Source organism: Streptomyces malachitofuscus, assembly GCF_055571035.1.
Genome location: NZ_JBVIGA010000013.1, coordinates 141,061 through 241,578 on the forward strand (window position 1 = coordinate 141,061; position 100,518 = coordinate 241,578).

The window sequence follows — 100,518 nt, forward strand, 5'->3', positions numbered from 1 at the left end:
GGCCCGCACGTACCGCGTACAACCGTCCGGACGGCGGGCTGCGCGCCGGTCAGGCTCTTGGCTGGCGCTGCGCCGGCCGCTCCGATCGAGCCGCGACCGGCGCGTCCCGGCTACTGGAAGGCCGCGTGGATCTCCTGCTCGGTGGCGGCGTGGGAGACGATGAGCAGTTCGTCACCCGGCCGCAACCGCATATCGGGTGCGGGGACCGTCGGCCGTCCCTCCCGGACGACGGTCGCGACGACCGTGCCCGCCGGGAGGGCGATCTCGGCGAGTGTGCGCCCCGCGGCCCGGGACTGCGGGGTGATGGCCGTCTCGATCACATCGACACCGGCCTTGCTCAGGCGCAGCAGAGCGACGGTGTCGGTGGCGCCGGTCGCCTCCTCGATGAGGGAGATCAGGGGCGTGGCCACGGGCACCGGGGTGTCCACTCCCCACGCACGGTCGAAGAGCCAGGTGTTCTCCGCGTCGTTGACGCGGGCCACGACGCGCGGCACGGCGAACCGCCGCTTGGCGAGGAAGCTGATGACGAGGTTGTTCTCGTCGGTGCCGGTGGTGGCGAGGACGAGGTCGGCGGTGTGGGCCCCGGCATGCTCGAGGAAAGCGGGGTCGCAGGCGTCCCCGGCCAGGAGGCGTACCGGCAGCCGGCCTTCGAGTCCGGCGACGAGGTCGTCGTCGACGTCGACGAGGGTGACGTCGTTGCGGGCGGCGGCGAGGACGCGGGCGATCTGCGTACCCAGGCGTCCGGCCCCTACGACGAGAGCCTTCACGTCCCCAGCTCCTTGTCCAGGAAGCCGCGCAGCCGGCCGAGCGAGGTGGCGGCGACAGCGAAGGTGACCAGGTCTCCGGGCTCGGCGGGGGTGTGGTGCGCGGGGATGCGCGAGCGGCCCGCCCGGGTCACCTCGACGACACGGATCTCGCCGTCGACGTCGAGTTCCGTCAGGAGCCGCCCGGCCAGATGACCGGGCAGGTGCGAGCGGATCAGCAGTGTCTCACCGTTGCCGAAGGTGACTTCGGGGGTGAGGTGGCGGTGCAGCAGCATCTGGTGGATCTCGTGCACGGTCCACCGGATGCTGGCGACGGTGCGAATGCCGAGGTCACGGCAGAGGTCGGCACTGCTGGAGGCGTAGACGTGGGCGAGGACGATCGGCACCCGGTACGTCTCCTTGGCCGTTCTCGCGCTGACGATGTTGCTGTTGTCGCACGAGGTGACGGCGACGAACGCGTCCGCGTCTCCGGTACCGGCGGCATCGAGGACCGTACGGCTGTAGCCGTTGCCCTCGTGGAAGCGGCCGGGGAAACCCGCGGGGAGCGACCTGCGGGCCCTGGGCGCGCGGTCCACGACCCGTAGGTCGTGGCCTTCTGCGGCGAGTCGGGCGGCGAGTGCGGAACCGGCCCGTCCGCAGCCGACGACGATCACTCTCATCGTGTCTCTCCTTCCGGGCCCGCGTGCCGACGGCGCAGCCACGCCTTCCTGAGCTCCTCCGCGAGCAGGACCAGCACGCCGAGACCGGCGAGGAGAGCCCAGTCGCCGACGTCCAGCGGGGCCGTGTTGAACAGCGCCTGGAGCGGTGGCAGATAGCTGATGCCCGCCATGACGGCGATGCCGAAGCAGCCGGCGGCCAGCAGCCAGGGATTGGACAGCGGACCGATGCGCAGCAGGCTCTGCCGGTCGGTGCGCACGGCGAGGGCGACGAAGAACTGGCTGAGCACGATGCCCGCGTGCACCAGCGTGACCGCCTCCTGGTAGGCGGTGTCGTCCTCGGTGAGTTCCGCCCATGGGATGCCGGACGCGTGGATGTGCCAGAAGAAGACGCCGGTCACTCCGACGGCCTGGATGCCGCCGAGGAACAGGATGCGTCCCATGACCGCGCCGGAGAACAGGCGCTCGTGCCGTGAACGGGGCGGGCGGTCCATGACGTCGGGTTCCGGAGGTTCGGCGCCGAGGGCCAGGGCGGGCAGAACGTCCGTACCGAGGTCGATGGCGAGGATCTGCACGGCGCTGATGGGCACCAACGGGAACCCGGCGAACGTGGCGGCCACGATCGGGACGAGCTCGCCGATGTTGCTGCTGAAGACGTAGACGAGGAACTTGCGGATGTTCTGATAGACCGAACGGCCGAGCCGGACGGCGGTGGCGATGGAGGCGAAGGAGTCGTCGAGCAGCACCATGACGGCCGCCTCCCGGGCGACATCGGTACCGGAGACGCCCATCGCCACGCCGATGTCGGCGTGCTTGAGGGCCGGGGCGTCGTTGGCGCCGTCGCCCGTGACGGCGACCACCTCGCCGCGCCGGTGCAGGGCGCCCACGACCCGCATCTTGTCCTCGGGGCTGACCCGGCACAGCAGCAGCTCCCCCGGTCCCCGGAGGATCGCGTCCAGGCCGTCGTCGTCCATGGCCTCCAAGTCGGCTCCGGTGACGACGGTGGGCGCGGGCCCCGTGACGATGCCGACCCTCCGGGCGACGGCCTCGGCGGTCAGCGGGTGGTCCCCGGTGACCATCACGATCCTGATGCCGGCCCGCCGACAGGCGGTCACCGCGTCGCTGACCTCGGGCCGAGGCGGATCGAGCATCCCGACGAGCCCCAGCAGTGTCAGCTCCGACTCGGCCGTCTCCTGCCCCGGGTGCGGGCCCGGCACCGGCCGCCGGCCCACCGCCAGCACGCGCAGCCCCCGGGAGGCCATGGCGTCGTTGGCGGCGACGATCCCGGTCCGCAGCATGCCGGTCAGCTCACGCCGCTCCCCCTCCCAGTCGACGGCGACGCAACGACTGAGGAGTTCCTGTGGCGCGCCCTTGGCGTACACGCGGTAGCCGCCGGTGTCCAGGTGCACGGTGCTCATGAGCTTGCGGCCGGAGTCGAAGGGGTACTCCGCGACGCGAGGTGCCGCGGCCTCCTCGGCGGCCAGGTCGATCCCCGCCTTCGCCGCGACCACGAGCAGTGCCCCCTCGGTGGTGTCGCCGAGCACCCGCCAGCCGCTGTGGTCCGTGGGCGGAACGAGCCGGGCGTTGCAGCACAGGGCCGCCGCCGTCAGCATTCCGCGTACCGGTTCCGGGTGGGCGACCTCGCCGTCGGGCGCGTAGCCCACGCCGTTCACGGCGTGTTCCGTCCCGCCCGCCCACACCCGTACGATGGTCATCTCCGCCCGGGTGAGGGTCCCGGTCTTGTCCGTGCACACGGTCGTGGTGGACCCCAGTGCCTCCACCGCCAGCAGTCGCTTGACCAGGGCGTGCCGCCGGGCCATGCGCCGCACGCCGACCGCCAGGGACACCGACAGCGTCGCGGGCAGGCCCTCGGGAACGAGCGCGACCATGACGCCCAGGGCGAAGACGAACGTCTCGACGAAGGGCTGACCGGTCGGCAGCCGCACCAGGAACAGCAGCGCACCGATCGCCAGGGCCGTCCCCGCGACCCTGCGGGCCATCAGGGCCACCTGACGCTGGAGCGGCGTTCTCTGCCGGGGTGCGGCGGCCGTGAGCCGGAAGATCTTGCCGAACTCGGTGGCCGTGGCGGTGGCGAACACCACCGCCTTGGCGGAGCCGGCCACCACGTCGGTGCCCATGAACACGCAGTTGCGGGCCTGGAGGGCCGGCCCGCCGGCCACGGGGTGGGCCGTCCGGCCGACGGCGTCGCTCTCCCCGGTCAGCGCCGCGTTGTTCACGGAGACCTCGTGCGCCTCCACCAGCCTGCAGTCCGCGGGCACCGCGTCCCCGGCCTCCAGGACGACCACGTCGCCGGGCACCACATCCTCCGAGGGCACGTCGCGTCCCTCCCCGTCGCGCAGCACGCGGCAGGTGTGTCTGACCATCGCCTGCAGCGACTCGGCCGTCCGCTCGGCGGAGTACTCCTGGGCGAAGCCGATGGCGGCGTTCAGCACCACCACGCACAGGATGGCCACGGCGAGTTGCAGCGTGCCGATGTCCCTCGGGTCCTCGAGCCCGTAGGCCAGGAACGTGATCGCGGAGGCGACGAGCAGGACGACGGCGAACAGGTCGGTGAACTGGCCGGCCAGTTGCCGCCCCAGCCGTGCGCGGTGTGCGGACGGCAGTGCGTTGGGCCCCAGGCGTGCCCGCAGGGCGGCCGCGTCCTCGGACGTCAGCCCTCGGGGCGAGGTGCCGAGCGCCGCGAACACTCCGTCGGTCGGCAGGGTCTGGATCGTGGAGGTGTCCGTGGTGGCGGGGGGCGTCGGTCCGCGGTTGCCGTCCACCGGTGTCCGCCTGGGAGTCCCGGCACGGCCGGCATCCTTGCCCGTCACGAGGCGACCAGGCGGACCGCCGTGACCTTGTACTCGGGGCAGGACGTGGCGGTGTCCGCATGGCCGGAGGTGAGGCGGTTGACCCCGCTCGCCGGGAAGTGAAAGGCACAGAAGACCTGGCCGGGCGCGGTCCGGTCGCCGACCCGGGCGATGAGTCGGGCCCTGCCGTGCCGGCTCTCCAGGGTGATCGGCTCGCCGTCGCGCACGGCGTACCGGTGGGCGTCGCCGGGGTGGAGGTCGAGGAAGTCGACGGGGTCGAGGGCGAGGTTCGCGCCGCGGCGGGTCATGCTGCCCGAGTTGTAGTGCGCCCAGCGCCGTCCGGTGACCAGGACGAGCGGATAGTCGTCGTCGGGGTGTTCACCCGGCGGGAGGTAGGGCGGCGCGGCCAGATGGGCGCGGCCGTCGGCGGTGGCGAACCGGTCCCGGTAGAGCTTCGCCTCGCCGGGGCGGCCGGGGTCCCGGCAGGGCCAGGGGACGGCGCCTTCCCGGTCCAGCCGGTCGTGGGACACTCCGGCGAAGACGGGGGCGAGGCGGCCGCACTCGGCCAGGGCGGCGGCCGGGGTGGGACAGCCGAGATCGGCGCCCATGGCCGTCGCGACGGCGTGTACGACGTCGAAGTCGCTGCGGGCCTCTCCCGGCGGGGGCACGGCGGGCCGCACCCGCTGGAACCGGCGGTCGAAGTTGACGAAGGTGCCGTCCTTCTCCGGCCAGGACGCGACGGGCAGCACCACGTCGGCGCGGCGGGCGGTCTCGGACAGGAACAGTTCGCTGCACACCACGAGCGGGCACGCCTCCAGGGCCGCGGCCACCTGGTTCGCGTCCGGGTCGGTGGCGCACACGTCCTCTCCGATGATCCACAGCGCCCGCAGCGCCCCCGCCCGCGCGGCGGCGAACATGTCCGGGATGCGCAGACCGGGCCGCTGGGGCACGGGGACTTCCCACACCGCCTCGGCACGGGCCCGCGCCGCCGGGTCGAGCACCCTGCCGTAGCCGGGCAGCAGGTCGGGCAGCGCGCCCATGTCGGAGGCGCCCTGGACGTTGTTCTGACCGCGCAGCGGGTTGACCCCGTGCCCGCGGTCGGTACCGACGGCGCCGCGCAGGATCGCCAGGTTGGCCAGGGACCGCACCCCGTCGGTGCCGTGCAGGTGCTCGGTGACCCCCAGTCCGTAGACGATCGCGGGGCGCTCCGCCTCGCCGTACAGCCGGGCGGCGGCGATCAGGTCGGTGGCGGGCACGCCGGTGATGTCCGCGACCCGGTCCGGCGGGTAGTCGTCCAGCAGCTCGGTGAGCCGGTCCCGTCCGGTGGCCCGCTCGCGCAGGAACGCCTCGTCGGTGAGGCCTTCGGCGAGCAGGACGTGCGCGAGTCCGTGGAACAGCGCCACATTGGTCCCCGGGCGGGGCCGCAGGTGCACGTCGGCGTGCGTGGCGAGGCCCACGGCGCGCGGATCGGCGACCACCAGCCGGGCCCCGCGCAGCGTGCTCCGCAGCAGCCGCGCCCCGACCACCGGATGGGCCTCGACGGGGTTGGCCCCCACCACCAGCAGGCAGTCGGACCGTTCGACGTCGTCGAGGCTGTCGGTGCCGCCGGACAGTCCGAAGGAGGCGGTGAGGCCGGCCGCGGACGGGGAGTGGCACAGGCGGGAGCAGTTGTCGACGTTGTTGGTGCCGATGACGGTCCGCATGAACTTCTGGACGAGGTAGTTCTCCTCGTTGGTGGCACGGGCGGAGGAGATCGCCGCCACGGCGTCCGGGCCGCCGTCCGCGAGGGCCGCGCGCAGCCCGCGGGCGACATGGGTGAGCGCCTCGTCCCAGCCGACGGGTTCCAGGCGGCCGGCCCGCCTCAGAAGCGGGCGGGTGAGCCGTTCGGGAGAGGTCAGGTACCCATGGGCGAAGCGGCCCTTGACGCAGGCGTGGCCCTGGTTGACCGGGCCGTCGCGGGCCGGCAGTACCGCCGCGACCTCACCGTCCTTCGTGACGACGTCCAGGGTGCAGCCGACACCGCAGTATCCGCAGGTGGTGCGGGTGGCGGGCGGCCGGTGGGCGGAGGTGAGCCCGCGTGCCGGGCCGGGTGCGGCGAGCGCACCGGTGGGACAGGTGTCGACGCAGCCGCCGCACGCCACACAGTCGGACTCGGCCCAGGGCCCGCCGGTGCCGGGCGCGACCACGGTGTCGGCGCCCCGGCCGGCCAGGGTCAGGGCGAACGTGCCCTGCACCTCGGCGCACATGCGGACGCACCGGCCGCAGGCGATGCACAGGTCCCGGTCCAGGTGGACGTAAGGGTGGGAGTCGTCGCCGCCCCGGCCTCCGGCACCCTGCGCCGTGTCGGGGGCGATGCCCGACGACCGGCAGAGCTCGGCCAGTTCACTGGGGTTGTCATCGGCGAGGGCCCGGGGTGGCAGGGCCGAGACGATGACCTCCACCGCCTCCCGGCGCAGCCGCCGGAGCTCGTCGGTGCCGGTCTCGACGCGGACGCCGGGGCCGACCGGGGTCACACAGGCCGCCACGGTCCGTCCGTCGGCGCTCACGAGGCAGGTACGGCACGCCCCGGCCGGGCCGAACCGGTCGTCGGAGCACAGCGAGGGAAGATCGATCCCGGCCGCCCGCACCGCCGCGAGCAGGGAGGACCCCTCGGGCACGGTGACGTCCGTGCCGTCGACGCGGATCTCGGCCTCGTTCATGGCTCCCATCCCGCCAGTCGGTCGCCGTAGACGCGGGCGAGGCTGTGCACGGCGGGCGGGATGCGCCGTCCGAACGCGCACAGACTCGCCTCGGTCAGGAGATGCGCGAGCCGCTTCCACTCGTCGCCGGGTCCGGTGCGGGCGTCCGCCAGTTCCAGACCACGGCGTGAGCCCACCCGGCAGGGGGAGCAGGCGCCGCAGCTCTCCGCCGCCGCGAACTCCCACACATGCCGGAGCACGTCACGCGGCGCGACGTGCTGGTCGAAGGCGACCAGTCCGGCATGGCCCAGCGCGGCACCGGCGGCCGCCAGGCCGGCCGCGGTGAGCGGCGCGTCGAGTGCGCCGGGGGCGAGGAAGCCCCCCAAGGGCCCGCCCACCTGGAGGGCGGTCAGCTCACTGCCGTCCTTCAGGCCACCGCCCAGTTCGGTGACGATGCGCCGCAGTGAGGTGCCCAGTTCGACCTCGTGCACTCCCGGCCGGGCGAACCGCTCCGAGAGGCAGACCAGTTTGGTGCCGGTCTCCTCCGGTGTTCCACGCCGGGCGTAGGCGTCGCCGCCCCGGGCCACGATCCAGGGGACGGCCGCGAGGGTCTCGACGTTGTTCACCACCGTCGGCGCATCCCACAGCCCACGCGCGGTCGGGTACGGCGGGCGCGGCCGGGCGCAGCCCCGGTCTCCCTCCAGACCGGCGATCAGCGCGGTCTCCTCACCGGCCACGTACGATCCGGCGCCCTGGACCACCTCGACGTCGAGGGTGGTGTCCGTGCCGTGCACGGAGGAACCGAGGTGCCCCTCGGCGTAGGCTTCCCCGGCCGCTTCCCGCATGCGTGCCAGCGCCTGCGGATACTCCGAGCGGACCAGCACCACCGCCCGGCGGGCGCCGCAGGCGAAACAGGCCAACGCCAGGCCCTCCAGCACCCGCCGCGGGTCGGCCTCCATCAGCAGCCGGTCGGCGTACGACCCGGGGTCCCCCTCGTCGCCGTTGGCCACCACGACGGTGCCGGGCGCCCGGCCGGCCGCCTCCCACTTGGCCGCCACCCGGAAGCCCGCTCCCCCGCGTCCGCGCAGCCCGGAGGCGGCCACCTCCCGCCGGACCCTGTCGGGATCGCCGGCCGTCACGGTCCGCGGCCACACCTGCCACGCAGGTTCACCGGCGACCACACCTGCCAGCAGCACGGGGTCGCCGGTGTCGTCGGCCACCGGGATGCGTGGAGCGGATGGCGGCTCGCGCCCGGTCAGCTGTTCGGCGAGCGTGGGCCCCGTGCAGGGTGTGATGCCGTCGAGCGCGGCGGGGCCGGCGTAGCAGTACCCCAGGCAGCGGACGGTCTGCAGCGAGGCCTCGCCGTCCGGTGAGACGGTGCCCACGGAGGCGCCCAGCTCCTGCTCCACACGGGTGAGGTGCCGTCCCGCCTGCGCGGCGAAGCATGCCGCCGCCGAACAGATCCGCACATGGCGACGGCCGTGGGGGGCGACGAGGTCCGCGTAGTAGGAAGCGGGTCCGAGCGCGGCGGCCGGGGGCAGGCCCAGACCGTCGGCGACGGCCGGAGCCCAGCTCCCGGGGCCGTCCGCCGTGTCCTCCCTGGCGTGGGCCAGTCGCTCGACCAGACGCTCACCGGCCTTCCCGCGCCGCTTGGAAAGGGCTCGGAAAGCGTCGAAGCGGCCGGTGGAACGCGTGACAGCCATGTCTTCATCGTGGCGGCAGCGATCCGACACCACAATCCGGGCCGAGGTCCGGTCACGCCCGTACCGCGCGCGGCCGAGCCGGCCCGTGTCCCCGGAGCTCGGAGCCCGGAGCCCGGAGCCTCATGGCAGGTTCCCTCCTTCGATCGGCCTACCGCCGGTCAGGTGTCGCCGTCACGGTGCGGAGGAGCTTTCGGAGATCTGGTCCACGGCTACACCCCATGTCGGGTGCCGCGAACCGAGTCGGGCAGCCGCCTTGCGGAGGCGACGCTCGCGCAGGTGCCTGTGTCGCCGCCCAGGAGCGGCGTCCATGGGTTCCGGGACCGGCTCCCGGACGTGCACCCGGCCGACGGCCACGAACCGCGCGACTCGCCACACGGGCCGTCCGCCCGGCGGCGGCAGGGCTCGCGAGTCGAACCTTCGAAGCCACGGCGGTGTTGTCCGCCTCCTGAGCCGGGGTCCTCCGAGCCGGACGGCACCGGGATTCGGCACCACGGAGACCGCGCGTTCTCAACCGTGGGCGATCGCCCTCGTGGACCGGCGACGTCCACCCGTCACGGGCCCCCGCTCCCGTCCGTGCAGTACGGGTCTGAGGGCCGTGACCGCCTGGGCGGCGCGACAACGCGCCAGGGATCATCCGTGCTGGTGGGCGATGTGCTCGGAGACCGAGACAACACCGTCCACACTCCGGCACATCCGCTCGATGACGGGGATCAGCATCTTGATCTCCAAGGTCCCGCCGAGAGTCACCCGCCCCTCGTGCACCTCGACCGTGACCTTTTCGGCCGCGGGCCCCAGCGTCCGCCGCAGAACATCTCCCGTGATCTCTTCCCGGATGGCGTCGTCGCGGCGCAGAAAGATGCGCAGGAGGTCACTGCGACTCACGATGCCCTGGAGCCGGTCGGTCTCGTCGACCACGGGCAGTCGCTTGACGTTCTGTACGGCCATGAGGCGGGCCGCCTCGACCACGGTCCACTCGGGACGTGCGCACACGGCAGGGGCCGACATCAGCTCCTCGGCACGGGTGCCCTCGGCCTTGGCCCGCTCCCAGGCCTCCAGGTGCGGAATCGGCGTTCGTCCGGACGGGTCGGGCTGAGCGGACGATTTGCGCAGCAGGTCTGCCTCGGACACCACGCCCACGGGCCGGTCCAGCTCGTCCACCACCGGCACGGCGGTGACGTCGTTGTCTCTCAGCAGCTCCACGATCTCCTTGAAGGGCATGTCACGCCGAGCCCGGACCACGCTGCGGCTCATGAGCTCTGCGACCGTGCGGTGCTGCATGATGTGGCCTGTCCCTTCCCGTTGACGGCCCGGACGACAGCAGGGCGTCTCCCCTGCGGTGACGACTCGCCCTACGGCCCATTGTGGGGAAACCACGGCACTGGTGCGACCCCGGGCCGGCCGCCGAGCCGGCTCGGCTGCCGCCGGTTCCTCACATCCGCACTGTCCGGGAAGCGCGCATTCGGGCGGCCCCCCTGCCCACCGACGGTGTCGTCGGACGGTCGTATTCCATGTGTGCCGCGCGTCCGCCGAACCGACCGTCGAGGTGGCTGACGGCAGTGCGCGCCGCGGGCTCGACCTCGTCCGCATCGTGGCGGACAGCTGGGGCGTGGACCCACCGATGGCGGAAGGACGGAGACGACCTGGTGCCCGCCACGGCTGTGAACGACCGAGCCACCGACCGGCCAGTGCGTGCGGTGAGGGCCGAGGAGTCGGCGGTGACGGCCGACGAGCGGCAGTCGCGGCCGGAGCGGTCAGCACGCGTCCCGATCAGATGGCAGTCGCCCCCGACTTGCTCATGGCCCACCCGCGCGGCCGGCCGACGGCGACCCGCCAGAGCAGCTCGGCGAGCAGCACGGTGGAGGCCGTACCCAGGCACAAGGCCCATTGCACCACGTCCAACGGCACGGTCCCGAAGACGTTCTGCGCCCAGGGCAGATGGACGGCGGCCACCTGGACCGCCAGGACACCCGCCAGGCACAGCCACAGCGTGCGGTTGCGCAGTTGGTAGCGGCTGAGCAGCGGCCCGTCGTCCGCGCGGGCGTTCAGGGCGTTGAAGAGCTGGAAAAGCACGAACGTGGTGAATGCCATGGTCGCGGCCGTCCGCGCGTCGACGTGGGAACGGGCCACGGCCAGGAGCACCACGGTCCCGAGGGCCATGACCGCTCCGGCCCGGCCGATGGCGAACAGCCGCCTCGCGTCGAGAATGCGTTCGGCGGGATCGCGCGGCGGGTGGCGCATGACGTCGTCGCGGGCCGGGTCCACGGCAAGGGCCATGGCGGGCGGTCCGTCCATGATGATGTTGACCCACAGCAGTTGCGCGGCGGTGAGCGGTGCGGGCAGTCCGGCGAGGGCCGAGCCGAGCAGGGTCAGGATGGCGCCGATGTTGGTGGCCAGCTGGAAGCGGACGAACTTGACGATGTTCCCGTAGATCGCCCGCCCCTCGCGGACGGCCCGGACGATGGTGGAGAAGTCGTCGTCGGTCAGGACCATGTCGGCGGCTTCCTTGGCCACGTCCGTGCCGGTGACACCCATCGCCACGCCGATGTGGGCGGCCCTGAGCGCGGCGGCGTCGTTGACGCCGTCCCCGGTCATCGCGACGACGTGCCCCCGGCTCGACAGGGCCCGGACGATCGCGACCTTGTGCTCGGGTGCCACACGCGCGAAGACCCCGATGCCGTCGATCCGCCCGGCGAGCTCCTCCTCCGGCATCCCGTCCAGCTCGGCACCGGTCACGACGTCGCCCGCGATGCCGAGTTCGCGGGCGATGGCCGCCGCCGTCCCCGCGTGATCGCCCGTGATCATCTTCACGCCCACGCCCGCCGTGCGGCACAGCGCCATCGCCTCGCCCGCCTGGGGGCGGGGCGGGTCGGCGAGCCCGGCGATCGACAGGAGGGTCAGACCGGACAACGCGTTCGCGGACGGGGGCTCGTCGACCAGCGCTTCGGCGGCACCCAGCACCCGTAGCCCGGCCCCGCTCAGCCGCTCGGTCACGGCGAGGACCTCCGCCCGGACCCGCGCGTCCAGCGGCCGTTCGCCGTCCTCGGTCAGGACGGCGCGGCACAGATCCAGCAGGACATCCACCGCGCCCTTGACGAGAACACGAGTACGGCCACCCGGTTCGGCGTGGAAGGTGGCCATGTACTTGGTCGCCGCGTCGAAGGGCAGCTCACCGGTGCGGGGCAGTTCGGCGCGCAGCCGGTCGGCGTCCAGCCCGCCCTTGGCGGCGAGGACGACGAGCGCGGCCTCGGTGGGGTCGCCGACGAATGCGTTGCCCCCGGCCTCGTCGTCGCCGTCGCCGTCGCCGGTCAGATGCGCGTCGTTGCAGACCGCGAAGGGAAGCAGTGCCCGCCGCAGGTCGGCGTCGCCCCCGGCGCCCTCGGTGCGCAGAGTGCCACCGGTGGTGTAGCCCTCACCGGTGACGTCGTACAGCCGTCCGCCTGCCCACACCGCCCGTGCGGTCATCTGGTTCAGGGTCAGGGTGCCGGTCTTGTCGCTGCACACGACCGTGGCCGATCCCAGTGACTCCACCGCCGCCAGGCGTTTGACGACGGCGCCGCGCCGGGCCATGCGGTGAACGCCCAGCGCGAGGGTGAGGGCGAGTACGGCGGGCAGCCCCTCAGGGATCGCGGCGACCGCCAGGGCGACGGCCCGCAGCGCGAGGTCGGACAGCCCTTCACCGCGGAGCAGCCCGGTGAGCGCGTACGCCACGACCGCGATGCCGCTGAGCAGCGCGAGTCGGCGGCCCAGGCTGTCCAGCTGGACCTGCAGGGGGCTCGGCGGCTCGGCGCCGGTGCGCAACGCGTGGGCGATGGCACCGAGTTCGGTCCGCATGCCGGTGGCGGTGACGATCATTTCGACGCGGCCCCGCGTCAGGGCGGTGTTCATGAAGAGCATGCTGGTGCGCTCGGCCAGCGGGACCCTTTCCGGGTGATCGTCGCCCACCGGGGCCGTGCTCTTGGCGACGGGCTGCGACTCACCGGTCAGCGCCGCCTCGGCGACCTCCACCGACTCCGCGACCGTCAGCCGCCCGTCGGCCGGTACACGGTCACCGGCCTCCAGCAGCACCACGTCCCCCGGCACCAGCGCGTCCGCGCCGACCACCTGTTCCGTGCCGTCGCGCCGCACGCGCGCCGTCGGCACCAGCATCCGCCGCAGCGCCTCCAGGCTGCGCTCGGCGCGCCGCTCCTGGAGGTAGCCGAGCACGGCGTTGATCTGCAGGACGACGGTGATCACCAAGGCGTCCTCGACCTCACCGATGGCCGCCGCCACCACGGCCGCCAGCAGCAGTATGCCGATGAGCCAGTTGCGGAACTGGTCGAGGAACTTCAGCCACTCCGGCCGCCGGGCCGCTTCCGCCATGCGGTTGGGTCCGTGGACGGCGGCCCGCTCGGTGGCCTCGGCCGCGGTCAGTCCGGTGCCCGGGTGGACTCGGAGAAGTCGCACGACGTGTTCCGTCGGCAATCCGCAGGCCTCCGCGCCCAACGGGGGCGGCTGCGCGCCCTCCTCCGGCTGTGCCTCGGCGGTCGTCGCCGGCTTCGTCATGGTCACGCCTCTCCGTACGGACAACGGCGACCAGCAGGGCGAAGGCTCTGCGGCCGCCTCTCGGGCTGCCTGTTCCGGTGACAAGACTCGTGTACCCCGCCGCCGCGCCCCAGGGACCGGAGGGGACACCCTGCGTGCCATACGGCCCTGCCCCGCATGCCCCCCGTGGAACGCGGCGGTGGCGGCGCAGGGGTCCGTGGAGTGGGCGGCGGGGCGGGGGCGGAGGGTCATCTCCGGTTTCGGCAGTGGTGTCAGTGGTGGGGTACGACCGCCACGGGGCAGGTGACGCGGTGGATCACGGCGTGGGTGACAGGGCCGGTGCGTGGCACCCGAGGGCGGCCGGTGAGCCGGTTGCCGACGACCAGCAGCTCCGCTCCGGACGCCGCCTTGACCAACGCGCCCGCGGCCTTGCCCTCCACCACCGTCTGCACCACCTCCACGTCGGGGTACTTGTCCCGCCACACCTGGAGTACCGCGGTGAGAAAGCCCAGCCACTCCTCCGCCCGCTGCGGATCGCTCACCAGGCCGACCTCTCCGGGACCCAGGGTGAACGGGTCGGGCGCGCGCCAGGCGTACAGGGCCCTCAGCCGGGTGTGGTGCGTGCGTGCCGTCTCGAAGGCGTACTCGATCACTGCGTCGCACGGTTCGGTGACGTCGACGCCGAGGACGACGTCCCGGCGTGCCGCGGTGGGCGACGCCTCCTCCCGTGGGGTGCCGGCGCGGACCAGGACGACAGGACGCGTCGTCTGCGCCACGACGCCGAGCGCGACGGAACCCGCGAGGAGTCCGGTGACGCGGTTCAGGCCGCGCGAGCCGAGCGCCAGCACTTCGGCGTCTCCCGCCGCCTTCACCAGGGCGGCCGTGGCCGGACCCTCGACCTGCTCGCCGTGGACCCGGACTTCGGGACAGACGGCGCGGACCCGTTCCTCCGCCTCCCGCAGGACGCGCTGCGCCAGGTGCCGTCCGGCCGCGTCGGCGCTCTCCGCCTCGCCCTGACCCGGGTGCCAGTTCCGCGCGTGCAGCAGCCGCAGGGACCGTCCGCCGCGTACGGCTTCGCGGGCCGCCCACTCCGCGGCGGCCAGGCTCTCGGCGGAACCGTCGACCCCGGCGACGACAGGTGAAAGCAGCATGACACGCACCTCCAAGGGATGGCCTTTCCCCCTGCTACCAGCGTCACGTGGCGGGCTGCGGCGCGGGCAGGGGCCGCCGGGTCCTCACAGGGGGGCCATCAGGCCCCGTCCCGCCACGGCACGACCGCCACCGGGCAGGTGGCGTGGTGCAGCAGGGTGTGGCTCGTGCGTCCGAGCTGGAGACCGAGACCGACATGGCTGCTGCGGCGGGCGTCGACGACCACGAGGTCGGCGGCGGCCGACCGGAGGACCAGGACCTTCGGGGCGGAGCCCTCGACGGTCGCACGACGCACCCGCACGCTCGGGTGAGCGGCGACGGCGTCGGCGAGCAGGGCGTCGAGCAGCGCGGAGGCCTCGTCCTCGTGGCGGCACGGGCCCTCTCCGGCCCGTGCCGGGCGGTCGCCGGTGTCGTAGGCCGGGCAGCGCCAGGCCCGTACGACGTCCAGGACGCATCCACGGGCCTCGGCCTCACGGAATGCGAACCGCACCGCCTCGTCGCCGGTGGAGGGGTCCCCCGCGCCGAGCAGGATCCGCTCGTGGCTGCCGACCAGGGCGACCGGGTCGCCCCGGACCACGATCACCGGACAGGGCGCCCGCGCCGCCACGGCGAGACCGACCGAGCCGAGAAGCAGTCCCTTCAGCGCACCGCGACCACGCGATCCGGTCACCAGGAGCGACGCGTGGGCGGCTTCACGCAGCAGGGCGTCCACCGCGTCGTCCGGGAGGACCGCGGTGGACACGTCGGCCTCCGGGCGGCGCCGGCGGGCACGCTGCGCGGCGGCGGCGACGGTGTAGGACGCCCTCACCTGGGCGGAGGGGCGCAGCAGGGCTGCCGACGGGTGGGCGTCCTCGTAGCGCTCCCAGAGGGAGGCGTGCACCAGTCGCAGCGGCAGCCGGTGGCGGACCGCCTCGTCCACGGCCCAGTCCACCGCCAGGAGGCTGGGGTCGGAGCCGTCGACGCCCACGACCAGGGGTCGTTCGGACATGGTGTCCGCCGCCTTTCCTCTCGTCACGGTCGCCGCGTCGATCCCCCACCCCCACCGTCCCATGTGCGGGAGGGAGGGGAGGAGCGGCCGTCCGGGTGGACCGACCAGGCGTGCGGCGTGCTGATGCCGGCCGTGGCGCTTCGCGGCAGACGACCGACGTGAACAGGCACCACCCTTCTTCGCACGCTCGGGAGACGGCCGGACGGTCCGGGCATCAGGGCGAAGGGCCCGTCGAGGGTGGGGTCTCGCTGTCTCGGAGGACGGCCCGACGGCACCGCGTCATGCCCCGCGAGGCGACAGGGAGGTTCAGGCAGTCAAGTCCACTCCGTACAGCGTGCGGCCACCGACGAGTTCGCGGCCGGTGATCAGTCCGGGTTCGATGCGGATGAAGACCTCCTGAGGTGCGGGCACCCAGGAGACCGGACCGGTGCGGGACAGGCGCTGGTGTTCGGCGGGGTCGGTCACCACCGTGGCCGCTCCCGTGACCACCACGCTCCAGCCGGACTGCCGGGCGGCGTCGACGTCGTCCACCTCGAAGGCGACGACCGCACCGCCCGTCGCGCGCACCAGGTCCGAGTCGGCAGCGGTGCGCAGCAGAACGGCGCCGTCGGCGTCGAGGCTGAAGTTGACCGGCAGCACGGCGGGCAGGGCCCGGCGTGTGTAGACGATACGGCCGAGGGGCACCCCGGCCATCAGCCGCAGGCATTCCTGCCGCGGCAGTTCGCGGTAACCGTCGTTGGGGTTCATGGGCGCGCCCCTCCTTCGCCTGATGCAGCGGCGCTGCGGTCCTTCAACCCTGAGCCGGGTGAGCGGTCGGTGGTGAGGGCCATGGGTCCCGCTTGTGCCGGGAGAACGGCCCGGGGTCACCCCCGCACACGTCCCGGCGCGCGTCCGGGGCTCGCTGGGCTCTCGAGGCCGTGTCCCACGCGCATGAGCATCTGTACGTGACGCGTCCGGACACGGCAGCCACAGGTGCTGGAGCGCCTCCCCGGCCCGCAACCAGTCCGCCCGCCGGTCGTGTTCGGTGATCAGCACGGCGATCCGGATGCCGCCGCGAACAACCGGGCGGACAGCCGATCGGGGTGCCGCTGCGCGGTGAAGTCCCGCATCGGAAGGTGTTCCCGGGTGTGCTGCGGACCGAGTACGGCCCGTGGCAGACCCCCGTCGGGTCCGGGCTCACGGTCCCGATGCACCCATCGGATGCTCTCCGTGGCGCGGTCGGTGTCGAGGCGGCCGCGGTGCTCGCCCTCCGCGGTGGAGCGGAGCACCATCTCCGTCTCGACGGGATCGGGGAACCGGAGCCATGCGCCCTCCGCGCGGACCACTTCGCCGAGTCCGCCACGCAGAGGGTGTCCTTCCCTCAGGTCCGCGTGTACGTGAGGCAGTCGACCTGCTCGTGCTCGTAGCCGACGGCGATGGACGGGGCGTGGCACTCCAACGCGGTGTTGTGCCGGCAGTCGGCCATCTTGCATGCGCCGACCCGGCCGGTGACGGATCGCTCTCCGCCCTCCAGGTCCGCGCCCATGAAGGTGTCGCAGACAGGGCTGCTGAGGTCTCCCACGGTGATCGCCACGGCGTGGCAGGCGTGGTCATGGTTGTAGGCGCAGCCTTCGGCCGCGCATTCGCTGATGACCGGCAGTTGCATGACGGGGGTGGCTGCCATGAGGGGGCCTGCTTTCTCGAGGTGTCATACGGACGGTCGCTGCGGTCGTGGACCTCCCGGACGGCCGGCCCACCGCCACCACGATCAGCAGGCGACGGGTACAGCCGGACACGGTGGTGCCGGGGGCCGTGTCCACACCAACAGCTCATGGAACGCTCCGTTCCCGTCCTCCACTTTCCGCGACGACCGGTGCCGGCGCACCTCGACGGACGGGTCCCTGGACGCGAGGCGCGATCCCAGTACGGCAGGGGCACTGGTGGACCGTGACGGGGAACGGGCTGTACCGCACCTCACCGGGGTGCCCCAGTCAGGTGCCCGCGCACCCGGCCTCCCGTTCCGCACCGAGGTGGTGGAGTGGGCGTCCGGCCCGGGGAAGACCGGCATGACGTCGCCCGTGTCCGACCGGCGCACGTCGTACGGCGGTGCCCCGTCGTCGTGATGGAGGCCGACAATCACCCCGTCGCGTCGGACGCCACCGGTGGCCGGGCTCTCGACGAGATCAACCGGTCGCCAGGGTGGGCGTGCGGGACGGGCCCCTTCCCTCTGTGTCGATCCCAGTCCCAGGACCACACCGAGCGACGCCCGCACCAGGTGGCCGAAGGTCTCCGGCCGGCAGGAGAAGGCCCTTCCGCACCGAGGGCCGTCGGCACCGCGTCGCTGCCCCGCCCGCGTCGGAATCAGCGCGGCGGGCCGGGCATCACGTGCGGGAGGACGCCGGCCCGGACAACTCGGGGCTTTCCTCGCGGTGGAGGAAGGCCCCGAGGAGGTCGCCCACGGGGTGGTCGGCCTCGGCGGGGTGGCGCAGGGCCACAGTGGGGTCGATGGTGTAGCGGTTGCGGCGGCCCACCCTGGTACGGGTGAGGTATCCGGCGGCCTCGAGGTCGGCGACGATGAGCTGGACGGCACGTTCGGTGATGCCGATGCCCGTGGCAACGTCACGTAGCCGCGTGTCGGGATCGCGGGCGATCTGTAGCAGGACGCGGGCGTGGTTGGTCAGAAAGGTCCACTGATCACCACGGGAGGAGGACACGCTCATGGATCCCCATTATACGAAGCGGGATTCGCGTAACAACGTTACACGAAGAGTGATTGGCGAAAAAAAATTCGCGTATTTCTTGACGGGTTAACCGTGAGTGAGTGACGCTTGAGTCGTCCCCCCGAAACCACCGGCACTTCCCGAAGGGGGCCGCCGTGTTCCATCAGCCCCTGGCCCGTCCTGTGATCCCTGCCGAACGAGTCCCACCGGTTCCTCCGCCACGTCCGGTGACCGCTCTCCTGGCGGACTCCGTTCAGGACATCGCCGTCATCGATACCGCGCTGCGACTGGCCGTCCCGCGTCGCGCGCCTCTGCTGCTCGTCGCCGTCCTGCCCGCGCACGCCCACTCACACGTCACCGCCGACACGCACACGCACGCAGCCCGCGTGGTGATGGGCCGGGTGCTGCCCCGAGTGCGTCAGGCCGGCCTGGACCACATTCCCGTCGTCCACCGCGTCGCGTCGCGCGGCACCCGGCTGCGGGCGGCGGGGGCGCTGCTGGACGTCACCGCCCGCCACCTGTCCTCGGTGCTGGTGGCCGCCGCCCGAGGACCGGCCGGACTGGACGCCCATGTCCTGGCCGAGGCCTCCGCCCTACGGTGCGGCCCGTTCGTGCATACCGTCGCGCCGACGGCCTGGACGCCGTTCCACACTTCCCGGTACCGCTCCGGCTGGAAGGGGCGGCCGACAGCTTCGGGCCCGGCAGCCTGATGCACCACCGGCCGATGCGCGGGGCACCGCTTCCCGGCCCTCGTCCCTGAACCGGCGGCCCGGACCCGGCTCCCCTCCGTACGTGCCAGGGTCCGGGGCCCCGCCTCCATTTCCCTCTCCCCGCTCGAGAAGGCCGATCAACCATGAATGAGCTTTCGTTCACCGTCCCGCTGTGGGTCTGGGCCGCGGTCACCCTCGTGATCGCCGTCATGCTCGCCGTCGACCTGATCGCCCACCGTGACAACCATGTGATCGGCTTCAAGGAGGCCGCGCTCTGGAGCGGGATCTGGATCGCCATCGGCCTCGCCTTCGGCCTGGTGCTGCTCCTGTGGCAGGGGGGAGAAGTCTCCTCCACCTACTACGCCGGCTACCTGATCGAAAAAGCTCTGTCCATCGACAACGTCTTCGTCTTCGCGCTGGTCTTCTCCTTCTTCGCCGTCCCCGACGCCTACCAGCACAAGGTCCTGTTCTGGGGCGTTCTCGGCGCCCTCGCCGCCCGGCTGGTGTTCATCTTCGTCGGCGCCGAGCTGCTCCAGCTGTTCTTCTGGACCGCCTACCTGTTCGGCGCGTTCCTCATCTGGACCGGCTACAGGATGGCCGTCTCCAAGGACGAGGAAGTCCACCCCGACCGCAATCCTGTCGTCCGCCTGGTCCAGAAGGTCGTCCCCACCGATGCCCGCTTCCACGGCGACAGGTTCTTCACCAGGATCAACGGCCGGCGGGTGGCGACGCTGCTGTTCGTGGCCCTGGTCGCGGTGGAAGCCACCGATCTGATCTTCGCCGTCGATTCCGTCGCCGCGATCCTGGCCATCACCACGAACACCTTCATCGTGTGGACCGCCAACGCCTTCGCCGTCCTCGGCCTGCGCAGCCTGTACTTCTGCCTGGCCGGACTGTTGCGCCGCTTCGCCTACCTCCACTACGGCCTCGCGGTGCTGCTGGCCTTCGCGGGCGTCAAACTGATCCTGTCCGAGACTCCCGTCGGCAAGTTGCCCATCCCCGTCACTCTCGGCGTCATCAGCGCGACGATCACCATCTCCGTCGTCTGGTCCCTCGTCGCCACCCGGAGCCAGAACACCGACACCGCGCCGGACACGGAGAAGGCCGGCAACCCAAGCAGCACCTCCGCTCCACCGCACCGGCCCGCCGCCCACCACCGCGGCGGCAAGGACGTACCATGACCGCCCTCAAGTCCCTGGGATCCTCACCGCTTCGAAGAGCTCATGACCCCCGGCACCGAACACCTCGCACACCCTCACTCCGACGCCGGGCCACACGCCCGGATCAGGTGGGAACCCGCACATCACTTCCTCGGACGCAACCGCGGCAGGCGGCACTGAGCAGGCCGCCCCGTACTCACATCTGCGCAGGTCATCGCATCCTTCCCCGCGGCTTCAAGGGTACGTTCGGCAGCTCCGGAGCGGGCAGTGGCGCCCCGTCGTACCCCTGTACCTCGCCGAATCGGGTCCCCGCCATCCAGTCCTCGCGGGCCCGGACGATGTCGTCGTGCGACCGGCCGATGAAGTTCCACCACATCACGATCTCCTCCCCGAACGGCGGGCCGCCCAGCAGCACCAGGCGCGCCGTCCCGGCGCCGCGGTTGGTCAGGGTGAGCGTGGTGCGGCCGGGGGCGGTGTAGCCCAGTTCGGCCGGTTGTACAGCGGTGCCCTCGACGAGGACGTCGCCCTCGTCGACGAGGACGCCGTGCTCGAAGGCGGGGTCGATTCGGAGCAGGATCTCGGCGCCGGGGGCCACCGACAGTTCGGCCCCGAGCAGCGGGGTGAAGGTGCGTACGGGGGATGTGTCACCCGCGAGGGAACCGAGGAAGACGCGGGCCTCACCGCCGTCCAGCGGCACCGGATCCGGCACGAAGTGCTGGAAGGCCGACTCGGCGTCGCGGTGCTCCCGGGGCAGTGCGACCCACAGCTGCACCCCGTGCAGGATCGTGGTGTCCGGTGTCGACACCTCCGAGTGGCTGATGCCGTGGCCGCCGGTCATGAGGTTCAGCTCACCGGGCCGTACCCGGGCGTGGGTGCCCAGGCTGTCGCGGTGTTCGATCTCTCCGCCGAACAGCCAGCTCACCGTCTGCAGACCGGTGTGCGGGTGCGGGGCGACGTCCATGCCGCCGGTCCCGGCGACGTCGTCGGGGCCGTAGTGGTCGGCGAAGCACCAGGCGCCGATGAGCGTCCGGGCCCGCTGCGGCAAGGTGCGCCGCACCCGCATCGCGCGCGGGCCGCCGAGCGGCACGTCCCGCGCGGTGAGCACCTCCACGTCGGCAGGGCGCACCGCCTCCGCTCCGCCGCCGCACTTCACCTCGGCCGGTCGTGTCTCTGTATTGCTCATGGCGCCCGCCCTCCCACGCAAAAAGTTAGATTTTCAACATTCATGGACGATGATAGGGCTCCGGGGCGGGAGAGCGCGCGACGACGGGGTCCGCCCGGCAGGCCCGTCGGTCCGTCATGCGCTCACCGCCACCGGCCGCCGCAGGAGATAGCCCGCCGCCGCCACCACCAGCACCCCCATGCAGGCGATGAACACCAGCCCCGCACCTTCCAGGCCCATCGGCTCCGCCAGCAGACCGACGCCGATGACCGGCACCGAGATGCCCGTGTACGCCACCACGAACAGCGAGGAGATCACCGCCGCGCGGTGGTCCGCCGGGGACGCCCCGCCCACCGCGGACAGCGCTCCGCGGAACGCAAGACCCTGACCGAAACCCCCGACGATCGCGCTCAGCACCACCAGCATCAGCAGGTCCCAGTGCAGGGCGCCGGCGAGCAGCGCCAGCCCGGCGAGGAGCCCGGCGCAGCCCAGCGGCAGTGACCGGGCAGCACCGACCGGACCGACGGCCAACTGCCCGCCGGTCGAGGAGAAGAAGGCCAGCGCCACGACGACCCCGCTCACCGCGTGGTCGGTCACGCCCAGGGACTGCGCGAGGAAGGCCGGGCTGACGGAGGTGAACACGCCGAACAGGGCGAACCCCACGAACGACGCGGTCGCCGCCGGCCCGAAGACGGGCCGCACCTGCGAGGGCACCGCCGGCCGCTGCGGCCGTACGGTGCTCAGCGGCTGCCGCTCCGCCACCGTCTCCGGAAGCCGCAGCACAACGGCGACCGAGCAGACGACCAGGGCCAGGTGTACGGCGAAGGGCAGATACAGCGGCCGGGGGGCGTACTGCGCGAGCACTCCGGCGAGCAGCGGGCCGCAGCCCAGCCCGCCCATGTTGACGGCCGTGGCGACGAACGTGGCCCGGGAGGCACCGCCGGGCGGTGCGGACTCCATGACGTACGCCGTGGCGGCCCCGGTGAACAGGCCGGCCGAGAGACCTGAGAACAGCCGCCCGGCGTACAGCCAGCCCAGCCCGGTGGCGCAGAGGAAGCAGAGGGCGCTGACGGCCGCGCAGCCCAGGCCCCACAGCAGCACGGGGCGCCTGCCCACCGCGTCCGAGGCGTTGCCCGCGAGGAGCAGCACACCGATGACCGCGAAGGCGTAGACGGCGTACACGACGGTGACCGTCAGCTCCGAGAAGCCGAACTTCTCCTGGTACAGCGGGTAGAGCGGGGTCGGCAGCGTGGTGCCGGTCATGCACACCGCGAACACCGCACCGCCGAGCACACTCACCCGCCATCCACGGCGATCACCGGCCATGACCCGACGCTAGCCCCTCCCCCGGGCTCGCTCCCCTCCGGCGCGCCACCGGCACGGGCCCGGGCGAGAGGCAATTTTGCACGGCGTGCATTTTTGCATAGCATGCAAGACATGACGGGGAAGGACACCGCGAGCGGCGGGCTGCGCGAGCGCAAGAAGCGCGCCACGCGTGCGGCCCTCGCCGAGGCCGCGGTGCGCCTCGCCGCCGAGCACGGGGCGGACCACGTCACCGTCGAGGCGATCAGCGCGGCCGCCGGGGTGTCCGTGCGGACCTTCTTCAACTACTTCGACTCCCGGGACGACGCCTTCGTCGTCATCGACGCGGACGCAGGCGACCGGGTCCGCCGGGCGCTCCTCCACGCGCCGGCGGACCTGTCCCCCCTGGAGGCGCTGCGCGAGGCGCTCGCCGCCGAACTCTCGGAAGTCGAACGGCAGCACGAACTGTGGAGCCTGCACGCCCAAGTGCTCCGCGCCGCCCCCCATCTCCTGGTGCGCAGCCTCGGCGCCCACATGGCGGACGAGGCCGTCCTCGCCGGGATCATCGCCCGGCGGATCGCCTCCGGACCGCCGGAGGGAACCGGAGACACCGCCCGCCCGCGCGAGGAGCACGGCGCGCCCGACCTGTACCCGCGGCTGCTCGCGGCAGTGGCCGCTACGGCGGTCCGGGTGAGCCTCCAGCACTGGTCCGACCGGCAGGACGAACTCGCCTTCGCCGACGTCTTCCGCGAGGTGTTCGCCCTCCTCGCGGCCGGACTGCCGGCGCCGACCCGGTAGCGGCCCGGTTCCGCACACCGGACGCCCGCCGCCACGCGGTGCTTCTCCGCCCCCACACCTCGCCCCCGACCAGAGGGCGCAGCCCGCTTTGATCACCGACGCTGAGAGAGACGACCGTGACCGCACCACTGGCGCCCGAGGCGGCGCCGCCCGCTCCCATGCCCAACCGGCAGATACTCCAGGCCATGTCCGGGCTGATGGCCGGCATGTTCGTGGCGATCCTCGCCGGCACCGTGGTGGCCAACGCGCTGCCGACCATCATCGCCGACCTGGGAGCCGGCCAGTCCTCCTACACCTGGGTCGTCACCTCGGAGCTGCTGGCCATGACGGCGACCGTCCCGCTCTGGGGCAAGCTGTCCGACCTGTTCGACAAGAAGCTGCTGCTGCAGCTGTCCTTGGGCATGTTCGTGGCCGGCTCGCTGCTCGCGGGCTTCTCGAACGGTGTCGAGCTGCTGATCTTCAGCCGTGTGGTGCAGGGCATCGGCGCGGGCGGGCTGACCGCCCTGGCCCAGGTCGTGATGGCGGCCATCATCCCGCCTCGCAGGCTCGGCAAGTACGCCGGCATCTTCGGCGCCGTGTTCGCCGTCGGAACGGTGGCCGGGCCGCTGGTCGGCGGTGTCCTGGTGGACACCTCGTGGCTGGGCTGGCGCTGGTGCTTCTTCATCGGCGTACCGTTCGCGCTGCTCGCCATCGTGCTGCTCCAGCGCACCCTGCGCCTTCCCGTGATCCGGCGCGAGGCGAGGATCGACTTCCTGGGCGCCTTCCTCATCGTGGCGGGCGTCTGCGCCCTGCTCATCTGGGTGACCCTCGCCGGCAACGAGTTCGACTGGGCCTCCTGGCAGACCGCCGCCCTCACCGGCACCGGTGCCCTGCTGCTGGCCGCCGCCGTGTTCGTCGAGGCCCGCACGGCCGAGCCGGTCATTCCGCTGCACGTCTTCCGCAACCGCACCGTCACGCTCACCACCGTCGCCAGCCTCCTGGTGGGTGTCGCCATGTTCGGCGGAACGGTCTTCCTCTCGCAGTACTTCCAGGTGTCCCTCGGCAAGTCGCCCACCGTGGCGGGTCTGATGAGCCTGCCCATGATCCTCGGCCTGCTGGTGTCGTCCACCGTGGCGGGGCAGGTGATCAGCAGGACCGGCGTCTGGAAGCGCTACCTGGTGGCGGGCGCGTCGGTCATGACGGTGGGCCTCGGTCTGCTCTCCACCATCGACGCGGACACCTCCTTCGCCCTGCTCAGCCTCTACATGGCGGTGCTCGGCATCGGCGTCGGCATGCTGATGCAGAACCTGGTGCTGGCCGCGCAGAACGACGTACCCGCCGGTGAACTCGGTGCCGCCACCTCCGTGCTGTCCTTCTTCCGCAGCATGGGCGGCACCATCGGCACCAGCGTCCTCGGCGCGATCCTCGCCGGCCGGGTCGCCACCGAGATGACCAAGGGCATGGAAGCGGCGGGCATCCCCGCGAGCCCGGGCACGAGCGGCGGCGGCGAGTCGAGCGTCCCGGACATGAGCGCCCTTCCCGAGCCGGTACGGGCGGTCGTCGAGCACGCCTACGGGGTCGCCACCGCCGATCTGTTCCTGGTCGCCACGCCCTGCGCGCTGCTGGCGCTGATCACGGTGGTGTTCCTCAAGGAGAAGCCGCTGAGGACGACCAGCGGCATGGAACGCCTTGCCGAGGAGTCCGGCACGGCGGCCGACACCGACAAGGCGGCCGTCGCCGGCTGAAGCCGCCGCGCACCGGATCGCCCCGGGCTGCTCGAAGCGGCCCGGGGCGATCGGCATCGGCATCCCCCGGCCGGCGCACGGCCGGCCCCGTCACTGCCCTCCCAGGCCCGTCGTGGCCACCGACTTCACGATCTGCCGCTGGAAGAAGACGAACACCAGCACCAGGGGCAGCGCCGCCAGGACCGAGGACGCCATCGTCTGGGCGTAGTTGATGCCGTAGGCGTCCTTCACCGCGGTGATGCCGACCGGCAGGGTCATCAGGGCGGGGTCGGACGTGGAGACGAACGGCCACAGGAAGTTGTTCCACGCCCCGATGAACACGAAGATCGACACCGCGGCGAGCATGGGGCGGGACAGCGGCAGCATCACCGACCAGAAGACGCGCGCGTGCCCGGCGCCATCGATGCGGGCCGCCTCCTCCAGCTCGCGCGGGACGGTGTCGAAGTGCTTCTTCAGGATGAAGACCATCACCGGGGCGACCGTCTGCGGCAGGATCACCGCCGCGTAGGTGTCCACCAGGTTCAGGGTGAGCATCTGCTGGAACCACGGCACGATCAGCATCTGCGGCGGCACCAGGATCGACGCCACGGTGACGGCGAACAGCCACCGGCGTCCGCGGAAGAGCGTGCGGGAGAAGGCGTACCCGGCCATCGCGGACACGGCCACGGTGACGGCGGTGACGGCCGCGGCGACGAGGAAGCTGTTCAGCATCCACAGCGGCAGGTCACCGCGCTCGATCACGGTGCGGAAGGCGTCCAGGGTGAAGCCGCCCTGCGGCAGGATCCAGTGGACCGGATCGCCGGCGTCCTGGTCGGACTTGAACGCGGTGAGCACCGCCCACGCCATGGGCAGCAGCCAGATCAGCGCCAGCACCGCGAGGGCCGCCAGGGCCAGGGTGCGGGACAGCCGGCCCGCACCCAGGGTGGGGTTGGGTCCGCTTGGGGGGACGGGGCGGGAACGGTGGGCCCGGCGGGCGACGGGGAGCGGGGAGACGGTGCGGCGGGCGGGGCGTGTCCCGACGTCGGTGGAGGTCATGTCACTTCTCCCTGCGGCGAAGGGCGACGAACTGCACGGCGGAGGCGAGGACGACGAGGGCGAAGAACACGTAGCTGATGGCGGAGGCGTAGCCGAGGCGGTAGCCGGTGAAGCCCATGTCGTAGAGATATTCGACGACCGGGCGGGTGGAGCCGTTGGGCCCGCCCTTGGTGAGCAGGTACACCTGGTCGAAGACCTTCAGCGAGGCCAGTACCTGGAGCACCGTGATCACACCGGTGATGCGGCGCAGCTGGGGCAGCGTGACATGCCACAGCCGCCGCCAGGCGCCCGCCCCGTCCAGCGCCGCCGCCTCGTAGAGGTGGTCGGGCACCGTCTGCAGCGCCGCCAGGAACAGCAGGAAGTTGAAGCCCACGGTCCACCACAGGGTGGCGATCACGATCGCGTACAGGGCGATGGACTCGTCGCTCAGCCAGGCGTAGCCGTCCAGCCCGGCCGCCTGCAGCAGATGGTTGTAGAGGCCGAGGTCCGGCTGGTACAGCCACAGCCACAGCAGGCCGATCACACCGACCGGAAGCAGGTACGGGGCGAAGAACGCGAGCCGCCACACCCACTGCCCGGGCAGCCCGGTGTACACCAGCAGCGCCATGACGAGGGCGACCGCCACCAGGGGCACGGTGGACACCACGGTGAACCACACGGTGTGCCAGATGGTGCGCCACATCTCGGCGTCACCGAGGGCCTCCGCGTAGTTGTCCAGTCCGATGAAGGACGGGTCGTGGGCGGAGAGGGAGGTGTCGGTGAGGCTCATCCAGACGCCCTGCACCAGCGGCCAGAGCATGAAGAGGGCGAACAGGACGAGGAACGGCAGGGCGAACAGGAGCCCCGGCGGGAAGACCCGGCGGAGCATCGCGCCGGGTCCCGTACCGGTCCGGCCGGCCGGGGGCCGGCCGCGGGAAGCGAGTTCGGTGGACATCTGCTGCCTCCTTCGCGGCGGCTCAGGCCGGACTGGGCTGGGAAAGGGCGGTGTTGATCCGCTCGACCATGGCGCGGGCCGCCCGGTCGGGCGCCAGGCCGTCGAGCAGGGACTGCTGCAACACCTGTGACATGGAGTTCTGGAAGTCGGACCCGGCTCCGGCGAACCAGACGGCCGGGTCGAGGACCACGTGGTCGGCCGCCGAGGCGTACCGGCTCTGCGGCTCCAGGCGTGCGTAGTCCCGGGTACGGGTCACGGGCCGGTACGCCGGGATGTGACCGGCCTTGGCCCACACCTGCCCGGCCTTGAGGATCGCGGCCACCGCCTGGTGGGCACGCCTGCGGTGCGCCTCGTCCGCGTCGGGGCGGCGCGGCAGTACGAAGGAGTGGGAGTCCGCGTAGACCGCCGGGGTGCCGAAGACGGTGGGAAAGGGCGCCGCCCCGACCTTCGGATCGGCCGTCCGGAAGGTGCCGAGCTCCCATTCGCCGGAGAGGATCATCCCGGTCTGCCGGTTGGTGAAGGCGGCGATGGCCGCCGGGTAGTCCAGGCGGCGGGGGTTGGTCCGTCCGTCGACCAGCTTCTGCATGAAGGCGATGACCTCGGTCATGGCGTCGACGTCCGCCGTGACCGTGCCACCGACGGGCAGGTCGAAGTCGTTCCCGGTCTGGCGGTACAGCCCGTAGAACAGCCGCCAGCCCTGTGCCGTGTCGTTGACGTAGCCGAAGGCGATCCCCTGCCGGCCGGAGGCGGCGGCCAGTTCCCGTCCCGCCTCGAGGAAGCGCTCGGGTGTGGAGAAGGCGTCCTGGTCGAGGTCTCCTCCGCCGGTGAGCAGTCCGGCCTCGCGGGCGGTGTCCGGGTGGAAGAAGACGATGAACGGGTGAGTGTCCAGCGGTACCGCGTAGGTGCGGTCCCGGTACTGGGTGCGGCTCCACACCGCCTCGGCGAAGTCCTTCTCACGGATGCCGAATTCGGCCAGCAGGCCGGTGTCCCAGGCGTCGAGGAGCCCGAGGGGCGCGTATCCCGCCAGACGCGACATGTGGGAGACGGCGACGTCCGGGCCGCGCCCGCCGGCCGAGGCCATGGCGAGCTTGGTGTAGTAGGGCGTGCCCCATTCCAGCACGGTCCGCTCGACACGGGTCCCGGGCATGTCGGGCCGGGCGATGTCGACGAGTTCGTCGAGGAGGGCGCCGTCGGCGCCGCTGAACAGGTCCCACATGCGCACGGTGCGCGGGTCGGACGAGGCTGCCGCCGCACCGCAGCCGGCCAGTGCTCCGCCGCCGAGGAGCACGGCGGCCGAGGCCAACGAAGCCCGCAGCAGGCCCCGTCGGGAGGGTGCGGCGCGGCTGCCTTCCGGCCTGGCGGAGGCGGCCCGTGGGCCGGGCAGGTCGACCATGGCACTACCTTTCTCTACATCGATGTACATCGTCGGCGGACGGTGCCGGCGCAGCTCCGTGGGGCCGGGGCCCGGTTCGGCCGTCCGCCGGGGCCGGGTGGGATGCCGTCAGCCGGCCAATTCGCAGGCGGCCGTGCGCTGTTGGACGCGGCGCAGTGCGGCGGTGTCGAACTTCTCGCCTCGGTCGAAGCCGTAGACTCCGTTGCGCTCCTGGAAGACGTCGGTGAGCTGGGTGTAGCAGTAGCCGAACATGTCCGGGTCGTCGAGCAGGACGTCGACGAGGCCGGTGAAGCGGGTCAGGAACTCCTCGGCGGTGCGCGGCCGTTCGCCGTATCCCCACGAGGTCCCGGCCTCGTCGCCGGCCGCGGTGGCGGCGGCCGCCGCGTCCCACCAGATGCCCCCGAACTCGCTGCACAAGTAGGGCTGTCCGCGGTAGGGCACCGACCAGGTACGGCCGTCGGGGCCGGTGTTGACGTAGGGACGGTCCTCGGCGAGTCCCGCCATGGTCCTGGCGAACGCCTGCGGGTCCTGCTCGTAGCAGTGCGAGTCGTACACGTCGGTCTCCGGGACGCGGTGGGCGTAGCCGGAGGCGTCGATCACGGGGCGGCTCGGGTCCGCCTGCTTGGTGGCCAGGAACATCGCCCGGGTGACGTCGTCGAGCGCGGTGATCCGGTCGTGCAGGTTCTGGTACGTCTCGTTCAGCGGGCACCAGCCGATGATCGACGGGTGCGAGTGGTCACGTTCCAGGGCTTCGAGCCACTGGGCGGCGTAGCTCGCGTCGGGACGCTGGTTGTCGTCGCGGACGCCGGTCTCGCAGCCCCAGTCGCCGAACTCGCCCCAGACGAGGTAGCCGAGCCGGTCGGCGTGGTAGAGGTAGCGCTCCTCGAACACCTTCTGGTGCAGCCGGGCCCCGTTGAAGCCGACCCGCAGCCCGAGTTCGATGTCGCGCACGAGGTCGCCGTCGGTGGGGGCGGTCATCAGACCGTCCGGGTAGTACCCCTGGTCCAGCACCAGCCGCTGGAACACCGGCTCCCCGTTGATCAGCACCCGCTTGCCGTGGACGGCGACCGACCGCAGTCCCGCGTACGACGTCGCCTCGTCGACGACCCCGCCCGCCCCGTCGAGGAGCTGGAGGCGCACGTCGTACAGGTGCGGGTCGGCCGGTGACCAGGTGCGCACCCGGCCCTCCGGCACGGTCAGCACCAGCCTGGGGCACAGGTCGAGGTCGGCCCGGACGGAGGCGGTGACCACCTCTCCGAGTCCGTCCGAGAGCACCGCGCGCACTCGGTGTCCCGGCAGGTTACCGGTGACCGGCAGGTCGATGTGGAAGGAGTTCGAGCCCAGGTCGGGGGTGATGCGCGGACGCTTGAGGCGGGCCGCGGCCGGCACCGGCTCGAGCCACACCGTCTGCCAGATGCCGGTGGTACGGGTGTAGTGGCAGTGGGTGTTGGCGTACCAGGTGGCCTGCTTGCCGCGCGCCTGCGGGCCGTGCCGGGTGTCGCGGGCGCGGACCACGATCACGGCTTGTTCGCCAGGGGCGGCCACACCGCGCAGTTCCGCGGTGAAGGGGGTGAAACCGCCGCGGTGGCGGGCCACTTCGGTGCCGTTCACCCAGACGGTGGCGTCGTGGTCCACGGCACCGAAGTGCAGCAGGACGTCGGAGCCGGACCACTCGTCCGGGAGCGTCACCGTGCGCCGGTACCAGACGGCTTCCATGAAGTCCGTGTCCCCGATGCCCGACAGCGTGGACTCGGGGCAGAAGGGCACGACGATCTCGTCCGCCAGGTCGCGCTCGCGCAGTCCGCGCTCCAGTCCGCTGTCCCCGCGGTCGGTCTCGAACTGCCAGCGGCCGTTGAGGTTCAGCCAGGCCTCGCGGACGAACTGGGGCCGGGGGTACTCCGGACGCGGGACGTCCAGGGGCGGGGGCGTGCTCATGCTGCTCCTCATCAGTGCAGGTGCGCTGGGTACGGGGTCATGCGACCATACGATTACATCGATGTAAATGGCGATGGCGGAAGTTCTCGAAGGAACCGTCCGGGCCGTGCGCGGCCGGACGGCCCGGAGCTGCCGTTACGATCCCGGGACAACGGGAGGTACGAGAAGGGAAGCATGGGCAGGCCCAGGATCAAGGACGTCGCGGAGTACGCCGGCGTCTCGGCGAAGACGGTGTCGAACGTCCTCAACGACTACGAGCACGTCTCCGAGCAGACCCGGACCGCGGTGCGCGAGGCCATCGACGCGCTCGGCTACCGGGTCAACATCGCCGGGCGCCAGCTGCGCCGGGGTCGTACGGGGGTGATCGCTCTGGCCGTGCCGGAGCTGGACATCGCCTACTTCGCGGAGCTGGCGAAACACGTCATGGCGGAGACCGAGCGCCGCGGAAGCACGACGCTCCTGCTGGAGACCGGCGGCCGGCGGGAGAAGGAACTGGCTGCCGTGCACGGGTTCGACGCACAGTTCACCGACGGCGTCATCCTCTCGCCGCTGGCCCTGCAGCCCCGCGATCTGGCGGGCCGTGACACCCGGCTGCCGCTGGTGCTGCTCGGTGAGTACAACCCGCCGGGCAGCGCCGACCACGTGGCGATCGACAACGTGACGGCGGCACGGGAGGCGACCGAACATCTGCTGGCCAGGGGCCGTCGGCGGATCGCGGTGATCGGCGGCGATCTGCGCGGAACGCAGAACACCAGCCGGCTGCGCACCCTCGGCTATCAGCAGGCCCTGTCCGCGGCGGGGCTCCCGGTCCCCGAGGAGCTGGTCCTTCCGGTGCCCGCGTTCCGCTGGGCCGACGGCGCCGCCGCCGCACGCACCCTCATGCGGCTGCCGCGACGGCCGGACGCTCTGCTCTGCCTCAACGACCACCTGGCGCTCGGCGCGGTGCGCGCGCTCCACGAGGACGGCTGGTCGGTCCCCGAGGACCTGGACGTGACCGGGTTCGACGACATCGAGGCGACCCGGTTCAGCATCCCCACGATCACCACGGTCTCCCCCGACAAGCCCGGTATCGCGCGGCGCGCGGTGGAGCTTTTGCTGGAGCGCATAGACGCCGGCGGACCGGGCGGGCCGGCGGTCGACGAGACGGCGGGACACCGGCTGATCGTGCGGGAGAGCTCGGGAGGGTGACGGTGCGCGAGCCGCTCCCGGCGCCGCTGCCCGACCGCGGGGCGAGAGTGGTGACGGTGGACCGCGACAGCCTCCCGGAACGGGACTTCCGCGGCCTTGTCAGTGCCACGGAACGGCATGTATAACGTTGTAAAACTTGAGCCCGGCGGCTCGGCGCACGACTCATGGTGACGGCACCGTTTCCGCACCGGCCAACCGAGTCGGGCCGCTCACGAAGGGATTGCCGTGCGGGTCAGCCTCAAGGACGTCGCCGCGCACGCGGGGGTCTCCATCAAGACCGTCTCCAACGTGGTGAACAACTACCAGCACGTCACCCCGGCCATGCGCGAGCGTGTCCAGCGGTCCATCGACGCGCTCGGCTACCAGCCCAACCTCGCCGCCAGGCACCTGAGGAAGGGGCGTACGGGCATCATCGCCCTGGCGCTGCCGGAACTCGGGAACCCGTACTTCGCCGAACTGGCCGCCTCCGTCATCGACGCGGCGTCCGGGCACGACTACATCGTGCTGCTCGACCACACGGGCGGATCCCGCGAGCAGGAGCTCCTGGTGAGCCAGGGCTTCCGGGCCCGGGTCATCGACGGGCTCATCCTCAGTCCCATCGAGCTGGAGACCGAGGACCTGCGCGACCGCGCGCACGACGTGCCGCTGGTCCTGCTCGGCGAGCGGGACTACGACCTGCCGTACGACCACATCGCCATCGACAACGTCGCCGCGGCCCGTGCCGCCGTGCGGCACCTGATCGACCTGGGGCGACGGGAGGTGGCGTTCATCGGGGCACGGCGCGGGCGCAGCGAGCCGGCCCAACTCCGGGTACGCGGCTGGCGCGAGGAGCTGACGGCGGCGGGGCTGCCCGCCGACGAGGGCCTCGTCGCGGCCACCGACGGCTGGGGACACGCCGACGGAGCGCGGGCGATGAACCACATCCTGGACAGCGGGCGGCGGCCGGACGCGGTGTTCGCCTACAACGACCCGATGGCGATCGGGGCGATGAGGGTGCTGCACGAGCGGGGGCTGCGGGTACCGGAGGACATCGCCGTGGTCGGCTTCGACGACGTGATCGAGGGCCGCTTCGGCGCGGTGACGCTCACGTCCGTGTCGCCGGACAAGGCCGCCATCGGCCGGCTGGCGGTGGAATCGGTGCTCGCCCGGCTGAACGACCGGGCGCCGGAACCGCGCCGTATCTGGGCGGACTACCAGCTCGTGGAGCGGGAGAGCACACTGGGCCGGCCGGCGGGCACCGACCGGGGAACCACCTGACGCGTTCCCCGCCGCGGTGGGGCACATCGGGCGCCTGCGCGTGCCCGCGCGTGTGCCCCACCGGGTGCCGCCCGGCCGCGCTCCGCGGGCGGCCACCATCACTCCCCAGCACTCCGCGGGCAGTCGTGCCGATCCCCCCGCAGACCACGGGCAGTCGCGCCTCCCCCAGCGCCCGCCGGGCGGGGGTGCTTTCCTGGCTCGGCTGGTGCCGGGAGCGCGGCGACGACGGGCCGATGGTCCCGGCCTGGGCGAGGCGGCCGGCGGTGCCGGACCCCGAGACCTTGGCCCGCTCGAAGATGGCGACGACCGGCTGATCGCGCGCCGGGAGGTGCACCTGCGGCGGAAGACGCTGTGGCGGATGCTCTACGAGACCGCCGCCCGAGCGGAGGAGATCCTCGGCGTGAACGTCGAGGACCTGGACTTCGCCGGGCGCCGCTGCCCGGTTAGGGCGAAGGGTTCGAGATCGGGCATCACGGCGTGGATGGGCAGCGGGGCGGCAAACCGCTGTCCCCTCGCACGAAGGCCGGTTATCCCACCGCGCCCAGGACGTTCTTCCGGGACTGCCAGGAGTGGGAGACACCCCACGAGATCGGAGTTCCGGCGACCGCGACGCTCCTGCCGATCGTCGCGGTCAACCAGGGCAAAGGCTGAACTACTTGGCACATCTGATTCCATGAAATACCGGTTCTTCGGTGCTCGAATCGGTGGCGGACGTGCGCTTCCTGACCAGTGAAAGGCGAGACTCCGACGTCATGGTGTTCGGCCACAGAGCCTCCGCAAAAACCCGTTGGCGGAACCACGGCAGCCACTGCTACGTTTCCGGAGGCCGTGCAAGAGACCGAGGAGGTGGTACCCGTGAACGTATCGACATGGGTGCTCCCCTCCGGGGTCACGGTCGGGCGATAGGTCGTCCGGGAGCGCCGTCAATGGCACTCCCGAAAGGCACGACCATGCACTTCACTTCTGAACAGCGTCTCGACGACGCTGTCCTCGAGCGCGAATTCACCCTGGGTGAGATCCCCGGCATCCTGTGGACGCCCGCATCCGCGTCCGCCCCGGCGCCGCTGATCCTGCTCAGCCCCCCTCCTCTCGGGCTGCGCAAGACGTACCCCCGGCTGGTGGCCCGGGCCCGGCACGCTGCGGCGGACGGCTTCGCCACGGCTACCATCGAGCTCCCCGGAAGCGGCGACCGGCCCCGTTGGCCCGCCGCAGAGCAGGCCCGCACCGACCTGCGCCGGGCCATGGAAGCCGGCGCGCCGGTCAGCGACGAGATCATCGACGCCCTCATCCTCCCGCTCGTCGACAAGTCGGTCCCGGAATGGCAGGCCGCCCTGGACGCCCTCCTGTCATTGCCCGAGATCGGCGGCCCGGTCGGTTACTCGGGGGGAGTGATCTCCATCGGGACCCGGCTGGCGGTGGTCGAGCCGCGCATCTCGGCCGCTGTTCTGTTCGCCGGGAGTTTCGTCCCCCGGGCCATGTTCGAGGAGGCCCGCCAGGTCACCATTCCGCTGCACGTCCTGCTGCAGTGGGACGACGAAGGGAATGACCGGCAGGCGGCCCTGGACCTGTTCGACGCCTTCGGCTCCAAGGAGAAGACCCTGCACGCCAACATGGGCGGGCACACCGGCGTCCCGCAGTCCGCCGGCGACGAAGCGGGCCGATTCCTCGCCCGGCACCTGAAGTGACGCCCTTCCGTCAAGCCACCAGCAGACGGTAAGCCGTGTCGGCCAGGATGCTGCGATCCAGGGACAGGTCCCGGCCCTCCTCGGCTCTCGACACCACGGGCCCCTGCCGGACTCTCGGCAGGGACCCGCGTTGCCCGAAGCCATGAACTGCTCGACGTCTGCAGAGCTTCGCAGGCTGCGCTCGACCAACTGCTGATCGCCCGGCGCGAGGTCCACCTGCGGGAGAAGACGCTGTGGCGGATGCTGTACGAGACCGTCGCGCGGGCGGAGGAGATCCTCGGTGTCACCATCGAGGAGCTGGACCTTGCCGCCCGCAGGGCCCCGGTGAAGGCCAAGGGCTCGAAGCCGCGTACCCGCCGCCGCGGTGCCCCGCGCGAGGACCACGTCATGGAGCCCGTGTACGGGGACGCCGGCACCGCCCGCCTGCTGCCCCGGCTGATCAAGGGCCGCACGCGCGGGCCGGTGTTCGTCACCCACCGCAAGCCGGGTCCCAGCAAGGTCCCCGCGCCGCGTGACGTGTGCCCGGACACCGGGCTGGTCCGGCTGTCGTACGGCCAGGCCCGCGCCCTGCTCGACGCCCACACCGCAGTCGGCGGGGTGCCGGGCACAGGCTGGGACCTGCACGAATACCGCCATTCCGGTCTCACCCACCTCGGCGAGGCCGGGGCCGGCCTGCCCATGCTGATGGCGAAGTCCCGGCGCAGGAAGCCGGAGAACGTACGGCGCTACTTCCACCCCTCGGCGGAGGCGATCGCCGAGGTCACCAGCCTGCTCGCGCCCGGAGACAGCAGACGCCGAGGTCATGGCCGAGGCTGAAGCGTACGACCGGAACTCGTCGACTTCACCTATGCGGCGGGGTTCGTGGGCAGGAGCCGGGCGAGCCAGTCGGTGCGGGTTCGGCGGGCTGTGGCCGAGATGTGTGCCTGCGGGTACAGGGCGTCGAATCCGTGGAAGCCGCCTGCCCAGACGTGGAGTTCGGCCTGGCCGCCGGCCGCCCAGATGCGGGTGGCGTAGGCGGTGTCCTCGTCGCGGAAGACTTCGGCGGAGCCGGTGTCGATGTAGGTGGTCGGCAGGCCCGCGAGGTCGTCGGCCAGGGCGGGTGAGACGTATGCGGGTACCTCGTCGTCGGTGAGGTCGCCGAGGAGGCAGCGCCATCCGAATCCGTTCATCTCGCGGGTCCAGACGCCGGACCCGTTCGAGTACTGGAGGCTGGAGGTGGTGGTGTTGCGGTGGTCGAGCATGGGGCCGATCAGGACTTGGGCGGCGATCGTCGGGGTGCCGAGGTCGCGGGCCAGCAGGGTGACGCCGGCGGCGAGGCCGCCGCCCGCGCTGGCGCCTGCGACGATGATCCGGGCGGGGTCGATGCCCAGTTCGGCGGCGTGGTCGGCGATCCAGACCAGTCCCTGGTAGCAGTCGTCGACCGGGATGGTGCCGGTGGACTCGGGCGCGAGCCGGTAGTCGACGGAGACCACGACGGCGCCGAACTCGTCGAGCCACTCCAGCGGGATGTCGATCTGTGAGAAGCGGTCGCCCATGACCATCCCGCCGCCGTGCATCCAGTAGACGCAGGGTGCGGCAGCGGTGCGATCGCTGTTCGCGGGGCTGAAGACGGACAAGGGGATCGGAGTGCCGTCCGGGCTCGCAACGGTGACCTCGCGCCGGTCGACAGCGCGACCTTCGAGGAGGGGTTCGACGGGCATCGAGGAGAAGGGACGTACCTGCGCCAGCACTTCCGGGCTGAGCTGGGACATCAGCGGCATGTCGGCCAGGAGTTCATGCAGTTCGGGGTCGAGGGAGGGGCGTGCTGTGGTCATGGTCGTTGCCTCTCGTGGGTGGTGGCGGGACGGTAGGGCGAGGACGGGGGGCGGCTCGGTGGGCGCCGAGGCGGCAGAGGCTGGCGTGTGGGGTGTTCGGCGGCTCAGAGGGCGGATTTGCCGCGGACCGGAACGTAGTCGGTGTACTCGGAGTCCTTGGCGAGCAGCGGGTCGATCTGCGCCACGATGGCCTGGGCGGTCTTGCCGGCGAAGACGCGGTGGTGGTCCTCCTCGCTGGTCCAGCCTTCGGCGACGTGGACGACGTCGGGGTCGGACGCGGAGCGGGAGACGAGGTAGACGAGGCAGTATTCGCTCGCGCCGGGGCTGCCCTCGTTCAGTCCGGTCAGCAGCAGGTCGACGAGCTGGTCGCCCATACCGGGCCTGGCGGTCAGGGTGGCGCCGAAGCCGTAGTTGGCAATCATGGATTCTTCTCTTCCTCTTCGGTGATGGAGTGCGGTGATTCCATTCAAGCGTGTTGACCTGCGAAAACGTTAGACCGATACTCGTTCGCACTTGCATGATCCTCGCGGCTTCGGGAACCGCGGCGCGGAATGGTGCTGCAATGGACGCATGTACCTCGAAGAACTCCGCACCCTGCTGGCCCGCCATGCGCGGCCCGACTGGACCACCGCCGTCGACGGCGTCCTCATCTCGAAGGTCGACCGCCCTGATCCGCCGGCGCCTTCGATGTCCGGCACGCTCCTGGCGGTCATCGCGCAGGGCGCCAAACGCCTCGCCCTGGGTGAGAGGGTGTTCGAGTACGGGCCCGGGCAGTACCTGGTTGCATCCGTCGATCTGCCGGTCACAGGGCAGTTCACCCAGGCCGACCCCAAGCAGCCGGCGCTGGGGTTCGGTCTCGTCCTGGAACCGTCCGCCGTTGCCGAGCTGTTGCTTGAGGCCGGGCCCGGAGACGCCCCCCGGAGCAGCGGGGGCGCGCCGTCGGGGATCACCGTCAGTGACGCTCCGGCCGCGCTGCTGGACGCGGTGGTCCGGCTGTTGCGCCTGCTCGACGAGCCCCGTGACCGGGCCGTACTGGCCCCGCTGGTCAAGCGCGAGATCCTGTGGCGTCTGATCACCGGCGAGCAGGGTGCGACGGTTCGCCAGCTCGGCCTGGCCGACAGCAGCCTCAGCCACATCTCGCGGGCCGTGCGGTGGATCCGCGAGCACTACGCGCAGCCCTTCCGGGTCGAGGACGTGGCCCGGCAGTCCGGCATGGGCGTCTCCGCCTTCTACCGCAACTTCCAAGCGGTGACCGCGATGAGCCCCATCCAGTTCCAGAAGCAGATCCGGCTCCAGGAGGCCCGGCTGCTGCTTGCCACCCACCCCGGAGACGTCACCGGAGTCGGCCACCGCGTCGGCTACGACAACCCGTCGCAGTTCAGCCGGGAGTACCGCCGCCAGTTCGGCGCGCCCCCCAGCCAGGACGCCGCCCGCCTGCGTCAGGCCGTGCGTGCGTCGGCAGGTCTCCTGCCCTGACCTGGGTGGGCTTTACTGGAGGATCGTGCAAGGAGTAGCGAGGATAGTTCTACTATCTGCGCAGGTCAGAGCGATTCAATGGGATTACCGGTTCTCCCGTGGAGCAGGAAAATGCCTGCCTACCCGTATGGATCCCACCACATCGCAAAGGGGCACAACATGAAGACAGTTCTGATCACTGGTACCTCATCCGGGTACGGGCGGGAGACCGCCCTCTACTTCCACTCGCAGGGGTGGAACGTCATCGCCACCATGCGGACGCCGCGTCCAGGCGTCCTTCCTGAGTCGGACCGGCTCCGCGTCATCGAGCTCGACGTGACCAGGCCCGAGAGCATCACCGCCGCGTTCGAGGCCGAGGGCCCCATCGATGTCCTGGTCAACAACGCGGGCGTGCCCTTGATCAGCGTGGTCGAGGGCACCCCCATGGCCCGAGTGCGGGAGGTCTTCGAGACCAACACGTTCGGCGTGATGGCGATGACGCAGGCGGTGCTGCCCCAGTTCCGCGAGCGTGGCTCCGGCGTTGTGGTGAACGTGACCTCGAGCGTGGTGCTGGGGCACATGCCGCTCACGGCCGTCTACAAGGCGAGCAAGATGGCCATCGAGGGGTTCACCGCCTCCCTCGCGCTCGAGCTCGCGCCGTTCGGTGTGCGGGCGAAGACGGTCGAGCCGGGCGCCTGCCTGACGACGAACTTCGCGGCCAACGCGACGAAGGGCGCCTCGCTGGACGAGCTGGTCCCGGCGCCCTATGCACCATGGGCGAAGAAGGCCATGGGCGACTTCACGGGCCAGGACCTGTTCACCAAGGAGAGCGACGTCGCCGAGACAGTGTGGCGAGCCGTGCACGACACGACGGGCCAGCTGCGATTCCCCGCCGGCCCCGACGCGGTCTCGCTCTCTCAGGCGAAGTGATCAGCCAGCAGGCACGGTCACGCCGCACTGATACCAGGAGCTGGCCCCGCTCCCACGCACCGGGTCGGCTCGCCGTCGGGCGCTCACAAACCTGACCAACGACGAGAAGCCGGACCGGTTCGCCCTGGGCCACGGTCACCGCCGGGACGCCGTCTACGACCGGCCCGCCTGCCGACAGAAGGCGTACCGGGCACGCTGGGCCGCCGAACGGATCCGCGAAGCCGTAGCAGCTCCGGCCGGTGTGACGGCTCCCGTACCCCTCTCCGGGGCCTTGCCGGCGCAGACGCCTAGGTCAAAATTATGGCGACCACGACGAACCATTTGTATGACGTCACTCGTCGTCGGTGGCGTCCTTGTCACGCAGCGGGCGCATCCCGCCGGGCAGCTCGGGCAGCTTGAACGAGTACCGGCTGAGCATGTTGATGTGCTGCCGCACGAACGGGGAAAGGCGGGCGACGTCCTCGTCGCGCACGTCGAACCCGTCCGTGCGCAGCTGGTTCACAGCGGCGTCCAGGTACCAGGACTCCAGCACGCAGAACACGTACGCGTTCCAGTCCACCGTGCCCGGCTCCAGGTGCGGCGCCGACAGCACGAGGCGCCGCCACGACCCGGCCAACAGCGACACGTCGATCTCGTCGGGCCCCACCTTCTTAAGTCGACGACCTGGACCAGGAGATTGAGGAACGGCCGTACGGTGGGGAACCGGGTGACCAGCATCGACCGCCACGCCTCGTCGGCGTCGGAATCCAGCGGCGGGGTCAGCTCGAACAGTGCGGCGATCGCGGCCGCCAGCTCCTCCCGGGGCACCACCTGCTCGATCTCCGCCCACATCGCCTCCAGCGTCGTGACGGCGGTCTCGATGTCGAACAGCATCATCACGTCGAGGTCGATCTCGGGGTGTGCGCGGTGGAAACCGCGCAAGATCCGCTACGGCAGCATGTCCACCACCAACCTCCACCAGCAGCTACGCGAGCGCGGCATCACCACACCGGTCTTCTCCGGCGTCAGTACCAGCGGAGTCGTCCTGTCCACCGTCATCGACGCGGCCGACTGCGACTACCAGCTCTACGTCCTGTCCGACGGCGTCGCCGATCTTCCCCTCACGGGCTACCAGTGCGTGGCCGCCGGCCTATTCGGATTGCAGTTCGCGGACCCTGGCACGGAACATGCGCCAGCGCCTCTCGTTCTCATGGACAAGCATCGCTGACTCCGTCAGCAGGTCAGATGCCCTGTCGAACAGTTCAGAAGCCGAATAGAGATAGGCGGGTGCCTTCCGCTCGCCTCGCAGGTCGGCTCGGAGCGCCGCTGGAGAGAAGTCGACCCGGGCCAACAGCTCAAGGGCACGGCGCAGCAGCCGCGCGACCAGAGCTTGCAGGTTCGCCGACTGCCAGTCATTGGCGATGATCCGGTGCCGCTCCCCGAGCAGGTCGGCCAGCGCCGAGTAGGGGGCCAGGCTTCCGGCAATTTCCCACGCCTGCTCCATGGCCTGTGCCAGCCACGCGCCGCCCTGCTCGGTCTCTTCGGCCAGCGTGCCGGCTTCCCTCTTCAGTCTCCTGAGTTCGGCGGGCTCGTCCTCCCCCTCCATGAAGAGGATCCCCGACTCCGCCACGAGCCCCGGAGCATTGAGGTCCTCCGTGCCGGCGAACGTGATCGCCGAGGTCTGCTCACCGGCGCCCACGTCGCTCCACCGGTCGGCCAGTGACTTCAGCGCCCGAGACCGTGCCTGGAGCTCCGCGGCCTGCCGCAGCGGGGCCTGTGAGTAGTACTGCTCATGCTCTCGATGGAACTTCGCGAGGTTGTCGATCACCTGGAGCAGTGAGTCTGGAGGGGTCTGAGCCTCGTCTGCAGGCATGCCTGCATTGTGGCCCACCTCATCGCACATGGCACCCGGCGCGCCCATCAGAGGAAACACCAGTCAGACGTCCACCATCCACCTGGCCGGCCTCCACGTCGCAGCCATCTTCCTCTGATCAGGCCGCTGATTGAGGAGAAGTCGTCCGACGCATGTCAGTTCCAAGGTTCCCGGTGGGGGTTCTCACCCAGCAGCTTTGCTGCGACCCTGCAGAGATCTTCGCCGAAGAGCTGGTTGCTGCCCCACTCGGAGCCCCACAGGTCGGACGCGGCCTGGGCCACGGCGCGCCAGGAGTAGTCCTCGTCGCATCGCCACCTGCGGATCTGAGCAGCCATCTCCGGCGTGATCGTCGCTGGGTCGACCGTGTTATGTGTCATTCCGGCAACTCCAGGGATGTTGCGGTCAAGGTGGCCAACGGGTTCCGCCCTCGCCCGTTTGGCGGACGGCCCAGGACCTCGCCCGCAGAAGCCGACAGGCGCACCTTGCAAGCGTTTCCAGCCTCGGAAATTGGGACCACCCGCTTACCCCCAAAGATCCGGAAGAGAGGCTGCCCTAGTTCACCCGCCTGCCGCAAGCGCTTCCCACGCCGCCCTGCCCCCACGCCGCGCCGACGAACGCCCCGCGGTTCACGCCCCCTCCCCTTCTCACCTTGTGCGCAAGGGGTTTACAGCATTCTTCCAACGATGTAAAACCTCCTTGCGGCGCACCGGACGCCGCCGTGCACAGGGGGAGCAGCTCCACTTCGCGCGTCCTTCGGCTCCCCAGTTCCCTTTTCAGCGTCACCCGGATCGGGGTCACCATGCAGCGCACCACTCACCGTTCTCTCCTCATCGCCCGTCCCGTGGTCGTGGCCTTGGCCGCCGCCGTGGCCCTGACCGCAACGTCCTGCGCCAAGTCGGAGGACGACGCGGCGGACAGCAAGAAGTCCCCGGCGGCCGCCGGGGCCGAGCAGCAGGTCGTCACACCGAAGCCGGGCAGCGAGACCTGCACCGTCGACGCCTACGGCGGCAAGAAGATCGACCTGAAGGACGCCACGGTCGGCTTCTCCCAGTCGGAGAAGGAGGCCAACCCCTTCCGCATCGCCGAGACGCAGTCCATCAAGGACGAGGCGGACAAGAGAGGCGTCAAGCTGCTGACGGCCAACGCCCAGTCGCAGTTCTCCAAGCAGATCAGCGACGTCCAGGACCTGCTCGCCAAGGGCGCCGATCTGCTGGTGATCGCCCCCCTCAACTCCGACGGCTGGGACCCGGTGCTCCAGGCAGCCGCCGCCAAGAAGGTCCCGATCGTCACCATCGACCGCAAGATCAACGCCACGGCCTGCAAGGACTATGTCTCCTTCATCGCCTCCGACTTCGTCGAGCAGGGCCGGCGCGCCGCCGACCAGATGATCGAGGCCACCGGTGGCAAGGGCGAGGTCGCGATCCTGCTGGGCTCGGCCGGCAACAACGTCACCACCGAGCGCACCAAGGGGTTCAAGGAGCGCGTGGCCGAGAAGGCACCCGACCTCAAGGTGGTCTTCGAGCAGACCGGTGACTTCACCCGCGAGAAGGGCCAGCAGGTCACCGAGCAGCTCATCCAGTCGAAGCCCGGCATCAAGGGCATCTACGCGGAGAACGACGAGATGGGCCTGGGTGCGGTCGCCGCGCTGAAGGGCGCCGGCAAGAAGGCCGGCGACGTCAAGATCGTCACGGTGGACGGCACGCGCAACGCCGTACAGGGCGTCGTCGACGGCTGGATCAGCGGCGTCATCGAGTCCAACCCGAGGTTCGGCCCGCTGGCGTTCCAGACGCTGGACGACTTCACCCAGGGCAAGGAAGTCCACCAGGACATCATCATCCAGGACAGCGCCTACAACGCCGACAACGCCGAGCAGGACCTCGGCAAGGCCTACTGAGTCCGCCGCGGGGGCCCGGCTCCCGGGCCCCTAGTCCGTCCGTCACCCCTTTCTTCCTGGAGGCACAGGTGGCTCCCCCCGCCGAAGTCCTCGCCGTCCGCGGACTGAGCAAGACCTTCCCCGGCGTCCGGGCCCTGGACGACGTGGACCTGACCCTGCACGCCGGTGAGGTCCACGCCCTGATCGGCGAGAACGGCGCCGGCAAGTCGACCCTCATCAAACTCCTCACCGGAGTCCACCGGCCCGACGCCGGTGACATCGTTTTCCTCGGTCATGACGTCTCCTTCGCCACCCCGCTGGAGGCCCAGCGGGCCGGGATCTCGACCATCTACCAAGAGGTCAACCTCATCCCGCTGTTGAGCGTGGCCCGCAACCTCTTCCTGGGCCGCGAGCCGCGCAACCGCCTCGGTCTGCTGGACTTCGCCCGAATGAACCGGGAGGCCGAGGAGACACTGCGCGCCTACGGCGTCCGGGTCGACGTGCGCCGGCCGCTGCGCAGTCTCGGCGTCGGCGCACAGCAGATGGTCGCCCTGGCCCGCGCCGTGGCGAGCGAGGCACGGATCGTCATCATGGACGAACCGACCTCCTCCCTCGAACCGCGGGAGGTCGAGACCCTGTTCTCGGTCATCCGCCGGCTGCGTGACGAGGGCATCGCCGTCATCTACGTCAGTCACCGTCTCGACGAGCTGTACGCGGTGTGCGACACGGTCACCGTGCTGCGCGACGGCCGCCGTGTGCACCACGGCCGCCTCGCCGAACTCGACCGGCTCTCCCTGGTGTCCACCATGCTCGGCCGGGAGCTGGGAGAGGTCCGCAAGGAGGGCCTGACCAAGTTCACCGGCGACCATCACGCCACCGACGGCCAACCCGTGCTGGAGGCTCGCGAACTGACGGTTCCGCACCAGTTGCACGGCGTCTCCGTGAGCATCCGGCCCGGCGAGGTCGTCGGCCTCGGCGGGCTGCTCGGTTCCGGCCGCACCGAAACCGCGAAGGCCATCTCCGGTGCGCTCCCGACGACTTCGGGCAGCGTGATGGTGGCCGGGGCCCCGCTGCGCCGCGGCTCCACGCCCGCGGCCATCCGCGCGGGCATCAGCCTGCTGCCGGAGGACCGCAAGAGCGAGGGCATCGTGCCCGGTCTGTCGGTCCGCGAGAACATCTCGCTGGCCGTCCTGCCCCGGCTCTCCCGGTTCGGGCTGGTCTCCGAGGCGCGCGTCGACAGCATCGTGGACACCTTCATCGAGCGGCTGCGCATCAAGGCGTCCTCGCCGCAGCAGAAGGTCGGCGAACTGTCGGGCGGCAACCAGCAGAAGGTGCTGCTCGCCCGCTGGCTGGCGATGAACCCGAAGGTGCTGCTCCTGGACGAGCCCACCCGGGGCATCGACGTCGGCGCCAAGGCCGAGGTGCAGAAACTCGTGGACGAACTGGCCGCGGACGGCCTGGGCGTCCTGCTCATCTCCTCCGATCTGGAGGAACTGATCGAAGGGTCCGACCGCGTGGTCGTACTGAAGGACGGTGCCGTCGTCGGCGAGCTGGCCGGCGACGAGGTCACCGAGGACAAGCTGATGCGGACCATCGCCGGGCACGCCCCGGACCGGGACGCGGTCGAGGAGGCGGCCACCGATGGCTGAAGCCGCCCTCAAGACCGTCCCGCTGGACCGGACCCGCATCCTGCAGTGGCTGCAGACCTACGGCGTCTACGCCGGCGTGGCGCTGCTGCTCGTGGTCAACATCGTCATCACCCCGCACTTCCTGTCCGCGGAGAACTTCCGCACCCAGGCCGTGCAGGTCGCCCCCGTCATCATCGTCGCCCTCGGCATGGCCCTGGTGATCGGCACCGAGGGCGTCGACCTCTCGGTCGGTGCGGTGATGGCCCTGGCGGCCTCGGTGACGGCCCTCTATCTCGGTTACGGCCTCGTGCCCGCGCTGCTCGTGGTGGCGGTGTTCGCCGCCGTCGTCGGGTTCGCCAACGGCGCCCTGGTCGCGTTCATCGGTGTGCAGCCGATCGTGGCGACACTGGCGCTCATGGTCGGCGGCCGGGGCCTCGCCCTGGTGCTGCTGCCGCAGCTGGAGGACCTGCGCAACCCCGCGCTGGCCTCCCTGGGCTCCGGCGACGTGCTGGGCATTCCGTATCTCATCCTGATCGCCGCCGTGCTGGCGGGGCTGGTGGCCTTCGTCGTCCGCCGCACCACCTTCGGACGGCAGCTCCTCGCCATCGGTGACAGCCGTCCCGCGGCGCAGCTCGCCGGTCTGCCGGTGCGTCGCGTGCTCATCGTGGTGTACGTCGTCTGCGCGCTGCTCGCCGCCGTGGCCGGCGTCCTGGCCACGGCACGGCTCCAGGCCAGCGACCCGACCTCGCTGGGCAACCTCATGGAGCTGTCCGCCATCACCGCCGTCGTGGTCGGCGGGACGCCACTGACCGGCGGCCGGGTGAACATCGCCGGGACCGTGGCGGGAGCCGTCCTCATCCAGCTGCTCACCGCCACCCTCATCAAGCACGATCTGCCGCCCTCCTGGACCCAGATCGCGCAGGCCATAGTGATCGTGTGCGCGGTCTACGCGGCACGGGGACGGGGGAAGCGATGACCGCCACGAAGACGGACGCCCCGGTGACCGCGACGAGTGAGCAGAGCCCGGCACCGGCCGGCGAGCCCCTGGGTTCCGCCCGCTCCGAGCGGGTGAGCGCGCTGGTCCAGCAACACGGGGCGCTGGCCGTGCTGGTGGTCGTCTCCCTCGTGGCGTCGTTCAGCTTCGACTCGTTCGCCACCGGTGACAACATCAGCAACATGGCGACGAGTTCGGCCTTCCTCGCGATCGTCGCACTGGGCATGACCTTCGTGATCATCACCGGGGGCATCGACCTGTCGGTCGGATCGCTGTTCGCGCTGGGCGGGGTCCTGGCGGCCTGGGGGTCACGGCACGGAACGCTGGTGGCCCTGCTGCTGCCGCTGGTGGTGTGCGGGGCGGTCGGCGTGGTCAACGGCCTGCTCGTGGCCCGCTCCCGGCTGGCCCCGTTCATCGTCACGCTGGCCGCCATGCTGGGGGCTCGCGGTCTGATGCTGGCCCTCACCGACGAGGGCGCCAACACCTATCTCATCGGCAAGGGTTCCTTCCTGGCCGAACTGGGGCAGGGCAGCACTCTCGGTCTCGGCAACCCCGTGTGGATCACCCTGGGGCTGTTCGTCGCCGGGGCGGTCGTCCTGCGCCGCACGCGGTTCGGCCAGCATGTGTACGCGGTCGGCGGCAACGAGGACGCGGCGGCGCTGATGGGCGCGCCGGTGGCCCGTACCAAGATCCTCGTCTACACCATGAGCGGGGTGCTGGCCGGGCTGGCCGGCGCGCTCAACGCGGCATGGCTCGCCTCGGGCGTCACCATCCTCGGCAACGGCATGGAACTGGAGGCCATCGCCGCCGTCGTCATCGGAGGCACCCTGCTCACCGGCGGACTCGGCTACGTCAGCGGTGCCCTGGTCGGTGTGCTGCTGCTCAAGGTGATCCAGAACGTCATCAACCAGATCGGCTCCCTCGACTCCTCCTACCAGCAGGTCGTCAGCGGCGCCTTCCTGGCCGTCGTGGTCGTGGCCCAGACCTGGCTGGGCCGCCGCCGGCAACTGATGTAGAGCTCCAAACGCGGCACCGGGCCGACAGGACTCCGGTGCCGCGTCCGGTACCAGGCGGCCGGTGACGCTCCCACGCGGACCGGCCGCTTCTCGCACGCGCACGCCTCCCACCCCCACTTCCCAAGGAGTGACGATGCGTCGAGTACCAGCCCCACGTCCGCCTCTCCCCCGGTCCGGACGGCGGTGGTGGCTCACCGCCCTGTCGGCCGTGCTGGTCCTGCTCGCCGGCACGGCCCTCACCGGTCCCGGCACGGCGGCCGCGGCACCCCGGGCATGGACCCCGAAACCCGCGCCGATGACCACCCCGTGGACCGGCCAGGTCCCCGTCGACAACCCCCTGCCGGAGTACCCACGGCCGCAGCTCACCCGCCCCGACTGGGCCAACCTCAACGGCATCTGGGACTTCGCCGTCACCTCGGCGGACGCCGGCCAGCCCGCGTCGTTCACCGAACAGATCCGCGTCCCGTTCGTCGCCGAGTCGGCGCTCTCCGGGATCCAGCGCAAGATCACGCAGAACGACAAGCTCTGGTACAAGCGCACCTTCACCGTCCCGGCCGGCTGGAACGGCCGCCGCGTCCAGCTGCACTTCGGCGCCAGTGACTGGCGTACCACCGTCTGGGTCAACGACCGCCAGGCCGGTGCTCCCCACAGCGGCGGCTTCGACGCCTTCTCGTACGACATCACCGACCTGCTGGCCGGCGGCGCCAACACGCTCGTCGTCTCCGTGTGGGACCCCACCCAGACGGGCGGTCAGGCGGTCGGCAAACAGCGGCTCAACGACGTGACACCGCACCCCGGTGGTGGCATCTTCTACACGGCCGCGTCCGGCATCTGGCAGACGGTGTGGCTGGAGCCCACGGCCGCGGCGCACATCACCCGCCTCGACATGGTGCCCGACCTGGCCGCCAACCGGCTGAAGGTCACCGTACGGGGCTCGGGAACCAGTTCTCACCGGGCCCGCGTGACCGTGTCCAGCGGCGGTACCGCGGTCGGCACGGCCACCGGACCTGTCGGCGCCGAGTTCACCGTCCCGGTGCCGAACGCGCACCGGTGGTCGCCGGACGATCCCTTCCTCTACGACGTGAGGGCGGAGCTGCTCTCCGGCGGCACGACGGTCGACTCCGTCGGCAGCTACACCGGGATGCGCTCCATCGGGCTCGCGCGGGTGGACGGTGTCCTCCGCCCGGTCCTGAACGGGGAGTTCGTGTTCCAGACGGGCACCCTCGACCAGGGTTACTGGCCGGACGGCGTCTACACCGCTCCGACCGACGCCGCTCTCCGGTTCGACCTGCAGAAACACAAGGACCTCGGCTTCAACACGGTGCGCAAGCACATCAAGGTGGAGCCCCAGCGGTGGTTCTACTGGGCCGACCGGCTCGGGCTGCTGGTCTGGCAGGACATGCCGTCCATGGAGCGCACCCCCGACGCCGCCGCGCGCGTCCAGTGGGAGGCGGAGTACGAGCGGATCATCGACCAGCACCGCAGTGCGCCGTCCCTGGTGATGTGGGTCAACCAGAACGAGGGATGGGGCCAGTACGACCAGGCGCGCATCGCCGACGAGGTCAAGGCGTACGACCCGTCCCGCCTGGTGGACAACATGAGCGGCGTCAACTGCTGCGGGGCCGTGGACGGCGGCAACGGTGATGTCGTCGACCACCATGTGTACGTCGGTCCCGGCACCACGGTGCCCAGTGCCACGCGCGCGGCCGTGCTCGGCGAGTTCGGCGGGCTCGGCTACAAGGTGGCCGGTCACGAGTGGTATCCGGGCGGCGGTTTCAGCTACGAGGACCAGCCGGACACGGCGCATCTCAACGACCGACTGACCGGGCTGCTGGACGGCATCCGTGAGGTGCGGATGCCCAAGGGGCTGTCCGCGTCGCTCTACACCGAGATCACCGATGTCGAGAACGAGGCCAACGGTCTGCTCACCTACGACCGTCAGGTCGTCAAGGTCGACGAGGCCCGGGTCAGGGCCGCCAACCGGGCGCTGATCGACGCCTCCCGCTCACCGTCCGCCCCGGTGACGCTGCCCACCGGGCAGTTCGTCTCGCTCCGGGTGACCACCCCCGACCACACCGACCGCTACGTCCGGCACCAGGACGGCGCGGCGTTCACGGAGGTCGTCACCGGCGGCAGCGACACGCTGCTGAAGAACGACGCGACGTGGCGGGTCGTGCCCGGCCTGGCCGACAGCACCTGCTACTCCTTCGAGTCACGCAACTACCCCGGCGAGTATCTGCGGCACCGCAACTCCCGTGTGTACAAGGAGGGCGGCAGCGGCGACCTGTTCCGCGCGGACGCCACGTTCTGCCCGGTCCGGGGCGCCGGTGGCGGTGTGAGGCTGTCCGCCTACAACTTCCCCGAGCAGTATCTGCGCCACTACAACGCCGAGTTGTGGCTGGCCGTCCCCGGCGGAACCCGCACCTGGGACAACCCCGCCCTCTTCACGGAGGACACCACATGGGCCGTGGCAGCGCCCTGGGCCCCGTGAGCGCGCCGAAGCCGTCCGCGTGACCGAGCGGTGGCGGCCGCTTGCCGGGCCGCCACCGCACCCGTTCCCCCACCACCATTGGAGTTCTGGACGATGACTGCCCGAAGGACCGGACTCGCCGTCAGGTGCTGTGCCACCCTGCTCGCCGGCGGACTGCTGATAACGATGTCACCCACCGCCGCCGTCGCCGCGCCCGACTACGCGACCGCCGAGGCCGGCAATCCCTTCGTCGACGGCTGGTACGCCGACCCGGACATCGCCGTCCACGACGGCGCCTACTGGGTCTACCCCACCACGTCGCGGCCCTACGACGAGCAGACACACCTCGACGCCTTCTCCTCCACCGACCTGGTCCACTGGACCAAGCACAGCAAGGTCCTCACCAAGGCCGACATCTCCTGGGCCGAGCGCGCGATGTGGGCACCCGCCCCGATCGAGCGCAACGGCAAGTACTACCTGTACTTCGCCGCCAACGACATCCAGAACGACTCCCAGCCCGGCGGGATCGGGGTGGCCGTCGCCGACCGCCCCGAGGGCCCGTACGAGGACGCCATCGGCCGGCCGCTGATCTCGCGGTTCCACAACGGCGCCCAGCCCATCGACCAGGACGTCTTCATCGACGACGACGGCCAGGCGTACATGTACTACGGCGGCTGGGGGCACGCGAACGTCGTCAAGCTCAACCCCGACATGACCAGCCTCGGCACCTTCGCCGACGGATCGACGTACAAGGAGATCACCCCGGCCGACTACGTCGAGGGTTCGCAGATGTTCAAACGGAACGGGAAGTACTACCTGATGTGGTCCGAGGGAGGCTGGACGGGGCCCGACTACTCGGTCTCCTACGCCATCTCCGACTCGCCGACCGGCCCCTTCGAGAAGCTCGACAAGGTGCTCGCCCAGGACCCCGCGGTCGCCAGGGGATCCGGCCACAACTCGGTCGTCAATGTGCCCGGCACCGACATCTGGTACATCTTCTACCACCGGCGCCCGCTCAGCGAGACGGACGGCAACCACCGTCAACTGGCCTACGACCGCATGCACTTCCGTCCCGACGGCACGATCGAGCGGATCGAGATGAAGGTGCGCGACAACTTCGCCGACGGCAACGCGCTGGGCTGGAAGACCTACGGCGGGTCGTGGGCGGCGGCCGGCGGACGCTACCGGGCGGGCCGCTCGCCGGGCGGCAAGGCACTGCTCGACACCGACTTCGCCGACTTCACCCAGGACACCGACGTCACCGTCACCTCGCGCGGCGGGGACGCCGGCCTCGTGTTCCGGGTGACCCGGCCGACGGTCGGCACCGACGGCTACAGCGGCTACTACGCGGGGATCAGCGGGAACGGCACGGTCGTGCTCGGCAGGGTGAACGACTCCTGGACCCCGCTGCGCACCGCCCGCCTGCGAATCACGCCCGGCTCGACGCACCGGCTGCGGGTCACGGCCGTCGGCTCCTCCATCGAGGTGTACGTCGACGACATGAGGACGCCGAAGATCTCGGTGACCGACACCGCCTACTCCAGGGGTGCGAACGGGGTGCGGGTCTTCAACACGGCGGCCACGTTCGACAACGTGGCGGTGAGCTACGTGAAGTGACCGGGAGCACGACGGAAGGTGCGGACGCCGTTTCGGCGTCCGCACCTTCTGCTGTCCTGGCGGTTACGGCTTCTCCGCCGTGTACAGCGCGCTCACCTCCTGCGCGCTCAGCGCCCGGTCGTAGGCGTTGACCTCGTCCACCGCCCCGTTCCAGAAGTCGACGTTCTGGCCGTTCCACTGGGCGCGGCCCACCGTGAAGGGGCCGGAGGCGACGTAGTTCGGCCCGCCCTTGACGGTGGCCGCCCGCTCACCGTCGACGTAGAGCGTGATGTCGCCCGTCGTGTCGTCCCGCACACCGACCAGGTGGTACCAGCGGCCGGTCTCGGGCGTCATCTCCATGCGGGCCCGCTGACCGTCCGGTGTGCTGAAGGCGAACGCGCCATGCCCGTACTGCAGGTAGAAGGGGCTGGTCTGCCGCTTCGCGTCCTGGCTGACGGCGGTGGCGTAGTTGCCCGGCAGCGAGTCCAGGGACACCCACGCGGACACCGTGTAGCTGCCGGTGGTGTCGAGCACCGGGCCGTCGGTCTGGGCGTGCCGGCCCTGACCGTCGAACCGCAGGGCGCTGCCGCGGACTCCGTCGGTCCAGGTCGTCCCCTCGCTCAGCTTCAGCGGCTTGTGCTGGGGACCGTCGTCCTTCGCGGTGGCGCCGGTGCCCTCGTCGAGGGTCCAGGAGCCGCCGCCCTTCAGCTGCTCCCGGTCCTCGCCCGCGGCGGCTCCGGCCGCGATGACCTTGCGGTTGATCTCGCGCACCGGGGCCGGATCGACCTTGATCTCCCGGCGGTCGTAGGTGTAGAGGCCGTTGAGTTCGTTCTCCAGGTCGGTGATCTGGGTGTACACCGATCCGGAGAGCTCGGCGCCGGCCTGGTCGAGGTAGAACTTCTCGGTGTTCTCGACGTACTTGCGGGTCAGGGCTTCCTTGCTGTCGACGCCGCTGTAGATGACGGTCGGGGCGCCCGGCCACATGTGGCCCGGGGTGCGCAGGGTGAAGCCGCCGTGCTCGCCGTCCATGGCCGCGCGGTGATCGGGGAAGGGCGGGTCCTCGTTGTTGTAGTCGTGGTGGTCGATGATGTCGCCCTTGCCGGAGTCACCCTTGGAGTTGCAGCAGTTGACACCGCTGTGGGCGTTGACGACGCGGGAGGGGTCGGCTTCCTTGACCGCCTCGGCGATACGGCCGCTCTCCTCGCGGTTCCACTCGCCCCAGCCCTCGTTGAAGACGATCCAGCCGATGACGGATGGCGAGTTGTGGTGCTGGCGCATCATTTCCCGGCCCTGGTCGACGAAGGCCTTCTGTCCGGTCTCGTCGGTGAGGTTGCCGGAGACGAAGTCCTGCCAGACGAGCAGGCCGAGCCGGTCCGCGTGGTAGAACCAGCGCGGCGACTCCACCTTGATGTGCTTGCGGACGGCGTTGAAGCCGAGCTTCTTGTGGGCTTCGAGGTCGAACGCCAGCGCCTTGTCGCTGGGCGCGGTGTAGAGGCCGTCGGGCCAGAAGCCCTGGTCGAGGGTGGCGAGGGAGAAGACCGGCTTGCCGTTGAGCACCAGCTTCGGATACCCGCCGACCTCCTTGATGCCGACCTCGCGCATGCCGAAGTAGCTGTCGACCTCGTCGGTGGAACGGCCGTCCCTCAGCTTGATCTCGAGGTCGTACAGGTAGGGGTCGTCCGGGGTCCACAGGTGCTGCCTGGCCACGCGCAGGTCGAGCTCGCTGTTGGCCGGTCCGCTGACCCTGCCCACGACCCGTCCGCGGGTGTCACGGGCGACGGCCTCGACGCGGGCCCACTTCGAAGCGTTCTCGGACTCGACGGTGACCGCAAGGGTGCTGCTGTCGATGTCGGGCGTGGTGACTACGTTGTCAACGGCCGCTTCGGCGACGGGTTCCATCCAGACGGTCTGCCAGATGCCGGACGTCTGGGTGTAGAAGATGCCGCCGGGGTTGGTGGACTGCTTGCCCATCGGCTGGTTGGCGCCGCCGGTGTCGGTGACCGCGACCACGATCTCCTGCTGTCCCCGGTGCTTGAGCGCGTCGGTGATGTCGGCACTGAAGGCGTTGTATCCGCCGGTGTGTTCGGCGACCTTCCTGCCGTTGACCCAGACGGTGGCCTGGTAGTCCACGGCGCCGAAGTGGAGCTTCAGCCGGTTGCTCTTACCGCTCTTGCCGACCTTCCAGCTCCGCGGGACGTCGACGAGCTTGCGGTAGAACATGTGGTCCTCGTGCCGTTCGAGCCCGGAGAGCTGCGACTCCACCGGGAAGGGCACGGTGATCTTTTCTTTGAGGTCCTTGCCGAACACCGGCTGTTCGCCGGCCTCGGCTCCGCTGAACTGCCAGGGTCCGTTGAGGTTCTTCCACTTGTCGCGCACCTGCTGCGGGCGGGGGTACTCCGGCAGCGGGTTGTTCCTGTCGAGCTTGTCACCCCACGGCGTGGTGATCCGGTGGGTGGAGCTGTTCGCGGCGTAGCGGACGATCCGGGGAACGGTCTCGTCGCCGGTCTTGAGGCCGCCCTCACCGTCGTAGGTGACCCGGACCTGCTGGTTCTTCTGGATCGGCTCCGCGAGTGTGACGAGGAGGGAGTTGGGGTCACCGGGGGCGGGCGCCACCGACTTGAGCGGCATGGCGGTCGTGTCGGCCTCGATCTTGAGGTGGTCCGCCACCTGGGCGACGTCGCTCACCCGGCCCTCGAACCGGGCGAGCAGCTTCCGTCCGTCCTCCCCGACGGTCAGCTCCACCGGGAAGACCTCGAAGCCGGCGGGCGGGGTGAACGCGGAGGTCGGGACGAGCTGCTTGGGCATCGTCGGGGTCGACCAGCGCAGGAACATGTTCGCTCCGCCGAAGTCCTGGAACATCTCCAGGCGGAAGTCGTGCTTCTCCCCGGCCTTCAGCGTGACCGGTGCGCTGGTCTGCTCCCGGTCCCAGTCCGGCTCCCAGTGGTCGATGACCGGTTCGCCGTCGATGAACAGCCGGAAGCCGTTGTCGCCGATGGCGTGGAAGGTGTAGTCACCGTCCTCGGGGGCTTCGATCTGCCCGGTCCAGCGGGCGGTCGTGTGCTCGGTGCGTCCGGTCAGCTCCTGGAAGGTGCTGGTCAGTCCGGAGAAGTTGATCTGCGGCTCCAGCAGGGTGCCGCCGAGTTCGGCGAAGTCCCGGGCACCCGGTGCCGACATGCTGAAGTACTCGCCCTTCAGGCCGTTCACCTGGACGTCGGCTTCGGCGGCGGCGAGGGCGGACGCCCCGGCCGTCGGCACCGCGGCCGTCGCGGCGGGCGCCAGGGCGCCCGTGGACAGGGCCAGGGCCGTCACGGTCAGCACGGCCCACCATTTCGATCTGGGGCGGGGGTGTTGTCTTGTCATCGAACCTTTCCTCGCGCAGAGGGCATGGGGCCTGGACGGAGCAGGCGCGGCCATCGGCTCGTCCAGAAAGTATTCCAACGTTGGAAATTCGGTGTGCAGCGGAATGACAACACGCCTCCCGGCGCCTGTCCAGGCTTCGCGCACAGCTGACGCACCGTCAGAATGCGCATCGGCGGGCGGGAATGAGTCCTCGCTGGTGAACGGCCGGACAGTTGCGACTGTATTGACATGTCCCGCTCCAGTCGCGATCCTGCCAAGACGTCTTCATCGATGTAAATGCCGGCGTGGAGGTGACGGATCCGATGACCAGGCTCCCGAAGGGGACGGCGGGACCCGCTCGCCGCCCGGCCGGCCTCGTCGCCTTTGTGCTGGCCGGCATCCTCGCCGCCGCGATGACGATGACGTCCGCGGAACCCGCCCGGGCGGACCGGACCGGCCTGCGCGCCGCCGACCCGAGCGTGATCCGGGTGGGCGGCACCTACATCTCGGTGCAGTCGGCCGGGGGCGGCATCGTCGTACGGCAGGCACCGTCGACGTCCGCACTGGCCTCGGCCACGCCTCGGCGGGTCTGGTCCGACACCCGTGACCGCGGTGAGGTGTGGGCTCCGGAGCTCGTGAGGGACGAGGGCCGGTACTACATCTACTTCACGGCCGGCCGCGGAGCCGCGCACCGCATGTACGTGATCAGCTCGGACCGCCCCGACAGCGGGTACTCCCAGGAGACGGAACTCGCCCTGCCGGACGACAAGTGGGCCATCGACGGGACCCTGTTCACCTTCGGCGGACAGCGCTGGTTCGTCTGGTCCGGCTGGGCCGGCGACACCAACGTCGAGCAGAACATCTACATCGCGCGGATGAGCAGCCCGACCACGCCGACCGGTGCGCGGTACATCATCTCGCAGCCCCGGGAGAGCTGGGAGCGGGTGGTCGGCAACCCGTTCATCAACGAGGCCCCGGAACCGATCAGGGATCCGTCCGGGCAGCTGCACATCGTCTACTCCGCCAACGGCAGTTGGAGCGACCAGTACTGCCTGGCCGACCTGCGGCTGCGGGCCGGCGGTGACCCGACGTACGTGTGGGACTGGTACAAGTCCAACGGGTGTCTGTTCGGTTCGAACCGGGCGACCATGATGGCCGGCTGGGACCCGACGCTCCACGTCAACGGCCCCGGGCACCACAGCTTCGTCCTGCTGAACGGCGACATCGCCACCAGTCCGCCCGCGGGGCCGCGGTTTCCGCTGATGTTCCACGCCGTGCCGAAGGGCACGCCGTACTCGTGGGAGAACCGTTACTGGTACACGGGCACCTTCTGCTGGTGGGGCGGCACCACCTACGGCCGCGCCAACGTGCCCGGCCCGAACACGGACACCGGCTGGAGCCTGAAGTTCTTCGAATAGCTCAGCCCCTGCTCCCGCTCTCGGCGAACGGGCCGCGTCCGGCCGCGAAGGCGTGGGCGGCGAAACGTTCGCCCATGCGGCGGTGGGCGGCGGCGTCGGGGTGGAGCCGGTCGGGCAGCGGCAGTTCGGCGTGGTCCGCCTCGCCGTAGAGCTCCCGCCCGTCGAGGTGGTACAGGTTCGGGTCGTCCGCCGAGCGTTGCGTCACGATGCGCTCCAGCTCGTCGCGGATGACAGACAGCGTCAGCTTGCCCTCGGCACGTTCCGCGGGGTCGCCCGCCGCGGTGAACAGGAGCTGCCCCTCGCCGAGCCGGCTGAAGTCGAAGGCGGTGGGGCCGGGCGTGTCCTCGTGGATGGGGCACAGGATGGGCGAGACAACCAGCAGCGGTGCGGTGGGGTGCCCCTCGCGGAGGGTGTCGAGGAAGCCGTGGACGGCGGGAGTGAAGGCACGCATCCGCATCAGGTCGGCATTGACGAGGTTGATGCCGACCTTGACGCTGATCAGGTCGGCGGGCGTGTCGCTCATGGCGCGCGCGACGAAGGGGTCGAGCAGCGCGCTGCCGCTCAGTCCCAGGTTCACCAGTTCCACGCCGCCGCGTGCCGCGGCGAGCGCCGGCCAGGTGGTCGTGGGGCTCGCGGCGTCGGAGCCGTGGCTGATGGAGCTGCCGTGGTGCAGCCAGGTCCTGCGGCCCGAGGCCGTGGCCGCCTCCACGGGTGCGTCGGTGCGCAGGGCGATCAGTTCGGTCGTCTCGTTGTGCGGCAGCCAGATCTCGACGGTCTTGTCGTCCCCGGACAGGCCGGTGAAGCGGAGGGTGGCGGCGGGGCCGGTGGCGTGTTCGACCGTCCCGGTGCTCATGTCGACGGTCAGGGTGTTGCCGGCGGCCGCGGTGGCCCGGCCGGCCGGGCGTCCGTCGACGAGCAGGTCGTACTGGCCGTCCGGGCGGGGCGGGGCGCCGACGTAGATCCGCTTCGTGGGCACCGTGTCCAGTTCGACGGCTCTCGCGCGGGTGCGGAAGACCAGGCGTACGCCGGAGGGCTGGGACTCGGCCATGGCGAGCTGCGCGTCGGTGTTCCGCGCCCGGGCCCAGGCGGGCAGGCGGTGCGGCAGGACCCCCTGAGGGGTTGGCTCCAGATCGAGCGCACCGCGCACGAGGTCGGCGGTTATGGGCGTGATGATCGGGGTGTGCGAGGTGGAGGGCATGGTTTCGGTCCGTGTGCGTGGGGGCGGGTGGGTGAATGGCGTGGCCCGGGTGTCACGTGCGCCGTCCAGGCGTTTCGCGGCCGGCCGTGGGCGTGCCGCGGTGATGCGCGCGGCCACCTGATAGGAGTATGCATTTACCTATAACCTTTAGGCAAATGCCGACTGCTCTTGATCGATTGTCAGTGGCGGGCGGCACTATGTGAGCCATGACAACACCTGCAGCAGTGATCGTCGACGCCGCTGCCTACGCGCAGGCGGTCGAGGACGCCGTGCGTGCGGCGGCCGCCTACTACGCGGGAGGCACCTCGCCGCTGGACGACGACGCGTACGACCGGCTGGTCCGGGGGATCGCCGACTGGGAGGCGGACCATCCCGACGGGATACTCCCCGACTCCCCCACCGGGAAGGTCGCCGGTGGCTCGGTGGTGGGCGACGTGCCGCACACGGTGCCGATGCTCAGTCTGGACAACGTGTTCTCCGCGGAGGAGTTCACCGCCTGGACCGCCTCGCTGGCCCGCAGGATCGGCCGTGACGCGGCGCGCTTCAGCGTGGGCCCGAAGCTGGACGGGCTGGCGATCGCCGCCCGCTACAGCAGCGGCCGGCTGTGTCGGCTGATCACCCGCGGGGACGGGACGGCCGGGGAGGACGTCTCGCACGCCATCGGCACCATCGAGGGGCTGCCGGAGCAGCTGGCCGAGCCGGTCACCGTGGAGGTGCGCGGGGAAGTCCTCATGACGACGGCCCAGTTCGAGCACGCCAACGAGGTGCGCACCGGTCACGGCGGGCAGCCGTTCGCCAACCCGCGCAACGCGGCAGCGGGTACCCTGCGGGCGAAGGAGCGCGTCTACACGGTGCCGATGACGTTCTTCGGCTACGGCCTGCTGCCGCTGCCCGGGACCGACTCCGGACTGGCCCGGCGGATGAACGGGATGGCGCACAGCGACCTGATGGCACTGGCCGCGGACCTCGGCGTGCACACCAGCGCGCGTACCCCGGTCCCCGACCTCGTCGCCGAGACCCCCGACGAGGTCCTGACCAGGGTGAAGGAGATCGCCGCGCTGCGCGCCGAGCTGCCCTTCGGCATCGACGGGATCGTCGTCAAGGCCGACCTCGCCGCCGACCGTGAGGCCGCCGGGTCGGGCTCCCGCGCCCCGCGCTGGGCGATCGCCTACAAGCTGCCCGCTGTGGAGAAGATCACCCGGCTGCTGGAGGTGGAGTGGAACGTCGGCCGCACCGGCATCATCGCCCCGCGCGCCGTCCTCGAACCGGTCGTCATCGACGGCTCCACCATCACCTACGCCACCCTGCACAACCCGGCCGACATCACCCGCCGCGACCTGCGCCTGGGCGACCACGTCATGGTGCACCGGGCGGGCGACGTCATCCCCCGGATCGAGGCCCCGGTCGCCCATCTGCGCACGGGCGAGGAGCAGCCGATCGCGTTCCCGGCTCAGTGTCCGCGGTGCGGTTCGGACATCGACACCCGTGAGGAGCGCTGGCGGTGCGCCCAGGGCCGCAACTGCCACCTGGTCGCCTCCCTCGCCTACGCCGCGGGCCGCGACCAGCTCGACATCGAGGGGCTGGGCGCGACCCGTGTCGTCCAGCTCGTCGACGCGGGCCTGGTCACCGACCTCGCCGACCTGTTCACGCTCCGGCGCGAGCAGCTGCTCGCCCTGGAGCGCATGGGGGAGACCAGCACAGACAACCTGCTGGCCGCGCTCGCCAAGGCCAAGGGGCAGCCGCTGTCACGGGTGCTGTGCGCGCTGGGCGTCCGGGGCACCGGACGGTCCATGTCACGGCGTATCGCCCGGCACTTCGCCACCATGGACCACATCCGCGCGGCCGACGCCGACGCCATGCAGCAGGTCGACGGCATCGGGGCGGAGAAGGCCCCGTCGATCGTGGCGGAGCTGGCGGAGCTGGGTCCGCTCATCGACAGGCTCGCGGCAGCCGGCGTCACCATGACCGAGCCCGGCGCCACTCCGCCGGCCGCCGCCGATGCCGCCGCGGACGGCGACGGCGAGGCCGCCGCACAGGCGCCCGGCGGGCCGCTGGACGGGATGACCGTCGTGGTCACCGGCGCGATGACCGGGAACCTGGAGAAGCTCTCCCGCAACGAGATGAACGAACTCATCGAGCGGGCCGGCGGACGCTCGTCCTCCAGCGTGTCCAAGAAGACCACGCTCGTGGTCGCGGGCGAGGGCGCCGGTTCCAAGCGCGCCAAGGCCGAGCAGCTCGGCGTCCGCCTCGCCACCCCGGACGAGTTCGCCGCCATGGTCGCCGGGCTCCTCGGCTGAGCGGGCGCGGGCCCGCACCCGGCCGTCAGGGCGCGGCGCAGGCCTCGGCGATGGACAGGCTGTTCTCGTAGAGGTGATGGCGGGTGATCCGGCCGTCCTCGACGGTCAGGCGCAGGGCGAACGGCCCCTGGAAGGACCGTCCCGTCGCCCGTACCGTCCCGGACAGATGACCCGTCAGGACCGCGTCCTTTCCGTCGACGAGGAAGGCGTCCACTTCGGCATGTGCGTCCTCGGGCACGGTGTGCTCCATCAACTCCGTGAACTGGGCGGCGCATTCGACAGCGGTCGAGCGCGGGCGGATCCACGGAACGGCCGGGTTGTCGGCGAGCAGCCAGTCGACCTCGTCGGCGAAGAGCGCGACCAGCCGTGCGGTGTCCCCGGCCGACCGGGCGGCGAGGAACTCCCGCACGACGGCCCGGGTGGCCTCGGCGTCGGACTGCACGGTGGCGGCGGAACGGACGGGCATGTCGCTCTCCTCACGGCTGCGGCCGGGTCCCCGTCTGCGGGGTCCCCGTGGATGGACCCGATCCTGCCGGACGAGGAAGGAACGGGGCGATTACCTCGAGGGTCATGCCCGGGCCCGGACCGGGCCGGACGGTATCCGCCGCTGGGGCGGCCCCGTCGGTGCCCGGCCCGGGCACCGTGCGGAACGTCATGCCGTGCCCGCGGCTCCCCCTGCCGTGAACGCGCTCGCGTGCTCCTCGGCCCACTGGGCGAAGGTACGGGCCGGGCGGCCGGTGACCTTCTCCACGGTGTCGACGACCGTGCGCCCGACCTCCGGCGTGTTGCCGTACGCCTCGAGCAGGAAGCCGATCACGTCCTCCGGGTGCCCCGCCGCCCGCCACTGCGCCACGGCCTCCTCCTCGGTCAGCTCGACCAGGGAGACGGCCCGCCCCCGGGCGGCGGCGATCGCCGCCACCTTGTCGCCGACGGTCAGCACCTCGGGACCCGTGATCACGTACTCCTGACCGCCGTGGCCCTCCTCGGTGAGGGCCACCGCGGCGACGGCGCCGATGTCGCCCTCGTGGACCATGGCACTGAGCCGGGACACGAACGGCTCGCGGACCTCGTCCGAGGCGACGATGCCCTCGGCCCACTCGAGCGCGTTGGCCATGAACTCCACCGGCATGACCACCGTCCAGTCCACGCCGTCGTCGGCCCGCACGGCGTCCTCCAACAGGGACGGGCCGCCTCCGTGCAGCACGGTGACCCGCCGTACACCGGCCGCCCGGGCCGCCTCCAGGATCCGCGGCCCGGTCTCCAGCGGGGCGAAGTAGGGCCCGCCGAAGGTGATCAGGTGCAAACCGGTGACACCCTCCAGCGCCGGGACCAGGCTGTCGGGTTCGGTCAGATCGCCCCGCACCACGTCGACCTCCGCCGGCAGGCCGGCCCTCGCCGGATCCCGGGTGAGGGCGCGGACCGCATGGCCGCGGGCGAGCAGTTCGGCGACGACCTGACGGCCGACGGTTCCGGTGGCGCCGGTGACAAGGATCTTCTCTGTCTGTGTCATGGGACGACCGTAGGAGGGCATGCGGTCACCTTCCGTCCGCAAGTGCGCCGACGGCCCGTGCCGCTTGTTGCTCTCCCCTGACCGCTGCGTGAAGTGCGTCGTCCGCCCTCTCAGGTCACCGGCTCACCGATGCCCAGCAGGTTGCCCTCGCTGTCGCGGAACCAGGCGCCCCGTTCGCCGCGGGCACCCTTGGTGGGGTAGTTGCCGTCGACCTCGGCGATGCCGTCGACGGTGCGGAATTCCGGGATGTCGACCTCCTCGAACACCACGCCGCGCCGTTTCAGCTCCGCCACGACACCGTCGAGATCGTCGACCTCGAACGCCATCTGGGTGAAGGTCCCCGGGGAGGCTCCGGTCGACGCGAAGAGGGCGAATTCCGCGCCGGCGCAGCGGTACAGCAGCCCGCCGGGGCGCTCGTCGACGGGCTCCAGGCCGAGCCGCTCGGCGTAGAAGCGGCGCGCCCTCATCTCTCCACTGTGCGCCGACGGCGGAGGCGGGCGCGACGTGAGTGGCGGGGACGCAGGCGGTTACCCGTCCCGGGAGGCCGAGGAAGGGAGCGAGCCGTGCGATTCCGAAGCCGTGAGGAGGCCGGACAGGAGCTGGCCGTGAGGATGCTGGAGTGGGCGAGCAGCGGCGATCTCGCGAACGTGACCGTGCTGGCGCTGGCGCGCGGGGGTGTTCCGGTCGGGGTGGAGATCGCCCGGGCGATGGCCGTCCCGCTGGACGTTCTGCTCGTCGCCCGGGTCGGTGTGCCCGGTTCCCCCGAGGTCGGCATCGGGGCGATCGCCGGCGACGACCCGCCGGTGTTCGACCGCACGGGACTGCGTGCCCTGGACCTGTCCGTGGACAAACTGGGGCCCGAGGTGGCCCGCGCACGCGTCGAACTGCTCCGGCGCGAGCAGGTGTACCGCGGAGGACGCCCCGCGCCGGACGTCCGCGGTCACAGCGTGGTCGTCGTGGACGACGGACTGGTCACGGGGATCACGGCCCGCGCCGCCCTGCGCCTCGTGCGGCGTGGCGACCCGCTGCGCCTGACCCTGGCGGTCCCGGTGTGCTCTTCAGAGACCGCAGCGGCGCTGCGCGACGAGGCCGACGACGTCGTCGCCCTGCACCAGCCCGAACGGGTCCGCTCCGTGGGTGAGTGGTACTCCGACTTCCCGGCGGTCTCCGACGAGCAGGTAAGGAACGCCCTGCGGGAGCTCCACCCGGCCGGTTAGGCGTCCTCCCGACACCAGGGCGGCACCGTTACCCCGTTGGACGCAGCGGTGCCGGCCGCCATAGCGTGCGGCGTATGACGGAGCGACGTGCAATCCTCAGCGGCTCGACGTTCGAGGAGCAGATCGGTTATGCCCGCGCCGTGGTCCATGGCGACGCGGTCCATGTGTCCGGCACGACCGGGTTCGACTACACCGACATGACCATCTCAGAGGACGTGGTGGAGCAGGCCGAGCAGTGCCTGCGGAACATCGAGGCCGCGCTGAAGGAGGCGGGGTGCACGTTCGCCGATGTGGTGCGGGTGCGTTATCTGCTGCCCGACCGGGCCGACTTCGAGCCCTGCTGGCCGGTCCTGCGCCGCTGTTTCGGGGACGTCCGGCCGGCCGCCACCATGCTCGTGTGCGGTCTCGCCGATCCCCGTATGAAGATCGAGATCGAGGTGTACGCACAGCGATCGGCCCGGTGACGGCCGGCCTCGCATCCCGGCGCCTTCAGTTCTGGGCCGGGGTCATCACCACGAAGTCCGCGTTGAAGGGGTCGAGGCACACGGCCAGGCGGCCGACGCCTTCCGCGTCCGCCGGTCCCATCTGCACGCTTCCGCCGTTCTCGGTGACCTTGGCCACCGCGGCGTCGCAGTCGGTGACATGGAAGACCGGGTGCCAGTACGGGCGGCCGCCCGCCAGGGCGAGGTCCTCCTTGCGGAGTTCCATGAGGCCGCCGTGCATGCGCTCCTCGGGCAGCCCGGCCGGGGTGATCAGGGTGTAGGTGCCCTCCCCGCCCGGCATCTCCATGTCGCTGAACTGCCAGCCGAGGACCCCGCCGTAGAACTCCTTGGCGGCCGCCGCGTCGCTGGTGTAGAGCTCGGTCCAGGACAGCGACCCCGGATCGTCCACGAGGTCGACCCCGGTGCTCTCCCCCGGCTGCCAGACGGCGAACTGTCCGCCCAGCGGGTCGCTGTACTGGGCCATCCGGCCCCATTTCTCGAGGTCCATGGGCGGCACCCGCACGGTGCCGCCGGCGCGCTCCACCGCCTGGGTGGTGGCGTCCGCGTCGGCGACGGTGTAGTAGATCATCCAGGCGGGGCGGGCGCCCTCCTCGGTGAGCTTGCCGAGCCCGGCGACCATCTTGCCGTCCTTGCGGAACATCCCGCCTTCCATGTCCTCCCCGTCCCCCATGGGCTCGTAGTCCCAGCCGAGGACCGCGCCGTAGAAGGCCGCCGCGGCCGGTACGTCGGGAGATCCGAGGTCGAGCATGCAGGGGGAGCCGGGGGCGAAGTCAGTGGTGATCACCGCGATGTCCTTTCGCAGGTTTCCCTTTGGCCTCAGCGTGCCACCGGGCACTGACACCCGCCCTCCGGCTTGGCCGTCCGGGTCGACCGGTGCGGGCTACCGCGTGTCCGCCGCCGTGCGTACGGTGAAGGCCGGCACGAGCCGGGACGGGTCGGCGGCGTCGCGGTAGATCGTGTGAGTGAAGGGCGGCCCACCGGCGTGGACGCGCCGCACGTACTCCTCGATCGTGCCCGGCTCGACCGGCACGGCCCGTGTGTGCCGGCCGGGGGCCCCTCCGCGGCAGGAGGAGCGCCGCGGCATCGGGCCGGTATGGCCGGTGCCACCACCAGCATGTCGCACGACCTCGGCTCCACCCTCGGTTCGGCATGACCGGCCTCCGTGGCGCGCACACGGCCGCGGACGAGGAGTCCGGCGCCCCCCGTACCCATCGGACGGAAGGGCGCCGGATCCGGTCACCGCTCGCTAACTCAGCGGTTCAATACGGATGTTGCGGTAGCGCACCGCGTTCCCGTGGTACTGCAGCCGGATCGCCCCGGCTGCGGGGCCTTCGGGCGCTCCGCCGCCCGTCGGGGTGTCGATCGCGACGTCGTCGTGGATCTTCTTGCCGTTCCACACCACGGTGACCCGCGCGTCGGCCGTCTTGTTGCCGTCGGCGTCGTAGCGTGCCGCGCGGAAGACGATGTCGTACGACTGCCAGGTCTCCGGCGCCTTGGCGGCGTTCACGTCGGGGGCCTTCTTCAGGTAGATCGCTCCCGCCTCGTTGGTGTCGAGCGTGGTGTCACCGTAGGAGTCCAGGATCTGCAGCTCGTAGCGGTCCTGGAGGTAGACGCCGCTGTTCGCGCGGTCCTGGCCGGTCACGTCCGGGGGCAGCTTCGGCAGCCAGTACTCCACGTGCAGTTTGAAGTCGTCGAAGCTGTTCTTGGTGCGAATGTCGCCGCAGCAGACCTCCATCGCCCCGCCGTCGACGGGCCATTCGACCGGGCGTCCGTCGGTGTGCTGCCACCGGTCGAGCCCGTCGCCGTCGAAGAGCCTGATCGCCGCGCCGTGCCGGTCGACGGTGAGCAGGTCGAGGTTGACATGCCCGGTGTCGCCCTCGTCGTACCGGTAGGCGACGGTGTTGTGCCCGGCCCGCAGGCGCAGGGACTCGGTCTGCGTCGACCAGGTGTCCCAGTCACCGGTGCTGCGGAACTCGGTCTGCTTCACCTTCCGGCCGTTGACGTACAGGGAGAGGGACTTGGTGCCCTGGAACGGGTTGGGGCCGTTGGAGTAGCGCAGCCCCAGGTCGTACGTTCCGCTCCGGTCCACCTGGACGTCGAAGGTCGTGGTGGCGCCCTGCGTGCCGTAGCGGTCGACGAAACCGCTGCCGGAGTAGCCCCTGTGGTCGGTGTTGATCCCGGCGGCCCCGGTGAGGGACGCCTCCTCGGCCTCGTACAGCGGGCCCTGAACGGGCTGCTTGCCCGGCATCACGTTGAGCGTGTACCAGGCCTCGGTGCTCCAGAGGGTCTCCCCCGACGCCGAGCTGAACGGGCGCGGGGAGCGGAGGTGCACGACGCGTCCCGGCTCGAGTCCCTCGAGGGCGAGGGTCACCTTCCTGCGGTCGTCCGACAGCTTGGCCGAGGTCACCTTCAGGGTCTCCTCGGCGATCTTCGGGCCGCCGTAGTCACGCGTCGGGGTGTAGCGCCACTGCTCGGCCTCGTAGTGGCTGACAAGGTTGTCAGCGGTCTCCTCGGAGAGCGGCTGGGTGTACTCCAGCTCGAAGCCGCCCTTCTTCACCCGCATGGCCTGGATGTCGAAGGTGTTGCCGCCGTTCGGCGTCAGCTTCTGCAGGCCGTACCTGAGCTTGCCCTCCTGGCCCCAGTTGCCGTCCGCACCCAGACCGCCCGCGTAGATCGCTCCGTCGGGGCCCATGGTGATCCGGTTGACGCCCGCTTCGAGGCCCTGGGTGAAGCGGAACACCGCGCCCTGGTACTGGCCCTTGACCTTCTCCAGGTAGGCCCGCTGGAGACCGCCGTAGGTGACGTCGCCGAACAGCATCTGGCCCTTGAACCTGCCCTTGGTCAGCTGGAGCGGGGTGCTGGGCGAGTTGGCGATCTCGTTCTGCGGGAGCCAGAGCACCGGTTGGGTCACCGGCTCGGAGTCGAAGGGGCCGGCGGGGTTGGTGTAGTGGTTGAAGAAGCGGTCCTGCTTGATGTGGACGAGCTTCGACGAGGGGAGCCAGCCGCCCTGGTTGTCGGTGGCGAACAGGTCGCCGCCGGGGCCCCAGCCGATGCCGTTCGGGGTGCGCAGGCCACCGGAGATGTAACTGACCTTGCCGGTCTTCCTGTTGACCTTGATGGTCGCTCCGCGGCCCGGCGCGGGCTGCGGATCCGTGGTGGCGCCGCCGTAGTTGATGGCGACCGACAGGTTCAGATAGAAGTAGCCCTTGCGGTACAGCAGCCCGAAGGCGAACTCGTGGAAGTTGCCGCCGTACGGCCAGGTGGCGATCGTCTTGAACTTGTCCATGACGCCGTCGCCGTCGCTGTCGCCCAGCTCCGTCAGTTCGTGCTTCTGGGAGACGAAGATGGTGCCGTCGACGACCTTGAGGCCCATCGGCTCCTTGAGGCCTTCGGCGATCTTCGTGGCCTTCACCTTGTCCGGGCCGGTGGTGCCGGTGACCTCGTCCATGACGTAGACCTCGCCGGCGGTGTTGTCGGTGCCGCCCCAGGTGCTCACCACCAGACGGCCGTCGGGCAGCCAGTCCATCCCGGTGACCTGCGGTTCGAAGCCCTCGGGGCGCAGGTCGGTGAGAGTGTGGTCGGGGCGCACCGAGTTGAGCGGGAGGCCGTCGCCGGGCGAGTCGGTGATCCCCTCGCACTCCTTGCGGCCCGGAGCGGTCACCCGGACCACTCCGGCGTCGGTGCTCAGTGCCGCGTTCGGGACGGTCTCGAAGCCCGCGGCGCCCGGCGGCTGCCAGGCGAGGTTGAGCACCTGGCCACCGCCGCGCTCGAAGTGGTCGATGCGCAGCGCGTGCATGCCCTCGGTGAGCTGGACGGTGCCGTCCTTGGGCTCGGCTCCGTGCAGTCCGTCGTGGTCGATGACCGTTCGGCCGTCGATCAGCAGCCGTGAGCCGTCGTCGCTGGACAGCCGGAAGGTGTACGAACCGTCGGCCGGCACATGGATGTTGCCGGTGACCTGGGTGACGAAGTTGTCGCTGAACCCGCCGAAGTCCTCGGTCGTCTCCCAGTCGACGACCGGCATCAGCTTGTCGACGTTCGGGGTCTGTCCTGGCTTGAGGGTGCAGATCTTCTCGAGCGGGACCTGGACGTCGTAGACGCGCAGGGTGACTCCGGGTTCCTGGGGCGGCACATCGGCCTGCGGTGCGGAGCCCGGCTGGGCCGATGCCATGGGAGACACCCACAGCCCACCTGCGACGAACGTGCCGACGACGAGTCCTGACAGGCATCTTCGGGCACGCCGGTACAGCCGTGCGTCCATGCTTCCTCCTGCTGGGTCGACCGGAGGGCCGGATAACTCCGGTGCCGAATGGGCGAACTGTCAACCGGTTGCGGCCGACACGCTAGGAGACTTCTGCTCAACTCGTCCATACTTTGTCATCGATGAGTTCAAAGTCCTTCCGGTGGGCAGCTTTCATCGATGTAATGGGTGGACTGCGGGACCGGTGTGCGGTTACGGGGAGGGCGGGATGCGATAGACGGACACATGCGAACGCGACTCGGCGGTGAACTCGGTGCCGTCCCAGTCGGCATGCCTGGACTCCAGCTCGAACCCGGCCAGTCGGGCCATGAGATCGAGTTCCGCCGGCCAGATGTAGCGGTGCGGGCTGCGAAGCAGCCGGGCCTGCTCGCTCCCGTCGAACCGGAAGTGGTGGGAGACGACGTGCTGGCGCAGGACGTCGTAGGTGTCGAGACCGATGTACCCGGGGCCGGACTCCCAGACCATGGCGGTCTGACCCGGTGGGAGTTTGCGCAGTTCGGGCACCCAGAGCTCCACCACGAACCGCCCGCCCGGGCGCAGATGGCGGGCGGCGTTGCGGAAGCACTCGACCTGCTCGGCCTGGGTGAGCAGATTGGAGATCGTGTTGTACACGAGGTAGACGAGGGTGAACTCGCCGGGGACGACCGTGTCCGCCATGTCGCCGATGACCACGGGGATCGTCGACCCGTCGGCCTTGGTGCGCAGTTGCTCCACCATGGGCCGGGACAGCTCGATGCCGGTCACGGGTACACCGCGGGCGGCGAGGGGAACGGCCACCCGGCCCGTGCCGATGGCGAACTCGAGTGCCGCTCCCTCTTCCGCGAGCCCGGCCAGCCGGTCGACGGCCGGCCCCAGAACTTCGGGCGCGAACATGCCGGTTCCGGGCGTGTCATAACGTCGGGCGGCGTCCGCGTTCCAGATGTCCTCCTGCTTCATCACGCCAACGCTCGTCGCCGGCCCCGGCGTTGTCCAGCGAATTACCTCAGGGCTTACGGGCGAGGCCGCCGTGCTCGCCGATGGGTTCCGGCGCGGGCGAGGCCGGGTCGGGACGCCAGAGCGGCACCGACACGACACCCGGCTCCACCAGCTCCAGACCGTCGAAGTAGGCCGTGATCTGGTCCACGGTCCGCAGGTTGTAAGGGACGGCACCGCTCTCGTTGTAGGCGTCCTGCGCCTGCTCGAAAACGGGGTCGATGCCGCGCGAGCCGTCGTTGATGGAGAGGTAGCTGCCGGAGGGAAGTGCGGCCATCAGCCGGGTGACGATGGAGCGGGCCTGGTCGTAGTCCGCGATGTGGCCCAGGATGTTGCTCAGAATCAGAGCGGTGGGCCGCTTGAAGTCCAGCGTCTCGCCCGCGGCCGCCAGGATGCGGTCCGGGTCCAGGACATCGGCGTCGACGTACGACGTGGCACCCTCCGGAGTGGAGTAGAGCAGCGCCCGGGCGTGGGCCAGCACCATGGGGTCGTTGTCGACGTAGACGATCCGTGAGTCGGGGGCGATCCGCTGCGCGACCTGGTGGGTGTTGTCGGCGGTGGGCAGCCCGGTGCCGATGTCCAGGAACTGGCGGATGCCCTGCTCGCCGGCGAGATAGGTGATGTTGCGCTTGAGGAAGGCCCGGCTGCTGCGGGCGATGGTGACGATGCCGGGGAAGACGGCCGTATAGGCGTCGCCAGCCTCTTCGTCGACGGGGTAGTTGTCCTTCCCTCCCAGCCAGTAGTTCCATATGCGGGCCGAGTGCGGGACCGAGGTGTCGATCTTCTCTTGCGCTGATCCGGGCGCCGCGGCAGGGTCGGTCATGAGTACCGTCCGTAGTCATTCGAGGGCTGTTTTGGCCAACGCATAATCTACGGTCCCACAGGTTGGGTGCGCAGGCTTCTTCGGTGAGGGATGCTGGGGCCGAGGGGTTTTCCTCGCCCCCGCCGCCCCTTCCCGTCCCGTCCTCAAGGGGCGCTGCCCCTTGGACCCCGGACGTGCGGGTGGGTGGGCGTTGCTCGCGGAGCACCCCCGCGTCCCCTTCGGGCGCGGGGGTGCTTGCTGCTCGGGGTCAGCTGAGTTCGACCAGGAGGTCGCCGCCCTCCACCTGCTGGATCCGGTTGATCGCGAGCCGGGTGACGGTGCCCGACTTCGGGGCCGTGATCGCGGCTTCCATCTTCATCGCCTCGATGGTCGCCACCGTGGCGCCGGCGGCCACCTCGTCGCCCTCGGCGACGGCGAGGGTCACCACGCCGGCGAAGGGTGCCGCGACGTGGCCGGGGTTGGCGCGGTCGGCCTTCTCGGTGACCGGGACGTCGGAGGCCGCCGCCCGGTCCCGGACCTGGATCGGCCGCAGCTGGCCGTTCAGCGTGGACATCACGGTGCGCATGCCTCGCTCGTCCGCTTCGCCCACCGCCTGCAGTGCGATGAGCAGCCGCACCCCGGGCTCGAGGTCGACGCTGTACTCCTGGCCGGGGCGCAGTCCGTAGAAGAAGTCCTTGCTGTCCAGGACGCTGGTGTCGCCGAAGGACTGACGATGCGTCTCGAACTCCCTCGTGGGGCCGGGAAAGAGCAGGCGGTTGAGGGTCGGCCGGGGGTCCTTCGCCAGGCCGGCCCGGTCGTCGGCGGTGAGTTCCTGGACGGGCTTGGGCTCGGCGCGGCCCCGCAGGGCCTTGCTGCGGAAGGGTTCCGGCCAGCCGCCGGGCGGGGTGCCCAGCTCTCCGCGCAGGAAGCCGATGACCGAGTCGGGGATGTCGAAGCGGTCCGGCTCCTCCTCGAAGTCCTCCGGGGAGACGCCCGCGCCGACCAGGTGCAGGGCGAGGTCGCCCACCACCTTCGACGAGGGGGTGACCTTCACCAGACGGCCCAGCATCCGGTCGGCGGCGGCGTACATCGCCTCGATGTCCTCGAAGCGGTCGCCGAGGCCGAGCGCGACGGCCTGGGTGCGCAGGTTGGAGAGCTGGCCGCCGGGGATCTCGTGGTGGTAGACGCGGCCGGTCGGCGAGGCGAGGCCGGCCTCGAAGGGGGCGTAGACCTTGCGGACGCTCTCCCAGTAGGGCTCCAGGTCGCCGACGGCCTGGAGGTCCAGGCCGGTGGGCCGCTCCGAGTGGTCGGTCGCCGCGACGAGTGCCGAGAGGGACGGCTGCGAGGTGGTGCCCGCCATGGAGGCCACGGCGCCGTCCACCGCGTCCGCTCCCGCCTGGACCGCGGCGAGGTAGGTGGCCAGCTGGCCGCCGGCGGTGTCGTGCGTGTGCAGATGCACCGGCAGGTCGAACTCACGGCGCAGGGCCGACACGAGGGTCGCGGCCGCCGGGGCCCGCAGCAGGCCGGCCATGTCCTTGACGGCCAGCACGTGGGCGCCCGCGTCGACGATCTGCTCGGCCAGACGCAGGTAGTAGTCCAGGGTGTAGAGCCGCTCGGACGGGTCGGAGAGGTCGGCGGTGTAGCACAGGGCCACCTCGGCGACGGCCGTGCCGGTCTGGCGTACGGCGTCGATGGCCGGCCGCATCTGGGAGACGTCGTTCAGCGCGTCGAAGATGCGGAAGATGTCGATACCGGTCGCCGCGGCCTCCTGGACGAAGGCGTCGGTCACCTCGGTGGGGTACGGCGTGTAGCCCACGGTGTTGCGGCCGCGCAGCAGCATCTGCAGGCAGATGTTCGGTACGGCCTCGCGCAAGGCGGCCAGGCGCTCCCACGGGTCCTCCGCGAGGAAGCGCAGGGCGACGTCGTAGGTGGCGCCGCCCCAGCACTCCAGCGACAGCAACTGGGGCAGGGTGTGGGCCACCACCGGGGCGACGGCGAGCAGGTCCTTGGTGCGGACCCGGGTGGCGAGCAGCGACTGGTGGGCGTCGCGGAACGTGGTGTCGGTGACGCCGAGGGTCGGCGAGGCGCGCAGCCCGCGGGCGAAGCCGTCGGGGCCGAGCTCGGCGAGCCGCTGCCGGGAGCCGGCCGGCGGATCGCCCGCGGGCGGCGACGGCAGCTTGGTGAGCGGGTCGACGAGCTCGGGCCGCTCGCCGTGCGGCTTGTTCACCGTGACGTCGGCGAGGTAGGTGAGCAGCTTCGTGCCCCGGTCGGCGGAGTGGCGCGCGGTCAGCAGTTCCGGACGCTGCTCGATGAACGACGTGGTGATCTGTCCGGCCTGGAAGTCCGGATCGTCGAGCACCGCCTGCAGGAAGGGGATGTTGGTGGCGACCCCGCGGATGCGGAATTCGGCCACGGCACGCCGCGCCCGGCCCACCGCGGTGGCGAAGTCCCGGCCCCGGCAGGTCAGTTTCACCAGCATGGAGTCGAAGTGGGCGCTGATCTCCGTACCGGCGTGGGTGGTGCCGCCGTCCAGGCGGATGCCCGAGCCGCCGGGCGAGCGGTACGCGCTGATCCGCCCGGTGTCGGGACGGAAGCCGTTCGCCGGGTCCTCGGTGGTGATGCGGCACTGCAGCGCGGCGCCCCGCAGGGTGACGGTCTCCTGGGAGAGACCGAGGTCGGCGAGTGTTTCGCCGGCGGCGATGCGCAACTGCGCCTGGACCAGATCGACGTCGGTGACCTCCTCGGTCACCGTGTGCTCCACCTGGATACGCGGGTTCATCTCGATGAAGACATGGTTGCCGTCCCGGTCGAGGAGGAACTCCACGGTGCCGGCGTTGCGGTAGCCGATCTGCCGGGCGAAGCGCACGGCGTCGGCGCAGATGCGGTCGCGCAGCGCCGGGTCGAGGTTGGGAGCGGGCGCGAGTTCGATCACCTTCTGGTGGCGGCGCTGCACCGAGCAGTCCCGCTCGAACAGGTGCATGACGTCGCCCTGGCCGTCGGCGAGGATCTGCACCTCGATGTGACGGGGTTCGACAACCGCCTTCTCCAGGAAGACCGTGGGGTCGCCGAACGCGGACGCCGCCTCCCTGGACGCCGCCTCGATGGCCTCCCGCAGCTGGGCGGGGTCCTCGACGCGGCGCATGCCGCGTCCACCGCCGCCCGCGACCGCCTTGACGAACACCGGGAATCCGATCCCGTCGGCGGCGCGGACCAGTTCGTCGACGTCGGTCGAGGGCTTCGAGGAGCCCAGGACCGGCACACCGGCCTCACGGGCCGCGGCCACGGCGCGCGCCTTGTTCCCGGTCAGTTCCAGGATCCGGGCGCTCGGTCCGACGAAGGTGATGCCCGCCTCTTCGCAGGCCTTGGCCAGCTCCGGGTTCTCGGACAGGAAACCGTAGCCCGGGTAGACGGCGTCGGCGCCCGCCCGTCGCGCGGCGCGCACAATCTCCTGCACGGAGAGGTAGGCCCGCACCGGGTGCCCCGGTTCGCCGATCTCGTACGCCTCGTCCGCCTTCAGGCGGTGCAGCGAGTTGCGGTCCTCGTGGGGGAAGACGGCGACGGTTCGGGCGCCCAGTTCGTAGCCCGCGCGGAACGCCCGAATCGCGATCTCACCGCGATTGGCGACCAGCACCTTGCGGAACATTCTCGATCCCTTCAGCCTGCCGTTGACGAAGACCATCGTGTCGGTGGCAGGTCCGGTACGCCATGTGAGCCGGGCCACTCACACCGGGCGGCCGGCGCGTGTGAGGGGCCACAGAGGAACGTTTCCCCTCTGTGGCCCTCCACCATGCTTCAGCGGCCCGCACCCGGGCGGCGCACTACTCGGTGATCTTGAGCAGCTTGTTCGGGGTGCCGGAGCCGGGGTTGCTGATCTTGTCGGCGGTGGCCCCGCCGGTCAGCGCCGACGCCACGGCCGCCGGGTCGGCGTCCGGGTGACCGGCGAGATACACGGCGGCCGCGCCGGCCACGTGGGGGGAGGCCATCGAGGTGCCGGATATCGTCCTGGTGCCCTCGTCGCTGTCGTTCCAGGCCGAGGTGATGTCGGAGCCGGGCCCGTAAAGGTCCACGGCGGCCCCGAAGTTGGAGAAGTCGGACTGGGCGTCGTCCTTGGTGCTGGAGGCGACCGTGAGGGCCTCCGGCACACGGGCGGGCGATCCCTGTCCGGCGTCGGCGGACTCGTTGCCCGCCGCCACGGCGAAGGTGACCCCGGAGGCGATGGCCTTCTGGACCGCCGCGTCGAGCGCCGGGTCGGCGGCGCCGCCCAGGCTCATGTTGGCCACCGAGGGGCCCTTGTGGTTCTCGGTGACCCAGTCGATACCGGCGATGACCTGCTCGGTGGTTCCGGAACCGTTGTCGTCCAGGACTCTCACTGCCACGATGTCCGCCTTCTTGGCCACACCGTGCGCGGCACCGGCGACGGTCGCGGCGACGTGCGTGCCGTGGCCGTTGCCGTCGTCGGCGGTGTCGTCGTTGTCGACGGCGTCGTAGCCGTGGCTCGCCCGGCCCTCGAAGTCCTTGTGCGTGATCCGTACGCCGGTGTCGATGACGTAGGCGGTGACACCCTCGCCGGCCTGGTCGGGGTAGGTGTACTTGCTGTCGCCCGCGGTGTCCGCCTGGTCGACCCGGTCCAGGCCCCAGGAGGGCGGGTTGTCCTGGGTGGCCGTGGTGCGGAACGTGCGGTTGGCCACGACGGCGCCGACGGCCGGATCGGCCGCGAGGCGCTTGGCCTCGGACTCGCTCAGGCCGTCCGCGGCGAAGCCGTCGAGGGCCGCACCGTAGGACCGGCTGAGCTCGCCTCCGTACTCCTGGGCCAGGTCCTTCTTGTCGGCGGACGTCGTCCGCTCGTCGAGCACGACGATGTAACTGCCCGCGACGGCTCCTTCGGTGCCGAGGCCGAGGACGGTGCCCTGAGCGGGCTCGGCGGCGTGGGCGGACGACGCTCCGAGCAGGGCTGCCGTGGTGGCGGCCGTCACCGCGCAGGCGGCGGCGGTGACCTTCAGTGCGACGGTGCGCATCTGATGCGTCATGAAGAGGGATCTCCTCGTCAGAGTGTGGGGGGTTGACCTCCGGTGCGGTGTCACGCGGAGGCTGACGAGAAGAGTGACTACTTGTCACGGTCAGATCAATGGGACGGCGCGGCGGCCGGGGCGGGCGGACGGCGCATCTCCACAACGTCCGCCCAAGTCCGAGCCAACCACCGGGCAAAAGCCGAGCTGACAGCGTTGCTTGAATCCCTCAACGAGCGGCTGGGCGAGATCTGTGACCATCCCCTCACCCAACTCTCACCGCCCGGACGTTTCATACCGGTCACGCGCTGCCGACTCCCGGGCGTGACCGTGGTGTTGCGGGTCAGGCCTGGCCGGTCTCGAAGCGGGAGATGCGGCCGTCCTCGTCGACGGTGAAGGTCCAGCGGGTACGCATCTCGCCCCAGGTGTCGTTGCTGTAGCGGGCGAGGAGCCGACGGCCGCCGTCGGACTCGTTGTCGACCTCCAGGTGGCCGTGGGAGGAGAAGATCTCCCGGTCGGTCCACTCGACGAGGTCGCGCTCGGAGCCGTCGTCCGCCATGGTGGCGCCGGGTGCGAGGAGAGCCATGAAGGCTTGCCGGTCATGGTTGTTGACGGCCGTGACGAAGGCACGTACGGCGGGGTCGCTGAGGCGGGTGATCTGAATGGTCATGCCGCCAGCCTCGTACCGGCCGGCGGGCCGCGCCACCGGCGTCACCCGAACGGCGACCGGCAGCGGGCCCGGCCCGTGGCGGGGGTGCGACCGTGGTCGGGCCAAGCCACCGCTCCCGGGGAGACGACGTGACCTGTTACGACCGAAGAGACCTGGGTCTGCTGCTGCTCCGGCTGGGGACGGGCGGGGTGCTCGCGGCGCACGGCACGCAGAAGCTGTTCGGCTGGTTCGGCGGCGGCGGCATCGAGGGCACGGGCCAGTTCATGGAGGCCATCGGTTACGCGCCCGGCCGGACGAGCGCCACGATGGCGGGCCTCGCCGAGGCCGGCGGCGGCACCCTGCTGGCGCTGGGCCTCGCCACCCCGGCCGCGGGCGCCGCCGCGGCCGGTGCGATGGCGGGCGCGTCCGCCGTGCACGCGCCCAACGGCTTCTTCAACCAGGAGGGCGGCTTCGAGTACGCCGCGTCCCTGGGCCTGACCGCCGCCGGTCTCGCCGTCACGGGGCCCGGCCGGCTCTCCCTGGACCACGCCCTCGGCCATACCGCCGACCGGAGCTGGATGGTCCCGGCGGCGTTCGGCGCGATGGCGGCTGCGACGGCGGTGATGCTGGGCGCGCGCAACCGCCGGTTGCGGAAGGCCAGGGAGGGCGAGCAGGAGGCGTTGTTCGACTAGTGCGGCGCGGGCCGGGAGCTGTCAGTGGCCCGTGCCAGGCTGTCCCCCATGAGTGATCACCTTCCTTCTTCCCCGCCCCGGGTGCCCGCCGATCTGTGGGAGTCCGTGGACGGCCTGTACGGCTGGCTGGAGGCAAACCGTCCCGTCGACGGTCCGGACGGCCTGCTGCTGCGCATCCTGAAACTGTCCGAGGAGGTCGGGGAGGTCGCGCAGGCCGTGGTCGGCGCGACGGGCCAGAACCCGCGCAAGGGCACGACCCACACGTGGGACGACGTCCAATCCGAGCTGTGCGACGTCGCCGTCACCGCGCTGGTGGCACTGCGCACGCTCACGCCCGACGCCCGCGAGGTCTTCACCCGCCACCTGGAACGGGTCACCCGCCGCTCACTCGGCGCGTAGCGCCTGGCCGGCGGTAGCCGGTCGCACACGGGGACGCACCGGGGTGGCCCCGGGCCCCCCTTGCCCACGCCGGGCCGGTCGGAGCGGGGTCGCACGGGAGGGAGTGGCCGCCGGCCACACGCGCGCGGTCGCCACGGCCGTCCCGGCGGAGCGCCCACGACGCGGTCGTCGAAGGGGTGCAGGCGGTGCAGGCCCTTGACCGCGGCGATCGTCCCACCGCCGTCGGCCGGTGCCGCAGGGCGCCCGGCTCCCCCGCCTCCGCACCGGCCGCAGTTGCCGCCATGAGGAGCCGGTCGACACAGCGCCTGCATCCCGGGCGGGCCCGACGCGTTGGACGCGGGCAGGCGGGCCGGTCCGGCGACGGTCGGCGCCGGGGCTCCCCCGGCGTGCGGAGTCACCGCCTCGGGAGGGCGAAGTCAGAGGGACGTACGCGGCGGCGGAGGGCTCAGCAGCCCTGCTCCGTGCAGGGGTTGCCCTCGGGCAGGTGTGTGTCGGCCCACCTGCCGAGTTCCTTGAGTGCCGGTTCCAGCGCCGCCCCCGACTCCGTCAGCCGGTAGGTGACCCGCAGCGGCGGGCCTTCGTCGACCTCACGGATGACCAGTCCCGCGGCGCCGAGCTCCGTCAGCCGGTCCGAGAGCATGCGTTCGCTGATGCCGGGGATGGCCCGGCGCAGGTCGGCGAAGTACGCCGGCTGTTCCACCAGCACCGCCACGATCGGGCCCGTCCAGCGCTTTCCGAGCAGCTGGAAGACGCGGGTGATGCCTCCGTCCACCCGCTTGCATGCCTCTGCCTCGTGCGCCTGCTCGATCGCCATGCCTCAAGGGTACTACCGCCCTGCAAGGGGATGAAAAAAAGTAAGTACCTGTGTTATCCATAGTCGAGTACGAAACGTCAGCGGCGGCGTTCACGCCTCCGCTCCTCCACTCATGGGAGAAACCCCCCGATGGCCACCCTTCTGCACATCGACTCCTCCGTGTTCCCGGCGTCCGCCTCCTCGTCCCGCGCCGTGGCGGAGACCTTCCGCAGGACCTGGGAGGAACAGCACCCCGAGGGCACCGTGATCTACCGGGACCTCGCCACCGCCCCCGTTCCCCACCTCACCGCCGACGCCCACCTGGCGGCCTTCGCGGACCCGGCCGCCCACTCCCCGGGGCAGGCCGCGGCCTTCGCCGAACGGCTGAAGCTCGTCGAGGAGGTCGAGCGGGCGGACGCGCTGCTGATCGGCGCTCCGATGTACAACTTCACGATCCCCTCCACGCTCAAGGCGTGGCTGGACAACGTGATCCTCATGGGTCGCACCGCGGGCGAGAACCCCTCGGCCAAGGGCACCCCGGTCACCGTGGTCGCCAGCCGCGGCGGCTCCTACGCGCCGGGCACGCCGCGCGAGGGCTCCGAGTACGTGCAGAACTACCTGCGCGCGGTGCTGGTCGACATGCTCGGGCTGGAACTCGACTTCATCGTCCCGGAGCTGACCATGGCCCCGCAGGTGCCGGCGATGGCCGAGCTGGTCCCGCTGTTCGAGAGCTCCCGCGAGCGCGCCCACCAGGACGCGACCGTCAGGGCCAAGGCCCTCGCCGAGCGGCTGGCCGCCTGAGCGGCGCACGAAAGGAAGGGGCCGCACGGCCGCCCGGCGTGGGCGTCCGTGCGGCCCGCGACAGCGGCCGGTGGTCACTCGCGGATGCCGATGCCCTCGACCGGCGGGGTACGCAGGACGCGGCCGACGGGAAGCATCGTGGCGACGAGTGCCAGCGCGACGGTCCCGCCGACGACGGCGGCCGAGCCGGCGGCCGGTACGTAGGGGACGCCCGGGCCGGCCACGGCGTTGACGATCGTGGTGAGCGTGACCGCAGCGACGGTCCCGCCCAGGACGAGTGCCACTCCCAGCAGCCCTGCCTGTTCGGCGTGCACCATCCGTTTCACCTGGCGGCGGGTGACTCCGACCAGACGCAGCAGGGCCAGTTCCCGGGTCCGTGCCAGGGCGGCCATGACGAGCGTGTTGGCGGCGGCCAGGACGGCGTATCCGACCAGGACGGCGATGAGCAGCCTGTTCAGCCACCCGCTGACGGCCAGGTCCTCGGCGAGTTCACCGGTGAGCAGGCCGGCGTCCACCACCGCGGCGTGCGGGTACCCGCGGGCCAGGTCGGCGAGGGCGGTGCCGACGTCGGCGTCCGGTGCGGTGCGGATGAGTACCTGGTCGTCGAGTCCGGTGACGGTGTGCCCGGCGAGCGTGCGCGTGTGCAGGGTGACGTCGCCGAAGCCCCAGCCGCGTTCGTAGAGGGCGACGACGCGCAGGGTGACGGGCGTGCCGTCGCCGAGCCACAGGTCGGCCTCGTCCCCGAGCCGCCACCCCGCGGCGTCCGCCTGCGCGCTGGACACGGCCATGGTGCCCTCGGCCAGCCGGTCCAGGCTGCCGGAGGTGACGTCCAGGTCCAGCGTCCGTTCCACGCCCCTCGGATCGATGCCCTGCGCGACGACCGTCCGGGCCTCGAGCCGGTCGGGCACGACGACGGAGGTGCGGCGCACCCCGGTCGCGGCGAGCACCCCGGGGACACGGCGGGCCTCTGCCGTCGCGGAGGCGGGCAGGCCGGCGGCACCGGTCAGCGCGTGCTGGGCGAGGATGCCGTCGCGGCTCTGGACCACGGTCTGCCGCTGGAGGTTGTCCTGCAGGAACCAGACGGTGCCGCCGAAGCCGACGGAGAGCACGAGCGCGGTGAGCACGGCGACCGTACCGCGCGCGTTGGCCCGCAGGTTCGCCGCGGCGAGATGGCCGCTGTTGCCCCAGACGGTCCGCAGGACGGGCCCGAGCAACCGGGCGGCCGCCTGGTTGATCCAGGGCGCCAGCAGCGCGATGCCCAGCACGAACGCGTAGAGCATGCCCATCGCGGCACCCAGCGCGGCCTGGCCGTCGGTGGCGCCGGTGAGGCCGGTCAGGGACACCGCGGCCACGAGGCACACCAGGCCGCTCACCACACGTGTCCTGCTGCCGAGGGGCCGCTCGACGGCCGCTTCCCCGAGGGCCTCGGTCGGCCGGATGCGGGTGACGCGCAGTGCGGCGATCCACGCCGAGAGCAGGGCGACGACGGCGACGCCCAGGGTCGCGGCGGCCGCGGAGAGCGGCCCGCCCTGGACGGTGAATCCCTCGGGCACGAAGTCCCGGGACACGAGTTCGTCCCGGATGTGTCCCGTGGCGAACAGTCCGGCCGGGACGCCCGCCACAGCGGCCGAGAGTCCGAGCAAGCCCGCCTCGGCGAGGAGCATCAGCCGTACCTGTCCCGGGGTGGCGGCGACGGCGCGCAGCAGGGCGAGGTCACGGCGCCGGTGCCGTACCGACAGGCCGGCGGTCCCCGCGACGACGAAGACGATGATCATCGCGGCGTACCCGCCGAAGGCTCCCCCGGCCTGCAGGGTCAGGGCGCGTGCGGCGGCGGCCTCCGGTTGTCCGGCGAGTCCGCACTCGTCACCGGCGTAGGCCTTGGCGCCCGCGTCCTCCGCGATCCGGCGCACCTCGGCGAGCACGGCGGTGCGGTCGGCGTCCGGTTCGGCGAGTACGCCGATGGCGTCGAAGCGGCCCGGGTGCGGGTCGAGGGCGGCGGCCCGCGCGTCGGTGAAGAACAGCGCCGCTTGCTCCCCGGGCGCGCCGTCCGTCTCGACGACGCCGCTCACCCGGTAGGAACGGCCGGCACCTCCGGTGACGACCTCGATGGTGTCGCCCGGCGCGAGTCCCACGCGGCCGGCGAGCCGGGCGTCGACGGCGATCTCCCCGCCGGAGCGTGGTGCCGTGCCGGTGACCAGCCGGTACGGCGCGAGCGCCGCGCTCGACCAACCGTGTCCCGTGGTCGGCACGTCCGGGGCGACGGTCGTGGTCACGGTGATCGAGCGGTCGCCCACCGCGCGCGCCACTCCGGGCACCGCGGCCAGCTCGCCGGTGAGCGCCTCGGGGACACTGCCGCGCTCGGGAAGGGGCACGGTGGTGTACTCGGTCTCGCCGAGCACCGTCGGTCCGGCCACCCTCAGGTCCCGGTCCGCGACGACGGCGAGCGTGGCGCCGTAACGCTGGGACTCCCCTTTGTACCGCCACCCCGACTCCGCCAGCAGGGCGCACGTCATCAGGACGGCGACACCCGCGGCGAGCGCGACGAACGTGGCGACGAAGCCGCCTTTGCGGAAGCGCAGCATCTGCGCCGCGAGTCGGAGCACGGTTCAGCCCTCCCGGCTCACGGCGGGCTGCCTGCGGCCGAGCAGGGCCAGATGTTCGGCGATCCGCTCGGCGCCGGGCTGTCCCATGTCCTGCATGATCCGCCCGTCGGCGAGGAACAGCACACGGTCGGCGTAGGAGGCGGCGACCGGGTCGTGGGTCACCATGACGACGGTCTGCCCGTCCCGGTCGACCACCGACCGCAGCAGTGCGAGGACCTCGGCGGCGGTCCGGGTGTCCAGCGCCCCGGTCGGTTCGTCGCAGAAGATGACCTCGGGGCGGGTGACGAGCGCCCGTGCGATCGCCACACGCTGCTGCTGGCCGCCGGAGAGCTGCGCCGGCCGGTGCCGCAGCCGGTCGCCCAGGCCGACCCTGCCGATCACCTCGGCGACCCACGCACGGTCCGGCCGGTGGCCCGACAGCCGCGAGGGCAGCAGGATGTTCTGTTCCACGTCCAGCGCGCCCACCAGGTTGAACGCCTGGAACACGAAACCGACCCGGCTGCGGCGCAGTTCGGTCAGCTTCTTCTCCGACATCGACGACAGATCGGTGGCCCCGATCCGCACCCGCCCGGAGTCCGGCCGGTCCAGCCCCGCCGCGCAGTGCAGCAGGGTGCTCTTGCCGGATCCGGACGGGCCCATCACCGCGGTCGACGTGCCGCGCATGAACACGGCGCTCACGTCGTCCAGCGCCACGACCGGCTGTTCGCCGCCGTACGTCTTGTGGACATGGTCGAGGCCGACGGCGACGTCGGGCGGGGTCACTGACATGGTGGGCGCCTTCCGGGAGGAGCTCGGTGCGGTACCTCCACGACGCTAGAAGGCGCGGGGGCGCCCGCCCATGCAGCCAGTTGCCCGGTCCGGGTGGTGCAGGCACTACCGGTCCTCGCCGTCGTTGGCGCAGCGGAAGCCGAGGTTGGCCGTCGAGGACTCCGGGGTGTTGGCCGAGCGTGCGGCGACCCGGTAGCGGTTGCAGTAGGAGTCGTGGCACAGGTACGAGCCGCCGCGCAGCACCCGTGCCGTTCCGGTGTCCGGGCCGCGCGGGTCCTCCGGGGCGGACTCGGCGTAGTAGGCGGGCGAGAACCAGTCGGCACACCACTCCCACACGTTGCCGGCGGTGTTCCACAGGCCGAAGCCGTTGGGACGGTAGGACTTGACGGGTGCCGTGGTCAGGTGGCCGTCCTCGGCGGTGTTGGTGTGGGGGAAGCGTCCCTGCCAGATGTTGCAGCGCCATCTGCCGTCGGGGGTGAGGTCGTCGCCCCAGGCGTAGCGGCGGCCGGACAGTCCTCCGCGTGCGGCGTACTCCCACTCCGCCTCGGTGGGCAGGCGCTTGCCCGCCCACCGCGCGTAGGCGGCCGCGTCGTTCCACGACACGTGGACGACCGGATGGTTCTGCCGGCCGATGATGTCGGAACGGGCACCTTCGGGCCGGCGCCAGTGAGCACCCCGGACGTTGATCCACCAGGGCGTTCCGGCGGCGTGGCCGAGGACGTCGGCCGAGGGGGCGGTGACCACGAGGTGGAAGACCGCCGAGGAGCCGTAGCGCTCGGCGTCGGTGATGTAGCCCGTGGCCTTGACGAAGGCGGCGAACCGCGCGTTGGTGACGGCGGTCTCGTCGATGTGGAAGGGCTTGAGACGGACCGGGTGAACGGGCGTCTCACCGTCGGCGGGGTACCCCTCGTCGAAGGCGTCCCCCATGGCGAACTCGCCGCCGGGCAGGAGAACCTGCCCCCGTGTGGAACGCTCGCGGGAGGCGGTGACCGGCACCGCCGGGTGCGGGCCGGCGGTGACCGGCGTGGCCGCCGGGGTGCAGCAGGAACGGTGGCCGTCAGTCATGGGCCCGGTACGTGGACTCGTCGAGACCGCTCAGGGTCGGGTCGTGGGCCACCTCGCCGACCTCGTACATCGATGTCATCCAGTGGTGGAAGTTGTCGCCGCGCTCGCGCAGCACGTCGTACAGGCGGCGCATCATCCGTCTGCGCACCTCGGCCTGTTCGGGGTGGGCGTAGACGTTCTGCAGTTCGTCCGGGTCGGTCACCAGGTCGTACAGCTCGTTGACCGAGTCGGGGTTGACGACGAGCTTGTACCGGTTCTCGCGCAGCATGCGCTGCGGGTAGGGGAAGTGGTGGCCGTGGAATTCGCAGACGATGTCGTCCTCCCAGTCCGCGGGTTCGCCGTGCACGAGAGGCAGCAGGCTGCGCGAGTCCACCGCGGGCTTCGGGTCGATGCCTGCCAGTTCCAGGATGGTGGCGGTGCAGTCGAGCAGGCTGACGAACTCGGAGCGGACCACACCGGGAGGGGCGCCCGGGACACGGAGCAGTCCGGGCGTGCGGTAGATGTCCTCGTACATCGCCGGGCCCTTGTCGTGCAGCCGGTGCGAGCCGGTGAACTCGCCGTGGTCACAGGTGAAGAAGACGGCGGTGTCGTCCATCAGGCCCAGCCGTTCCATCGCCTCCATGACCCGGCCGATCTGCCGGTCGATCAGCGCCACATAGCCCCAGTAGACGGCGATGAGCTTGCGGGTCGTCTCGATCGGCATGGTGTCGAAGGTCCAGTGGGCGCTGTAGTTGCGCTGGACCGGCGGCTTGTCGTGGAAGGTCTCCGCGATCGAGCGCGGCAGTTCCACATCGGCGGGGTCGACGAGGTCGAAGTACTCGTCGGGGAGGATGTACGGCAGGTGCGGCCCGAAGAAGTGCAGTGCGAGGAAGAAGGGTTGCTCGCGTTCGCGGCAGTCGGCGGCGTACTTCTCGAGCTGTTCGATGGCACGGGTGGCCAGGTAGTGCTCGAAGGTGGCCTCGACCGGCTGGTGCAGCCGTGCGGCGAGCAGGTTGCCGGGACCGCCGTTGGGCAGGGTGCCGCGGATCCGGTCGCTGATCCGGTACGGCGGCAGACCGTGCTCGGCGAGGTACGCGAGGTAGTCGGGGTGGTCCACGGGGTTGTGCCAGCCGGGCAGTTCGGGGCCGTCGAAGCCGTGGTCCGCCGCCGTCCGCCGGGTGCCGGCGTGCCACTTGCCGATCAGGCCGCAGTTGTAGCCGTGGTCCCGCAGGGCCCGGGAGAAGGTGAACTGGTCGTCGGTGAGGTCCTCGAGGTAGCCGACGTTGCGTTCGTGGTTGGCGAGCACCTTGTGCCGGAACGGCGCCTGGCCGGTCAGCAGACTGGCCCGGGCGGGCGTGCAGATCGCGGTGGGGGTGTACCAGCGGTCGAAGCGGGTGCCCGTGGCGGCGAGTTCGTCGAGGACCGGGGTGTGCGCCAGGGGGTTGCCGTACGCGCCGAGGGTGTCCGCCCGGTGCTGGTCGGTCATGAGGAAGAGGATGTTCTTCGGGGAGGCGCCGGCCGCGCTGCCGGCGTCGGTGGTGCTGGACCGCGTCACTCGCCTGCTCCGATGAAGAGGTCGCCGGTGTAGTAGGTCTTCGGGTCGACGGGCTTCTTCAGCTTCCCCGTCTCGACGAAGTAGTCGTTCATGCCCGTCAGCCACTTGGCGATGGTGCCGTCCTCGGTCAGCGCGTCGAGCTCGTCGACGCTGAGCACCTTGTTGTTGGCGGCGTCGGCCTCGACCTGGTCCACGGGGAGTTTCAGCTTGTCGGCGGTGAGTTCGACGGCCTCCTCGGTGTGCGACGAACGGAACTCGATGGCCTCGCGCAGAACGGCGAGGACCTTCTCGACCTTCTCCGGGTTCTCGGACACCAGCTTGTTGCCGGCCACGAAGGCGGTGGGGAAGGAGACGTCGTCCTCGAAGTCGGTGTTCTTGGCCAGTTCCTGCAGGTCGGGAACCTGCTTCTTGATGGTGGCCGCGGCGGGGTACCAGAAGCCCGCCCCGTCGACCTGCTTCGAGGAGAAGGCGGACACGATGGTGGACGGGTCCATGGGCACGACCTTCACGTCGCTCTTGGTCATCCCCGCCTTCTTCAGCGCGAGCGTGAGGATCATGTCGCCGGAGGTGCCTTCGGGAACGGCGACGGTCTTGCCCTTGAGCTGCTCCATCGAGGTGATGCCCGGCTGGGCCAGCACCCGGTCGGAGTTGCCGAGCGTGTTGATGGCGACGACCTTGGCCTGCCCCGAGGCGGGGAGCCACATGGCGCCCGGGCCGATGTATCCGAAGTCGAGGTTGTCGGTGCCGAGGGCCTGGATCTGCAGGGGGCCGTTGGTGAAGACCTTGGTCTCCGGCTTCAGCCCGTGCTTCTTCCACATCCCCTTGGCTTCGGCGATGGCGATCAGGCTGGCACCGTTGAAGTCGTTGATGTAGCCGAACCGCACCGTGTCGTCCGAGCCGCCGGAGGACGAGTCGCCCCCGCACGCGGTCAGCAGGGCCATCGCGGACAGGCCGGCGAGGGCGGCGGAGAAGGTTCTGCGGGTGAAGGTGGATGGCATGGCGGGGTGTCCCTTCCTGGTCATGATGTCGAGGCGTGGGCGGTGGAAGGGGCGGCGGTGCGGCCTTCCTGGTGGTAGACGGAGTGCCACACCCGGTTGCGCAGTGCGGCGAACTCGGAGCTGAGGCGGAACTCCTCGTTGCGTTCGATGGCGGGGTCGACCTCGATGACGTCGTAGACGCGCCCGGGCCGGGCCGCCATGACGATCACCCGGTTCGCCAGGAACACGGCCTCGTCGACGTCGTGGGTGATGAACAGGACCGTGCGCTTGTCCTGGCTCCAGGTCCGAAGCAGCTGTTCCTGGAGCTTGACCCTGGTCAGCGCGTCGAGGGCGCCGAACGGTTCGTCCATCAGCAGGATCGAGGGGTCCACGGCGTAGGCCCGGGCGATGGCGCAACGCTGGCGCATGCCTCCGGACAGCGTCTTGGGCAGCGCGTCGGCGAAACGTTCCAGCCCGACCAGTTCGATGAAGTGCTCGGCACGGCTGCGGCGTTCGCCCTTGGGCACACCGGTCGTCCGCAGCCCGAACTCGACGTTCTGGCGCACGGTCAGCCAGGGGAAGAGCGCGTACTGCTGGAAGATCACGCCGCGCTCGGGCCCGGGCCCGGACACGGGGGCGCCGTCCACCAGGGCACGGCCCGCCGTGGGGGTCTCCAGCCCGGCGAGGATGTTCATCAGGGTGCTCTTGCCGCACCCCGAGGGGCCGACGACGGTGACGAACTCGTTGTCCGCGATGTCGATCGACACGTCGTCGAGGGCGGTGAAGGTGTCACGGCCGAGGGCGAAGGCCTTGGTGACACCCTGGACGGATATCTTGGCCGGCTTGCTGGTCATCGGCGTTCCTGCCATCCGGTGAGCTTGCGTTCCGCGAGGAGGAGGACACGGTCCATGAGCAGACCGAGAATCCCGATCGAGATGAGCCCGACGAAGATCGTCGGAAGGTCGTAGTAGAGCTGGGCGTTCTGCATGCGGTAACCGAGCCCCTCCTGCGCGGCGATGAGCTCCGCGGCGACGAGGGTCGCCCACGCCGAGCCGAGGCCGACCCGCATGCCGACGAGAATGAACGGCGTGGAGGCGGGCACCACCACGCGGGCGAAGATCGTCGCGTCCTTGGCGCCCAGGACCCGTGCGGCGTTGATCATGGTGCGGTCGACGTCGACGACCCCCTGGAAGGTCGAGATCACGCACGCCAGGAAAGCGGCGAGGAAGATGACGAAGATCTTCGGTGTCTCGTCGATGCCCATGGCGACCACCGCGAGCGGGATGATCGCCAGCGGCGGAATGGTGCGGAAGAACTGGATCCAGGGCTCGATCAGGCCGCGCGCGATGCCGTACCAGCCCATGAGGAACCCGATCGGGACGGCCACGGCCGTGCCGAGGCCGAAGCCGATGAGGACGCGCGTGAGGCTGGCGAGGGCGTCGTCGGCGAGCGTCCCGTCGCCGATCAGCGTCCCCGCCCGCTCCACGACCTCCGGCGGGGTCGGCAGCTTGAACCCGGCGGCCGCCAGGGCCCACCAGATGCCGATGCCCAGCGCGACGGACGCGGCGTTCAGGAGCAGGGGCAACCCGCTCCGGCCGGAGGACCGCCCGCGCTCCGGCGCGGTCCTGCCGTCGTCCCGGGAGCCGGAGTCGGCCGGCTCCCCGGACGTCTTTGCGGGTACGGGGTGTCGCGGTCGGGCGCCCCGCTTGTCAAGGACGGACATGGGCCGCTCCTTCGATGTCGGTGGTACGGGCATCACTGCCGGCCCGCACGTCGGCGGTTTCGGGGTACCTCGCCAGGAGTGGGGAGCTGTGGAAGACCGCGGCGAGGGCACCGATGGCGCCGTCGTCGTCCGAGAGCCGGGCCGCCTCGACGACGGGACCGGCCGACGCGGTCGGGAAGAGATCGGCGGCGAGGGTGGCGGCGACCTGCTCCACGACGACGGGTGCCAGCCGGGCGATCTCGCCGCCGATGACGACCTTCGCCGGGTTGAGCGTCATCGTCGCCGCCCCGGCCACACGTCCCACCGCGGCGGCCGCCTCCCGCAGCACCCGCTCGGCGACGGGGTGCGAGCGGGTCACGGCGGCGGCCAGCTCGTCCAGGTTCCCCAGCGGCAGGCCGAACTCCCAGCAGGCGGCGAGAATGGCGGGGACCGAGGCCACGGTCTCCAGGCAGCCGCGCTTGCCGCACCGGCACGGCCGGCCCGCCGGTTCGACGGTCACATGGCCCAGCTCGCCGGCCAGTCCGGTGGAGCCGGTCACCAGCTGGCCGCCGACGACGAGCCCGCCGCCGACGCCGTCCGACAGACGGACGTACACCAGGTCGGCCACGCTGTCCGCGCCGCTGATCGCCTCGGCCAGGGCGGCCAGTCGCGTGTTGTTGTCAACGATCACCGGTGCGTCGAAGCGCGCGGCGAAGGCCACGTCGACCCCTTCCGGGGCCGGTCGCAGCGCCGTCCCCGCCGAGGTGGTGCGGGGCCAGGCCGCCGCTTCGGCGGCGGGATAGGGGCCCGGCACGCCGATGCCGATGCCCTGGAGAGCTCCGTAGTGGACGCCGGCCTCGCTGGTGAGCCGCTCCACCAGGCCGAGGGCCAGTGCGGTGCGCTCCTGCCAGGGCGTGGTGTCGTCATACCGTACGGAACCGGACGCCATGATGTCGTGCGAGGCGTCGGCCACGACGACGTTGACGCGACGGTGACCGAAGTCGACGCCCATGAACTGCGCCGACGAGGGATCGAGTGCCAGACGCTCGGCCGGCCGGCCGCTGCCCGCGCGCTTCGAGGCATCGGTGTCCACGACGACGATGGCGCCCCGTTGCAGCAGGCTTCCGGTGATCTCGGACAGGGTGGTGCGCGACAGGCCCACGACCCGTGCGATCTCGCCGCGGCTCATGGCGCCGTTCTCCTGCAGCGCTCGCAGGACGCGTTCCTCATGGGTCCGCCTGACAAGCGCGTGCACTCCGCTGGGCATCTGCATGCCGGTCAAGGTAGGTACGCCGCATTATTCCGTCAACACTCCGACAGAAAGATGCGTTGAAGCCGTGAGCAAGCCTGTTCAAAGACACCCTGAGCCGACTCGTCCCGCCGCATTTTCGTCCGCACTGTTGACGTAAATGGTCCGGTGTTCGCATGCTGTGCGGCATCCCCCCGTCATCGCAGCTTCCCGAGAGCTGCCGTCGAGTCATGGGCGGGAACCACGAAGGAGAGCACCTCCGATGAGCGATGCCGCGAACCGATTGCACCGACGATCCCTTCTCGCCGGCGCCGCCGGCCTGGGAGCGGCGGCCGCGTTCCCCGCCGCCACCGCGCAGGCGGCCGGCCCCGCGCCAACCCTCGCCCCGCCGTCGCGGCGCCACCCGGACAACTGGCCCGACCCCGAGCCCTACGGCCTCGCGGACACCCGGCGGGATCTGTGGCCGCGCGAAGACAACTCCTTCGTCCTGCCGCTGGAGTTGCGCCCCCGCGACCGGGAGCTCGGCCGGGTCTGGATGCGGGACACCTACGTCAACTGCTTCGTCGTGGACGGCCGTCCGCTCTACGTGGCCACGGGCACCACGCGCGTGCCCGGACTGGAGGCGGCCGGCCCCTGGAACGACGGCCTCTTCGTATGGGTGTCCCGCTCCCTCAAGGGGCCGTGGAGACTGGCCGACACGACCCGCGTCCGGCCCGGCGCCGAGAAGGGCAAGGTGTGGTCACCCGAGTTCGTCGGGGAGAACCGGCCCGGGCGCACCGTCGTCGCGCCCTGGCAGGAGTACTGGCACGACGACCGGTTCGGCAAGCGCGGCAATGTGTGGGCGCCGGAGCTGCACCACTTCAAGGGCAAGTGGTACATCGTCGCGTGCATGGGCGACCACTCCCGCAAGGTCGGGTCGTTCATGCTCGTGAGCGAGGGCGGTGTCGAGGGCCCGTACCGGCTGGTCGAGGGCAACCTCGACAAACCGTTCGGCGACTCGCTCACCGGCGGGCCCGCCTTCATCGAGCCCGGCGCCTACCACCACATCGACGGCGGCCTCTACAGCGAGGGCGACGACGCCTGGCTCGTCCTGCACAACGACCTGTACGCCAAGTTCCGGGACGACATGGAGGACATCGTCACCACGACGAATCTGCCGAAGTTCCGGCAGACTCCCTATGCGCCCGAGCCGTATCTCGAAGGCGCCTACGTCTTCCGGCACAAGGGCAAGTACTACCTGCTCCACGCCGCGTGGGACCGCACGTCGGTGGATGCCTACGGAACCACGCGCAACGCCTACGACCCGCCCGGGCCGGGACGGGTCCAGTACCAGTACGACGTGATCGTCGCGGTCGCCGACCGCTTCGAGGGACCGTACTCGGAGCGGTGGACGGCGGGCGTCGGCGCCGGCCACAACAACTTCTTCCGCGACCACGACGGCCACCTGTGGGCGACGTTCTTCCGCAACCCGGCCGCCGGCCACTGGAAGGACCCGGTGCGCGTCGGCGACGCCGCGGTACCCGGTGTCGTACGCCTGGAATGGACCGGGCCGTCGGACAGCCGTCTGTACGTCCAGCGGCGCAAACCCGGGCGTGGGTCCGGTTCCTGACGGTTTCTCCCGGCGCACGGCGTGCAGGCCTCCTGTGCGCCGGGAGGAATACGGAGGAAACGGGATCCAACTTGAAGATGAGCGGACATCCCACCATCCTGTCCGCCATGACTCTCCTGTCCCCCGCCCTCGACCCTGCCGGCCTGCGCGACTACCCCTTCGAATGGGCGCTGGTGGATGTGGAGACCTCCGGTCTCGTCCCGCGGCGGGACCGGGTGCTGTCCGTCGCCGTGGTGACGCTGGGCCCCGACGGGGAACAGACCGGGGAGTTCTCGACGCTGCTCGATCCGGGCTGTGATCCGGGTCCGGTGCATGTGCACGGGCTGACGCCCGAGCGGCTGCGCGGGGCGCCGGCCTTCGAGCAGGTGGCGGACCGGATCGGCGCCCTGCTGCGGGACCGGGTGTTCGTGGCCCACAACGCGCAGTTCGACTACGACTTCCTGGCCCACGAGTTCGCCCGGGCCGGCCTGGTGCTGCCGGTCGCCCGGCGGCTGTGCACCCTGACCCTGAACCGTCGCATCGATCCCCCGACGGACGGCCTCACCCTGGGCACGCTCGCCGCGCACTACGGCGTCGAGCAGACTCAGGCGCACGACGCGCTCGACGACGCCCGGGTGCTGTCGGGCGTCCTGCGGGGCTCGCTGCGTCAGGCGGCGCTGCTCGATCTGCCGCTGCCTCTCGTGGCCTGTCCGCCGCGGCAGGACCCGCGGTTCGCGCCGAAGCCGCCGAAGACACCGTGCGCGTACCGCAACCCGGGGCGGGCGACGCCCGGCGGACCGCTGGTGCAGGGGATGAAGATCGCCGTCACCGGATCCACCCGGACCCCGCGCGCCGAACTGGTGGCCGGCGCTGCGGCCGCGGGGCTCAACGTGGTGTCGTCGGTGAGCCGGCACACCAGCGCCCTGATCACCAATGACGGCGCGTCGGGCTCGGCCAAGGCCCGGCGCGCCCGGGCCGAGGGTGTGCCGCTGTTCGACGAGGACACCTTCCTGCGCCTGCTGAACGACGTGCGGCCCGGCACTCCGCACGAGGAGAGCGCCGCCGTCCCGGCCGGGGCTCCGGGTGTGCCCGCGCCACGTGGCCCGCAGGAGCCCGCCGCCGGCCGACCGGCACCCGCGGACCCGCCGGGGGCCGCGGAGCTTCCGGCCGCCGAATCCACGGCCGCCCGTACACGGGCCCGCGAGACGGGAGGTCCGCTCAAGGGGCGGCGGGTGCTCGCCCTCGGGGGGACGCACGCCGCGGCGGTGGCCGCACGGGCCCGCATCGTCGAGCTGGGCGCCGCGGCCGCCATCAATCTGTCCGCCAGTGTCACCGACGTCGTCGTCCTCGACGGGGGCCGGGCGGACCGCCGTATGGCCCGCATCGCCTCTCTGGAACTGCCGGTGCACGAGGCGGACTGGCTCACCGATCCCGTCGGCGCGGGGCAGCAGGGCACACCCGGGCGGGCCGACGCGGTACGCGTGCTGCCGCGCGGCGGGGTCGTCGACCTGCCCCGCACGACGGGTCCCGGCGCGGCCCCCTGGACCGTCACCGCGACCTGGGCGCAGCAGGCGTCGTGCGAGATCGACGTCGTGGCGTTCGTCGTGGACGAGGACGAGCAGGTCTCCTTCGACGACGACTTCGTCTTCTACGGCGCCCCGGAGAATCCCGCGGGCACGGTGCGCCTGCTCGGCGACGGACCCACCGAGCAGACCGTCAGTATGGACCTCGCCACGCTCCCGCCCGGCGCACGCAAGATCGTCGTCGCCGCCGCCATCGACGGTGCCCTCACCTTCGGTGACGTCGGCGCCGTCCACATCAGTTCCGGTCCGGGGACGGGCGCCGCGCCCCTCGTCCAGGCCACCCTCGACGCGGCGACCACCGAGCGTTCGATGCTTCTCGCCGAGGTGTACCGGCGCGGTCCCGTGTGGCGGCTGCGTGCGGTCGGGCAGGGGTACGACCACGGTCTCGAGACGCTCGCGCGCGCGTACGGAGTCGACGTCGCCGACTGACCGGCGCCGCTCGCGGTGCCCGAGTGGTGGGCACCCGGATGCGCGCGTACGGTCGAACGGTGGACTCCCGAAAGGGCGACCCGGTATGACCAGCGGTCCGCGATCGGCCTCCGCCCGGCAGCACACCGACCGTGCCACCGGCCGCGGGAAGGCCATGGCCCTGCTGGTCATCGCGTCGTGTCAGCTGATGGTGGTGCTGGACATCACCATCGTGAACATCGCGCTGCCGCACATCCAGCGTTCGCTGGACTTCTCGACCACCAGCCTGTCCTGGGTGGTCAACGCCTACACCCTCACCTTCGGCGGCCTGTTGCTGCTGGGCGGCCGGGCCGGCGACATCCTCGGCAGACGGCGCGTGTTCGTCTTCGGGGTGCTGCTGTTCGTGGTGGCCTCCCTGCTCGGCGGGCTCGCCCAGAGCTCCGGCCAACTCCTCGCCGCCCGCGCGCTCCAGGGCATGGGGGGCGCGATCGCCTCGCCGACGTCCCTGGCGCTGATCAGCACCACCTTCCGTGAAGGACCGGAACGCAACCGGGCGTTCGGGGTCTTCGCCGCGGTGTCGGCGGGCGGCGGCGCCATCGGTCTGCTCGCCGGCGGCATGCTCGTCGAGTGGCTGAACTGGCGGTGGGTGCTCTTCGTCAACGTCCCGATCGGGCTGCTCATCGCCCTGGCGGCACCGCGCTGGATCAAGGAGTCCGAACGCCACCCGGGCCGCTTCGACTTCACCGGCGCCCTCACCTCGACGGTGGGCATGGTGCTGCTGGTCTACGGGTTCATACGGGCCGCCCAGGACGGCTGGCGGGACGCCCTGACCCTCGCCTCGTTCGCCGCGGCCGTCATCGTCCTCGCGAGCTTCGTCCTGGTCGAGAGAAGGTCGCGTCAGCCGATCACACCGTTGCACATGTTCGCGGACCGCAACCGCGCGGGCACCTACGGCATCATGCTGTGCCTGGCGGCGGCGATGTTCGGCATGTTCTTCTTCCTGACCCTCTTCGTGCAGAACGTGCTGGACTTCAGCCCGCTCCAGGCCGGGCTCGCCTTCCTGCCGGTCAGCGTGGTCATCGCGATCGGCGCGGGGCTGGCCTCGAGATTCCTGCCCGTGTACGGGCCGAAACCCTTCATGGTGGGCGGCGGCGTTCTCGCGGCCGCGGGGCTCGCCTGGCTGACCCTGACCGACGTCCACTCCACCTACGCGGGCAGCGTTCTCGGTCCCATGCTGGTCTTCAGCCTCGGCATGGGCATGGAGTTCGTGTCGCTGACGCTCATGGCGCTGTCCGACGTCCGCGTCCAGGAGACCGGCGCCGCGTCCGGCCTGCTCAACGCCACCCAGCAGGTCGGCGGCTCGCTCGGCCTGTCCATCCTGGTCACGATGTACGGAACGGCCAGCAGCAACGAGGCGGAGAAACAGGTACCGCGCTTCCTGCAGCAGGCGACCCCCGCCGAACGCCTGCGCTTCCAACGCACCGGGGAACTGCCGTCGCCGTGGGGCGACCAGGTCCTCACCTCCGGTGTCTCGGCCGCGTTCATCACCGCGGCGGTCTTCGCCGCACTCGCCGCGCTGATCGCCGTCCTGGCCATCCAGGTCCGGCCCTCCGACCTGGAACGGCTCCAGGGCAGTACGGGCCCGGGCCCGGGATGAGAGAGTGGTCCGATGATCTTCATCACCGCCAAGTTCCGAGTCCGCCCCGAGTACGCCGACCAGTGGCCGCGGATCGCAGCGGACTTCACCGCGGCGACCCGCGAGGAGCCGGGCTGCCTCTGGTTCGACTGGTCCCGCAGTCTGGACGATCCGACGGAGTACGTCCTGGTCGAGGCGTTCCGCGACGACGAGGCGGGCGCCGCCCATGTGCAGTCCGAACACTTCCGGACCGCACAGCGGACGCTGCCGCCTCATCTGGCCGAGACCCCTCGGATCGTGAACATGTCCGTCCCGCAGGACGACTGGTCGGAACTGGGCGAGATGAGCGTGGACGGAAAGGAGTGATACGGAAGGAGTGACCCGCCGTCAGCGTCCGCGCCGGTGAACCCTCAGGTCCGCGACCACGGGCCGGTGGTCGGACGCCTCCGTCGCCACCGTGCGGGCGCCGGCCACCCCGATGTCGGGCGAGACGGTGACCAGGTCGATGCGCTTGACCGGGTCGGCCGCCGGAAAGGTGCCGCCACCGCCGGGGGCGGCGTCCCGCAGCGTCCGCCACATCGGCGCCAACTCGGGCGCGCCCGCCTCTGCGTTGAAGTCCCCGACGAGGATCCTGGGACCCCGGTCGGCGGCCAGCACGGCGAGCATGTCCGCCACCTGGGCCGCGCGGACCGACGGGTCGGCCCGGTAGTCCAGGTGCGTGGAGTACACGTGCACATGCGCACCCCGGACGTCGACCACCACCTCGGCGAAACCGGGCGCCGGGGCCGGCACCGGGTCGGGCGACTGGGTGGAGAGCCGGGTGATCTCGTGGTTCTCGGCGTGGAGCACCGGGTGGCGGCTCAGCACGGCGACGCCGAACTGCCGGCGCTCGCCGTCCTCGCCGGCCGGTTCCAGGTCGTAGATGGGTGCGAAGAACACCCGCATACGCAGCTTCGCGGCCAGGGCACGGGCCTCGTCCACGAAATTGCTCCGGGCGCCCCAATGCACGTCGACCTCCTGGAGACCGATCACATCGGCGTGCAGACCGCGCAGCGCGGCGGCGGTGCGGTCGAGGTCGAAGACCTGGTCCTGGCCGGCCCCCGCGTGGATGTTGTACGTCGCCACCCGCAGGGGGACGGCCGGGGCGCGGGAACCCGGGGCGTCGTCGTCCGCTGCCGCCGGCGCCGCCGCGACGAGCAGGACGGCGGCGAGCACGGCGGCGACACGGCCGGTGCGGACGGGGCGTCGGAATCTGGGCGTCATGCCTTCTCCAGGTCGCGTAGAGGTGGGGCCGGTTCCGAACGGGAGAGCGGGGTGACCGTCTGCCGGTCACCCCGCAGCATGGAAGCACAACGCCGGATGACGTGCTGTCAGAATCCCTGCCGCCGGGCCGGGTCGGCCGCGCGGATCAGCGCGAGCACGGTGTCGGTGGTGTGGTCGAGGTGGCTGCGGCCGTCAAAGCGGTACGACTCCGGACTGATGTAGCTGCGCCGGCCGAGGTGCGTGGCGGGGTCGAGGCGGTGCACGGTGATCTTTCCGGCGCGGCGGGCCCGGTTCCAGCCGCTGCGGCGGAACAGCCGCCAGCGCTGCGGGAAGAGCCAGGTGCCCACCCGCTCGATCCAGTCGTGGGCGCTGGTGAGCTGGTGCAGGTGCCGGACATGGGTGAGGTCGTTGGCGCCGTTGTGGAAACCGCCGAGGGTGATCAGCAGGAGCGGAGCTCGCAGCCGGGTGTGCAGTTCGTCCACCGCGCCGGTGGCGACCTGGGCCCCGCCGCTGTAGCTCAGCAGCACCACGGGGATGCCGCTGTGCGGCCGGTATCCGGCCAGCCGGAGCTGGTTGGCGATCTGGGCGCCCACGGCGCGGTTGTAGAGGGGACGGTAGCGGCGGTCGGCGGCGACGAAGATCTGCATGACGTTGTGCAGGAACAGAAGGAGCCCGGCGTGCCGGCGGATCCACACCCATACGGGACGGTTGGCGAGCGGTGCGGCCAGCGGGGAGTAGGGCTGCACCTGTCCCAGCACCCGCAGTTCGGGCGCCGCGGCGATCAGGGCCTTGACCAGCTGGCCCCCGTCGCGGGTGTCGGTGAAGCGACGCTTGCCGATGCCGTCGAGGTAGACGAGGTAGGCGGCCGGAGGCCGGCCGGGGTCCGCGCCCCTGGCGTAGGGGATGCCGGGCGGCAGGTCGACGGCCGGGGTGCGCCAGCCGGCGGTGTAGAGCATCACCTCGTAGCGGGCGAGCAGGGCTTCGGCGAGCAGTACCGGGCCGAGCACCAGGGCGAGCAAGGGGAACCAGGTCATACCGGCAGCTCCTGACCTCGCGTGGCGCCGATCGTCGCGACCAGGCGGCGGACCGCCTCGACGACGGCGGCCAGTCCCACTCCGGCGATGATCACGCAGCCCGCGGCGCCCGGCCCGCTCAGCCCTGTCATCTCGGCGAGGGGGGCGACGAGTCCGGCCCCGACTCCGACGAGAAGCAGAAGGTGCAGCAGCGGCCCGAGCAGCGGGAAGGCGATGACGGCTCCGAGCAGCATCGGGGCGAGCTGGCCGGGTGTCCAGGCCGGCGCGGTGACGTCGGACACCGGTGCGGACAGGATCAGCCGGGCGAGGGTCCACGCGGTCAGGGGCCACAGCGCGATCACGGCGCTCTCGACCACGGTGCCGGTCAGCAGGAGGCCGAACACGATCGGCCGCGACACGCCGGACCGGCGCGCGACCAGGGGCAGGATGCGCCCGGCGGCCTCGGACAGTCCGGCGAGCACCACCAGGACGACGACGACGGGTGACATGGCTCAGCTCTCCTGTGGTGAGTCCGCCGGGGTCGGACGGCCGGCCCCGCCGGCCCGCTGCAGATAGCTCTCCAGTTCGTCGGCGGCCCGCAGGTGTCCGCCCGCCTCGCGCTGGGCGACCCGCAGTCCGACCGCCGCCTCCCGGAAGCGGGGCTCGGTGAGCAGGCGCCGGGCGAGGGCCCGCACCGCCGAGGAGGTGGCGTCCTCGGTGCGGACGGACAGGCCGGCGCCGAGTTCGACGACCCGCCGGGCGACCAGCGGCTGATCCGCTCCCTGGGGGACGACCAGCATGGGGACTCCGGCGTGCATGGCCTCGTTGACGCTGTTCATCCCGCCGTGCGTGACGAACAGCGCGGCACGGGCCAGCACCTCCGGCTGCGGAACGAAGCGGCGGGCGACGACATGGGACGGCAAGGGCTCCAGCGCGTCCGGATCGGTGTGCCCGGTGGAGACGACCACGGAGCCGCCCAGCGGCGCGAGCGCGTCGGCGAAGCCGCGCAGTATCCGCGGGGCCGCGTCGAACACCGTGCCCAGGGAGGCGTACAGCACGGGTGGCCGGAGCCGGCCGATCGGGAAATCCGGGTCGTCGGGCCGGGCGCCGACGCTGGGGCCGACGAACCGGTACGACCGGTCGAAGGTGCCGGCGCCCGGCTGGAACGCGCGCGAGGTGAAGACCAGGTTGAGCGGCTGGCGCGCGTTCACCAGGTCGAGCAGGGGCAGGCCCCGGGTGCGGTAGCGACGGGACAGCCGCCACCTGGACCGGAGATAGCTTCCGACGTTGCGGGGCCGGGCCGCCGCCGCGGCCAGCAGTTCCCACGAGGCGTGGCTGGGGCTGGGCACGGACCGGTTGAACGCCATGGTGGTGAACACCGAGGCGGCGGGCACCCCGAGTTGGGTCGCGGCGACCGGCCCCCACGGGCAGGCGGCACCGTGCACGATCAGATCGGGCCGGATCCGACGCAGATCGGCCAGGACGGCGGGCAGCAGGGCGACGGCGGTGCGGGCGAGCCCGTCCAGCAGCGTGACGGGCGTCGGCGGACCGGCGAGCGTCGGGCCGTCCCCGGGGTAGGGACACACGGTCGCGCCGGTGGCCTCGATCTCGTCCGCGAACGCGGGAGTGGTGTGGTAGGTGACGGTGTGGCCGCGACGGACGAGCTCCGCCACCACCGGCAGGGTGGGGTTGATGTGTCCGTGCAGGGCGATGTTGAGGAACGCGATGGTGCTCACCGGCCGGCTCCCGCCACCGGTACGGTCCGGGCGGGGCCCGGTGCGGCGGGTGGACCGGCGTCGTCCCGGTAGAGGCCGGGGCCCTCGATGCGCAGGCGGTCGAGGAAGTTTCCCGCGGCGAGGGCGGCGGTGCCGATCAGCCGGTGCGCGTGGCCGAAGTCCCAGGGGGCGGGCCAGGTCTCGACGCCGGTCGGCACCACGACGGTCGGGATCCGCCGGGCGGCTTCGTGCAGGTCGGACTCGATCTGACGGTGAAGCACCACCAGCCCGGCGCGGGAGGCCACGGCCGCGGCCCGCCGCGGCGTGACGGCGGGGTGCAGGGGCCGGGCCTCCGGCCCGGTCGACAGCACGACCGCACTGGCCGCACCGGCCTGCAGGGCCGCCCGCACCGGGACGTAGGCGGTCACTCCGCCGTCGATGAGTGTCCGGCCGTCACGCTCGACCGGGGGCAGGACTCCCGGGATGGCCGCGCCGGCCAGCAGCGCGGACTCGAGGTCGCCGTGGTCCAGCAGCGCGGGCGCGCCGGTGTCGAGGTCGGTGGCCACCGCGGTGAAGGGGATCTCCAGGTGTTCGATGCGTGACGGCATGGCGGCATGGGCGATCAGCCGGCGCAGTCCGCGGTCGGCGAAGACACTCGCCCGGGACGGAAGAAAGCCGAGCGGAAACACCTCACGGCGGCGCAGCCGGGTCCACACATGCTCGAGCCAGGGCGCGGCCCGGCCCGGGTGGGCGGCCGCGACGGCCCCGTTGAGGGCGCCCACCGACGTCCCGACGATCAGATCGGGAGTGAATCCGCGCTGTTCCAGGGCGTACCCGACACCGACATGCGCGGCACCGAGCACTCCCCCGCCTCCGACCACCACCGCCACCGGCCGGGGCAGGCCTTGCAGACCCGAGCCACTCATAGCTCATCCTCTCTCGCCACGCGTCGATTCGTTCGCGCTTGCTCCCTGACGACCGGACAGCCGCCCCGTCTGTGACAAAGGGGCCGGGGCAGTGCGAAATCTGCTGGTGCGGGGCCCGGCCGCGCGCCGCGGGGCGGGCCATGGGGCGGCGGCGTCACGGTGCGCGGTGTCACAGCGGCGCTGCCCGCCCTGTCGTAGGTGGTGAGTGACCGGATGCGCCGACCGGGTCCGCGCCACGCCCTCACGCGCAGCGTGATCCGCCCTGGTCGGGGCGCACGCCTCCGGGGCGGCTTGTAGCATGGTTGCCCCGGATTCGGAAGGGACGACCATGCAGGCTGGGGACGGCACCGATTCCCTTGACCGGGCGACGAAGGAGTTCCTCGCGGCCCGCCCGCAGCTGTTCGGCATCGCCTACCGGGTACTCGGCAGTTCCGCGGAAGCCGAGGACGTCCTCCAGGAGACCTGGCTGCGGTGGCAGAACGCCGACCGTTCCGGCATTCACGAACCGGCGGCCTTCCTGACCACGATCACGGCGCGACTCGCCATCAACGTCGCGCAGTCCGCGCGGGTACGGCGGGAAGCGTACGTCGGACCGTGGCTCCCCGAGCCGGTGGACACCACGCAGGATCCCCAGATGGGTGCGGAGCGGGCCGAGGCGCTCGAGATGGCGGTTCTCCTCCTTCTCGAGAAACTGAACCCGGTGGAACGGGCGGCCTATGTGCTGCGGGAAGCCTTCGACTATCCGTACAAGCAGGTCGCGGACATCCTGGAGACGAGTGAGGCCAACACCCGGCAGCTGGTGAGCCGTGCGCGCAAGCACCTCGCCGCCGAACGCAAGGAACAGGTCAGCCCCGCCGACCACCGGCGTCTGCTGGAGGTGTTCCTCGCCGCCGCGCAGACGGGCGATCTGGCGGTGCTGGAGAACGTCCTCGCCGCCGACGTGGTCAGCTACGCCGACGGCGGAGGCATCCGGGGCGCGTCGCGGATTCCGGTCGTCGGACGTACACATGTCTCCAAGTACCTGGCCGCCTTCGCGCCGCGGTTCTGGCCGCCGGCCCGGACACGGTGGGTGGAGGCCAACGGGCGGCCCGCCGTGCTCGTGTCGGTCGACGGCGACGCCGTGGCACTGCTCTCCGTCGACGTGTCGGCGGACGGCATCGACCGGATCATGTGGGTGATGAATCCGGAGAAGCTGTCGCCCTTCGTGGCGTCGCTGAGCGGCTGATTCCTCCCGCGTCCGTCACAGATGGGCGGACGGGCAGGACGGATCCGGCACTCATCCCGAGCAGCTGTTCGCCGCCGGTTTCGCGGCCTGCTGCCACGGGGCGCTGAGCGCGGAGACCGCCGCGCCCCTCCTGGAGAAGACCGGCTCACTGTGCCCCTGCGCGAGGATGACCGCCCGGAGAACACCGGCCACCGTCACCCTCGCCCCCCTGGGCAGATGTCACAAAAAGGGGCGCACGACTGTCCTCTTGGGTGAGCAGCGGGGCCACCGAAAGGGCGGAATTCATGACTGGACGCACCGTGTCGGTTCGTGAGGGCCGGCGTCTTGCCCGTTCCATCGCGGTCGGGCCGCATCTGCTGACCGTGGACGAGCCCGAGCCGCTGAGTTCGGACACCGGCCCCACGCCGGGAGAACTGCTCCTGGCCGCCCTTGGCTCCTGCACCTCCATGGCCGTGCGCGCGTACGCGGACCGGCACGGCTGGCCGCTCGACCACGTCGTGGTGGACGTGCGGTCCGGCCCGCGCGGGCGGATCGTCAAGAGCGTCCGGCTCACCGGCGACCTGGAACCCCCGCAGATCGAGGCACTGCTGACGGTGGCCGGGCGTTGTCCGGTGCAGCGTCTGATCACGGGGGACGTCTCGGTGGCCACCGTGCCCACCGTCGTGACGCCGTCGCGCCGGTCCGGCGGGCGGACGATGCCGCCGGACTGACGCCGGGTCGCCGCCCCGTTGGTCCGGGCGCATGCTGGGACGGGAAGTCCGCGGCGCCGGGTGTCACAACCAGCTCGGTCATCCGGTCGTAGTCGGTGAAAACCCCAACGATCGGAGCAATCGTGGCTGCCACCGAACAACGTCTTTCCACCATGGTGCTGGTGATCGGCACCGGCGGAGCCGGCCTGCGGGCGTCCATCGAGCTGGCCGAGGCCGGCGTCGACGTCCTGGCCGTCGGCAAGCGTCCGAAGGAGGACGCCCACACGTCCCTCGCCGCCGGAGGGATCAACGCGGCTCTGGCCACGATGGACCCCGAGGACAGCTGGCAGCAGCACGCGGCGGACACGCTCAAGGAGAGCTACCTGCTGGGCGACCCGCGCACCGCCGAGATCGTGACGCAGGGCGCCGCACTGGGCATCGACGACCTGGAGCGGTACGGCATGGGCTTCGCCCGGGAGGACGACGGCCGCATCTCCCAGCGCTTCTTCGGCGCGCACAAGTTCCGGCGCACCGCCTTCGCCGGGGACTACACGGGTCTGGAGATCCAGCGCACGCTCATCCGGCGCGCGGACCAGCTGGACATCCCCGTGCTCGACGGCGTGTACATCACGCGGATCCTGACCCATGAGGGTGCCGTGTTCGGTGCCTACGGTTTCGACCTCACGGACGGCACGCGGTACCTCATCCACGCCGATGCCGTGATCCTGGCGGCCGGTGGCCACACCCGGATCTGGCGGCGGACTTCGTCGCGGCGGGACGAGAACACCGGTGACTCGTTCCGGCTCGCCGTGGAGGCCGGGGCCCGGCTCCGCGACCCCGAGCTGGTGCAGTTCCACCCCTCCGGGATCATCGAGCCGGAGAACGCGGCCGGCACCCTGGTCAGCGAGGCCGCGCGGGGCGAAGGCGGCATCCTGCGCAACGCGCTCGGGGAGCGGTACATGAGCCGCTACGACCCCGAGCGCATGGAACTGTCCACTCGCGACCGGGTCGCCCTGGCCTCCTACACGGAGATCAAGGAGGGGCGCGGCACCGAGAAGGGCGGCGTGTGGCTCGACGTCTCGCACCTGCCCCGGCAGACGATCATGAAGCGGCTGCCCCGGGTGTACCAGACCCTGCTGGACCTGCAGATGCTGGACATCACCCGTGACCCGATCGAGGTCGCGCCCACGGCGCACTACTCGATGGGCGGGGTCTGGGTCCGTCCGGAGGACCACAGCACCGACGTCCGCGGGCTGTACGCCATCGGTGAGGCGTCGAGCGGTCTGCACGGCGCCAACCGCCTCGGCGGCAACAGTCTCATCGAACTGCTGGTCTACGGCCGTATCACCGGGCAGGCGGCGGCCGCCTACTCGGAGTCGCTGACCGCGCACCCGCGGTCGGCTGCGGCCGTGGCCGAGGCGCGTGCGGAGGTCGACGGCCTTCTGGCCGCGGACGGGCCGGAGAACGTCCGCGCGCTGCAGCGCGCCATCCGCAACACCATGACCGAGCACGCGGGCGTCGTCCGCGACGAGGAGGGTCTGCGGACGGGACTGGCGGAGCTCGCCGCGATCGAGAAGCGGATGGAGGACGTCGGCGTGCACCCCGACATCGCCGGGTTCCAGGACCTGGCACACGCCTTCGACCTCAAGTCCGCGGCGCTCTCCGCCCGGGCCACGCTCGAGGCGGCGCTGGAGCGCCGGGAGACCCGCGGCTGCCACAACCGCAGCGATCACCCGGACATGGATCCGGCGCTGCGGGTCAACCTCGTCTGGTCGCCGACGACGGGAATCACCCGCGAGAGCATTCCCGCCGTCCCGGAGGAGATCTCCGTGCTGATGGAGGACGTGTCGACCGACGGCAAGCTCGCCGAGTGACGCGAGAAGAACACACCCAGAGAGGATTTTTCTGTCATGAAGATCGTTGTGATCGGCGGTACCGGGCTCATCGGCTCGCAGGTCGTCGAGACGCTCAAGGCACAGGGTCACGAGGCGGTGCCGGCCGCGCCCAACACGGGGGTCAACACGCTGACCGGAGAAGGGCTGGCCGAGGTGCTCCGAGGTGCCTCGGTCGTGGTCGACGTGTCGAACTCGCCCTCGTTCGCGGACGACGCCGTCATGGAGTTCTTCCGTACCTCGACCACCAACCTCCTCAAGGCGGAGGCGGAGGCCGGTGTGACCCACCATGTCGCGCTCTCCGTGGTGGGCACGGACCGGCTTCAGGAGAGCGGCTACTTCCGTGCCAAGCAGGTGCAGGAGGACCTGATCAGGGAGTCCGGCATGCCGTACTCCATCGTCCACGCCACGCAGTTCTTCGAGTTCATGAACGGCATCGCGGACCTGGCGACCGAGGGTGACACCGTGCGTGTCTCCTCGGCCGGGATCCAGCCCATCTCCTCCGCCGACGTGGCCGCGGCGGTGTGCCGTACGGCCGTCGGAGAACCGCTCGACGGTGTGGTGGAGGTCGCCGGCCCGGAGGCGTTCCGGCTGGACGGGCTGATCCGCGAGGTTCTCGCCGCCGGGAACGACCCGCGCGAGGTCGTCACGGACCCGCAGGCCCCGTACTCGGGTGCGCCCCTGGAGGAGAACACTCTGCTTCCCGGTCCCGGCGCGCGGCTCGCCGAGACCCGCTTCGCCGACTGGCTCGCGCAGCAGAAGTGAGGTCACCGGTGTGGCCCCGGATCCTGTCGTCGGGGTCCGGGGCCACTTCCGTGTTCCTCCTTCACCGTCCTCCCCTCACGGGGCCGGGCACGCGGAGGGGGGGGGGGGGGGGGGAGGGGGGGGGGGGGGGGGGGGGGGGGGGGGGGGGGGGGGGGGGGGGCGGGGGGGGGGGGGGGGTGTGGGT

The 100,518-nt window shown here is 71.3% G+C and carries 82 protein-coding genes and 4 pseudogenes; 34 read left to right on the forward strand and 52 right to left on the reverse strand.

Annotation, left to right across the window (positions count from 1 at the left end; all coding sequences use genetic code 11):
* Window positions 1–110: 110 nt before the first annotated feature.
* From ACZ44S_RS20335 to ACZ44S_RS20400, 14 genes and pseudogenes are all read right to left on the reverse strand, one after another.
* Window positions 111–767, reverse strand: a complete 657-nt coding sequence (locus ACZ44S_RS20335; RefSeq protein WP_466930975.1) for a potassium channel family protein — start codon at window positions 765–767, stop codon at window positions 111–113.
* Window positions 764–1,423, reverse strand: coding sequence for a potassium channel family protein (locus tag ACZ44S_RS20340; protein WP_466930978.1), 660 nt, complete (start codon window positions 1,421–1,423; stop codon window positions 764–766). Before ACZ44S_RS20340 ends, ACZ44S_RS20335 begins: the two co-directional genes overlap by 4 nt.
* Window positions 1,420–4,203, reverse strand: a complete 2,784-nt coding sequence (locus ACZ44S_RS20345; RefSeq protein ID WP_466930981.1) for a cation-translocating P-type ATPase — start codon at window positions 4,201–4,203, stop codon at window positions 1,420–1,422. The genes ACZ44S_RS20340 and ACZ44S_RS20345 overlap by 4 nt, the downstream gene beginning before the upstream one ends.
* Window positions 4,204–4,247: 44 nt before the next feature.
* Window positions 4,248–6,929, reverse strand: a complete 2,682-nt coding sequence (fdhF, locus tag ACZ44S_RS20350) for a formate dehydrogenase subunit alpha (protein ID WP_466930983.1) — start codon at window positions 6,927–6,929, stop codon at window positions 4,248–4,250.
* Entirely contained in the window at window positions 6,926–8,611 is a 1,686-nt protein-coding gene (locus tag ACZ44S_RS20355) for an NAD(P)H-dependent oxidoreductase subunit E (protein ID WP_466930986.1), read from the reverse strand. The genes fdhF and ACZ44S_RS20355 overlap by 4 nt, the downstream gene beginning before the upstream one ends.
* Before the next feature lie 630 nt (window positions 8,612–9,241).
* Window positions 9,242–9,889, reverse strand: a complete 648-nt coding sequence (locus ACZ44S_RS20360; RefSeq protein WP_466930989.1) for a CBS domain-containing protein — start codon at window positions 9,887–9,889, stop codon at window positions 9,242–9,244.
* A 489-nt stretch (window positions 9,890–10,378) separates the two neighbouring features.
* Window positions 10,379–13,153, reverse strand: coding sequence for a cation-translocating P-type ATPase (locus ACZ44S_RS20365; protein ID WP_466930990.1), 2,775 nt, complete (start codon window positions 13,151–13,153; stop codon window positions 10,379–10,381).
* Window positions 13,154–13,404: 251 nt separating this feature from the next.
* The gene (locus ACZ44S_RS20370) at window positions 13,405–14,280 is read right to left on the reverse strand and encodes a universal stress protein (protein ID WP_466931166.1); all 876 of its coding nucleotides are present in this window, start codon (window positions 14,278–14,280) and stop codon (window positions 13,405–13,407) included.
* Between the two features lie 101 nt (window positions 14,281–14,381).
* On the reverse strand, window positions 14,382–15,269 hold the full coding sequence (locus tag ACZ44S_RS20375; protein ID WP_466930993.1) for a universal stress protein: 888 nt from the start codon (window positions 15,267–15,269) through the stop codon (window positions 14,382–14,384).
* Window positions 15,270–15,575: 306 nt separating this feature from the next.
* Window positions 15,576–16,016, reverse strand: a complete 441-nt coding sequence (locus ACZ44S_RS20380; RefSeq protein ID WP_466930994.1) for a pyridoxamine 5'-phosphate oxidase family protein — start codon at window positions 16,014–16,016, stop codon at window positions 15,576–15,578.
* A 281-nt stretch (window positions 16,017–16,297) separates the two neighbouring features.
* Window positions 16,298–16,594, reverse strand: coding sequence for a hypothetical protein (locus ACZ44S_RS20385; protein WP_466930996.1), 297 nt, complete (start codon window positions 16,592–16,594; stop codon window positions 16,298–16,300).
* 35 nt (window positions 16,595–16,629) lie between these two features.
* A complete protein-coding gene (locus tag ACZ44S_RS20390; RefSeq protein ID WP_466930997.1) occupies window positions 16,630–16,932 on the reverse strand; it encodes a DUF1540 domain-containing protein in 303 nt (100 codons plus the stop codon).
* 354 nt (window positions 16,933–17,286) lie between these two features.
* Window positions 17,287–17,435 (reverse strand): annotated as a pseudogene (locus ACZ44S_RS20395) (DUF1918 domain-containing protein); the annotation flags it as partial.
* A gap of 194 nt (window positions 17,436–17,629) precedes the next feature.
* Entirely contained in the window at window positions 17,630–17,968 is a 339-nt protein-coding gene (locus ACZ44S_RS20400) for a helix-turn-helix transcriptional regulator (protein ID WP_466930999.1), read from the reverse strand.
* A 227-nt stretch (window positions 17,969–18,195) separates the two neighbouring features.
* On the opposite strand from ACZ44S_RS20400, the gene ACZ44S_RS20405 reads away from it, so the two are divergent.
* Both ACZ44S_RS20405 and ACZ44S_RS20410 read left to right on the forward strand, forming a co-directional pair.
* Complete coding sequence (locus ACZ44S_RS20405) at window positions 18,196–18,678, forward strand: universal stress protein (RefSeq protein WP_466931001.1); 483 nt, start codon at window positions 18,196–18,198, stop codon at window positions 18,676–18,678.
* Between the two features lie 143 nt (window positions 18,679–18,821).
* On the forward strand, window positions 18,822–19,859 hold the full coding sequence (locus ACZ44S_RS20410; protein ID WP_466931004.1) for a TerC family protein: 1,038 nt from the start codon (window positions 18,822–18,824) through the stop codon (window positions 19,857–19,859).
* Window positions 19,860–20,049: 190 nt separating this feature from the next.
* Here ACZ44S_RS20410 and ACZ44S_RS20415 read toward each other — a convergent pair whose 3' ends face one another.
* Both ACZ44S_RS20415 and ACZ44S_RS20420 read right to left on the reverse strand, forming a co-directional pair.
* Window positions 20,050–21,021, reverse strand: coding sequence for a pirin family protein (locus tag ACZ44S_RS20415; RefSeq protein WP_466931006.1), 972 nt, complete (start codon window positions 21,019–21,021; stop codon window positions 20,050–20,052).
* A gap of 114 nt (window positions 21,022–21,135) precedes the next feature.
* Window positions 21,136–22,326 (reverse strand): MFS transporter, encoded by a 1,191-nt coding sequence (locus ACZ44S_RS20420; protein WP_466931007.1) that lies wholly within the window; start codon window positions 22,324–22,326, stop codon window positions 21,136–21,138.
* Window positions 22,327–22,428: 102 nt separating this feature from the next.
* On the opposite strand from ACZ44S_RS20420, the gene ACZ44S_RS20425 reads away from it, so the two are divergent.
* Both ACZ44S_RS20425 and ACZ44S_RS20430 read left to right on the forward strand, forming a co-directional pair.
* Complete coding sequence (locus ACZ44S_RS20425) at window positions 22,429–23,100, forward strand: TetR/AcrR family transcriptional regulator (RefSeq protein WP_466931009.1); 672 nt, start codon at window positions 22,429–22,431, stop codon at window positions 23,098–23,100.
* A 158-nt stretch (window positions 23,101–23,258) separates the two neighbouring features.
* Window positions 23,259–24,824, forward strand: coding sequence for an MDR family MFS transporter (locus ACZ44S_RS20430; protein ID WP_466931167.1), 1,566 nt, complete (start codon window positions 23,259–23,261; stop codon window positions 24,822–24,824).
* Window positions 24,825–24,914: 90 nt separating this feature from the next.
* On the opposite strand, the gene ACZ44S_RS20435 is transcribed toward ACZ44S_RS20430, so the two are convergent.
* The 4 genes from ACZ44S_RS20435 to ACZ44S_RS20450 form a co-directional block, all read right to left on the reverse strand.
* The gene (locus tag ACZ44S_RS20435) at window positions 24,915–25,859 is read right to left on the reverse strand and encodes a carbohydrate ABC transporter permease (protein WP_466931011.1); all 945 of its coding nucleotides are present in this window, start codon (window positions 25,857–25,859) and stop codon (window positions 24,915–24,917) included.
* A 1-nt stretch (window position 25,860) separates the two neighbouring features.
* Window positions 25,861–26,793, reverse strand: coding sequence for a carbohydrate ABC transporter permease (locus tag ACZ44S_RS20440; RefSeq protein ID WP_466931013.1), 933 nt, complete (start codon window positions 26,791–26,793; stop codon window positions 25,861–25,863).
* Window positions 26,794–26,815: 22 nt separating this feature from the next.
* Window positions 26,816–28,186, reverse strand: coding sequence for an extracellular solute-binding protein (locus tag ACZ44S_RS20445; protein ID WP_466931015.1), 1,371 nt, complete (start codon window positions 28,184–28,186; stop codon window positions 26,816–26,818).
* A 108-nt stretch (window positions 28,187–28,294) separates the two neighbouring features.
* Window positions 28,295–30,121, reverse strand: a complete 1,827-nt coding sequence (locus ACZ44S_RS20450) for a glycoside hydrolase family 2 protein (RefSeq protein ID WP_466931019.1) — start codon at window positions 30,119–30,121, stop codon at window positions 28,295–28,297.
* A 174-nt stretch (window positions 30,122–30,295) separates the two neighbouring features.
* Between ACZ44S_RS20450 and ACZ44S_RS20455 the strand changes: the two genes are divergently transcribed.
* The 6 genes and pseudogenes from ACZ44S_RS20455 to ACZ44S_RS20480 form a co-directional block, all read left to right on the forward strand.
* Complete coding sequence (locus ACZ44S_RS20455) at window positions 30,296–31,309, forward strand: LacI family DNA-binding transcriptional regulator (RefSeq protein WP_466931021.1); 1,014 nt, start codon at window positions 30,296–30,298, stop codon at window positions 31,307–31,309.
* 225 nt (window positions 31,310–31,534) lie between these two features.
* Window positions 31,535–32,566 (forward strand): LacI family DNA-binding transcriptional regulator, encoded by a 1,032-nt coding sequence (locus tag ACZ44S_RS20460; RefSeq protein WP_190163028.1) that lies wholly within the window; start codon window positions 31,535–31,537, stop codon window positions 32,564–32,566.
* Between the two features lie 167 nt (window positions 32,567–32,733).
* Window positions 32,734–33,032: pseudogene (locus ACZ44S_RS20465) on the forward strand (site-specific integrase); the annotation flags it as partial.
* A gap of 11 nt (window positions 33,033–33,043) precedes the next feature.
* A complete protein-coding gene (locus tag ACZ44S_RS20470) occupies window positions 33,044–33,217 on the forward strand; it encodes a hypothetical protein (RefSeq protein WP_466931173.1) in 174 nt (57 codons plus the stop codon).
* 299 nt (window positions 33,218–33,516) lie between these two features.
* Window positions 33,517–34,251, forward strand: a complete 735-nt coding sequence (locus ACZ44S_RS20475) for a dienelactone hydrolase family protein (RefSeq protein WP_466931023.1) — start codon at window positions 33,517–33,519, stop codon at window positions 34,249–34,251.
* A 192-nt stretch (window positions 34,252–34,443) separates the two neighbouring features.
* Window positions 34,444–35,067: pseudogene (locus ACZ44S_RS20480) on the forward strand (tyrosine-type recombinase/integrase); the annotation flags it as partial.
* Window positions 35,068–35,096: 29 nt separating this feature from the next.
* Here the strand turns inward: ACZ44S_RS20480 and ACZ44S_RS20485 are convergent.
* Both ACZ44S_RS20485 and ACZ44S_RS20490 read right to left on the reverse strand, forming a co-directional pair.
* Window positions 35,097–36,065, reverse strand: coding sequence for an alpha/beta hydrolase (locus tag ACZ44S_RS20485; RefSeq protein WP_466931025.1), 969 nt, complete (start codon window positions 36,063–36,065; stop codon window positions 35,097–35,099).
* A 104-nt stretch (window positions 36,066–36,169) separates the two neighbouring features.
* Entirely contained in the window at window positions 36,170–36,487 is a 318-nt protein-coding gene (locus ACZ44S_RS20490) for a putative quinol monooxygenase (protein WP_388985207.1), read from the reverse strand.
* A gap of 148 nt (window positions 36,488–36,635) precedes the next feature.
* Between ACZ44S_RS20490 and ACZ44S_RS20495 the strand changes: the two genes are divergently transcribed.
* Entirely contained in the window at window positions 36,636–37,541 is a 906-nt protein-coding gene (locus tag ACZ44S_RS20495) for an AraC family transcriptional regulator (protein ID WP_466931029.1), read from the forward strand.
* Window positions 37,542–37,700: 159 nt separating this feature from the next.
* Window positions 37,701–38,450, forward strand: coding sequence for an SDR family oxidoreductase (locus tag ACZ44S_RS20500; protein ID WP_466931032.1), 750 nt, complete (start codon window positions 37,701–37,703; stop codon window positions 38,448–38,450).
* 331 nt (window positions 38,451–38,781) lie between these two features.
* On the opposite strand, the pseudogene ACZ44S_RS20505 reads toward ACZ44S_RS20500, so the two are convergent.
* A pseudogene (locus ACZ44S_RS20505) lies at window positions 38,782–38,967 on the reverse strand (Tn3 family transposase); the annotation flags it as partial.
* A gap of 189 nt (window positions 38,968–39,156) precedes the next feature.
* On the opposite strand from ACZ44S_RS20505, the gene ACZ44S_RS20510 reads away from it, so the two are divergent.
* On the forward strand, window positions 39,157–39,657 hold the full coding sequence (locus ACZ44S_RS20510) for an isochorismatase family protein (protein ID WP_466931035.1): 501 nt from the start codon (window positions 39,157–39,159) through the stop codon (window positions 39,655–39,657).
* On the opposite strand, the gene ACZ44S_RS20515 is transcribed toward ACZ44S_RS20510, so the two are convergent.
* Window positions 39,580–40,257: a hypothetical protein gene (locus ACZ44S_RS20515; protein ID WP_466931037.1), complete on the reverse strand. Its 678-nt coding sequence runs from the start codon at window positions 40,255–40,257 to the stop codon at window positions 39,580–39,582. The genes ACZ44S_RS20510 and ACZ44S_RS20515 overlap by 78 nt on opposite strands.
* A gap of 200 nt (window positions 40,258–40,457) precedes the next feature.
* Window positions 40,458–40,679 (reverse strand): hypothetical protein, encoded by a 222-nt coding sequence (locus tag ACZ44S_RS20520; protein ID WP_466931039.1) that lies wholly within the window; start codon window positions 40,677–40,679, stop codon window positions 40,458–40,460.
* A 422-nt stretch (window positions 40,680–41,101) separates the two neighbouring features.
* Between ACZ44S_RS20520 and ACZ44S_RS20525 the strand changes: the two genes are divergently transcribed.
* The 6 genes from ACZ44S_RS20525 (at window position 41,102) to ACZ44S_RS20550 (ending at window position 49,900) form a co-directional block, all read left to right on the forward strand.
* Complete coding sequence (locus ACZ44S_RS20525; protein WP_190163027.1) at window positions 41,102–42,196, forward strand: ABC transporter substrate-binding protein; 1,095 nt, start codon at window positions 41,102–41,104, stop codon at window positions 42,194–42,196.
* A gap of 68 nt (window positions 42,197–42,264) precedes the next feature.
* A complete protein-coding gene (locus ACZ44S_RS20530; protein ID WP_466931040.1) occupies window positions 42,265–43,824 on the forward strand; it encodes a sugar ABC transporter ATP-binding protein in 1,560 nt (519 codons plus the stop codon).
* Window positions 43,817–44,779, forward strand: a complete 963-nt coding sequence (locus ACZ44S_RS20535) for an ABC transporter permease (RefSeq protein ID WP_466931043.1) — start codon at window positions 43,817–43,819, stop codon at window positions 44,777–44,779. The genes ACZ44S_RS20530 and ACZ44S_RS20535 overlap by 8 nt, the downstream gene beginning before the upstream one ends.
* Entirely contained in the window at window positions 44,776–45,813 is a 1,038-nt protein-coding gene (locus ACZ44S_RS20540) for an ABC transporter permease (protein WP_466931045.1), read from the forward strand. Before ACZ44S_RS20535 ends, ACZ44S_RS20540 begins: the two co-directional genes overlap by 4 nt.
* Before the next feature lie 133 nt (window positions 45,814–45,946).
* The gene (locus ACZ44S_RS20545) at window positions 45,947–48,304 is read left to right on the forward strand and encodes an AbfB domain-containing protein (RefSeq protein WP_466931048.1); all 2,358 of its coding nucleotides are present in this window, start codon (window positions 45,947–45,949) and stop codon (window positions 48,302–48,304) included.
* Window positions 48,305–48,397: 93 nt separating this feature from the next.
* Window positions 48,398–49,900, forward strand: a complete 1,503-nt coding sequence (locus ACZ44S_RS20550) for a family 43 glycosylhydrolase (protein ID WP_466931050.1) — start codon at window positions 48,398–48,400, stop codon at window positions 49,898–49,900.
* Between the two features lie 63 nt (window positions 49,901–49,963).
* Here the strand turns inward: ACZ44S_RS20550 and ACZ44S_RS20555 are convergent, their stop codons facing one another.
* Window positions 49,964–53,239: a LamG-like jellyroll fold domain-containing protein gene (locus tag ACZ44S_RS20555; protein WP_466931052.1), complete on the reverse strand. Its 3,276-nt coding sequence runs from the start codon at window positions 53,237–53,239 to the stop codon at window positions 49,964–49,966.
* 302 nt (window positions 53,240–53,541) lie between these two features.
* On the opposite strand from ACZ44S_RS20555, the gene ACZ44S_RS20560 reads away from it, so the two are divergent.
* Window positions 53,542–54,636 carry a glycoside hydrolase family 43 protein gene (locus ACZ44S_RS20560; protein ID WP_466931055.1) on the forward strand — a complete coding sequence of 365 codons (1,095 nt, stop codon included), beginning with the start codon at window positions 53,542–53,544 and terminating at the stop codon, window positions 54,634–54,636.
* Window position 54,637: 1 nt separating this feature from the next.
* Here the strand turns inward: ACZ44S_RS20560 and ACZ44S_RS20565 are convergent, their stop codons facing one another.
* Complete coding sequence (locus tag ACZ44S_RS20565; protein ID WP_466931058.1) at window positions 54,638–55,834, reverse strand: SGNH/GDSL hydrolase family protein; 1,197 nt, start codon at window positions 55,832–55,834, stop codon at window positions 54,638–54,640.
* Between the two features lie 206 nt (window positions 55,835–56,040).
* Here ACZ44S_RS20565 and ligA point away from each other — a divergent pair, with 206 nt between their 5' ends.
* Window positions 56,041–58,131, forward strand: coding sequence for an NAD-dependent DNA ligase LigA (gene ligA / locus ACZ44S_RS20570; protein ID WP_466931060.1), 2,091 nt, complete (start codon window positions 56,041–56,043; stop codon window positions 58,129–58,131).
* A gap of 25 nt (window positions 58,132–58,156) precedes the next feature.
* Here the strand turns inward: ligA and ACZ44S_RS20575 are convergent, their stop codons facing one another.
* The 3 genes from ACZ44S_RS20575 to ACZ44S_RS20585 all read right to left on the reverse strand — a co-directional run bounded on the left by ACZ44S_RS20575 (window position 58,157) and on the right by ACZ44S_RS20585 (window position 60,108).
* Window positions 58,157–58,597, reverse strand: coding sequence for a nuclear transport factor 2 family protein (locus ACZ44S_RS20575; RefSeq protein ID WP_466931062.1), 441 nt, complete (start codon window positions 58,595–58,597; stop codon window positions 58,157–58,159).
* 186 nt (window positions 58,598–58,783) lie between these two features.
* Window positions 58,784–59,641, reverse strand: a complete 858-nt coding sequence (locus ACZ44S_RS20580) for an SDR family oxidoreductase (RefSeq protein WP_466931065.1) — start codon at window positions 59,639–59,641, stop codon at window positions 58,784–58,786.
* A 110-nt stretch (window positions 59,642–59,751) separates the two neighbouring features.
* Window positions 59,752–60,108: a VOC family protein gene (locus tag ACZ44S_RS20585; protein ID WP_466931067.1), complete on the reverse strand. Its 357-nt coding sequence runs from the start codon at window positions 60,106–60,108 to the stop codon at window positions 59,752–59,754.
* Window positions 60,109–60,204: 96 nt separating this feature from the next.
* On the opposite strand from ACZ44S_RS20585, the gene ACZ44S_RS20590 reads away from it, so the two are divergent.
* Both ACZ44S_RS20590 and ACZ44S_RS20595 read left to right on the forward strand, forming a co-directional pair.
* Entirely contained in the window at window positions 60,205–60,858 is a 654-nt protein-coding gene (locus tag ACZ44S_RS20590) for a phosphoribosyltransferase (protein ID WP_466931069.1), read from the forward strand.
* Window positions 60,859–60,932: 74 nt separating this feature from the next.
* The gene (locus ACZ44S_RS20595; RefSeq protein WP_466931072.1) at window positions 60,933–61,322 is read left to right on the forward strand and encodes a RidA family protein; all 390 of its coding nucleotides are present in this window, start codon (window positions 60,933–60,935) and stop codon (window positions 61,320–61,322) included.
* A gap of 25 nt (window positions 61,323–61,347) precedes the next feature.
* Here ACZ44S_RS20595 and ACZ44S_RS20600 read toward each other — a convergent pair whose 3' ends face one another.
* The 8 genes from ACZ44S_RS20600 to ACZ44S_RS20635 all read right to left on the reverse strand — a co-directional run bounded on the left by ACZ44S_RS20600 (window position 61,348) and on the right by ACZ44S_RS20635 (window position 73,069).
* The gene (locus ACZ44S_RS20600) at window positions 61,348–62,145 is read right to left on the reverse strand and encodes a VOC family protein (protein ID WP_466931074.1); all 798 of its coding nucleotides are present in this window, start codon (window positions 62,143–62,145) and stop codon (window positions 61,348–61,350) included.
* Window positions 62,146–62,241: 96 nt separating this feature from the next.
* Window positions 62,242–62,391 (reverse strand): hypothetical protein, encoded by a 150-nt coding sequence (locus ACZ44S_RS20605; RefSeq protein ID WP_466931075.1) that lies wholly within the window; start codon window positions 62,389–62,391, stop codon window positions 62,242–62,244.
* Between the two features lie 216 nt (window positions 62,392–62,607).
* Entirely contained in the window at window positions 62,608–65,619 is a 3,012-nt protein-coding gene (locus ACZ44S_RS20610; RefSeq protein ID WP_466931078.1) for a 3-keto-alpha-glucoside-1,2-lyase-like domain-containing protein, read from the reverse strand.
* A 192-nt stretch (window positions 65,620–65,811) separates the two neighbouring features.
* On the reverse strand, window positions 65,812–66,555 hold the full coding sequence (locus ACZ44S_RS20615) for a class I SAM-dependent DNA methyltransferase (protein ID WP_466931079.1): 744 nt from the start codon (window positions 66,553–66,555) through the stop codon (window positions 65,812–65,814).
* A 46-nt stretch (window positions 66,556–66,601) separates the two neighbouring features.
* Complete coding sequence (locus ACZ44S_RS20620) at window positions 66,602–67,414, reverse strand: SAM-dependent methyltransferase (RefSeq protein ID WP_466931082.1); 813 nt, start codon at window positions 67,412–67,414, stop codon at window positions 66,602–66,604.
* 247 nt (window positions 67,415–67,661) lie between these two features.
* The gene (locus tag ACZ44S_RS20625) at window positions 67,662–71,036 is read right to left on the reverse strand and encodes a pyruvate carboxylase (RefSeq protein WP_466931084.1); all 3,375 of its coding nucleotides are present in this window, start codon (window positions 71,034–71,036) and stop codon (window positions 67,662–67,664) included.
* 175 nt (window positions 71,037–71,211) lie between these two features.
* Window positions 71,212–72,420 (reverse strand): S8 family peptidase, encoded by a 1,209-nt coding sequence (locus ACZ44S_RS20630; RefSeq protein ID WP_466931087.1) that lies wholly within the window; start codon window positions 72,418–72,420, stop codon window positions 71,212–71,214.
* A 322-nt stretch (window positions 72,421–72,742) separates the two neighbouring features.
* Entirely contained in the window at window positions 72,743–73,069 is a 327-nt protein-coding gene (locus tag ACZ44S_RS20635; protein WP_466931090.1) for a nuclear transport factor 2 family protein, read from the reverse strand.
* Window positions 73,070–73,197: 128 nt separating this feature from the next.
* On the opposite strand from ACZ44S_RS20635, the gene ACZ44S_RS20640 reads away from it, so the two are divergent.
* Together ACZ44S_RS20640 and ACZ44S_RS20645 are read left to right on the forward strand one after the other, a co-directional pair.
* Window positions 73,198–73,740 (forward strand): DoxX family protein, encoded by a 543-nt coding sequence (locus ACZ44S_RS20640; protein WP_466931092.1) that lies wholly within the window; start codon window positions 73,198–73,200, stop codon window positions 73,738–73,740.
* Between the two features lie 48 nt (window positions 73,741–73,788).
* Window positions 73,789–74,139 (forward strand): MazG-like family protein, encoded by a 351-nt coding sequence (locus tag ACZ44S_RS20645; RefSeq protein ID WP_466931095.1) that lies wholly within the window; start codon window positions 73,789–73,791, stop codon window positions 74,137–74,139.
* A 445-nt stretch (window positions 74,140–74,584) separates the two neighbouring features.
* On the opposite strand, the gene ACZ44S_RS20650 is transcribed toward ACZ44S_RS20645, so the two are convergent.
* A complete protein-coding gene (locus ACZ44S_RS20650) occupies window positions 74,585–74,953 on the reverse strand; it encodes a winged helix-turn-helix transcriptional regulator (protein WP_466931098.1) in 369 nt (122 codons plus the stop codon).
* A 129-nt stretch (window positions 74,954–75,082) separates the two neighbouring features.
* Here ACZ44S_RS20650 and ACZ44S_RS20655 point away from each other — a divergent pair, with 129 nt between their 5' ends.
* Window positions 75,083–75,733: an FMN-dependent NADH-azoreductase gene (locus ACZ44S_RS20655; RefSeq protein WP_466931100.1), complete on the forward strand. Its 651-nt coding sequence runs from the start codon at window positions 75,083–75,085 to the stop codon at window positions 75,731–75,733.
* Between the two features lie 74 nt (window positions 75,734–75,807).
* Here ACZ44S_RS20655 and ACZ44S_RS20660 read toward each other — a convergent pair whose 3' ends face one another.
* From ACZ44S_RS20660 to ACZ44S_RS20695, 8 genes are all read right to left on the reverse strand, one after another.
* Window positions 75,808–78,336, reverse strand: coding sequence for an FtsX-like permease family protein (locus tag ACZ44S_RS20660; RefSeq protein WP_466931103.1), 2,529 nt, complete (start codon window positions 78,334–78,336; stop codon window positions 75,808–75,810).
* Window positions 78,337–78,339: 3 nt separating this feature from the next.
* On the reverse strand, window positions 78,340–79,104 hold the full coding sequence (locus ACZ44S_RS20665) for an ABC transporter ATP-binding protein (protein WP_466931106.1): 765 nt from the start codon (window positions 79,102–79,104) through the stop codon (window positions 78,340–78,342).
* A 105-nt stretch (window positions 79,105–79,209) separates the two neighbouring features.
* The gene (locus tag ACZ44S_RS20670; RefSeq protein WP_466931109.1) at window positions 79,210–80,169 is read right to left on the reverse strand and encodes a formylglycine-generating enzyme family protein; all 960 of its coding nucleotides are present in this window, start codon (window positions 80,167–80,169) and stop codon (window positions 79,210–79,212) included.
* Entirely contained in the window at window positions 80,162–81,703 is a 1,542-nt protein-coding gene (locus ACZ44S_RS20675) for a sulfatase-like hydrolase/transferase (RefSeq protein ID WP_466931111.1), read from the reverse strand. The genes ACZ44S_RS20670 and ACZ44S_RS20675 overlap by 8 nt, the downstream gene beginning before the upstream one ends.
* A complete protein-coding gene (locus tag ACZ44S_RS20680; RefSeq protein ID WP_466931114.1) occupies window positions 81,700–82,701 on the reverse strand; it encodes an aliphatic sulfonate ABC transporter substrate-binding protein in 1,002 nt (333 codons plus the stop codon). Before ACZ44S_RS20680 ends, ACZ44S_RS20675 begins: the two co-directional genes overlap by 4 nt.
* A 20-nt stretch (window positions 82,702–82,721) precedes the next feature.
* Window positions 82,722–83,534, reverse strand: coding sequence for an ABC transporter ATP-binding protein (locus ACZ44S_RS20685; protein WP_466931117.1), 813 nt, complete (start codon window positions 83,532–83,534; stop codon window positions 82,722–82,724).
* Complete coding sequence (locus tag ACZ44S_RS20690; RefSeq protein ID WP_466931119.1) at window positions 83,531–84,403, reverse strand: ABC transporter permease; 873 nt, start codon at window positions 84,401–84,403, stop codon at window positions 83,531–83,533. Before ACZ44S_RS20690 ends, ACZ44S_RS20685 begins: the two co-directional genes overlap by 4 nt.
* Complete coding sequence (locus ACZ44S_RS20695; protein WP_466931122.1) at window positions 84,390–85,655, reverse strand: ROK family transcriptional regulator; 1,266 nt, start codon at window positions 85,653–85,655, stop codon at window positions 84,390–84,392. Before ACZ44S_RS20695 ends, ACZ44S_RS20690 begins: the two co-directional genes overlap by 14 nt.
* 238 nt (window positions 85,656–85,893) lie before the next feature.
* Here ACZ44S_RS20695 and ACZ44S_RS20700 point away from each other — a divergent pair, with 238 nt between their 5' ends.
* The 4 genes from ACZ44S_RS20700 (at window position 85,894) to ACZ44S_RS20715 (ending at window position 91,212) form a co-directional block, all read left to right on the forward strand.
* Window positions 85,894–87,240 (forward strand): family 43 glycosylhydrolase, encoded by a 1,347-nt coding sequence (locus tag ACZ44S_RS20700; protein ID WP_466931123.1) that lies wholly within the window; start codon window positions 85,894–85,896, stop codon window positions 87,238–87,240.
* Window positions 87,241–87,347: 107 nt separating this feature from the next.
* Entirely contained in the window at window positions 87,348–89,231 is a 1,884-nt protein-coding gene (locus tag ACZ44S_RS20705) for a TerD family protein (RefSeq protein ID WP_466931126.1), read from the forward strand.
* A gap of 154 nt (window positions 89,232–89,385) precedes the next feature.
* Complete coding sequence (locus tag ACZ44S_RS20710; RefSeq protein ID WP_466931169.1) at window positions 89,386–90,867, forward strand: MFS transporter; 1,482 nt, start codon at window positions 89,386–89,388, stop codon at window positions 90,865–90,867.
* Between the two features lie 12 nt (window positions 90,868–90,879).
* A complete protein-coding gene (locus ACZ44S_RS20715; protein ID WP_190162992.1) occupies window positions 90,880–91,212 on the forward strand; it encodes a putative quinol monooxygenase in 333 nt (110 codons plus the stop codon).
* Between the two features lie 21 nt (window positions 91,213–91,233).
* Here ACZ44S_RS20715 and ACZ44S_RS20720 read toward each other — a convergent pair whose 3' ends face one another.
* The 5 genes from ACZ44S_RS20720 to ACZ44S_RS20740 form a co-directional block, all read right to left on the reverse strand.
* Window positions 91,234–92,109 carry an endonuclease/exonuclease/phosphatase family protein gene (locus ACZ44S_RS20720; RefSeq protein WP_466931129.1) on the reverse strand — a complete coding sequence of 292 codons (876 nt, stop codon included), beginning with the start codon at window positions 92,107–92,109 and terminating at the stop codon, window positions 91,234–91,236.
* A 107-nt stretch (window positions 92,110–92,216) separates the two neighbouring features.
* Window positions 92,217–93,143 (reverse strand): hypothetical protein, encoded by a 927-nt coding sequence (locus ACZ44S_RS20725; RefSeq protein ID WP_466931132.1) that lies wholly within the window; start codon window positions 93,141–93,143, stop codon window positions 92,217–92,219.
* Window positions 93,140–93,631, reverse strand: coding sequence for a hypothetical protein (locus ACZ44S_RS20730; RefSeq protein ID WP_466931135.1), 492 nt, complete (start codon window positions 93,629–93,631; stop codon window positions 93,140–93,142). The genes ACZ44S_RS20725 and ACZ44S_RS20730 overlap by 4 nt, the downstream gene beginning before the upstream one ends.
* A 3-nt stretch (window positions 93,632–93,634) precedes the next feature.
* Window positions 93,635–94,858 (reverse strand): macrolide family glycosyltransferase, encoded by a 1,224-nt coding sequence (locus tag ACZ44S_RS20735; RefSeq protein WP_466931136.1) that lies wholly within the window; start codon window positions 94,856–94,858, stop codon window positions 93,635–93,637.
* Complete coding sequence (locus ACZ44S_RS20740) at window positions 94,855–95,763, reverse strand: patatin-like phospholipase family protein (protein ID WP_466931138.1); 909 nt, start codon at window positions 95,761–95,763, stop codon at window positions 94,855–94,857. The genes ACZ44S_RS20735 and ACZ44S_RS20740 overlap by 4 nt, the downstream gene beginning before the upstream one ends.
* 328 nt (window positions 95,764–96,091) lie before the next feature.
* On the opposite strand from ACZ44S_RS20740, the gene ACZ44S_RS20745 reads away from it, so the two are divergent.
* The 4 genes from ACZ44S_RS20745 (at window position 96,092) to ACZ44S_RS20760 (ending at window position 100,334) form a co-directional block, all read left to right on the forward strand.
* Window positions 96,092–96,988 (forward strand): RNA polymerase sigma-70 factor, encoded by an 897-nt coding sequence (locus ACZ44S_RS20745; RefSeq protein ID WP_466931140.1) that lies wholly within the window; start codon window positions 96,092–96,094, stop codon window positions 96,986–96,988.
* A 284-nt stretch (window positions 96,989–97,272) separates the two neighbouring features.
* Complete coding sequence (locus ACZ44S_RS20750) at window positions 97,273–97,698, forward strand: OsmC family protein (RefSeq protein ID WP_466931142.1); 426 nt, start codon at window positions 97,273–97,275, stop codon at window positions 97,696–97,698.
* 152 nt (window positions 97,699–97,850) lie between these two features.
* Window positions 97,851–99,551, forward strand: a complete 1,701-nt coding sequence (locus ACZ44S_RS20755; RefSeq protein ID WP_466931171.1) for an L-aspartate oxidase — start codon at window positions 97,851–97,853, stop codon at window positions 99,549–99,551.
* Window positions 99,552–99,587: 36 nt separating this feature from the next.
* The gene (locus tag ACZ44S_RS20760; RefSeq protein ID WP_466931144.1) at window positions 99,588–100,334 is read left to right on the forward strand and encodes an SDR family oxidoreductase; all 747 of its coding nucleotides are present in this window, start codon (window positions 99,588–99,590) and stop codon (window positions 100,332–100,334) included.
* The last annotated feature ends 184 nt before the right edge of the window (window positions 100,335–100,518 follow it).

Bases quoted from the DNA above. Each gene is read 5' to 3' on its own strand.
- ACZ44S_RS20715 (WP_190162992.1), top strand. From the start codon at position 90,880: ATGATCTTCATCACCGCCAAGTTCCGAGTCCGCCCCGAGTACGCCGAC.
- ACZ44S_RS20440 (WP_466931013.1), bottom strand. From the start codon at position 26,793: ATGTCCACCGAACTCGCTTCCCGCGGCCGGCCCCCGGCCGGCCGGACC.
- ACZ44S_RS20475 (WP_466931023.1), top strand. From the start codon at position 33,517: ATGCACTTCACTTCTGAACAGCGTCTCGACGACGCTGTCCTCGAGCGC.
- ACZ44S_RS20565 (WP_466931058.1), bottom strand. From the start codon at position 55,834: ATGCCCTCCACCTCGCACACCCCGATCATCACGCCCATAACCGCCGAC.
- ACZ44S_RS20725 (WP_466931132.1), bottom strand. From the start codon at position 93,143: ATGACCTGGTTCCCCTTGCTCGCCCTGGTGCTCGGCCCGGTACTGCTC.
- fdhF (WP_466930983.1), bottom strand. From the start codon at position 6,929: ATGAACGAGGCCGAGATCCGCGTCGACGGCACGGACGTCACCGTGCCC.
- ACZ44S_RS20745 (WP_466931140.1), top strand. From the start codon at position 96,092: ATGCAGGCTGGGGACGGCACCGATTCCCTTGACCGGGCGACGAAGGAG.
- ACZ44S_RS20750 (WP_466931142.1), top strand. From the start codon at position 97,273: ATGACTGGACGCACCGTGTCGGTTCGTGAGGGCCGGCGTCTTGCCCGT.
- ACZ44S_RS20375 (WP_466930993.1), bottom strand. From the start codon at position 15,269: ATGTCCGAACGACCCCTGGTCGTGGGCGTCGACGGCTCCGACCCCAGC.
- ACZ44S_RS20730 (WP_466931135.1), bottom strand. From the start codon at position 93,631: ATGTCACCCGTCGTCGTCGTCCTGGTGGTGCTCGCCGGACTGTCCGAG.
- ACZ44S_RS20650 (WP_466931098.1), bottom strand. From the start codon at position 74,953: ATGGCGATCGAGCAGGCGCACGAGGCAGAGGCATGCAAGCGGGTGGAC.
- ACZ44S_RS20410 (WP_466931004.1), top strand. From the start codon at position 18,822: ATGAATGAGCTTTCGTTCACCGTCCCGCTGTGGGTCTGGGCCGCGGTC.
- ACZ44S_RS20575 (WP_466931062.1), bottom strand. From the start codon at position 58,597: ATGCCCGTCCGTTCCGCCGCCACCGTGCAGTCCGACGCCGAGGCCACC.
- ACZ44S_RS20555 (WP_466931052.1), bottom strand. From the start codon at position 53,239: ATGACAAGACAACACCCCCGCCCCAGATCGAAATGGTGGGCCGTGCTG.
- ACZ44S_RS20550 (WP_466931050.1), top strand. From the start codon at position 48,398: ATGACTGCCCGAAGGACCGGACTCGCCGTCAGGTGCTGTGCCACCCTG.
- ACZ44S_RS20595 (WP_466931072.1), top strand. From the start codon at position 60,933: ATGACGGAGCGACGTGCAATCCTCAGCGGCTCGACGTTCGAGGAGCAG.
- ACZ44S_RS20380 (WP_466930994.1), bottom strand. From the start codon at position 16,016: ATGAACCCCAACGACGGTTACCGCGAACTGCCGCGGCAGGAATGCCTG.
- ACZ44S_RS20420 (WP_466931007.1), bottom strand. From the start codon at position 22,326: ATGGCCGGTGATCGCCGTGGATGGCGGGTGAGTGTGCTCGGCGGTGCG.
- ACZ44S_RS20445 (WP_466931015.1), bottom strand. From the start codon at position 28,186: ATGGTCGACCTGCCCGGCCCACGGGCCGCCTCCGCCAGGCCGGAAGGC.
- ACZ44S_RS20685 (WP_466931117.1), bottom strand. From the start codon at position 83,534: ATGACCAGCAAGCCGGCCAAGATATCCGTCCAGGGTGTCACCAAGGCC.
- ACZ44S_RS20760 (WP_466931144.1), top strand. From the start codon at position 99,588: ATGAAGATCGTTGTGATCGGCGGTACCGGGCTCATCGGCTCGCAGGTC.
- ACZ44S_RS20655 (WP_466931100.1), top strand. From the start codon at position 75,083: ATGGCCACCCTTCTGCACATCGACTCCTCCGTGTTCCCGGCGTCCGCC.
- ACZ44S_RS20645 (WP_466931095.1), top strand. From the start codon at position 73,789: ATGAGTGATCACCTTCCTTCTTCCCCGCCCCGGGTGCCCGCCGATCTG.
- ACZ44S_RS20520 (WP_466931039.1), bottom strand. From the start codon at position 40,679: ATGACACATAACACGGTCGACCCAGCGACGATCACGCCGGAGATGGCT.
- ACZ44S_RS20695 (WP_466931122.1), bottom strand. From the start codon at position 85,655: ATGCAGATGCCCAGCGGAGTGCACGCGCTTGTCAGGCGGACCCATGAG.
- ACZ44S_RS20535 (WP_466931043.1), top strand. From the start codon at position 43,817: ATGGCTGAAGCCGCCCTCAAGACCGTCCCGCTGGACCGGACCCGCATC.
- ACZ44S_RS20400 (WP_466930999.1), bottom strand. From the start codon at position 17,968: ATGAGCGTGTCCTCCTCCCGTGGTGATCAGTGGACCTTTCTGACCAAC.
- ACZ44S_RS20585 (WP_466931067.1), bottom strand. From the start codon at position 60,108: ATGAGGGCGCGCCGCTTCTACGCCGAGCGGCTCGGCCTGGAGCCCGTC.
- ligA (WP_466931060.1), top strand. From the start codon at position 56,041: ATGACAACACCTGCAGCAGTGATCGTCGACGCCGCTGCCTACGCGCAG.
- ACZ44S_RS20665 (WP_466931106.1), bottom strand. From the start codon at position 79,104: ATGTCAGTGACCCCGCCCGACGTCGCCGTCGGCCTCGACCATGTCCAC.
- ACZ44S_RS20720 (WP_466931129.1), bottom strand. From the start codon at position 92,109: ATGACGCCCAGATTCCGACGCCCCGTCCGCACCGGCCGTGTCGCCGCC.
- ACZ44S_RS20755 (WP_466931171.1), top strand. From the start codon at position 97,851: ATGGTGCTGGTGATCGGCACCGGCGGAGCCGGCCTGCGGGCGTCCATC.
- ACZ44S_RS20630 (WP_466931087.1), bottom strand. From the start codon at position 72,420: ATGACGCATCAGATGCGCACCGTCGCACTGAAGGTCACCGCCGCCGCC.
- ACZ44S_RS20360 (WP_466930989.1), bottom strand. From the start codon at position 9,889: ATGCAGCACCGCACGGTCGCAGAGCTCATGAGCCGCAGCGTGGTCCGG.
- ACZ44S_RS20340 (WP_466930978.1), bottom strand. From the start codon at position 1,423: ATGAGAGTGATCGTCGTCGGCTGCGGACGGGCCGGTTCCGCACTCGCC.
- ACZ44S_RS20365 (WP_466930990.1), bottom strand. From the start codon at position 13,153: ATGACGAAGCCGGCGACGACCGCCGAGGCACAGCCGGAGGAGGGCGCG.
- ACZ44S_RS20625 (WP_466931084.1), bottom strand. From the start codon at position 71,036: ATGTTCCGCAAGGTGCTGGTCGCCAATCGCGGTGAGATCGCGATTCGG.
- ACZ44S_RS20450 (WP_466931019.1), bottom strand. From the start codon at position 30,121: ATGAGCACGCCCCCGCCCCTGGACGTCCCGCGTCCGGAGTACCCCCGG.
- ACZ44S_RS20525 (WP_190163027.1), top strand. From the start codon at position 41,102: ATGCAGCGCACCACTCACCGTTCTCTCCTCATCGCCCGTCCCGTGGTC.
- ACZ44S_RS20415 (WP_466931006.1), bottom strand. From the start codon at position 21,021: ATGAGCAATACAGAGACACGACCGGCCGAGGTGAAGTGCGGCGGCGGA.
- ACZ44S_RS20740 (WP_466931138.1), bottom strand. From the start codon at position 95,763: ATGAGTGGCTCGGGTCTGCAAGGCCTGCCCCGGCCGGTGGCGGTGGTG.
- ACZ44S_RS20455 (WP_466931021.1), top strand. From the start codon at position 30,296: ATGGGCAGGCCCAGGATCAAGGACGTCGCGGAGTACGCCGGCGTCTCG.
- ACZ44S_RS20425 (WP_466931009.1), top strand. From the start codon at position 22,429: ATGCAAGACATGACGGGGAAGGACACCGCGAGCGGCGGGCTGCGCGAG.
- ACZ44S_RS20620 (WP_466931082.1), bottom strand. From the start codon at position 67,414: ATGACCGACCCTGCCGCGGCGCCCGGATCAGCGCAAGAGAAGATCGAC.
- ACZ44S_RS20690 (WP_466931119.1), bottom strand. From the start codon at position 84,403: ATGTCCGTCCTTGACAAGCGGGGCGCCCGACCGCGACACCCCGTACCC.
- ACZ44S_RS20560 (WP_466931055.1), top strand. From the start codon at position 53,542: ATGACCAGGCTCCCGAAGGGGACGGCGGGACCCGCTCGCCGCCCGGCC.
- ACZ44S_RS20710 (WP_466931169.1), top strand. From the start codon at position 89,386: ATGGCCCTGCTGGTCATCGCGTCGTGTCAGCTGATGGTGGTGCTGGAC.
- ACZ44S_RS20500 (WP_466931032.1), top strand. From the start codon at position 37,701: ATGAAGACAGTTCTGATCACTGGTACCTCATCCGGGTACGGGCGGGAG.
- ACZ44S_RS20680 (WP_466931114.1), bottom strand. From the start codon at position 82,701: ATGCCATCCACCTTCACCCGCAGAACCTTCTCCGCCGCCCTCGCCGGC.
- ACZ44S_RS20670 (WP_466931109.1), bottom strand. From the start codon at position 80,169: ATGACTGACGGCCACCGTTCCTGCTGCACCCCGGCGGCCACGCCGGTC.
- ACZ44S_RS20610 (WP_466931078.1), bottom strand. From the start codon at position 65,619: ATGGACGCACGGCTGTACCGGCGTGCCCGAAGATGCCTGTCAGGACTC.
- ACZ44S_RS20485 (WP_466931025.1), bottom strand. From the start codon at position 36,065: ATGACCACAGCACGCCCCTCCCTCGACCCCGAACTGCATGAACTCCTG.
- ACZ44S_RS20545 (WP_466931048.1), top strand. From the start codon at position 45,947: ATGCGTCGAGTACCAGCCCCACGTCCGCCTCTCCCCCGGTCCGGACGG.
- ACZ44S_RS20435 (WP_466931011.1), bottom strand. From the start codon at position 25,859: ATGACCTCCACCGACGTCGGGACACGCCCCGCCCGCCGCACCGTCTCC.
- ACZ44S_RS20615 (WP_466931079.1), bottom strand. From the start codon at position 66,555: ATGAAGCAGGAGGACATCTGGAACGCGGACGCCGCCCGACGTTATGAC.
- ACZ44S_RS20700 (WP_466931123.1), top strand. From the start codon at position 85,894: ATGAGCGATGCCGCGAACCGATTGCACCGACGATCCCTTCTCGCCGGC.
- ACZ44S_RS20490 (WP_388985207.1), bottom strand. From the start codon at position 36,487: ATGATTGCCAACTACGGCTTCGGCGCCACCCTGACCGCCAGGCCCGGT.
- ACZ44S_RS20635 (WP_466931090.1), bottom strand. From the start codon at position 73,069: ATGACCATTCAGATCACCCGCCTCAGCGACCCCGCCGTACGTGCCTTC.
- ACZ44S_RS20390 (WP_466930997.1), bottom strand. From the start codon at position 16,932: ATGGCAGCCACCCCCGTCATGCAACTGCCGGTCATCAGCGAATGCGCG.
- ACZ44S_RS20540 (WP_466931045.1), top strand. From the start codon at position 44,776: ATGACCGCCACGAAGACGGACGCCCCGGTGACCGCGACGAGTGAGCAG.
- ACZ44S_RS20705 (WP_466931126.1), top strand. From the start codon at position 87,348: ATGACTCTCCTGTCCCCCGCCCTCGACCCTGCCGGCCTGCGCGACTAC.
- ACZ44S_RS20495 (WP_466931029.1), top strand. From the start codon at position 36,636: ATGTACCTCGAAGAACTCCGCACCCTGCTGGCCCGCCATGCGCGGCCC.
- ACZ44S_RS20580 (WP_466931065.1), bottom strand. From the start codon at position 59,641: ATGACACAGACAGAGAAGATCCTTGTCACCGGCGCCACCGGAACCGTC.
- ACZ44S_RS20355 (WP_466930986.1), bottom strand. From the start codon at position 8,611: ATGGCTGTCACGCGTTCCACCGGCCGCTTCGACGCTTTCCGAGCCCTT.
- ACZ44S_RS20430 (WP_466931167.1), top strand. From the start codon at position 23,259: ATGCCCAACCGGCAGATACTCCAGGCCATGTCCGGGCTGATGGCCGGC.